Raw genomic sequence first — 115343 nt, 5'->3', positions numbered from 1 at the left:
TGGTAGAAACCTTAAACATTTCCTCAAAAACCCCACATCTGAACTTCAAGAATATCCATTGTATTATTACGCCACCAATGGTTCGGTAGAAGCAGTACGCTTGGGAAAATGGAAATTGCACATTGCCAAAAGTATCGGATATGACAGCAATAAAAACTTCCCTGTTTCATTGTACGACCTGAAAAATGATCTAGGAGAACAAGAGAATGTAGCCCACCGGTATCCGGAAGTAGTCAGCAAACTTAACGAACTTATCATACAATTTGACAAACAACTAACGAAAGAAGCCAGAACAGTAGGGCGCATCGAATAAAAAGGCATTTGTATCATACCAGTACGAAGGTCGTATTCCAATAAATTTTCATAGATTTTGAAATATCTAAAAACCGGATTAATCAAAAAAATGAAGAATTCTATAAGAACTGATATTATTGCGAACCTTATCGCTCTTGAGCCCTAGCAGTATCTAGACAACATAAATTTCATGATTTAAAAATCATCCCCTACAATATTTGGAACGGATATGATTGGGGTAAAGATCAAGATAGAAGAATAAAAGTGCAACAATGGCTCAAAAGTCAAGCGCCCTCCCTAGTGACGCTACAAGGACAATTGGTATTTGTGCGATCATTATCCTGTTAGTGCCAGTTTTAAAATTGAAAAATAATCAAATAAAGGACCAAATGGAAATACGGAAACTCCTAGTGGTACTATTAATTGCTCTGTTAACTTTTTTCACCAATTATGGTCAACAAAATCAAGACAAAATGTTCCAAAAAGACAAGCCTCAGTTTTCAATAGGGATCATTGCTGATTGCCAATATTGTAGTATAAAGGGCACAGGGGCACGAAAATATTCTAAATCAAAAGAAAAACTAGAGCATTGTACAGCACATTTTAACACCTTGGATCTGACTTATACGATACATTTAGGTGATTTTGTAACCACCTATTACGAATAAATTAAGTTCCCCTAAATGGAATGGGGCCCTTGGAAAAGAACAGATGAACTGGTTAATGACCAAACTTGAAAAAGCCTCTAAAAAAAATGAGAAAGTAATACTCTATTATCATTTCCATGTATTCCCAGAATATCTAAACGGTATGGATTGGAAACCTTAAAGCTTTCCATTTCTTGCCGTGGCATATGCATACCCCCACCCCTGTTGTGTTATCGTTAAATGATATTTTTTGGGCTTGATCTTCAGTAAGGTACCTAGACTTACATTCAATTAATGTGCGGCATTTAGTTCAGCGTTTGGGATAATCAATTCCTCATAAAAATTGTGCTGCGCGCAGCAGGAAAAATCATTTTCTTTTATATGCTCTAAGTACTCCTTATTCCCCTGAATAAATTCGTTTTCGATATTTGGGCGAATCCTGCTATAAAATTATGGGCTAACGGCTAGGGATTTTGATACGGAAAAGGGACGAGGCATATAATCATGGATGTCTAGATTGATGATATTTGGGGTGATATTTTAGAAAGCAGCTTGCTAATTCACACTCCAAAATTCTGTCGACATCCCCCTATTCCATGACCTTTGTTTGCTTTCTAGGTTTCAATATGCCTTGGAGAACAACAGGCCGTTTTCGATGGATGAATACGACACATTTTCCTTGGATAACCAAAAGTTATAACCTATTTTATTTTTTACATTATTAACTGATTTTCAATTTATTAAAAACCCTCATTTCATGTATTCATAAAATACGATTGCGAGGTAATTTGGTCTTAAAAATGATAAAGTAATTAGACTTATCAACTTCCTCTAAAACCTCCTTACTCCTAAAAGTTAGCTCCTTGTTCTACTATATCCTATATGGGCCACAGATGACAAGCCGTCTACGGTATAGGCATATTTTAGACTCCCCTTACATTGTTGGTATCTTCGCTGGGTTGAATTTTTTAAACTGACTTGACAAAGCCCCGCAACCCGGCAACCACTTTCCGTAAACTTCGTGTTTGCCCAGAGTATTCTTGTCTTTGTTATAAAACTTATTACCGACATAGAATTTAGCACTACCCCTATATTTGTTAAGAAGTTGGTAATCTGCTTTTCCAAAAAAACAATTCTTATCGCTTATGTAAAGTATAAAGCCCTATTTACATCGTACTGCTGGTTATTTCAACCGCTTCCCTTGGCAACGCCCAAACAATAAGCGCCTCCATTACTCCGCGCCCTAGCTACTCAATCGAAAAATTCCATTATAAATTTTTGTAATACTCTTCTACAATAGCGACATCTCCAAAGAAAAATACATCATTTTTATTGCGGTACCGCCCCTGGGTTTCTATACCAACTTGTTGTTGGCTTCATGGATCCCGACCATCTTTAAGCGCCCCGTCTTGACCTTTGTCATGTAAAGAACAGGCAATATAATCGACTAATGTATAATTTTGAAAGCTCCATGTAAATCGTCGAATTCTCTCCGATAAATTTTTCATAAAAAACTATATCACAACACTTTTAATACTCCTACTTGCTTTATAACTTAAAGCTACAACAACCAAACTAAAGAAACCCATAAAAAGAAAATACTGCCTCATGTCTTATTTGTTCAGTGACCCGTTCAGGCTGCGCAAGTAACTCAAAATCGTTGTTAGCATTATTGGTGTTCTGATAAAATACAACACTATCATATGGCTACCTTTACATGGTCTCCATACCTTGCGATTTAGTGTTTTATCTTATCATTGGATTTTTACTTTTTAAGGACAGTGCTTCATGCCTAAAACTTCTCGTTTTCCTTTCATTTTAGCTCAAGTGGTTTTTAGTGGTTTTTAGTGGTTTTTTAACGGATTTCGTTAACCTTCTAAGACGGTTTGTTTCGCTTTTCCAAAGAAAACGAACAAGGGGGATGTATTTTCGACACCGAGATCTAAAAAGCGGTTTTTAGCTGCGCTCACCTTCTATAATGTAACAAAAAATGCATTTCTTCAATATTCATCCAAAAGTCATATTGAACTGTAGTCCCGCGATTTAGCGGGGGAGGTACTGTTGACTACCGTGCTTTTATGGATAACGGATTGGCATGAATACGCCCCTAGCATGGTAGCTAACTATCCTGACATTCATGGAATGGCCTGTAACTTTGGGCGTTCCCTCCTTCGTCGGGCGGGCTCTTCGCTATATCCCTTGCCTTGCTGCGGGGATGCCGCTGCGATCCCTAACGCGGATTCAACACAAATAATTAGCAATGGTTCAATGTATGAATTGGAAAATACGCAATTGGGTTAAATTGGAATGTCGTTTTCCTTCGGCATTCTTCCCTTGTTCCTCTAAGCACAAACGAAATAGGTTCTTAGGTGGCACGCCCTACTTATTTTCTTTTTTAACAAGCTAAAAGTACAATGCCTTTGGTTTAAATAGCCTTTCATGTAGTATACATAAACTTTTCAATGCTTTCTAAAATTAAGGTAGGGTTTTCCCCTTCGTAACTCGCCACCATTGCCCCTAGTAGGCTATCTTTTATGGATTGAGGCAATGATACCAAAATATTCTATTGCTATTTTGAGGAGTACAAGGGCCGTAATTAAAGACTGGGCAGTCAAAAAACTGGCAAAAAACATTAATAAGACTAATACAATTAGAAAACGATTAAAGATGAAAAATAACAAAATAATCTTTACCGTTTTAGTCTTTTTTCTAGCAAGTAACACAGCTGCTAAAAACTTGGAAACATATGAATTAATAGCAACAGACACAATTGTTGATTTTTCCAACTAGGAAAAAGGAGTAACTATAATTTCTTTTTACGACTGGTATACTTTATTTAAATAATTGCTCATTTCTTGATCTAACCAAAGGTAGTTGCAAGTTTAAAGTTCCCAGTTTTCTTTGGAATTTCATCGCATATAAACCTGCAACTTATTTTATTTGTGACAGTTAGCAAAAATTATATTCAATTTTCGCTTTTAAAGAAAAGGTCTCCGTTTTTAGACTGTATTTTAGAAAGCCATTTACGCTCGGACAACCGCTCTAAAAGGTTTTTACTTTTTTGTCTACCCAAACCAGATAGCTCGGAGAACTCCCTTAGCGTTAAGGAATTAAACTTTTCGAACAAATAATCTACTGAAGTATCATAAGCCTTCTTTTCAGCTGTTGGAACAAGTTCTAAAACCTTACTTTCAAAAACATCATACGGTCTTGTTCCGTATATGAATTCTGATGCTCCTTCCTTATTGCTAAATATAAAGGTAGGAAACCCCCTTACCCCATTTTTTTTAGCCAATTGTAAATCTTCATTAAAAAGAGCTACAGCCTTACCTTTATAATCGCTTAACAGGCGTTCGGTATCTAAACCGCTATCTTTTGTTGCCAATAGAATATTCTCCCACTTGGTCATGTTCTTTTTTGACAGGAACATTAACTCCCTCATTTGCCTAAGAAAAAGAATTGCTTTTTTAGGGGCTTGCAGTTGTGCCGCCTTAAATGCAATTGATGGCGGATAGGATGATGACATGGGGTCTTCTAACCACAAATCGCCATCAATGGGCATATCGTAATGCAAGCTTACCTCATCCCAATGACCAGCAACATCTTTAGGTGAACTTATTCCACCACTGTTGTAACTCCAGTCGGGCAATAAGCCCCCCATTCTGTAATCTATGGTTAATAGATGCCCGTATTCTAATTTAAGCTTATGAAGTTGCGGCTCAACTCCCCAACAAGAAGAACAAATAGGATCTGTGTAATATAAAATTTTAATAGGTTTTTCTTCGGCCAAAATTCCCTCTTGATTCGCTTCTCTAGTGCCTATCGGCATTTCACACATTCCTGTTGTTACATCGCATAAAAGTGGATTATTATCTTTTTGACTATTCATATTTTCCGTTATTATTTATTACACAGCCCAATCGTTGCTTGTGCGATTATTTTATTGGACCATTATTAAGTTCACTTAGCCCTTGGTTGACCTCAGAAATTTGACCTTTAATATTTGTATATCCAAAATTTGTAAGACGCGCAGAATGCATTGCCAAAAATTTAGGGGCACTTTCTCTTGTATCAAATAAATACACGCCACCGCCCGTTTTTTCTCCTTGATTTTCTGTCCACAGCTTCTAAATTAAACCGGGTTCCCGATTGATAGATGCTGCCAACTCACTTAATTGATTTTTTAATTCATCGCCAAATGGACCATTGTGGGGAAAACCTCATACATGATTACTGGCATAATATTTACTTTTTAAATTAAACTTCCTTCAATTAATTGCGCTTCCATTGCAGAAAACTCAAAATCGATAGGAAAATGAAAAAGGCGGGATCTGACCATCCTAATCCGTAAAAGATACCGGTAAAACAAGCATACAAGGTTACTATCACTCCAAGGATATTGGTCAACAATAAACTCATCATTAACTGCTTGGCAACGTCACTTTTGTCCTCTACATTTTTTAACATAAAACCAATAATGGCAATTCCACCTAAAAAGATACTAGTATGTTGCGATAAAAAAACGGCATACTTATCGTTTAATTGTAATCCATAATAAGGCCATAAAATACTTGGAATCACAAATAACCCAATTGCAAATAAAGCATACACTGCACTGTGAATGGTTAAAAATTTTTTGTTATTCATATTTTTAATTTTAGAAAGTATAAATCAATGCTACAAAAGTATGCCCTTGTTGCTATCTTTGAGGTATTATTTTCCTTTAGGAAACTAGTTTCCTAAAGGAAACCATTATTAAACAGTACAACAGATGAAACAGAAAATAGAATTATCACCACAATGCAAAGGACAAATAAGGGCTATTGGTGATACCATGGAATTATTGGGCGGAAAATGGAAAATTAAAATCATAGGAACCTTATTATTAAACGGAACTATGCGTTTTATGGAATTAAAAAGAGCTGTAGAAGGTATTGCCCCAAAAAAATTATCAAAAGATTTGCAGGAATTGGAATTAAACGAATTGATTACAAGAACGGTTAAGGAGACCAAACCGATTACCGTAGAGTATGAGCTTACACCACACGGAAGAACCCTAGAGAATTTAATTAATGAAGCGATGAATTGGGGAATACTTCATAGAAACCACATTTTAAAATAAGCCTTCTATATCCAAGATAAGTATCCGTTGCACTACGCAAGGACCTCCGAAATACGACCCCTCAAAGAGGCAAGATGTTTGTTGTTCAGTAAACGCCCTTGCCACCTCAACAGGAATAAACTGCAAAAACCTCAACAGGGCGTTACCAATGTCACCCTTATAAGCGGCCTTAGGTGAAGCCTATAAGGAGTTTATCCAAACATGGCGCCTTTTATTTTTATTTAGGTAAAATTGTTGAACCCTTTTGAGTTATCTTTTAAAAAACACATTTTGGAACGCTTTTACTGTTGGCCCAGATATTTTTTTGCGTTAGGGACCGCGGCGGCATCCCCGCAGTGAAACAAGGGATATAGACAAGGGCCCGCCCGACGAAGGAGGGAACGCCCAAATTATTACCCTACGGATTAATGTACTGTCTGTCAAAACCAAACAAAGCCAATAGAGGAAAACTCGCCATTAATCTTCTTTTGGACTAGATTTTATATGTACATCCATTTGAGGGAATGGTATGGTGATATTGTTTTGTTGAAACTTTAAGTTTATAATTCTGCGAATATCACTTTTCATTCTGTCTGAACCGAAAATGGTGCTACTATAAAAAAGGATTTGGAAATCTAAGGATGAGTTTCCAAAATTCTTAAGCCTTGCTTCTACAGTTTTTTCATCATTCACCTCTGGATGTTCTCTAGCACTTTCTTCGAGGATTTTAATAACGAATTCTACATCGCTTCCATAGCTGACTCCTACATCTATTCTAAAACGATTTAGATTTGTTTGATGACTCCAATTAATTACTTTATTGGTAGTAATTAAAGAGTTGGGAATAATAATTGAAATGTCGTCCGTATTTAGTCCTTTAGAAGTACGCAAGCCAATCTCCTGTATCTTCACAATATCGCCATCGATTTGAAGCACATCTGAAATTCTGATTGATCTTTCGGAGAGCAAAATGATTCCAGAGATTATATCGTTGAATGTTTGCTGTAATCCAAGGCCTATCCCTACCAGCAAGGCAGCGGATCCGGCAATTAACAAGGTTACTTTAACCCCAAAAGTTTCTAAAATAAAGCCAACAGCAATTACCCACAGTGTGTATTTTATAATTTGGTACAAAGAATAGGTATTTCCTTCATTGTATCGTTCTAAGTTTCTTTTGCGAAACATAGATTTCTTGATAGCCCATAAAATAATCCTAGTTATCATTATTATTAAAAATGCTATGACCAAACCAATAACTTTCAAATTATATTTTCCGATGCTCAAAAGCTCAAACTCTAAAAATTTATGCAGTAGTTCCATAGTATTGGATTTTCGGATTTTTATTGGAGATCATTAGATGAGCCAGTCTGCGTGTACCAACTGTGTCGGATGAAAGTAGGCAATGCAAAGAAAGTGCTCAAAAGACATTCATTCACATATTAAATGTAACGATTATTTCGCAATTCTTTGGGTGTGGTTTTTATCAAACGCCCCTATTCTCTTGTACGACAGACTATAAACCTTGAATAATGAAATGAGCGGTAATTCCGTTAGACACATTTTATCACAATAGAATAAATTTTATTTAATGACATAGATTTCGATTGATGATTAAAGGATAGGTCAGGGCTGAGAATAGTTTTCTATGTATTTAGTTTGTCCTTGAACTCATTAATAATCCCCCCTTGAAGCAGCATATTTATCTGACGATCGCTTAGGGTATGTTTGGTATCAAACTCAAGTTTTTTACCCGAATCCTTACTGACTCTGACTTTAATAGGATTTCGGTTTTTAATATCGTTCCTTAAATTTTTAAAGCTCACGGTGTCTCCCTGCCCTATTTTGTCATAATCTGCGATAGTCATAAATTCGAGGGGCAGTATCCCGAAATTTACAAGATTTTGCCACGCTATCCGGGCATAGGAAACGGCTATCACAGCGACCTGTCCAAGATATTTGGGTGCCAATGCTGCGTGTTCTCTGCTCGATCCTTGGGCGTAATTCTCCTTGGCGACTACAATGTGTCCGCCATACAAGGATTTTGATTCCATGGCCCTATCATAAAAGGAATCATCTATCACCGTAAAGGTATATTTGCTGATTTCTGGAAGATTGCTTCTAAAAGGCAATACTTCGGCCCCGGCCTTCAAAATCTCATCGGTGGAGACGTTGTCTCCCGTTTTTAGGAGAACGGGCACCTCATACTTGTCCAGCAGCGGATTAATATGGGGCAATGCTTTAATATTGGGTCCTTTCTTCAATTCAATTTTTGAACCATCCTCGGGCGGGGCTACCAACAGTTCTGTATTGATAATTTCCATTTCCGGGCTTTCATATTGGGGATAGGACATTTCGAATAATTCCTCAAGATCCCTAGGGTCGGTAATCTTTCCGGTTAAGGCAGAGGCCGCCGCCGTTTCTGGGCTGCACAGGTACACTTGGTCGTCTTCCGTCCCCGACCTGCTCGGGAAGTTTCGTGGCATGGTCCTTAGACTAATGGTGTCCGAGGCTGGGGCCTGGCCCATCCCGATACACCCCATACAGCCTGATTGGTGGAATCTGGCTCCTGCTTTGATTAAGTTGGCAAAGGCACGGTTATCGATCATATTCATGATGACCTGTCTAGAGGTCGGGTTGATATCAAAAGACACCTCGCCGTTAATGGTTTTGTCCTTTACAATGGCTCCGGCCATCCAAAAATCGCGCAAGCCCGGGTTTGCGGAAGATCCGATGACGACTTGGCCGATGGGTTTTCCTGCAACTTCGCTAACGGCAACCACATTGCCGGGACTTGTAGGTTGGGCAATAAGTGGAACCAACTCGTCTAGCCTTATTTCTTCATGTAAATCATATTCACAACCTTCATCGGCCAGGAGTTCTGTCCAATCTTCTTCTCTGCCCTGAGATCTTAAAAAGCGTTTGGTCTCCTGATCGCTGGGAAACACCGTCGTGGTTGCCCCTAATTCGGCTCCCATATTGGCAATAACGTGACGGTCCATTGCGCTTAGGCTTTTTAATCCGTCTCCATAATATTCCAAAATTTTTCCGACCCCGCCTTTAACGTCATGTCTACGGAGCATCTCCAGAATAATATCTTTAGCACTTACCCAGTCCGGAAGTTTTCCTGTTAATTTAACCCCCATTACCTTGGGCATTTTTACAAAATAGGGTTCTCCTGCAATGGCAAGGGCAACATCCAATCCCCCTGTACCAATGGCGAGCATTCCCAGAGATCCCGCCGCACAGCTATGACTGTCCGATCCTACCAGCGTTTTTCCCGGTTTACCGAAACGTTCCATATGCACTGGATGGCTTACTCCGTTACCGGGTCTACTATACCATAGGCCAAAACGCTGTGCAGCCGACAAAAGGAATAAATGGTCATCGGCATTTTTAAAATCGGTCTGCAACAGGTTATGGTCTACATATTGAACGGCAACCTCCGTTTTGGCTTTTTTAAGCCCCATTGCCTCTAGCTCTAGCTGAACCAAAGTTCCCGTTGCATCCTGTAACAAAGCCTGATCTATTTTTATCCCTATTTCAGACCCAGGGGTCATTTCTCCAACGACCAAATGGGAGTTTATAAGTTTTTGGGTGACATTGTATGATTTCATAATATTATTTTATTTAAGCAGCCAGCAGGGAACAAACGACCGTTGTTTTTTAGATTCTATGGGGATGCAACTGGTGTTTTAGGGAACAGATTTGTGTGTAAGGGACAAAGTATGGTTCCAATCCACCTTCTATTAAAGATACGGATATTTGGGTTGCGATTCTAGTCTGGTTGCTAATAGCCGAAAAATTACGATAACTGCATTCTCTTAATATAGAAATTGTCACGGGAAAATTGTCAAAATTTGGCGTACTACTCAGGGAAAATAATAGTACCAATAGAAATAGGTAAGTGTACCGTAAAACTAGATACTAAAAAATATAGGTAGATTTCGAAGAGGTTTCTTTTATTAATTATTGCCTCCCTAAATGACGGTGTATACAGAATTTATTATATTTTTTTACATATACTTACAATTTTTAACCTGTAAACATCTTCAACTCCGAATACCTCAAACACCTGAATGATTTCTGGCTTTTCCTTTAGGCTCCATCTTAATTAGGGCTGATGTAAACTCTCCCTTATCTGAATAAAGTGCGTCATATAGTTTCAATAATAAAATTTGAATTTGTTGTAAAATTTTATTCAAGCTACTACCAATGAAAACCTATTTGAATTGAATGAGGTTAAGAATGTATTATCAAGATCGAAGTAAGTTGCCTTCTTAATTATTTTTAAAATGACTACGTTTCAACTTGATTATATGCCTTATACAGTAGGGCTATATTGATTTATCAACAAGAAAAAAGTGTTTTTAGGATGTTTTATAAAAAGCACCTTACTTAACTACTAACACAAAAGAAAGTACTAGTCCGTTAAATTAATTTATATTAGCAAAAGTTAATCTTAAAACCCCTCCTCATATTTAATTTGATTTATGTCTTCAAGAGATTTAATGTTATTGGAAAAACTTAAAGGTGGTGATGACACCGCTTTTAAGGAAATTTTTAATCTCTATTATATGCCTTTATGTGTTTATTCCCTGAAGTACTGTGACTCTTTTCAAATAGCTGAAGATGTTGTCCAAGAACTATTCGTAAAGCTTTGGGACGAAAAAATATATATGAAATTTGAAGGCGCTATGGCCCCGTATCTTTTTAAAGCAATTAAGAACAATACGTTTCAACTTATGAAAAGGCGACTAAAGTATCAATTTGAAGAAATTGACCATCACGTTAGTGTTCTTATGGAAGAAGATAACTTGGATACCAGTAGTTTTGAAGAAAACAAAATGAAATTGTACAAAGAAATCGAAGCGCTTCCTGAAAAAAGCAAAGAAGTATTTAAAGCCATTGTATTGCAAAATATGAAATATAAAGAAACCGCCGAATATTTAGGAGTTTCAGTAAATACAGTAAAAACCCACTATTCTAGAGCATTGAAACAACTTCGAGGTTCACTTGATGTTATCATAATGTTGCTTTTAGTTTAAAAAAAACTTAATTTCTTTTCACCCATTTTTAATCCTTTGTATATATATAATATAAAAGGGAGTGAATATGGATAAAATCAGCAATCATATTGTAAAATTAATTTCAGCTTACGCAGCTAATGAAATTAATAAGAATCAATTCAACGATTTGAAAAAATGGTTAAATGAAGCTCCAGAGAACCAGAAAATATTCATTGACTATTTACTTTTTTATAAAAAATCGCAACGTATTGGTTTTATAGATAGTTTAAATGTTGATGCTGCTTGGGCCACAGTAGTTTCGCAATTTCAACGACCTATAGACGGTACCGCCAAAAACTTAAAAGGTAGATTAAGAATATTAAAGCCGACATCAAAAGTAATAAAATACGCCGCCGTTGTTGTTTTGTTTTTTGGCTTCGTCTTTTTCTACCAAAATTTTTATTTGTCAAGACACTCCGAGATACTATCCTCTTCAGAAAATATCACACTTCAATTGGAGGATGGCAGTCTTGAAATCATAAATTTAGATACATCTTTCAATATAATTGATCCCAATGGTAATGTGATAGGATCACAAAGTGGGAGCCAATTGGTTTATACTAATCAAATAAGTGAAGAAACAATAGCTTACAATACCTTAACTGTACCTTACGGAAAGTGTTTTCAAGTGATTTTATCCGATGGTACCAAGGTGGATCTTAATGCGGGTACATCTTTAAAATACCCCGTTAAATTTGGGAAAGGAAAAAACAGAGAAGTGTTTTTGAATGGAGAAGCATATTTTGATGTAAAAAAAGATACGGCACATCCATTCGTTGTTAACGCAAATGATATTAACATAAGAGTATTAGGAACACGGTTTAATCTGTCTTCCTATCTCGAAGACCGTGTTATCAATACGGTTCTTGTTGAAGGGTCTATAAGTATATATGACCAAAACGCAACATACAAACCAGAAACTTCTACGCTTTTGGAGCCAGGTTATAAGGCTTCTTGGGATAAAAATAAACAAATTATTGCTATTGAAGAAGCCGATATAGAGATGCATACCGCCTGGATCAATGGTCGAATTATTTTTAGGCACGTCCCCTTTAATGATATTATAAAAAAATTGGAAAGGAAATATAATGTTACTATTCAAAATAATAATGAGGATCTAGGTAAAGATATTATATCTGCCAGTTTTGACATTGAAACGATAGACCAAGTGTTCAGTTATATTAATGAGATTCACCCAATAGATTACGCCATTAAAGACAATACAGTAATAATTAACTAACCTTTAAAAACAAGACTTGCCAATGAAATAAACTATTAAACATATCAAATCAAAAAAGTCGCTGTATTCTAAAATACAAAGAATCGGAAGGTGGTTGCAACACCTCCCGAATCAAAACATGTGACTAAAATTAATTAATCACCAAAATGCATAACAAAAATATGAAAATACCACATAATTTAAGGAAGCGACCTGCTGCTTTTCTATTTAAATTTGACTTAAAAATGAAACTAACCACACTCATTTTAATTGTTTCGTTATTTCAACTTCAAGCCAATGATTCGTATGGACAAAAAACGAAAATCACTTTGACTCTTGAGAATGTAAGCCTAGAACAGGTATTTAACAAAATTGAATCCCTTACCGATTACAAGTTTATTTATAAAGATAGTGAGGTTGACTATCGTAAAACTACTTCTATAAAAGTTACTAAAGAACAGTTATCATCTGTTTTGGAAAAGCTTTTTAAAGAGTCGAATGTTCGCTTTAGGATTATGGATAATCAAATTATTCTAAAACCTAAAAAAGAACCTATAGGGTTAAAGCTAACCTTAGATAATAGTTCAATTAACAATTCAATAGCAACCCAAGGCATAAAAGTAACGGGAACAATATATGATTCAAATGGTCAACCGCTACCTGGGACGAATATTTTGGAAAAAGGAACAACTAATGGGATACAGTCTGATTTTGACGGAAAATTTACCTTAACGGTTAAAGATAAGAATGCCACGTTGGTTGTGTCCTATATTGCATTCTTAACACAAGAAATTGTTGTTGGCAATAAGACGAATATAATCGTAAGATTAGAAGAAAATGCATCAGAATTATCAGAAGTTGTAGTTGTAGGGTATGGTACCCAAAAGAAAGAAAATGTTTCCGGTGCTACTTCTACCGTGAATTTTGAAGACGTCATTGCAGATAGACCAATTTCCAATTCAGTAACTGCTCTTCAAGGAGCGATCCCTGGATTGCAAATAAATGTTGGGTCCGGTAGACCTGGTGCAGAAGGTGCATCCATTAACATTAGAGGTTTTCAATCGCTTAATGGAGGCCAGCCATTAATTTTAATGGATAATGTCCCGGTAAATATAGGAGATATCAACCCAGATGATATTGCTAGTGTTTCTGTTCTTAAAGACGCTTCAGCATCTGCGATATATGGTGGTCGCGCTGCATTTGGAGTGATTTTAATCACCACTAAAAAAAGTAAAAAAGGAAACACCCCAAAACTAACATATTCCTCAAGTATGAGCGTTAGTTCTCCTTTAGAACTAATTGAGCCAGCTTCTCCATTACAATTTGTTCAAACACTTAAAGATACTGGTGTAGACAATTACTTTTCTGGGCAAGACACTGGAATATGGATTGATTTAATAAATCAGTACAACCAAGACCCTTCTAGTATTCCGACCAAAGATGGTGTATTTACCGATGAGAATGGGCAGTTTTACCCCTTAAGAAAAAATGATATTGTAGGCGATTTTCTTGACGACACCGGCTATACCCAAATTCATAATTTAGCATTCAGTGGCGGTGCTGAAAAATCTACCTACCGTGTATCCCTAGGTTATTATGATGAAGATGGCATCATGGCATCAAGTAATGATAGTTTTAACCGATACAATCTTAACGCATTTCTTCAATCAGAATTATCTAACAATCTTACCGCAAGTTTAAGTACAAATTACAGGGCAAGTACTACTTTAAATCCGGTAGCAAGCTATTTAGATGCTGTACAGTTGAGAACCTTCTCTGGCTCTGGAGATTTCACTTTAGAGGATGGATCTACTGTTCCATTTGGCACACCTGAAAATCTTGCTAGGCATAGAACTCCTGGTAAAGTGGAAAATAGAAATATTCGTTTGACCGGAAAATTAGAGTATAAGCCCATCAATAATTTAACTATAACAGGAGAATATACATACCAAAATAGTGTTGGTAATTCTAGAAGCTCTAATAACGGCGTACTATTTTATAGTCCATTTAGATTTGAGCCAGACCCAATCCCCCCTACAAGTTATAATAGATCTAACTCTGATATCGTATTTAAAGCTCTAAATCTATATGCAAATTATCAGCAAAGTTTAGAGGATCATCATTTTTCAATACTAGTGGGAATGAATGATGAAACCAACCATTCTGAATCATTTTCTGCCGGCATAGATAATCTAATTAGCCCAGAGCTACCCACCCTAGGACTAGGTACAGAAAACCCGACTAATGGTGATAGCTTTGGTGAATGGGCCGTTCAAGGTGCTTTCGGTAGGATTGGCTATAACTTTAAGCAAAAATACTTTTTAGAGGCGAGTGGTAGATATGATGGTTCCTCAAGATTCCCTTCCGCAGAGAGGATAGGTTTTTTTCCATCTTTTTCTAGCGCATGGACCTTGTCAAGAGAATCCTTTTTTGAGCCTGTGAAGGATGTTGTTTCATTTTTGAAGTTTAGGGGTTCTTGGGGGGATATAGGAAACCAGAACATTGGACTTTATCCATACCTCCCAACACTTTCGGCATACGATGCTGCTTGGGTCAACCCTAACTCCTCTATACGTTACACCACATTAAGTACCCCCGGCCTGGTAAGTTCCAGTTTTACCTGGGAGCGAGTAAGAACTCTTAATTATGGTGCCAATGTTAACTTTTTTTCCAATAAATTAAATACGACCTTAGATATTTATACTAGAACCGTATTTGACATTTTAGCGCCTGGTGCGGATTTACCCGGTATATTAGGAACCAATGCTCCACAACAGAACACTGCGACTTCTGAAACTAAGGGGTGGGAGTTTCAAATGACTTGGAGAGATCGTATAGGGAAGGACTTCACCTATAATCTAGGTTTTAATATAAATGATAATGATGCCAAAATTGTTAAATATGACGATAATAAAGTTGGCTTACTGAGTAGTTTTTACGAAGGGCAGACCATTGGGGAATTATGGGGCTATGTATCTGACGGATTTTATACCGTGGACGATTTTGTGGAAGGTTCCTTAAATGCGGATTTAAGAAATGGTACCTTGAAAGATGGCGTTGTTTCCATAGAAGGCGTAAGTCCGAATCCTGGTGATGCTAAATTCACTGATTTAGATGGTGATGGAGTAATTACTGATGGAAACAATACTGCTTTTTATACCATTGATGAGGCGACTGGAAATATTGTTCCAGAAACAGGCCCGGGTGATAGAAAAGTTATAGGAAACACCAACAGACACTTTCGCTTTGGAATTCATGGTGGTGCTAGATACAAAAATTTCGATTTTTCCTTTAGAATGAATGGTGTAGGCAAACGAGACTTTTATAATAATGGTCAATTATACTTTCCTTACGTAGGTGAGTTTAGCAATGTATTTGCACATCAAACGAATTATTGGACACCCGAAAATACAGATGCCTATTACCCTCGAAACTACCCTCTAGGAGGAGTCAATTACGGCAGTAGCAGAAGAACACAAACCAAGTATTTACAAGACGGATCATACCTCGCCATAAGCAATATTTCTTTAGGGTATTCAATGTCATCCAAGGTTCTTGATAAAATATTTCTAGATAGATTGAGATTTACGCTGTCTGCTGAAAACCCTTTTATTAGCGATAATTTACCCCCTGGGTTAAATCCTGAATTTGGTAGTGCTGGTGGTAATTATCCGTTTCAGAAGAAATTTGCATTTGGGGTTAATTTAGAATTTTAAAAAAAGATAACATGAGAAAAATAAATAAGTTAATAATGGCAATGGCCGTTATGCTTACCATAAGCTGTGTAGATGATCTAGAACGACTGCCTCTAGACCAATTAGTAGAAGAAACAACGTTTACTTCAAATACCAACTTCAAAACTTATGCATGGGGATTCTATAACATTTTTAATCCTTTTGATTTAGGTTTTATTAATCAGGATTGGAATTCCGACATGTTGGTGAGCAGCAACAATAATAACGGCCAAAATTGGCTACATCAAAGAATTACGGTTCCTGCTTCCAGCGGAGACTATACTGCTCCCTATAGTATCATTAGGAGAGCTAATATTATGTTACGTAATATTGATAATCCAGCGCTGTCTGAAACACAACAAAATCATTGGAAGAGCGTAGCTTTATTTTTTAGGTCTGTTGCTTATTTTAAGCTTTTACAAAAATATGGCGGTGTTATTTGGGTTGAAGAGTTTATAGGTGAGGATTCTGAGCTTTTACAAGCCCCCAGAGACACCAGAGATCTAGTTGCATCCAATATTCTTAGAGACCTTAATTATGCTGTTGAGAATATAAATAAAGATGGGAGTGACGATAATAGTGTAGATACCGATGTGGTTAATGCCTTCCTGTCTCGTTTCGCACTTTTTGAAGGTACTTGGAGAAAATACCATAATCTGGAAGGAGGAGAAACCTATTTAAGGGCAAGTGCCACTGCTTCTGAGGCCGTTATGACTGGTAAATCTATAACAGGAACATATGATGAGCTTTTCAATAGCGATAATTTAAAGTCTAACTCTAATGTTTTACTTTATAGAGAACATGTAGATCAAGTATTAACCCATGCATTAACTTCTAGACATAGAAACTCTGCCGGTAACTGGGATCTAACAAAGAAAGCTGCCGATATGTACTTATACAAAGATGGAACACCTGTGGGTGCCAATCCTGATTTTGTAAGTGGGGCTATGTTAGAACGAGATCCATATACAGAATTTAGAGATCGCGACGAAAGAATGTTGGTTACTGTAGTCCCACCTTTCAGGGTCAAAAGAAACGTTGGAGGAAATCAAAGGGTATGGGAATTTCATGATGACCCAAAACATAGGGAGTTTATTGATATAATGCCAAATATTATTGGAAATACTACTAAGCAGTTGCCATCTTCAAATCACACTGGATTTTTTGTAGGCACATCACCTCATTTTAGAGATTTTAATGAAGGTCATGGTTTTAATGTAACCCGTACAGGATATAAGTCCTTTAAATATTATGATCAGTTGAATACAGGCAGGCAAAATAACGATATTTCTGATGCTCCAGTATTTAGATTGGGTGAGGTATTGTTGAATTATGCTGAAGCTAAATTTGAGTTAGGAGAATTTAACCAATCTGTAGCAGACAAAACTATATCTCCTTTAAGAGCTCGAGGAGGTGTTGCGCCACTAAATATTGCTGCCATTATTGATGATCCAAGAAGAGATTCTTCTATTGATCCTGTTTTGTGGGAAATAAGAAGAGAACGCGCCATTGAATTGATGTTCGAAGGCGACTATCGTTGGCAAGATCTTAGACGCTGGAAAAAAATGGACTATGCGGCTGAAAAGAAATTGGGAAGATGGATTGTAGCTGCAGATTACAACAACAGATTACCCGTTGATGGGGATGCTGCAGAGGGATATATTTCCTATTGGCCAACTCCCCCTGCGTTTCCAGATCATTATTACTTGTTCCCAATACCCTCAGACGAACTTTTATTAAATTCTAACTTGGAACAAAACCCAGGATGGTAAAGGGATTATTACAGTAGTAAAAAGAACTGAATTGTCTAGAAACAATTATAGCTATAAGTATAGCTATAATTGTTTCTTTTAATTACGCAAAAATGATTCTTACAGAGATAAAAATTTCACTTTTACTCATAAATAGAAATATCCTTGCATTATACTCAATTTCTGCCTAGGTTATCGACTGTCCCATTTTTTAAATTTAAAAATAAAACTATTGTATTTATGAAATTTCATTTTCTATTATTGGTCTTTTCTGTATGGCTCATGGGATGCAATTCGACAAAAACAAATCCACTCCTCCCACATAAAAAACCTAATATAATTGTTATTCTAATTGATGATGCCGGTTATTTAGATTTTGGATTTATGGGGAGTAAAGACCTAGAAACTCCCAATATAGACAAATTAGCAAAAAGTGGAGTGGTATTGACCGATGCACATGTTACCGCTACTGTTTGTGCACCATCCAGAGCTGGATTAATTAGCGGTAAGTACCAACAAAGGTTTGGTTTTGAAGCAAATGGAACGGGCTCAAAACAGTCGGGAGAAATCGGGTTGGCCGATGATGTAATTACTATAGCGGATGTATTTAAACAAAATCATTATAAGACCATTGCTTTAGGTAAATGGCACTTGGGATATAATGAGGATGACCATCCAAACAATCGTGGTTTCGAGGAGTTTTACGGTTTTTTAGGAGGAAGTAGATCTTATTTCCCGTTAAAAAAGGTGAATTCCCACTCTATGCTTCAGCAAAATGGAAAACAAGTAAAATTTGAAGGATATTTAACAGATGTCCTAGGAGATAGGGCAGTTAATTTTATACAGGAAAACAAAGAGCATCCATTCTTTATGTACTTAGCCTTTAATGCCGTTCATACGCCTATGGATGCAAAAAAAGAGCATTTAGCCAAATACGAAGGACACCCACGTCAAAAATTGGCTGCTATGACATGGTCGTTGGATGAAAATATTGGAAAGTTAATGAATAAGTTGGCCTCTACCGATCAACTTAATAATACTCTAATCTTCTTTTTAAGTGATAATGGCGGGGCAACTACCAATCAATCCATAAATGGACCATTGAAAGGATTTAAAGGAAATAAATTTGAAGGCGGACATAGGGTCCCCTTTATTGTTCACTGGCCAGAAAAGCTTAATGGAAACCAAACCTATGATGGTTTAAGTTCATCATTAGATATCTTTAAAACATCTATTGCCGCTGCTGATATAAATGAGGATGAAAATTGGGGATTAGACGGTGTAAATTTAATTCCCTTTTTAAAGGGAGAGAAACAAACTGAGCCACATGAAAAATTATTTTGGAGAAAAATTGGAAACTCTGCCGTACGTATAGGAGATGACAAGTTGATAAGATTAAAAGGTCATGGAAGTGTGCATTATAATTTAAAAAATGATTTAGGGGAATCTAATGATTTGTCTAAAGTTGATACCATTCTGCACAAAAAATTAATATATCAACTAGAGGACTGGGAAAAGGATATAATGCCTCCATTATGGGAAGAAGGAGATTATTGGAAAAAAAGAAATTTTAAAATTCACAAAAACCTAATGGAAGATAAATATAGGGATGTTAAGGGTATGAATACATTATTAAATAATTAAAACAAATATGAATTATCAGAGAGTAAAGTTCTTTCTTCTTTTGTGTACAACAAGTTTATTTTTGAATGCACAACATGGAAACAAAAATTACACGGACCAACCAGTGACCAATAGTGGCCCCAATATAATCTTCATTTATGTAGACGATTTAGGATTTGGGGATTTAGGGAAATTTTGGCAAAACCAAATTTCAGGGGACAGAAAAATGGTTACACCTCAACTAGATGCTTTGGCCAATGAGGGAGCTATGATGACACATCACTACACCGCAGCTCCTGTCTGCGCTCCTGCTAGAGCATCTCTACTAGAGGGTTTACATCAAGGTCATTCCAGTGTTAGGGACAATCAGTTTGATGCACCCTTAAAAGAAGGATTGACCATGCCCGAAATGCTTAAAAGGGCTGGATATAGAACTTTGCATGTTGGTAAAGCAGGTTTGGCTGGTAGGCGTGGGGCTTCTGAACCGGATCCCAAAACATTAGAGGCGCATCCTTTAAAAAGAGGGTTTGACCAATTTTATGGCTATTTATATCATATACAAGGACACGAACATTATCCTCAAAATGGCACTACTCCTCAAAGGGCCTATTTCACTAATGGCTACGACATGATTTTAGAGGACACGGAATTGACTTATTCGACTGACGTTTTTACGGCTAAATCTAAGCAATGGATCGTTGAGCATGAATCTTCGCGCCCAAATCAACCATTTTTTTTATACTTAGCGTATGATGCTCCCCATGCGGCCTTACAAGTCCCAACACAAGAATATCCCAAAGGAGGAGGACTTAACGGAGGTTTACAATGGACAGGACAAACATCTCCAACACCTTGGGTCAATACGGCTTCTGGCAAAAAAGATTCTTATATCCATCCAGATTATGATAATAAAGATTGGAGTGAAGGAGACAAGAGGCATGCTAGTATGATCCGAAGACTTGATAATGCCGTTGGAGATATCATCCAGCTTTTAAAAGATTTGAAAATTGACGAAGAAACATTAATTGTTTTCACTTCAGATAATGGCCCTCATAACGAAGCTGGCAGTGGTGGTCAGTTTGCTCAAAATCCAGAATTTTTCCAATCCTACGCTAATTTAAACGGCATAAAGCGGGACTTATGGGAAGGTGGAATTAGAATGCCTACGATTTGTAGATACCCTGGGGTAATCCCGAAAAACACTGTAGTTACATATCCCTCAGGGCAATGGGACTGGCTAGCTACCTTTGCTGATCTAGCCAAAGTATCGATTCCTGCATATACTGATGGGGTTTCTTTAATGCCATCCTTAACGCAAAACAACAATCAAATAGTAAACCAAAGATATCTTTACGGGGAATATTTTAATAATTCCAAAACACCGAACTACGCAGATTTTGAAAATTCAAAAAAAGGGCGAAAAAGAGGTCAAATGCAATTTATCCGTATTGGAGATTATAAAGGTGTCCGATATGATATTGAGAGTCATCGTAGCACTCCATTTGAAATTTATAATGTAGTAAAAGACGAAAGAGAAAGTGTAAACTTAGCCCTATCTATGCCAGAACTGCAACAAGAAATGTTAGACAAGGTACTTCAACTAAGAAGAAGTTCATCTACCAATAGACCTTATGATTTGGATTTTATCCCTAGCGTTAATTTGCCAGGGGCTACCAATGGTTTACATAAGAGGGTTTATTCAGGAACTCATCATTGGGTGCCAAATTTCGAGTTAATCGCCCCTGAAAAAGTATCCATTTCCCCTGGGGTTAACTTAGATACAAATGGACTGACCGCAGAAGTTGGATTGTTTTATAAGGGGTATATCAAGGTTCCTAAAGACGGAGCTTATACTATTTCCTTAAAATCTGCTTCCAATTGTCATATTATGCTCCATGAAATCCACTTAATAAATAATGATTTTAACTATAGCGGTGCCGAGTTATCGGAGCAAGTGTACTTAGAAGCAGGATTTCATCCTATTCGCATATACTATCAACAAAATGATAATATAACCCCATCTATTTCCCTTAAAATGGAAGGACCGGGAATGACAAAGACAACAATACCAGATAGCATGTATTTTATAAAGAAAACGATGTAGACCATATGCTCGAACGGTTGTGAGGTGTAATAATAATGTACTGGTATTCTTGGAAAGGAACACAAAACTAACTTTTATTTTTTTAATTTAATACTCATGAAAAAAACCATACTATCAGGAGCAACGGTTTTGTTATTGCTGATGCTATTGACCTCTTGTAAGAGCAAGGGTAAAGAACTGCCCAACCTTTCCACGCCCCCCAACATCATATACATTAATGTTGATGATTTAGGGTGGAAAGATGTAGGTTATATGGGAAGTACCTATTTTGAAACCCCGAATATTGATAAGCTTTCCAAAGAGGGGATGGTTTTTACACAAGGCTATGCGGCTGCAGCAAATTGCGCACCCAGTAGAGCTTGCCTAATGAGTGGACAAAATACACCAAGGCATGGCGTTTATACGGTGTCTCCTTCGAGAAGAGGAAATTCTAAAACAAGAAAAATTATCCCAAGCTCAAATACAGATCACTTAACGAATGCCATGGTCACCATGGCTGAAATGTTTAAAACAGCTGGTTATACTACGGGGACTTTTGGAAAATGGCATGTCACCATGGATCCCATAAATGATGGTTTTGATATCAATTTTGGGGGAGATCATCGTGGAAACCCGGGTAGAAATGGCTATACGGCACCGTATAATGCTTTACCAAATTTAGAAAAGGCCCCGGAAGGTGAACATTTAACGGATAGATTAACCACTGAAGCCATAAATTTTATTGAAACCAATAAAGACACCCCTTTCTTTTTGTATTTACCATATTATGCCGTTCACACCCCTTTAATGGGAAAAGAAGAATTAATTGAAAAATATAAAATTAAGGGAGGTTCCCAAGGGCAAGACAACCCGGTTTTTGCCGCTATGGTCGAAAATGTCGACATCAATATTGGTAGATTATTGAGTATAATAGAGAAGCTTAATTTAAGCAACAAAACCTTAATTGTCTTCACATCAGACAATGGTGGAATTAGATCTATCTCTAGCCAAAACCCTTTAAGAGCAGGAAAAGGATCTTATTACGAAGGCGGTACTAGAGTTCCATATATTATAAAATGGCCCAACACTATTAAGGCAGGTAGTACTAATGCAACTCCTATTGTAAACCTAGACTTCTTTCCTACTTTTATGGAAATTCTAGAGGTGGATTTACCCAACAAAATATTGGATGGTATCAGCATACTACCTTTACTAAAAGGTAATAAAATAGAAGAGCGCCCATTATTTTGGCATTTTCCTATTTATTTAGAAGCCTATAACGAATCCAAGGATGATGGCAGAGACCCATTATTTAGAACACGTCCAGGATCTACTATTCTCTATAAAAATTGGAAATTACATCACTATTTCGAAGACAATGCTTTGGAACTTTATGATTTAGAAAAGGATTTAGGAGAAAGAAATAATTTAGTTGCTATTAACCCCGAAAAAGCTGAAGAATTATATAATATATTAGATTCATGGCGAAAAGAAGTCAATGCACCAATACCTTCTGAACCAAACCCGGAATATGACCCTAATTATTAAATATCAAAAAAAGTAAAACACTAAAAACATGCAAATGACAAAACACCTAGTAACCATAGGCCTTGCCCTTATATTGACAAGTTGTGGCGATAAAACCAATAAAAACATACCGGAAGAGACCTCCAATTCCAAACCAAATATCGTTATTATCTATGCAGATGATTTGGGTTACGGCGATGTTAGTAGCTATGGTTCTACGGAATTGATCACTCCAAATATCGATCGTATTTCTAATGAAGGTATAAAATTCACCAACGGTTATGCCACATCCCCAACCTGTACTCCCAGTAGGTTTTCTCTCTTGTCTGGTATTTACCCATTTAGAAGTCAAAAAGCCAAGGTATTGCCCGGTAATGCTCCTCTCCTATTTGAAGTTGGTAAACAAACGCTTCCGTCTATGTTGCATGATGCTGGATATTTTACTGGTGTTATTGGTAAATGGCATCTAGGTCTTGGCGATGAAAACATGAACTGGAATGGGGAAATAAAACCAGGACCAAGGGAAATTGGTTTCGATTACTCGTATATTATGGCTTCTACCAATGATAGGGTACCATCAGTCTATGTTAAGAACCATCATATTGACGGTTTAGACCCGAACGATCCTATTGAAGTTAGCTATCGCGAAAACTTTGAGGGTGAACCTACAGGTAAAGAGAATCCAGAATTATTAAAAGTGCATCCTAGTCATGGACACGACCAAAGCATTCACAACGGAATTTCAAGAATTGGATATATGCGCGGTGGAAAATCTGCTTTGTTCATAGATGAAGACATGAGTGATGATTTCTTAAAGGAATCTACAAAATTCATCAATGACCATAAAGACAAACCTTTCTTTTTATTCTATAGCTTACATCAGCCGCATGTACCGAGAATCCCACACCCAAGATTTGCAGGAAAATCGGGATTAGGACCTAGAGGTGATGTTATTTTAGAAGCAGATTGGGCTGTTGGCCAATTTTTAGATGAATTAGATAGATTGGGTTTAGCTGAAAATACAATTGTAATATTTTCAAGTGATAATGGCCCCGTTTTAGACGACGGTTATGAGGATGAGGCCATTACAAAAAATGGTAAACACACACCGAATGGAGGTCTTAGAGGTGGTAAATACAGTAAGTTTGATGCAGGTACACATGTGCCTTTTATGGTAAGATGGCCAGCTGAGATAAAACCAGGTGTTTCCGATGCATTAGTATGTCAGATTGATTTTACGGCTTCCTTTGCTTCGTTGGTTGGACAAGAAAACTTGACTCCCGATAGTGAAAACATATTAGATGCTTTTATCGGAAAATCAAAAGTTGGAAGAGACAACCTTATCCTAGGAAGCCAAGGCATAACTACCTATCGAAAAGGTGATTATGTTTTGATTCCCTCACAAAAAGGTCCTAAAAGAAATTGGGTCAATCATGAAACCGGGAACGATATAAATGTTCAGTTGTACAACCTTAAGGAAGATAGAGGTCAGCAAAATAACATTGCTGATCAACACCCTGAATTGGTAAACAAGATGTTAAACGAAATTGAGATTATTATAAATAAATAAAAAACAATGGTGATAACTATTCATTTCTCCTAACTAATATCACAAGCTAATCATCTCATATTTGCCCTGTCAATCTAGTATTAAAAAAAAGGTGGCCTCCCCTCTTAGGGATGTCCACCTTTTTTGATTTTCCAAAGTACGTATTTCCTCTTTTCATAGTACCCAGAAGAGGTGTTTTTTTAATTATGCAGCACATTCCAGATAATCTGCTCCCGTTTCAGAAGGGCAACAACATTCTTTTTCTGAAAATACGCCAACCAAAAGTGTCCCATTCATCACAGTATAGCTACTTTTCATCACAAAGCCCCTAAAATACTTAGGTTTTTCTACTATTCTATTTTAATTCGTAATCGAGTGCTTTTTGCATTCTTCGAGCTTTTTCACCCTACCAATCCATTGCCTAATAATTTATGAACGGAAATAGTAGAATGCTAAAATCAGTAGTTTCGGGAGTGATCCTGATCATTTCCCTATTTTATTTTTTTCCTAATAAAGTTTCCGAAACCTTTGAACCAATTCCGAAATTAAAGTCGCAATGTCCTCCTGGTTTTATAAAAAATGATGATAACGAATGTATTGCCCTAAATCTGTACCAACAATACGATTCGCCGCATAATAAGGGTGTTGGGGGGTTACAGACTTCGCTTCCTGAAATTCGTGATGGCTTTTCCCCACAGGAAATTGATTTAGGACGATATTTATTCTTCGACCCTGTACTATCGGGTGACGGCACTATTTCATGCGCTAGCTGCCACGATCCCAAAAAGGGATTTTCAGATGGACTCCCCACCAGTATTGGCAGTAATGGCCAAAAATTAACCCGCGGCGCTCCTTCACTATGGAACGTTGCCTACCTAAAAAAACTGTTCTGGGACGGACGGGCCACCACTTTGGAAGAACAAGCCCAGGGGCCTTTATTTTCTGAAGTGGAAATGGACAATACCCCCGAAAACCTTTTGAACAGCTTGAATGCAATCGATACTTATAAATTGATGTTCGCGGAAGCCTTTCCAGATAAAAAACCATCCGAAGAAATCAAATTAAACGAAATTTATACTGCCCTTTCTGCTTTTCAAGCATCCTTAATTTCCTTAAATAGCAAATACGACCAATATGCCCACGGGTATCACGATGCCTTGAATAAAAATGAAATTGAAGGGTTAAACATCTTCCGTTCCTTTGTTGCCCGTTGCGCAGAATGCCATACTCCCCCACTATTCACTAATCAGCAATTCGCTGTTATAGGGGCACCGGAACCAAACGGACTACCGCTAGACCCTGGTGCCGAAATACCTTTTAAAGACAAAACCTTACGAGGGGCCTTTAAAGTGCCCAGTCTTCGAAATATTGAAAAGACCGCCCCCTATATGCATTCGGGGAATTTTGAAACGCTGCGTGAAACGATACAATTTTATACCGACGGCCGGGGTCACGCCGTACCGGAAGATGAAGAGCTGATCGTTCATTGGCATATTTGGGAACCAAATCTAACTGATTATGAGATGGATAGATTAGTCGACTTTCTAAAAACCTTGACAGATGAAACATTTACACCACCGGTACCGGAAAGCTTGCCTTCTGGAATAAAACCATCCATTTAATACTAAAAACAAATGAAATCAACATTTTTTAAAATTATCAGCGCTATTGCCTTATTGGCGGTAGGTGTCTTTTTGGGAAAATCCTTTTTCGCTACCCCATATAAAGATACGGTGCCAATTCCGTCACCAATAGGCTATCGCATGCCAACCGATGCCAACGATACCCTTATTAGAAAGCCCCTCACCTACGATGGTGAGATTATCGAAGTAAAAGATGGTGGCTCCATTCAAGATGCCGTAAAAAAGGCCAATCCAGGAGATTTGATCCGCGTTTATCCAGGAACTTATTCTGAAAATGTGTATATCGATAAGGACAATATCGGCCTCCAGGGCGTGGTTCTCAATGGAAAATGGCCCACTTTGGATGGCAAAAAGGAAATTAACGATGCTTTTCTTTATTCAGGCAACGGGATTTTAATAGAGAGCTTTAAAATCATTAATTACAAGGGCAATGGTATTATGGGCCAGGCTGGTAATAATTTTGTTATTCGCAACAATTGGATCATTGACACCGGAGTGTACGGCATCTTTCCACAATACGGAAAAAATGGATTGATTGAGCACAACGTTTGTAGTAAAATTGAAGATGCTGCCATTTATGTGGGCATGTGCGATAATGTAGATGTGTTACACAATGAAGTCTTCGATAACGTGGCAGGTATCGAAATTGAGAATTCTAGGCATTGTTTGGTGGCAAACAATTATGCACATAACAATACGGGGGGAATTTTGGCTTTTGTAACTCCCGGGCTTCCGATAAAAACAACTTACGATGTCATCATAAGAGACAACTTCGTTATTAATAATAATACTCCAAATTTTGGCGCCCCAGGATCTACAGTAGCAGGTGTTCCTGCAGGTACGGGTATTCTTATCATGGCGGCAGATGATGTTATCATAGAGAACAACATTATAACAGGGAACAATAATACGGGCGTCACCATTGTAGATTTGGCCACGGGTGCTCCTAAGGCCAACGATCCGAGTTCTGAAGGAAATCCGGATCGGGTAGTGATATTAGACAATATCATGTACGACAATGGAACTAATCCCACCGGGGAAATAAAAGCAATCATGCTCAGTCAATTGGACACCAAGGGGCCAGATATTTTTGCTTACGGGGGTGGTACCGGCAGTACCATCAGGGATAAAAACAAATACCGCTCTTTTGGTATCGATGATTGGGGTCCGGCCCAAATTACGGACACCAAAAACGTTCGTACCTATATGCTGCCCGAACCAGTAGCACCAAGATCTGTCAGCAAGGAAGAACTAGGTAAAATAACCTATTACGGCATCTGTGCCGGATGCCATGCCTTTGGCAACCGATTGATAGGTCCGCCAACAGAAATCATTCAGGCGATTCACAACAACAACCCACAGGGCATTGTCGATTATATTAATAACCCGAAGAATCTTCGAGACGACTATCCTGAAATGCCTCCCCAGAACTATTTGTCCAATGAGGCTAAAATGGCGGTGGCAGAGTATATTTTGCAATTGAAACCTGATAATGAAACCTCCCAAAACCAATAACCGAAAAACAACCAAACCATATGAAAAACCTTATTATTCTAATGTTTCTGAAGGTTTTTACCATTTCATGAACAGTGCAAAAAGCGGTTTCCGGTAAGGTTTCGGAAAAAGACTCCAATGTGCCCTTGGCAGGTGTCAGTGAGTTTCTAAAGGGAAGCACACAGGGAACATCCACAGATTTTGATGGTAACTATTGCTTCAGCGATGTTGGTAAAGATACTATTTTAGTATTTTCTTATATCGGATTCAATTCGTTGGAAATTCCTGTTTCCGGACAAGCCACCATCAATGTCGCTCTTGAAGAGGACGACCAATTATTGGATGAGGTCGTGGTAACCGCCCTTAATGTCCAAAGAGATAAAGAGTCTCTAGGCTATTCTATCTCACAAGTCTCATCAGAGGAGGTGAATGTTTCTTTATCAAACAGCAAAACCTTTAGGACGATGATTTGAGCGTTCCCTCCTTCGTCGGGCGGGTCCTCCGCTATATCCCTTGCTGCGCTGCGGGGATGCCGCTGCGCCCCCTAACGCGTGTTACAAATAATAATAGAACACAGCTTTACATTTTTAATTGCAGCTAACGAAGAGTTGGCGAGAAGACTACTTAAAACTTATATAGAAAAGAAATGCAGACCCTATGAGAAATTTAAATCCAAATGCTATGCCGAGTTATTGATAATTAAGGATGAGCCGCAGAAAGAATACCATTTAGTAATAAAGTTTCCCAATATAAGATCAAGGACTATTTTAGGGTTTTGTAAACTATCAAAAAAGTAATGGTTGTATAAATAGTGTACACAGAAAAAAACCAATTCTTATTCTATAATTATGAGGAAGCTAATCTGGGTAAAGATTAGCTTCTTCGCAGGCTAAGAATGAATTATTGAGGAGGGCTACTATTCTATCTGAAGAGTGTTAAGGACCTTTTAGCCATCTGGGATTCTATGGATCTAGGTTGTTGGGTGTTGATATGTTATGCATATTTTATTCCCGATCATATTGTAGCAAGCCTACAATTTTAATAATATTGGTTATTCCGTTCTTAATAGATGGTATTAAAGACAAGTAAAACGATTTACCGTACGGTATAACTCCTGTTATCCAAGCCCCTAAAAAGCACCTTTTACCCTGAAATAGAGAGTTATACAAAAATAAAAACTAAATGAAAATACTTCACACTGCCGATTGGCATTTAGGACATAGACTACATGAACAATCTCAAGTAGAGGAACAAACTTTATTTTTAAGTTGGATAAGAGATTATATCATTAACCAAAAGATTGATGTACTGTTAATTTCGGGCGATATATTTGATACTGCTGTTCCTTCAAACCAAAGTTTGGAAATGTACTATACCTTTTTAGTGAAGTTAAAAAGTACTACGTGTAAGTCTATTATTATCACCGGTGGAAATCACGATTCTCCGGGAACTTTAAATGCTCCAAAGCACATTTTAAATGCCTTATCGATAAAAGTAGTTGGCAAAGCAACTGAAAATATCGAGGATGAGGTTTTTGAAATTGATATCAATGGCGAAAAGGTCATTATTGCCGCTGTTCCTTATTTACGTGATGGAGATATTAGACGAGCTGTTGCCGGCGAATCTTTTGAAGAGTTGACCGATAAATACAAAACAGCCTTAATCAATCATTATGAAGCAACGGCAAGGCAATGTGCATCGATAAATACGAGCAAAGCACCTGTTATTGCAATGGGACATTTATTTGCAACAGGAGGTTCGGTTTCTGATAGTGAACAAAACATTTATGTAGGTACATTGGGCCATATTGGTGCTTCAGATTTCCCAACTTATTTTGATTATATCGCTTTGGGGCATTTACATAGACCACAAATAATAGGCGGGAACGAAAAAGTAAGATACTCTGGATCCCCAAACGTTCTAAGTTTCAGTGAAATTTATTATGATAAAAAAGTTATTGTTTTAACGATTGAAGACAATAACATTAGTGATATTAAGGAAGATATAATTCCACGTTTTAGAGAGTTTTATAAGCTAGAGGGCACAATCGCTGACTGTATTGCACAGTTCCAAAACATTATTTCTAATCCCTATGGATTAACACCTTGGGTAGAAATAGTATTGAATGAAGAGAACAATATCCATACGGATGAATTAAAAAATGCTGCTGAGGAATATCCTTTTGAGATATTAAAAATGGCCTTAAAAAACCAGCGAAGAATTAGAGGCATTGAGGAATTGTTGGAAGAAACAAAGTCTATTAAAGAGCTACTGCCTACTGAAGTTTTTAAACTAAAATGTGAAGAAATTGGCTATGATTTAGAAAATAAACCAGCAGTATGGGATGCCTTCAATGAAATATTACAATCCGTTAAAAAGCAATAAGAGCAGCTAGTTATGAAAATTTTAAAAATAGAGTTACAGAATATAAATTCATTAAAATCTGACTCCCCTATTGTAATCGATTTTGAAAATGGACAGTTTAAAGATGTTGGATTATTCGCTATCACAGGATCAACTGGAGCTGGAAAAACCACTATTTTAGACGCCATAACTATTGCGTTGTATCACAGCGTACCACGTTTTAATGGCACCAAAGGGTCATTGATCGATGTGGTAAGCTATGGCGCAAATGATGCTTTTAGCAGGGTTACTTTTGAAAATGAAAATGTAATATACGAAGCCTATTGGGGCATTCGTCTAACTTCTAAAACTGGAAAAAAACTCACAAACCCCCAGGATGAAGTTAGTCTAAAGAATTTGTTGACGGGTGCCATTTTAGCTACACAGAAAAGAATTTTTATTGAAGAGATTTTTAAAGTGACCCAATTAGATTACGTTCAGTTTTTAAGATCTGTTATGCTCGCTCAGGGAGAATTTGCCTCGTTTTTAACAGCGAAGGGACCGGAAAAAGGAAGACTATTAGAGCAAATTACTGGTGAAGACATTTATAAAAAAATTGGTCAAGGTATTTTAGACAGAAAGTCTAGTGAGGCCAATAAATTAGCGGAAATTCAATCTAGAATTAACGCTGACGATGTGTTACCTGAAGAAAGAAAAATTGAATTACTCCAAAGAGATAAAGAACTCGATCTTCAAATTGCAGCATCAGAAAAAGAAATGGCATCAATTCAATTGATTCTTAATTGGTATCTTAAATCCCAGGAGTGTACCCTTCAATCCGAAAAGCTAGAACTCGCATTCCAGGAAGTAACTACCGATATTGAAAACCATAAAAATGAATTTGAATTATTGGATTTAAACGAAAAGGCAGAACCGTTTAAAGAAGTTATTCAGGATTTCAATAGAACCGAAAAAAATATTGCTGAAAAATCGGATCAATTACTAGCATTAGAGCTGCAATTAACCCAGCTTAAACCCGAGATAAAACATTTAACTGAACTTTCAAATAAACAAACAACTGAATTAGAGAATGCAGAAAAAGAGTTTGCTGCTTGGTTACCTAAATTTGATTTAGTTACAGGGTTGGATGGTCAACTGGAGAGTATAATTGACAATAGACAAAAATCAAATGAAAAACTAGATGAGTTAAACCTGCATATCAAGTCATTACAAGATGAAAAGGAAAAACTATCTAGGGTTTTAATTACGACAGAAGCAAAGATTAAAACGGACGAAGGATTTGTGTCTCAACATAAATTTTTGACGGATGTAGATTCAGAGATTTCTAGTTGGACGACAGATTTGACTACTTTAAAAGCGAATAAAGAAACGCTTCATGAAATTTCATTATTTGTAACCCTAAAAAAGGAAGAAGTAGAACATGCTGTAGCCGAATTAACAGCAAATAAGGAACTGCTTACTACTAAATCTGCCGAAATTGAGAAAATAGAAAAAGAAATCCTTGCTATAAATGGGGAATTAGTTAAAAATAATTTAACGGCACTACTAGCTGATAAAGAGAAGCTGTCGTTAATGGAAGGGAACTGGAAACTATATAAAGGCTACTCAGAACAACTTGCAAAAGAAGAGAAGGAACTAGAAGCGCTCTCCGCTCAAAAGAAATCATTCTCAACGGAATTAGAATCTGTTAAAAAACAAATTGAAGGGTCCCAAAAACAAATTCTTGCCCAAGAAGCATCTGTTGCCGATGCCGAAAAGATTTTAGATTTAGAGAAAAGCATTGCTAAATATGAAGATGACCGTCGAAACTTAATAAAAGGGCACCCTTGTGGGTTATGTGGTTCTAAAGAACATCCGTTTGCGGAAAATTTAGTAACCATCGGTGTTTCAAAATCGGAATTGGAACTAAATAAACGTAGAGAAAAACTAAAAACACTCACCGGTTCTAGATCCGATTTAGATAAAACGGAAGTTAGGTTATCTACCAGTATTGAAAACGTAACGAAGCAAATCCATACAATCACCGAAGCATTGGAGTCTATTCAGTCCAAGGCAAACCTATTAGCTGTTGATTGCGAATTAAGAGATTTGACCAAAATCGATCTGGAATTAAAGGTATCGTCAAAAAAGTTAAAATCCTTGGATGAAAAGATAAAATATGCGCAAAAATCACAGGCCAAGAAAGATGAGTTGTCAGAAACTTTAAACATACAAAACCAATCTATTGAAGCCCTAAAAACTAAGGATGCTACGCTTGGCGAGAAAATTAAAAATGCTACAGCTGAAATTGATGGTAAGCAAAAATCCAAGGACGTTTTAACCAAGACGTGTACCGGTCTAGAACGCAACTTAAGGTTGAAATTGTCAAAATATAATTATGAATTACCGTCAATTGAAGCTACAAACTCTTTTATTCATAAGCTAGAAGAAGACATCCTTACATTCAATAAAACACAAAAGAATCTAGCTGCGCTAAAAGCAGAAAACCTAGTATTGAACAATAGTATTGTCGGCATTAAAAAGCAGTTGGAAACACATGCTAAAACTCAAAACGATTACAAAAAAATAATAGGTGATTGTGAAACGAAAGCTAGCCAATTAAGAACTGAACGTACAAGGATTTTACCGTTTGATATTACCGTAGAAAATAAAAGGACACGTTTACAATCCGTTAAAAAAGAACTAGCTGACAAGCTTGATATAAGTAAAACCAAGCTACAAAAGATATTAGATGCTAAAACAGAAAAAGAAGCTTTAAAAGTAAGCAACAACAGGGAACAGGAAGATTTACGAGAAAAATTAAGCGTTTTAAAACTGTCACTGGAAGCGCAGGTAGAACAGAGTAACTTTAAATCTAAACACGACATTGAAAAGGCTTTGTTGAGCAATGAGGTGAAATTAAAATTCACCCAAAACAAAGATCGAATAAAGGAGAAGCAATTAAGGCTGCAAACCTTAAAAGAGACAAATCTAAAAAACATTGAAGTTTTAAATAAATCTAAAAACTTTACCATTTCTGAGCAACAAAGCAAACTGGCTTTTGAAGAAATAAAAACCAAAATAAATGGTTTATCAGCCGAAAAAGGTGAAATAAAAGAAGTATTTAGAAAGGATCAAGAGATTAGAGATAGAAATCAGGAAGTTTATAAAAAAATCGCCGCCCAAGAAGCGGTTTGTACCGTTTGGAAAGAACTATTTGCAATCATCGGTAATTCCAAAGATGCTTTTAATGTGTATGTCCAGCGCTTAACTTTAAAACACTTATTAGATCTTGCCAATGTGCATTTGTTCAAATTAAACAGACGCTACTCTTTAAAAATGGAAGAAGACTACAAACCAAAAGAAGAGCTTAATTTTAATTTGATTGACCATTACCAAACTGACCAAGCCCGATTGGTAGATACCTCTAGCGGTGGGGAAAAGTTTATTATCAGTTTAGCCTTAGCGCTGGGCTTATCGGATTTAGCCAGCAAAAATGTTAAAATTGACTCTTTATTTATCGATGAAGGTTTTGGGACTTTGGACAAAAACACTTTAGAAACAGTCATCTCCACTTTAGAAACCTTACAATCACAAGGCAAAATGATAGGAATAATATCTCACGTTGAGAATTTGAAGGAACGTATCCCTACTCAAATACAGATCACTAAGAAAAGTAATGGAGTGAGTGTTGTTTCAATTTTATAGAATGAAAGATGCATTAGCGAAAGCTGTTCGGACACTATCCCGAAAACGGTGTAAGTTTAAAATAACAGGGGTTGGACTTTTACCTAAAGTCTGCCCCTTTTTTCATAGATCGAAAGCAACTGATTTAGAATGACTCCCAGTTCCGTACTGGCATGAAGCCATTTTCGTTCACCTCACTATTCCCTCTCGGCTGTCGAATTCGACAGCCAATTCCTTACTCATTTTTGAAAATATTTTAAACATCCTCTAATTCATATCTTTTTAAATAATCCTCTACGCCTACTTCCAAGGCTTCTTTTTTAAATTTACCTGGCGTTTTATTAAAGTGATTTTTAAAACATTTAGAGAGGTATTTTGGATCATTAAATCCAGTGTTAAATGCGGCTTCAGAAATAGTATGTTCATATTTAGTTATTAATATGGCTGCTTTCTTCAAACGCAGTAAACGAACAAATTCAACCAAACTTTTACCCGTTACGGATTGACATTTCCTATATAGACTAGAATACCCCATATTTAAAGTCTCGGCTAAGTCTTCCATTTTTAAATGGGGATCCTTCATTCTTTTATCTATTTGGGTGACAAGATTTTCTAAAAATAGCTCATTTTGAGATTTCTCTAACCCCACCTCTGGATGGCTGATGACTTCCTTGCGATATTTTTGAATAATGTTTTCTTTAGAAGATATAATATTCTGTATTTTAAGAAGCAACTCACCTGTATTAAAAGGCTTATTAATATATTCTATAGCGCCGCTTTTTAGTCCTAAGATTTTAGCATTCGTAGAATACTTGGCAGTGAGCAACACTATAGGAATATGTTTGGTCAATTCATCCTTTTGAAGTCTTTTGCACATTTCTACTCCATCTAATAAGGGCATCATGACATCACTTAAAATTATATCAGGAAGGTTGCTTTTCGCATAATAAAACCCTTCCTCACCATTCTCCGCTACAATAACATTGTAATCTTTACTCAAAAGTTCTTTTAGAAACATTTGTAAATCATAATTATCTTCTACTATTAACACGGTTTTAGTTTTAGCATTAGGCATATCATTTTCAAATTCAACACTATTTTCCATATGGCCATTTTCCGCTATTTCTTCTTGTGGCAAACTACATGTTATTCTTTCATCATCCTGATAGGCGTCTTCTGTAATCGGCAAAGTAATAGTAAACACAGTTCCTTCCGCTTCGGTTGATTCCACGTCAATTTTGCCATGATGCAAATCGATAATCTCTTTGCTCAGCGCCAAACCGATACCAGTCCCCTCCTCAGCGGTCTTCCCTGAATGGGATTGGTAGAACAACTCGAAAATATTCTCTAATTCTCCTTGTGGAATACCACTTCCGGAATCCCTGACCGATAGTTTAATGGACTTTTTATCATTGATTGGGACGATATTCAAAATAATATTCCCCTCATGAGGGGTGAATTTAAAAGCATTGGAAAGAAGGTTATACACAGCATGCTCTATTTTTTGACGATCATACCATACTCCGGATAAATTTTTAGGGCAATTAATTACAAAGTCGATTCTTTTTTTTCTTGCCAACTCCTTGAACGAGCCAGTAATATTTTCAATATCTTGATTTAAATTATTTTCTGTCACGGTTAACCTTAACCTATTTAACTCCTTATTTCTGACCAATGTTAACTCTCTTGCAATCTTTGATAGGCGTTGAGCATTATAGGAAATGATTTCTATACGCTCTTTGAACAATAAATTTCCGTTTTTTTCTGCCCAACTCAACATTTCATCCAACGGGCTCAAAATCAAGGTGATGGGCGTCTGTATTTCGTGAGACATTTTAGTAAAGAAGTTCATTTTTAAATCATGCAGCTCCTTTTCTTTTTTATGTATTACGCTTTCAACAAAATATTTTCTTCGCAGCAATAACCAGCGTCTTATACCAAGTCCCACAAAAAGCATAAAAAGGAAATATACAATGTAAGCCCCCCAACTGTTCCAAAACGGGGGAGCTATACTAATTGCCATCTGTTGTACAGGAATATCATAAACTCCTTTTTTGGTACCTGCCTTTACTTCGAACGTATACTCCCCAGCCGGAATATTGGTATAAGTAGCTATTCGTTCGGGCCGACTATTTATCCAATCCTCATTAAAGCCTTTTAACCTATAGGCATAATGAAACTTAGGGTTAAGAATATCACCGATGGCCGAAAACTTAAAAGAAAAGGAGGATTGGTTATTCTTCAAATTCAACATGGGAACATTGGTATTGCCGCTTTGCACCTGATCTGGAATTAATATATGGGCTGGTTGATTAAGGACTTCTATTTCCTTGATCTGTAAGGTTGCCTCTTTGGTTTTCTTCTGTAAATCCCTAGGATAAAAATAATTAACCCCTCTAATCCCTCCAAAATATAGCCTATTGTCATCATCTTTAAAAGAACTTCTCAAGGTGAACACGTCGCTTTGAAATCCGTCGGCTGCATAAAAATTTGTTAAGGAGTCATTTTTTAGGTCTAAGTGAGAGATTCCACTTGTTGAGCTTAGCCAAATATTTTCCTTATCTTCCATTAAGATGGCCGAGAAATTTTGATGGGGAATGTTTATTAATTGCTCAAAATTGACAAAGGTATTATTGATAATATTGTATTTAAACAATGCCCCTCTTTTCCCTATTAACAAAAGCTCTTCTTCTGTCACTTGTGTTATGGACCTTGCCGCGGCATTCATTCTATTTCCATGCTTATCAAAAGAATGATCTGTAAAGGATGAGTGGCTGAGATCGCTTAGATTTTCATTAAAATTAAATAGTCCTCCTTCATATAAGCCCAACCAAATAACATCATTGTTGTCCTCAAAAATACTTTCCACAATGTTCCCATTCAAGCCATGGGAATTGTTATCAAAACTTGCCAATAATTCCAAGGCATCAGAATAAACATTGGTTTGAATATTGGAACCTACCCATATACGTCCTTTTCTATCTTTATAAACGGTCCTTACATCCGTACCTTCATGATTTTTAACATTGTATAGCTTTATTTTTTTAAATCTATCTTTTTTTATGTCATAATGCCATAGACCATTTTTATACGTTCCAAACCACATATTACCCCTATTATCCTCGGCAATACTTTGAATATAAAAGCCTTTTTCATCATCATTCTCTTTAAAATATTGGTATTCTTGGGTAATACTATCTCCTTGGAATTCTATTTTGGTTATACCGTCACCATCGGTTCCCAACCAAAGGGTCCCTCCTTTTGTTTTATAAATACTTAAAACTCTTTGAGTTTTTCCGTTCTTAGATCCGGGATGATAAAATATATTATTGTTATTAGAAGGCAATACATTTATGCTTCCATAATTGGTACAAATCCATATATTGTGGTGATTATCCTCATTGATATGCAAAATAGTATTGCTCCTTAGGGAAAATTCACTAAAATCATTTTTTGTAAATAGATCAATAGTTCCGGTTTTCGAATCTACCCTATACAATCCACCGCCATCGGTACCCACCCATACATTTCCTTGACTGTCACCAAAAAGATCCAGTATCAACTCATTATCTATAATATGAGTTTCATTTTTAAAAAATTGATCTTGTATAAATGATTTGGTTTCCATGTCGTAGACAAAAAGTCCATAGGTCTCCGTTCCTATCCACAAGCGATTATGTTTGTCGGCATGCAACCTTACTATTCCAGGAAACCCGGTAAAAGGCCCTTCTAATTCGCTAAATTCCTTTGACTTTAAAGAATAATCAAAAATTCTACTATCGGCTGTACTTACATACAGCCCAGTGGAGTCCCGTATTTCTATATCCACGATTTTATTTAAGGAAGAAGTTATCTTGGAAACCTTGGTCATTAGTTCCATTTTCGAATCTTTAAAACGATATATATTTCCTTTATCAGAAGCAAACCAAAGACTTTTTCCTTTGTTCAGAATTGCTGTAATCAATTCTCCTCTTAATAGGCTTTCATTTATTTCCTCGTAATTCCCCTTCTTAAAATTGTACCGCACCACTTGTCCTTGATTTGACAGTACCCACATATTACCCTTGTGATCTCTCACCAAATTATCTACTTTTTCCTTGGCATTGATCATAGAAAATATAGATTCATTGGTAGTTAATTCAAAAGAATATCCGTCATATACCAATATGCCACTATGACAAACCATCCAAATATTTCCTAAAGGATCTTGTGTGGTATTGGAAATGTTCAAGTTCTTATTGTCTACTACTGCGGAGACATGCCTAAAACCAACACTGTTTTGAGCGCACATGCCAAGGCTATAAAAAATAACTCCTATTAATATCATTAATGACTTACTAAATACCATTCTTCTGTTATTACTGATTATGATATATAAAATTTCAGAAAACAAAATCTAACTTATACACAAAGCTAAATCGATTTTTATTGTAAATATATCAAATATAGCTGTATTAGAAACCTTCTTAAATTTTCAAAACCCCAAAATACGGTGGTCATATTCTTCATAAAGGATGACATTTTCTGCAAGCTTTCATTTTATCCTAAAATCACCACTTATATGCTTAATAACAAGGATAATGTGTAAAAAAAATAAAACAATTTTGGGAAAAGGTTTTTCAGTTTAAGCCAATTAAAAACATCAATTAAAGAATTTATGAATTCAAGAAGAGATTTTGTTAAAAAGTCGATTTTAGCCGGGAGTGGGATATCCTTAATTCCCAGTGTATCCTTTGGAGCGATACAAGCCAAGGCCAATGAAAAATTGAACTTAGCCTTTATAGGTATTGGGTTAAGAGGCACCGATCACTTAAACAATGCCTTGTACAGGAAGGATGTCAATATCACCGCAATTTGCGACACGGATCCGGAACGGATTAAATTAGGACTGACAAAAATTTCTGATGCAGGTTTTAAGAAGCCATTAGTATTCGGGAAAAACAATGAAGATTACAAAAACCTATTAGCCTTAAAAAATGTTGATGCGGTCATTATTTCCACCCCATGGCTTTGGCATTCCAAAATGGCAGTAGATGCCATGAAAGCAGGAAAATATACTGGATTAGAAGTATCTGCAGCAAATACTTTGGAAGAGTGCTGGGATTTGGTAAACACTCACGAAGAAACAGGTTCGCATTTAATGCTATTAGAAAATGTCAATTACCGTCAAGATGTTTTAGCCGTACTAAATATGGTAAAACAAAACCTTTTTGGAGAACTGTCTCACTTCAGATGTGGTTACCAACACGATCTTAGGGCAGTAAAATTCAACGACGGCAAACAACCTTATGGCGGAGGTGTCGAATTTGGCGAAAAAGGACTGTCGGAAGCTAAATGGCGTACCCAACATTCCTTACTGCGAAATGCTGACGTATACCCTACCCATGGTTTGGGACCAGTAGCGGTTATGGCCGATGTCAACAGAGGCAACAGGTTGGTTTCCCTTACCTCTCATGCCTCCAAACCCTTGGGTCTCCACAACTATATCGTAAACCACCCTAAAGGAGGCCCAGACCATCCAAATGCCAAAATAAAATGGAAACAGGGCGACGTGATTACAACTACCATTGAAACCGCCAAGGGAGAAACTATTATCGTTACCCACGATTGTAATTTACCAAGACCTTACTCTTTAGGGTTTAGGGTACAAGGCGTCAATGGTATTTCTGAATTCGATTACCATACTAAAAGAATTCACATTGAAGGCCGTTCTCCAAATCATCGTTGGGAAGATATGGATGCATACATTAAAGAATACAACCACCCTTTATGGGAAAAATTTGGAGCCAGTGCCAAAGAAGCGGGACATGGCGGAATAGACTTTTTTGTATTAAATGCATTCGTAGAATCGGCCAAACAAAACATCGCCCCTCCTATGGACGCTTATGATGCTGCAGCATGGAGTGCTATCACTCCATTATCAGAACTTTCACTTGAAAATAACGGCGCCCCGCAAGACTTTCCTGATTTTACACGAGGAAATTGGATTAATCGACAGCCTTATAATTGGATCAAGGATACTTTTTAAAAATTTTCAAATTAACTAAATACCAATTTAAATTTTATGAAAAAATCAATTAGTTATTTTCTAATCTTTATGCTCGGAATATGCTATTCCTACGCACAAGAAAGAATGGTCAACGGGACCATTTATGACGAAAACGGAGGCCCGTTACCCGGAGCCTCGGTAGTTATTAAAGGTACTTCTAACGGAGTATCGGCAGATTTCGATGGAAAGTTTTCTATTGAGGTCGCTCCCGGCAACATCTTGCTAGTATCTTATTTAGGATACAAAACCGAAGAGATTACCTTGGGAAATCAAAAAGAGCTCTCTATAGCCTTACAACCAGACAATAACCAATTGGAAGAGGTTGTGGTGACAGCTCTTGGAATTAAAAAAGAGAAAAAGCGTATTGGCTATGCTGTACAAGAAGTGAAGGGAGAGTCATTACAAAAAGCCATTGCTCCCAATGTGGTAGAATCCCTTACCGGAAAGGTCGCAGGTCTTACCATTGTTAACAGTAATGGGTTTTTCTCGGATCCTGGCATCTACCTTAGAGGAAGTAAACCTCTAATAGTTATTGATGGTGTCCCTAACCCTACCACCGATATGTGGAACATTAGTTCTGACGACATAGAAAATATTACCGTCTTAAAAGCGGCATCTGCTTCTGCTTTATACGGTTCTTTGGGGTTAAACGGTGCTATACAGATCACCCTAAAATCTGGTAGCAATGCGGCTAAAGGAACCACTATTTCTGTAAATTCCTCCACTACTTTTCAAGGCGATTTTACCAGAATCCCAAAGGTTCAAACCCAATATGGTCCAGGAAACGCCGGAATTTATGAATTTGATACTGGTGCTCCAGGAAGTAAGGGGAAGAACGATTTTGACTACAACATTTGGGGGCCAAAATTTGACGGAAGGCTACTGCCACAATTTGATTCCCCTGTAGATCCGGTTACGGGCATCCGCCAACCAACACCGTGGGTAGCCAGAGGAAAGGATAACCTTGGAAATTTCATGGAAACAGGAATTGTAAGCTCCAATAATATATCAGTACAATCTAAAGGCGAGGTTGGCAACTTTACTATTTCGAATTCCTACAAGTACTCCAAAGCCTCTGTTCCAGGTGCTAAATTGGATGTAAACACCTTTAGGGTAAGAGGGCTGTTAAATTTATCCGAAAAAGTTTCTGCAGAAGGATCTTTACAGCACAACTACCAATATGCCAATAATGCCCCTAGAGCAGATTACGGTCCAACTTCCCCTATTTATACTTTAGCTGTTTGGGGTGGAGCCCATTATGATATCAGAAATTTTAAGGATTTCTGGGAACCAGGAAAGGAAGGTATTAAGCAACGATTTGTAGAAAATTGGAGGTATAACAACCCATATGCTTTTGCTCATGGATTTAAAAAACCCTATACCCGAAATAACGTTCTTGGATTTTTAAAATTGAATTATAAAATCAATGATCAATTTAATCTTTCTGCCAGAACCAATTTAACTACGGATTCTAGAATAGTAGATCAAGAAATTGCCGTTGATATTTACAACTACGACATTCCCGACCGTGGAGGAAGATACCGTCATTTCCAGGATAATATTTTTGAATCCAATACCGATTTTTTATTAACCTATAAGGATGATTTCTTTGGAAAAGATTTATCGGTTGATGGTACTTTAGGTGCTAATCAAAGGTATTACAGCTACAACTCTTCCTATGCTGCAACTACACAATTGGTAGTTCCTGGAATATTTAAGTTAAACAATTCGGCCGATCAGGTAACCCCTACTAGTTCTAAGCAAGAAAAGGGAGTAAGCAGTGCATATGCCACTTTAGACCTTGGTTATAAGAATTTGTTTTTCGCCGGAGTTACGGGAAGGGTAGATAAATCATCTACCATGCCTGCCAAAAATGACACATTTTTCTATCCTTCGGTGTATGCCAGTACTCTTTTACACGAAATTTTCACTCTGCCAAAGGCAGTTGATTTTCTAAAATTAAGAGCTGCTTATGCAAAAGTTGGTGGTGATTTGGGAATTTACGATGCTGTAAACGCCTATAATACAGGAGGTCGTTACAGAGATTTACCGGTTGCTTCTTATCCTAGTATCATTGACAATCCCAATATTTCACCTTCGTTCAACACCTCTTATGAGTATGGAATTGAGGCTAAGTTCTTTAAAAACAGATTTGGCTTTGAAGCCTCTTATTTTGAAAACAATTATGGGCCACAAATATTTACGCAAAGGTTTTCCCAAACCTCAGGTTTCAGCGGCATTCGCGAAAACGGAAGAACCACTCAAAGACGTGGTTACGATTTTACGGTTAACATAACTCCTGTCAGAAGCGATAATTTTAATTGGACAACCCTAATTAACTTTAGTTCTTACAAAGATTATCTTACTTCCTTACCTCCATTACCAGATGGTACCCAGCCAGAAAAAGAAGGTAGAACCTTTGTTGGTGGAATTCTTGGTGATCTTTGGTATTACGAATGGGAAAAGTCTCCTGACGGGCAATTGGTTATTCAGTCTAATGGCTTGCCCAAAAGAACTGAAATATACCGAAACTTAGGAAATACTCAGGCCGATTTTACTACTAGTATAAGCAACTCTTTAAACTATAAAAATGTATCACTTTCCTTCTTATTGGATGCTCGTGTTGGTGGAACAACGTTAGATCGCTATGAAAGGGATTTATGGCGTTCCGGGTCTCATCCAAACTCAGTACATCCAGAAAGGGAGTTGTCCAATATCGCCTATGTGAACGGTGGTGATGCCAAAACAATGCAAATCCCAGGGGTCGCTGTAGTAAGCGGAAGTTTATCCTATGACCCAGAAGGGAATGTAGTAGACGACACTAGAGTTTTTGAAGAAAGCAGTGCTCGCATAGATTACCAGTCTTGGGCGCAATCTTACAAAGCAGCCTATGAAAGCAATATCATTGAAAAAACCTTTGTGAAATTAAGAGAAGTAACCTTGACGTATGACCTTCCTAGTTCTTTATTAAAGAAGACTTTCCTGAACACTGCTTCTGTTTCGGTAGTAGGTAGAAACCTTCTTTACTGGACCAAGGACCATACTTATGGAGATTTAGACACTTATACTGTTAGTAGAGGGTCTACCAATTTGCAATTCCCATCTCAAAGAACTTATGGGTTTAACATCAACCTTCAATTTTAAAAAAAGAAAAATGAAAAAAATAAGAAATTCAATAGTACTATTGTTCGGTTTTTTGTCGATCAGTAGCTGTATGAAATATGACGACCTTAGGGAAAACCCCAATGATCCGGTTTCTGTTCCCCCTAGCCTCTTGTTCACTAGTGTTGTTCCCAAACCAATTTCTGCCTTTACGGACAGTTATTCTTTTGCACAATACCATATCCGTAACAACTCTGATGGTACCCCCGTAGATTACCGTTTTGGAAACGGGGGGTTCAATTATGGCTATTTAAGGGATATTAATAAAATGGTTGAAGAGTCTGAAAAGTCCGGTGCTCCGGTCTATGCTATTTTAGCCAAATTTTTAAAGGCATATTACTATATTGATATGAGCAGGGAACTTGGAGATGTACCTCTTGTCGAGGCCATGAAAGGAGCCGATAACCCTCAACCTAAATATGATACTCAAAAATCGGTTTACGAGCAATCTCTCAACTGGTTAAATGAAGCGAATTTGGAATTGGGTCAATTTATTGGCACAAACCCTACTTATACCTTAGACGGAGATTTTTATTACAACGGTAATCTTCGACTTTGGCAAAAGGCAATAAACAGTTACACGCTCAGGGTATTGGTTTCTTTGAGTAAAAGGGCCAATGATGGAGGTATTAATGTTGCCGAACGCTTTGCTAATATCATCAATAATCCAAACACCTATCCTTTGATGGCCAGTTCGGATGATAATATGCAAATTATACATCAAGACAAAGATGGTTTTAGAGGTCCTTACAACCCCGACAATGCCGCCTATAGGGTTGATATCGTCTTAGGAAAAACTTATATCGATTTATTAAAAAACAATAAAGACCCAAGGCTGTTCAAGGTAGCAGACCCTACCCCCAATGCCTTGGCGGCCAACCCGGATGAGGCCGCTGTTAGAGCTGATTTTAATGCATATGAAGGAGCAGATATTGCTGCCTCAACCGCTTCTAACAGTATTAAAAGGGTCAACGGTGATTTATCGTACCCAAATGAAGAACGATTTTGGAATTATGTAGGGCAACCAGCCGTTTTCTTAGGATATTCCGAACAAGAATTAAATATTGCAGAAGCTGCCCATAGAGGATGGATTTCAAATAACCCCAAGGTTCATTATGATAATGGGGTATCGGCTTCCATGGAATACTATGGGGTGACTGCCGAAGCCATCACTAATTATCTTACCCTAGAGGCACCTTATGTTGCCGGCGCTCAAGGGCTACAGAGAATTCATGAACAAATGTACCTTGTCTTTGCTGAAAACTCTAGGTGGGAAGGCTTCTTTTTAAACCGCAGAACTGGAGTACCTCAATTTGCTTTTTCTAGCGAAAACAATGTAGAAAAGTTACCCCTTCGTTGGGCCTATCCATCGGCGGAAGACTCTGATAACCGTGAAAATTATCGAGCTGCCCTAAGATCACAGTTCGGAAATGAAATAGATGACCGGGATCAAGTTATGTGGCTCATCCAAGACTAAACCTAAAATAACTACATTATTATGAAGAAAATAACAACCATATTACCACTTACATTTGCCTATAAATTATTTGCGGCATGTAGTATTTTACTCTTCCTAAGTTGTTCCCAAGACGAACAAGGTTGGCAGGATACACGTTATACGGAAAATTTTGAATTCTATATTTCCCATCCCAACCCCATTACAGGAGAAGCGTATACCGAAGAGGAATTAGAAGGACTAAGTTACGACCCAAAAGAAAAGGAGTCGTATAGTGAGGGACAACCAATAAATTTGGCTATGGTCTCTTTAAAGAAGCCTTTAGCGGTAAAAGTGTTATTGGGAAAGGATCTTTCTCTTTTAGAAACGATTACTGAATTTACCACTGTTAATCAGCAATACATCAGCGCTGATTTTGAAACCACTTTAGATAAGTTAGGCTTAATACAAATAGGAGACAAGGCCGTATTGAAGTTCGAAATCTTGTTTGAAGATGGTTCTATGGGAGCTTCCTTCTTTGAAATTAAACATGTGAAGGTCAAAGACACCAGTATACCGGTAGACTTTTTTGTTTACCTGAAAAAACAAGTGGGCGAAATTATCGGATTGCCAACAGAGGATGAAGTTTCTTCTAGGGTAAAGGATCCAAAAGTAGGTTCTATCCTTACTTTTAACGGTGCCTCTGACAAAGTGGAAATTACGGATAACGGATCATTAAATTTCAGGTATACTGAAGATTTTTCCGTAGGTTTATGGGTAAACACCACCGCCGCCAACAGTGACCCTTCCATTATTGGAGATAAAGATTGGGGCAGTGGCACTAATCCAGGATTTATATTTGCATTTACCGGCAATAGTGGTTGGAAATTAAATGCCGGAGATGGTACTAATAGAATCGATGTCAGTGGCAATGCTATCAATGACGGAGAATGGCATTTTTTAATGGCCACCTTTGACCGAGATGGCAACGCTACAATTTACGAAGATGGCGTTGTTGCAGGCAGCACGGATATGTCCGCTATAGGAAGCATGGAAAGCGGTAACCTTATTCATTTATCACAGGACGGAACCGGTTCTTATGGCGCTTGGTATCAAGGAAGTATAGGAGAAACCTATATATACGATTATGCCTTAAGTGCCACTGAAGTAGCTGAGCTTTCTGGTGTTAAAACCGGAGTTCAATTACACACTCAAAACGGCAATACTTCTAACATTACTGTTACCAACCAAGGAGGAACAACTATTGGGGTTGATGCTAACAAATATACTTTTAGCTATAATGGTACCGATGGATATTCTACCATAACTGATAATTCTAAATTGGATTTTAGATATGCCAATGATTTTACAGTGGCGCTCTGGGTAAAAACTACAGCTACCAATAGCGATCCATCTATGATAGGTGACAAGAATTGGGCCGCTGGAGCCAACAAAGGATTCATATTTGCTTATACCGGAGGCGCTTGGAAAATGAATGCCGGAGATGGGACCAACCGAATAGACATTAATGGGAACATCATTAATGATGGCGAATGGCATTTAATTTCTGTGACCTTCGATAGGGATGGCAACGCCATCGCTTACCAAGATGGTGTAGAAGTTGGCAGTGTTGATATGTCCTCTATTGGAGACATGAAGAGTTCTTTTCCAATTAATTTGGCACAGGACGGCACAGCTGCCTATGGCGATTGGTTTGAAGGAGAATTGGCGAATATTGCCATATACGATTACGTTCTTACTCCAGAGCAAATGACCAGTTTATACAACGAATAATTTTTTTAGTTGAGTTTTTTAGTTGAGTTAGTTAATAATAGGGAGGGGTATTGGTTACCCCTCCTTATTAGTTTTAATAGTAACACAATTTGACATATTTAAAACCCTCTATTATAACACCACATTTTAATACCCAATGAGAAAGAAATTAACAACGATTTTAATGGCTATGGTGCTTATCGGTTGCCATAAATCCAGTAGGTCCGAAAATCCAACAACGGATACTGATGGAAAAACCAAAAAGGTTTTGATCATAGGAATCGATGGTTGTAGGCCAGATGTTTTAGAAATTGCCAATACTCCTCATTTGGACAATTTAATTAGTAATGGCACCTATTCTTTAGATGCCAGGAATACCGGAATAACTAGAAGTGGTCCAGGGTGGACTTCGATGCTTACCGGAGTTTGGGAAGATAAGCATAGGGTAATAGACAATACCTTTGAAGGATATAACCACAGTAGTTATCCCCACTTATTTAAACGGATAAAACAATACGATCCAAATTATAAAACTGTTTCCGTTTCTCAATGGCACCCTATCAATACCAAAGTAGTACTTTCTACAGCAGACATTATTTCTAATGTCCCGGATAGTAGCTTAGAAGTAGAACGAAAGACAATAGCCCATCTTAAAGAAACAGATTTGACGGCCATTTTTGTGCATTTCGACGATGTAGATCATGCCGGACATTCAACTGGTTTTAGTAGGGATAACCCCAAATATATCTCTGCTATTGAAACGGTAGACCAATCTATAGGCAAGATCATGTCTGCCTTAAAAAACAGAACGACTTATGAGAGGGAAGATTGGCTCATTTTAGTAAGTACGGATCACGGTGGTATTTCTAATAACCATGGCGGTGATTCTGACGAGGAGCGCACCATTTTTATTATTGCAAGTGGGGATAGTATTGCGAAAAGAAAAATTAGCAAAACTACGACAGAATCGACTGTCCCTAATCCAAAAGATTGTTTAGAAAATTCTACTGAACTAAAATTTAATGCTGATGGTTTTATAAAAATTCCCGAGAACAAGGAGTACAATTTTGGTACCTCCCAAGATTTTTCTATAGAATGCCGAATCAAATCCGATTATGCTGGTGATATTCATATTTTGGGCAAAAAAAATTGGGATAACGGCCTTACCCCAGGATTTATCTTTTCCTTTAAACCCAACTCTCAAAAGTTTAAGGTCAATATAGGTGATGGCAGCCAACGGGCAGATGTAGAAACCTCTAACGTAACCGATAACCAATGGCATACCCTTAGTGCTACCTTTGACCGAGACGGAATGCTTAAAGTGTATATTGATGGGGTGTTTTCCAATGAAGTTTCCATATCAAAAATCGGTAATATAGACAACGAATTGTCATTTACTATTGGGGCAGATGGCAATAATAAATACCACTTTAATGGTTCTATAGCCGAGGTGAGAATTTTTAACGCTGTATTAGCTGCTGAAGAAATCAATACTTGGCAGTGTACAACACTGGATCAGACGCACAAGAACATTGACAATTTAATCGGACATTGGAAACTAAACGATGGCAGCGGTACCCATATCAAAGATTCTAGCACACATGAAAACCATGCAGTCCGTAGCGGGGCTAAATGGGAAAAAGTTCAATCAGAAATTGTTGTTGAACAACATAACTATAAAGATACCCCAAGAACTGTAGACGTAATGGTTACCGCTCTTAACCATTTGTGCATTCCCATTTCTCCTTCCTGGAGTTTAGATGGGCGGTCTATTATTTCAACGGAATGTCCTAATTAGAAACTAAAAAATTAACTTCTAACAACTCTATAATTATGAAAATGATAAAAACAATGTTGCTGCTAATAGTCGCCTTGACAGGCCTTCCATATTCTTGCGACAAAACCGAAGCACCATCTGAAAAGGAAATAAAAGCAGTAAAATCTGCTGATCTCATTCTTAATATTCCATGTCAGGGAAACAGTTGGGTCCTTAATAATTCAGAAGCTACTTCCAAAATAGTAGTTGATGGAGGGATTAAAAACTGGACCGATTCCAAGAACAAAATCCGCACCTATTTCTATGCACATACTACGGGTTCTATTTCCATTGGCCTTCTGGCAAAATTTTCTTCTCCCACGACCTTAAAAATCACGGTTGAAAATCAGAGCGAGGAAGTAGCCTTTAACCCCAGCACCAATTATGATAAACATATCGTAGGAAAGTTTACTATTTCTAAAACCGGTTATCAATATGTAGAACTAGAAGGATTGAACAAAGAAGGGGAGTCTTTTGGTGATATTTCCGATATAGTATTGGGTGATGCCAAATGGTCTTCCAAAATTAGTTATATCAATGCTGATTCTTTCTATTGGGGAAGAAGAGGGCCCTCGGTACATTTAAATTATGAAGAACCCGTTGGTAAGAACATCACCTATTTTTACAATGAGGTAACCGTCCCTGAAGGCAATGACCACGTTGGATCTTATTTTATGGCCAATGGATTTTCCTCCGGATACTTCGGAATGCAAGTGAATTCATCTACGGACAGAAAGGTATTGTTTTCGGTATGGAGTGCCTTTGACACCCAAGATCCTAATAATATCCCTGAAGAATATAAGGTTATTCCTTTAGGTCATGGCTCCGATGTTACCGTAAAAGAATTTGGCAATGAGGGCTCTGGGGCACAGAGTTATTTTTCTTTTCCATGGAAAGCCGGAACTACCTATAAGTTTTTGTTAAAAGGAGAATCTAAAAAAGCAAATAGTATAGATTACACTGCATATTTTTATGCTCCCGAAGTTGACGAATGGAAACTAGTAGCGAGTTTTAGAAGGCCTTATAGTTCTGAAGCTCATTTAACGCGGTTACACTCATTTTTAGAAAATTTTTATACCGAACAGGGTGCCAATGCAAGAAAAGCGCATTACTCTAACCATTGGGCATACGATACTTCGGAGGAATGGCATGAAATGACTTCGGCAATTTTTACCACGGACAATACGGGTAAAAATGGTGTTCGTTTAGATTATGCAGGCGGTTCCGAAGCTTCTTCTTTCTATTTAAAGAATTGCGGTTTCTTTAGTGAAAAGGTTACACATAATTCTCCCTTAAAAAGAGCGGCCACTGGCCAAACACCTAATATAGATTTTTCTAAACTGGAAGTACCTACCCTTACAGAGGTTCCTGAATATGAATCTCTTGATAGGACAGCATGGAAAGTGATAGATTACAGCACCCAAGAAGATAAAGGTGGCGAAGGATCTACAGGACTTGCTGCCCATGTATTAGACGGAAAATTGGAAACCTATTGGCATTCTTGTTGGGCTTCTTGTGACGCGGCTCCTCCCCATTATATTACTGTTGATATGGGGGCTACAACCACTATTGATGGATTTAAATTCACCCAAAGACAAAACCTTTCCAGAACCGTTAAAAGTATAGAATTACAGGTGAGCCAAGACAATAAGAGCTGGACAAGTTTAGGTGATTTCACACTTCGAAATGAAAAGACAGAACAGCAAATTGAGCTCTCGGAACCCAAAGAATTTAGATATTTTAAGTTTATAGCCAAAACCGCGTTTGATGGCAGCAAAAATGCCGCTATGGCCGAAATAAGCCTATTTGTCAAAAAGTAATGCTTCTATAGATCACAATGGTCTTGGCTCTATAAAACAACTAAGACCATTGTGATCCTAATAAATAATAATTGTTTTAATATTTATACCTACGAAAATGAGTAAAATTTTAATAACAGGAGCTAGCGGTCAAATTGGTTCTGTATTATCCGAGAAATTAAAAGAGAAATATGGCACTGAAAATATTCTTGCCACCGACCTACACCACAATCCCGATTATATAGGGCCCTTTGAAGTATTGGATGTCACCGATTTCGAGGCACTTCAAACATTAGTTGTAAATAAAGGCATTACCCAAATATATCATCTGGCCGCAATCTTATCTGCCAACGGAGAAAAGTTCCCTTTAAACACTTGGGACATTAACATGAAAACATTTTTCAATGTTCTAGAAGTAAGCCGACTACACAATATAGAAAAGGTATTTTACCCAAGTTCCATAGCCGTGTTTGGAAACAACGTCGAACGGGTCGATACTCCCCAATCTTCAAACCTAACCCCTTCTACCGTATACGGAATGAGCAAGGTGGCCGGCGAAAATTGGGCCAAATATTATACTGAAAAATATGGACTAGATATCCGATCAATCCGTTACCCTGGTATTATTGGTTATCAATCTTTACCAGGTGGTGGCACTACAGACTACGCCGTGGATATTTTTCATAAAGCCATCAATCAAGAAGAGTTTGAATGCTTTTTAGGACCAGACACTATGCTTCCCATGATATATATGGACGATGCCATTAGAGCTACCATTGAGTTAATGGAGGCCCCAAAAGAAAAGTTACGAATTAAAACATCTTACAATCTTGTAGGCATGAGTTTTACTCCGGAGACATTAGCTTCTGAAATTCAACAGATACATCCCAATTTTAAGATACGCTACCAACCCGACTACCGCCAGCAAATTGCAGATTCTTGGCCCATGAGTATTGACGACACTGATGCTCGAAAGGATTGGGACTGGCAACCTAAATATGGCTTAAAGCGTATGATTCAGGATATGTTTGTAAATCTAAACACTCCAATGCCCTTTACACCTTAGTCTAAAAATATCAAGTAGGCCTATTAAAAAAATAGGCTGTAAAGGATTCTAAACCAAGAGACTCTTTTTTTTTAAACAAAAACCTAAAACTCTTGACTTAAAAAGGGAGAAACTTAAAGCTTCTCCCTTTCTTGTTTTCAAAACATTTTAGAATTGTTACTTGTATAAATTCTAATTTTTAGGCTCTTTCACAAAATCGGCTTCAATCACTATTTTTCTAGACCAAGCCATTCCCAATGTTACTAGGTTCAGGAAAAAATTATCTACACTCGTTGTAACTTTAACCGAGGTATTTATGACTGCATCCGGTTTTTTTTCTGCAATTTCATCTGCCAATATTTCTGATATTTCAAAGGTCGATGTCCAATCAAAATTTACGTTCTTTTTTACCGTAATATGTTCTACTATTTCAACTTTTTCCGTTGGTTGATTGTATAGCATTGGCACCGCTGCCTTTCCACTGATACGTGCTATGGTGCAAGACTGCAATAGAATGGCAACTATTAAAAAAGGAAGTACAAATTTGTTTCTGTTCATTATTTTAATTTATTTTTTAGTTAAACATGGAGAGTTTTTTATCAAAAACTGTACCACTAAATGTTTTGACTTAATATATAGACTTCCTTATTACGATTTCATAAACCCCATATCTAAATTACGATTGTAATATAGGATTTCTGCAATCTTATCGCCCACCTTCTTTCCATTGATCAGGTCTATAAGGTGTAACGTTCCATCGATACCCGATGTGATCCCTGCAGTAGTAATTATTTTCCCATCCTGGACAAATCGTACATTATCAACTACATTCACCTCGGAATTGCTACGCAAGGCTTCTATGGTCATAAAATGAGTCGTTGCTTTTTTTCCATTTAAAAGTCCAGCTTTGGAAAGAATAATTCCACCTACACATACGGACATGGTAATCTTTGAAGTAGCGTCTTGTTGCCTTACCCAATCCAACAATTCCTGGTTTTCTTCGCATAATTTGGCCACAATATCGGGGTGTGCCCCTGGCACAACCAATATATCCGCCTTGGGCGCTTTTTTAAAATCATAGGTAGGCATAAGTCCCATTACACCACCTTCAGAGGTTACCTTGTCATCGGTTTGGGCCACAGTATATAGGTTGTACCTAGGGTCCAAAAGGTTTGCTTTGGCAAAAACATCTATAGGCCCATTAAGATCCAATGCTTCTACCTGATCATAGATTAAAAATGCAACGTTAATTTTTTTGTCTTTCACAAATTCGATATGAGTTTCCGGGATGTCCTTTTGGCCACGTGCCACTGAGGAAAACAATCCTATGAGCAGGATTAGTAGGTAAGATGTCTTTTTTTTCATGTGATTCATTTTAATCTATTATTTATATTTATTTGTTAAGATATTACTAGTTTACAACCATTTAGTGCCTCCCAAAGAGTTTTCGGTATTCAAAAGGACTTAATTGAAGCCATCTAAGAAATGTTTTTCGCATAGTTTCTGAAGTTCCAAAACCACATTCTTGGGCGATAAAATCCATTGAAAAATCGGTTTCTTCCAAATATATTTTTGAGGATTCAATCCGTAATTTTTCGATATACTTTGCTGGAGTCAATCCAATTTCCTTAAGAAAAACCCTCGCAAAATTCCTTGGACTCATCAAAGCTCTATCCGCTAATGTTTGGACATCCAAATTCTCCTTCAAATGCTCCATTATCCATTCCTGAATCTCCCTTATATTATTTTTACTCGATAATTGTTGGGTTAAAAAGGTGCTAAATTGAGACTGGCTCCCTGGCCTTTTTAAATAAAGTACTAAGGATTGGGCTATTTGCATAGCTACCTTTCTTCCATAATCCTCTTCCACTAAGGCTAAGGAAAGATCTATCCCTGCAGAAGCCCCGGCAGAAGTATATACTTTTCCATCCTTTACAAAAATTGGATGACTTTCTACTTGTATATCATCATACCCCATTTTAAGATCTTCCTGATATTCCCAATGTGTTGTTGCTTTTTTCCCTTTTAAAAATCCACCTTCCGCCAAAACAAATGCACCTATACACACGGAGCATATTCGCCTAATAGTATGGTGTTTTTCTTTTAACCATTTAATCAGTTTTGGATAGCCATCCCATTTATGGTGATTAGAAAAACCCCCAATTATCAAGGTGTCAATCTTATCTTTTATATCATAGAGTGATTTCTGGCAATGAATGACCAGTCCACTATTGGTAACAATTTGAAGCTCTTTGGTTGCCGAAGCTATGAGTATATCATATCCTTCCATAGACAGTTTGGAGGTGTTTGGAGGAATGTTCTTGACGCAGCCAAAAACATCACTAGGACCTATGATATCCAATGCTAAACAATCTGGTGTAGCGACAATAACAATTAGCTTCTTACTCATACTGCAAAGATAAAGCGAAACTCCGTTGTCATAAATGACATCTTTTAAGCAATTTCTGCCAAGTAATCTGGTCTATTCAATGGATGTCACCGACATTACGAGAACGAAATCCCTTGTTTTCTATGTTATAAGCCAAAAAGGGAGGAATTCCATTATGAATTCCTCCCTTTTTACGTACTACAATTTAACGGATATAACCGAAAATTTACGAAATTACATCGATAATATTTACGACAATAGAGTCTCTTTAAGAAACTTTAATTATTCTTATTCTTTCTTTTTTATAAACACAACGCCATGGGAATCATTTCCTATATCTCCTCTGACCATAGCCTTAATTTTAAATTCGGCCCCAGTTTCATATTCATCGATCTCGATACGATACGTATTTTTATTAGAAGAAGTTCCTGTTTCCCCAAAATGCTGATCTTCGGTAATTAACTGTCTGTTTTTATAAACAGATATCCCTTCAATTTCTAATTTATGGGCCCCGTCCGTATAAATAAATGTTATTTCATAATGTCCATTGCTATCAATTTTACCAGTTGCATTCAATTCTAATGCCCCAAATTCTGCCCCTTTAATAAGTACTGGTTTCCATTCGCCCAACAGCGTGCCGTACTTTTTGTATTTTTCGTATTTTTCCGGGAAATACAATGGTAAGGAGAACTGATGACGGTTTACTACGGTAATCGCCTTAAAATCGGATAGTTTGTCTACTAATACCGGCTTGGAATATACCTGATCATAGGTGTTAGGTTTAAGGCCATTTGTCGTGTAGGTAATATATCCCTTGTTCACAACATTTTCTAAGCTCACCTCTATGCTCCCATTAATTTCCTTTGTCCCTACCAGTTTGGGCTGTGGTACCCTATAACCATAACCGGCTTCATCGTACCTATTGTAATGCTCCCGCATTCTTTCTTCAAAATCTGACCAATCCTTACGGCTTTTATCGGTCCATGCAACTTCAGCTAGGGCTGCCATCCTTGGAAAAGTGAGGTAATCAAAATACTTCTCTGATCGATTCTCATTTATCGGTAGTATTTCTTGTAAAATGGTACCATGGATAAACTGATCTGACCACAGGGTAGCGTGAACTCCCAGAACCTGAGACTGGTATTCCTCACCTAATCCTTTTACCATAGGGTCCATTCCGTATACTTTTTCCAGACTAATTGGAGATAGCCAGGTTGCAGCTTTCACCTCCCCGGGGATATTACTCTCTGCGACATCAAAATAGGCATGGCTCGACAGTGCCATCACCATATCGTGTCCTGCCTGGGTACCCAAAATGGCCTTTTTCTTATTATGCCAAACCATCCCCACGGCCTTATCATCTAGGCCTCTTTCGATGATCTCGTCCCAGCCAACAATTGTTTTACCGTGCTTCTTTAATACCTTTTGGATCCGATTGGTAAAATATACCTGGAGATCAGCTTCTTTTTCCAATCCTAGGGATTCTTTTCTTTTCTGACAATGAGCACATGCCGCCCAACGATCATACCTGGCTTCATCACCTCCAATATGGATATACTTACTAGGAAATAGGGCTACAACCTCGTCAAAGACATCTTGTAAAAAATCGAAGGTAGACTCTCTACCCACACAGTACAATTCTCCGCTAATAGAGTGCTGGGTCTGTACCACTTGCGGAGCTCCGGTACAAGACAAATGCGGATATGCGGCAATGGCCGGTAAGGTGTGGGCCGGAATCTCTATTTCCGGGATCACCTCTATATTTCGCAAAGCAGCATAGGCTACAATTTCCTTTATTTCCTCTTGAGTGTAATACCCTCCGGTTCTTTCGTGTCCCTCGCCCCGGAATCCGCCCACGGAGGTTAACTTTGGGTATTTCTTAATTTCTATTCGCCATCCGGCATCGTCTATTAAATGAAGGTGTAGTACATTCATCTTGTACATCGCCATCATATCTACCAATTGCTTTACATAAGACACCTCATAAAAATAACGGCTTACATCTAGCATCATTCCCCGCCAAGGATATGCCGGCTCGTCTTCTACGTAGGCACCTTCTATCGCCCAATCCACATCTTTTTGTCTTCTTGGATTGAATATTTTTACGGGAAGCATTTGTCGCAGCGTCTGAATTCCGTTGAAAACACCAGCCTCACTATTTCCAATAATTTGAATGTTTTTGGCAGTCACCAAAAGTCGGTAGCCTTCTTTTTTATCGACTTGAGGGTCTATAGAAAGTTGAATACTATTTTTTTTGGATTTATTTGATGAGGACAGCTCAAAATCCCATCCGGTAGCCGGGGAAAGGGTTTCTTCCAAATAAGCTGCTAAGGCTTCCAAGCCGGTACCGTATTGTATTTTTGTTGATGGGTGTAGTAAGAACACCTCTCCATTAGGCTCAAACCGCTGTGGTTTTGGAATAATATCGGTCGCCACTGCTTGGCCATACGACATCATAATAACGAAAAACAATAAACACGCCTTTCCTAAACTAGTTTTTAACATAAATAATAATTGATAATTTATAAATACAACTTAAATATTACACTCAATTTTCTGGTCGCTCCGCTTCTAATTATAATTGTGATAAAAAAACGAATTTGCCCAGTGCCGGTATCATATGATAAGGATAGTCCTCTTTTTTACTTGAGTCATTAGCTCACAGCTTATATATTAATTCTTCATTTCCTCCTTTCTTACAGTCAATTCCCTTCGAGAATCGGAATCTGTATATTTAAGTAGATGAATTGTTTTCCTTAGCTATCCTGACAAACTATGAACCGTATTAGCTGCACTGGCTTTTAAAAATCAGGTCCATATATTCTAACTTTTCCCCTCTCGAGCTCACTCCTATCAAAACCTTGTAATTAAAACTGACCCCATAAAACCCACAACCTCTTAATATCTTGTTTTGTTCTTATATGCTTTCTATAAAAATTTCTTATGCCGGGATAAATTTATCCTTTTTATTTTTATAAACGTTCCCATTTTAACTCATATATTCCGTCAAGATCCAAATTCGAACCATTGACGGAATATTTCAGGATTGCACAATGTCTATCGATGGCATCAATAAAAGGTAGACCTCTTCAAGAAATTGTGTTATACTAATTAGGTAACCTCTCTTATGATATTATTTATTCAGCCTGGAATTGAACTTATGATCAATACAAGTAGCCAAATTGCCTAAGCAAATTAAACAATGCCATATAAGCTCGTGGTCCAAAAACTAGATTTACCTCCAATAGAAAACAAAAGCATTATAAGCTTACCCAAGGTAAACTGTCTATATCATAAGGCTGTTATTTTTTCTATCTTTATTCCATCGGATGTTGTTTGAGTAATTCTTCTGGGGAGTAAAACCCTTCCTTCTCCATAGTCTCCTCACGGATCTTGCCTACCCTTTCCTTTGAAACAAGGGAAGCCTTATTCCCGAAGCTATTCCGGACGAAGGTAAGCACTGCTGCTATCTCCTCATCGTTCAACATTCCACCGAAAGGGGTCATCGGGACCTGTCCCGGATACTTCTTTCCTTTGACCTCTATAGGTCCCATTAAACCTTTTATGGTTAATTTGATAAGTCGATCCTCATTACCCGTCACCCATTTTGAATTGGCCAATGGAGGAAATTGGGCTGCCACAAGGCCCTCACCGTCCGGTTGATGGCAGGTAACGCAAAAGCCTTCTCTATGATAGATTTCCTTCCCTTTCATATACAACTTCTTTTCCTTTCCTTTTAGGGTGGTTTCCTCTCCCTTGTCCTCTTCGGTTCCTTCCATAAGACGATGTCCGTTAAAATGTGCCATAGCGGCCTCGAAAGGAAGCCGCATCCAATCGTCCAACGGCTTTTCATCTATCTTCTCAAGGATCCTTATTCCAGCATCCCGTTCTAACCAGCTGGCTGCCGCCAAAGCTTCTAGTCGTACCCTTGGACTCTCATCCTCTGCGGCCTTTAATAGCAAGTCCTTTTGTCCCGAAATTTGGTGACCACCATATCTGGCCACCCTAACGGCCGCCGATCTGGCCCGAAAGTCCTTGGATTCAATAACCTTCACCAGTAGTTTTTCATCAATTTTGTTAAGCCCCCAAGTTACCCATAATGCCTCTACAAGGTGGTGTTCGTACCCAGGATCATTTGGGTCCAAGTTGTTGGTCCATGATTGTAATTTTTCAAGGACCTCCGTGGAATTCCTTCCTCTCAACTCCCTTCTAGTCCTATAACGGCTACGATATTCCGGCAATTTCAAATTATCCAACAATTCTTCAACTGTGGCATTATGTATTTTTGCCGGTTCCACCAACGGACGGGACGGGTAGGTCAATCGGTAAACCCTCCCATGGGCATGGTCCCGTAAGGGATCACGGGCATTGTGTTGCATATGCCCTATAAGCACATTATGCCAATCTAGCAGGTAAAGGGAACCATCGGGAGCGAATTCCATATCCACCGGCCTAAAGTTCTTGTCCTCGGCCATGATAAGATCCATCCTATGTTCACTTGTATAGCCAGCCGAATTGGGATCGTCCTTAATAATGTGCTGCTTTGTTCCCAAAAAGCCTATGGTATTATTGATCAGCACATCACCTTGGACCTCATCGGGAAAATGACGGCTGGATACAAATTCAAGTCCAGAAGTCGGGCGCACCCGATGATCTTTTTCTATAAGACTTTTCGGGGCGGGAGAGCCCTCCCCATATCTGGGTTTTATGGTGCCCGGAAGCATCCAGGTCATTTCGGGATCTGAAGTATAGGCAAAGAAATCCTGCCCCCACTCATCAAAGGCGATCCCCCATGGGTTTGGGATGGGCAATTGTGCAGTTCGCTCCAAGTGATTCCGTTGAGGGCTATATCTAAAGAATCCTCCATTGGTACCACGGATCGTACCATAGGCCGTCTCTACATTGCTGTGGAGAAATACGCCTTCGCCCATATAAAAGGCTCCGGAGGGATCGGCCGTAAACGCACTGATCGCATGGTGCGTATCATGATCATCGAACCCGCTCAACACCACTTCCCTTACATCGGCCCGGTCATCCCCATCGGTATCTTTTAATAAAACAAGGTTTGTACCCTGTGAAACATACACTCCCTCGGGGGCAAGTTCAAATCCTATGGGCAAATGCAGTCCATCGGCAAAGGTAGTCTGTTTATCTGCCTTGCCATCGCCGTCAGTATCCTCAAGTATGATCAATTTGTCATTGGGCTTACCATCACCTGCCTTATAATGGGGATAACTTGGCATCACAGCTATCCAAAGCCTTCCCTTGTTATCGAAAGACATCTGCACCGGATTTGCCAAATCGCTAAATTCTTCTTCCGAGGCAAAAAGTTCTATTTTATAACCTGGCGCCACCTTGATCTTCTCCTCTGCCCTTTTTCCATATAAATATTCAGGGTTCCCATTTTTCGTGTTGGGCTTATAATTAGTTTCGATAATTGGCAACGGCTTGGTTCTACTATCGGCCGCGGCCAAATCCATTTGCTCACCTTTTAGGGATTTCCATATCGCCGTATCCCTAATTTTGGTCATCTCCCTAATTTTTTCAATTTCCGCAGGATAGTTCTTGGGACCGAAGGGCTCGTACCTTCTTCCATAGGCATGGACCCCATTGGGGATTTTAAAATCGTTGTGCCAGAACCAGTTCTTTTCCATCACCGCTCTGTTGACCAAATCACGGTTTGCTTCAGGAACAACTTCACCTGCCCCAAAAATATTATCGGCCAATAGTTGGGAAAACTTACGGTAACCAAGATCGTTCAATTGGAAACCATCTACCGTCAAATCACTTTTTTCAGATTGGTACCATTCTTTGGTAGGCTCAAAAGCATCTACGAACAGAACATTATTGGCCGCTGCTACCTCTTTCATGGCCTGGGTATACATCGCCAAGTTTTTATTCTCTTTAGTACCATCCGGTAAGTCCCTATTTCCAGATAAATCCTGGAAGGCAATCGGGGATACGAGTGCCAATTGTGGTGCTGACGAACCGTTGTACTGCTGTTTTAGAGTATGCTGAATAAATGCTTGGAGTTCCGCTTTGTAATTCTCCAATCCCTCTTCCCCTGCGAAGGATTCGGTATAGCCAAAAAAGGCGATTACAATATCTGCCCCTAGCTTGGTAAGCCATTGGTCCGGTGTTTCAAAGTGTCCTTCTGTAGCCGATTTCAACCACCCGGTAGAAACTTCGAAATGCTCGATTACGGATTCCTCGGCAAAGTTTTCGGCTCCTGGAAATGCCCATGGCGATTTTCTGGAGGGATGCGGCCTAAAACCAGGTGTATTTCCTCCATCGCACATATTACGAATGTACAGGAGACTATCCGGATATCGCAATTGCATTTCTGTTTCAAAATGGCCGTATTCCATCATCCTGGAACCTAAATTATTCCCTATTAACACGATACGGGAATTTTTTTCGAGCTTAAGTGTAGGATGGTTGTTTTTATCCGAACAGCTTATAAACGTTAATAAAATAAAAGCGACGATGACATTGGATCTAACAAGGTTCAAGGTCTTTGCTATATATAAATGCATTGGTTTTTATGTTTTTTTATTAAGTGGATGTATTTGGTAATCTTTAATACACCACTGGACATTATTTAAGGTCTATGGGCTTCAATCCCCTTTTGTCCCAATACTCCTTCCCCATAAAACCATATGCAGAGGTTTTATAATCGCCAACGTAATTTACCTTTGTCCCTCCTTTGGGAATTCTTCGGTCCAAGAGGTAATAGACGGCATTGACCACGAGTCTTCTCAATCCCTCATTTTCTAAGTCGGTGGATGAGCCCATGGAGGTATGAAAGGCCAACCCTTGTTGGCCATTTTCCGGATGTTGATAGTTCTTCAGCCATGCCACCGGTATCATAGGATTGTTTTTATTTCCTTCCAAAGGCCGATCAGAGGGCCGCATACCAAAAAACCTGTCGTCAGCATCAAATTCCCCCTTACGTTCCAACACCTGTCCTAGGACAAGTGGCGTGATGGGCAGATGGGATACCCTACAACCATATACATCCGTAGGGCCCCAAATCTCCCCATCCTCGATGCCTTTAAGGATTTCATGCCCATGTGCGTTTTCCGCAAAAATACCTCTGGTGGACTCATGTTTGTGCTTGCCATGGTGCCGGACATAGTGATCCCCAAAAAGAAGCCCACCAAAACCCCTATACCACGGATGATCAGGATCGTCACTTTGATATTCGGAACTGTAATGGACATACCTCCCCTGCTCGTTTTTAAACCCGTGATTTGAGGTCCTTAAACCCAAGACCGGTCTGCCCGATCGGATATACTCGTCGATGTACCTCATCTGATGGTCGGGAAGCTGCCGCCACCGTGTATTGATCAACATAAGATCGGCGGTCTGGAGAAAATGCAATCCAGGAATATTGTTGTTGACCTCGGGATTGACATTTCCCGTCTGAGGATCGATCGCAAACAGTACAGTGCACTTGTAACCGTGTTCCTTGGCGAGTATCCGGGCCAACATGGGCATTGACTCCTCCGACCTGTATTCCTCATCCCCGGAAATTAAAACGATATGCTTTTTCTTACCAGAATTTTCCTTGTCACCATAGGTGATCCATTCCTGCGAATTTAATTTGGCAAAGCCAAAACATATTAAACAAATGAATAAATAACTTCTCATTTTAAGGCATTTTTAATCTTAAAAGTATAGGCATATTTCGAAGGCACCTCATCCGCGGTCAAATAGGGTACGTTTAGGACCACATTGGACCCTTTTTGTTCGTAATCAATCTTAATATCCGTTCCCAATAGCGTAATCTCGGCCTCTGGATGAAGCTCTAGGTCTCTTATTTCCAAGGTATCTTTAGGCCAAGTTGGAACGATAGCAAACAAATCCTTTTCCTTTTTGGTAAAGAATATCTCGCGTACGCCATAGCCGGGCTCCGGATCTATGGTCTGTTTTAAGATATAATCGGCTGGCAGGTAATGGGTACCTTCGGGCTTCCAATCTTTTTTGCCATGCTCTGACCATTGACAGGCACGCTCCCATTTACGCGAACCATAAATAGCCTCGCCATTAACATTAAGCCAATCGCCTATAGCCAACAAGCGGTCTTGCATGATAGGAGGTATATTTCCTTCGGCATCCGGACCAATATCCAGCAATAAATTCCCGCCATTACTGACTACATTTAAAAGAAGGTACACAAGGGTACGCTCAGAAGCATAGTCCCAGGCATCTTCGTTCGTGTTGTAACCAAAAGAAAAACCAATACCGCGGCATTCTTCCCAAGGCCTACTACCGTCAAGTTCCGATTGGTATTCTGTAGTAAAATACCCTCCATGATTAAAACGTATTCCGTCTCCCCAACGGTCGTTAATAACCACTTTATCGCCTACGGCAGATTCGTTGAACAACCAAGCCAACAATTCCGGAGAACGCCACTTTTCCGCACTCATATCCCAATCCCCATCGGACCAAATTAGATCTGGCTTATAATTCTCCACCAAATCTTTAAATTGTGGATGCATATGCTCCAAGGCAAATTTTTCCTTATCTTTTTTCCATAGAGGGTTAAACCATTCATAAAGGGAATAATAGGTACCAAATTTCACCTCTGTTTTCTTGACCGCCACTTCCAGCTCTTTTAGCAAGTCCCGGTTAGCCCCAACTTCCATGGCATTCCATGGAAATCCCCAAGTTTTGTTTGCGGTTTTACTGGGCCATAAAGTAAACCCATCATGGTGTTTGGAGGTAATCATCATGTATTTTGCCCCGGCATCCTCGAAAAGTTTTGCCCACTTGTCCGCGTCAAAATCCCGCGCGGTAAACTGCTCCCCAAAGTTGTAATAACTAAAATGGGGACCATAGGTTTTAACATGGTGATCATACACTTCGGTCCCGGAAAAATTTCCATTTCCAAAAAGGGATTTACTTTCCAGCCAGTATTGGTACCACTCTGAATAGGTCCCCTTTGGACTCCATGCGGGAACCGAATACGGCCCCCAATGAATAAAGATCCCAAATTTCGCATCTTCGAACCAAGATGGAACCGGCCTACTGTCGATCGATTTCCAATTGGGTTCTATTTTCTTTTTCTGTGCATTCATTTCCTGTACCCCAGTCACTACTAGAGTACAAATCATCAATAATAAATAACTTACCTTTTTCATTTTCTTATTCTGTAATTACTGTTAATTCTGCATATCCTGCCTTATTATTCCCCTCCGTATTTCTAAGGGCCCTCAACTTTATATATCTCGCCTTTACCGACTTAAAGTTCTTTGTTTGCCAGATAGGACTATTTTTAATGTTGGAAAACTCCCCTTTACTCTGTAATTCCCAATTATTTCCATTAGAAGAAGTGTAGAATTCATAGTCGAATATAATTCCGGAGGACCATCTGTGCTGATCGGGCAAGTATTTGAACCCCTTAAGTTTCAAATCTTCCCCTAAATCTATCACAAGATCTATAGGCATCTTTTCGGAAGATTGACCCCAGGATGTCATTTCCAAGCCATCCAGAACGCTCTGTGCATTCTCATCATCAATATTTACCAATTGCCATTTTTTCCTGGCGACATCAAAGTTTTCTGAGGATACAGGGCTTTTTTTACCGGAAATAGGATCTATGGCTATCGCTTTTACATTGGCCTTTCCCAATAGCTCAAAAGGTGCTTCAAACCTTATGGAATTTACGTCTGGACGAGTACCATCGGTCGTATAGTACAACTCTAGCTCCTTATCGGCCGACTCAATGGTTACCATCCCCTGCTTATTTCTTGTTATATCCGGTTTTGCATACACTTTTGGAGCCCTATAAACCTCTATATTGGATATAACCGGACAGGCCTTAGCTTGTTTTATATGAACCCTTAGTTTTGTTGCCTTCACCGTGGGCAGGCGTAAAATTCTTTTATAACCTATGGTTGTGGCCTTGGCCAATTCTTTCCAAGATCCATCGATAAGAGCCTCTACGGAAAATTCTTGAACTCGTTGTCCCAAGGGAATATATTCTTGAACTAGAAAACGATTGAATTCCGTAGGTTCCCCGAAATCCAAGGTTACGGTAGCATTAGTAACAGCATCATCGGTTGCCCAATAAGTATCTTTATCTCCGTCGGTAAGGTTATCGGCATTGTATTTTTTGGCATTGCCCCTTACTTGAGAAGCAGTTACCTGTGCTCTTTTAGCAAGGTTCTCCTTAAAATCGGCCTCTAAAGATTTTGCCAGTTCCATAACTCTTTCCACATCCGTTTCATGTATAAGACCACGTGGATCTACGGGAAAGTTTAGTAATAAAGTAGCATTTCTTCCCACTGAATTGTAATAAATATCGAGCATTTCGGGCAAGGTCTTAACTTTATGGTCTTCAGACTGGTGGTAAAACCATCCCGGGCGGATTGACACATCTACCTCGGCAGGTACCCAATGAGTACCATCTTCGTGTCCGTAGCGCAATTCTTGATAGTCTGGGAAACCGGGCCAAACCTCGTCCCGATTCAATGTGCTCCAATTGGTTTCTCCTACCCATCCTTCTTCGGTACCACACCATCTGGTATCGGGCCCTGCATCACTGAAAAGCATAGCATTGGGCTGCAACTCCCGTACTATCTTATAAGTGTTTTCCCAATCGTAGTAGGTTTTACGGTCTACACTCCTGTTTTCATTGGCACCTCCGTAGTATCCAGATCCGCCATTGGCCCCATCGAACCATACCTCAAAAACATCGCCATAATTAGTCAGTAATTCTTTTAACTGATTTCTGAAATAGGTAATATATTCTGGCTTTCCATAGTCTGGGTGGTTACGATCCCAAGGAGAGAGATATACCCCGAACTTAAGACCGTATTCTTTACATGCCTGGGAAAGCTCCTTTAACAGATCGCCCTTTCCGTTTTTCCAAGGTGAATTCTTAACGGAATAATCGGTATATTCAGAGGGCCATAAGCAAAATCCATCATGATGTTTGGCCGTTACTATTACGCCCTTCATTCCGGCTTCCTTGATCACCCTGGCCCATTGCCTAGTATCCAATTCCGTCGGATTAAAAAGGGCCGGATCCTTATCGCCATACCCCCACTCTATATCGGTAAAGGTGTTCATGCTGAAGTGAATAAAAGCGTAATATTCCATTTCCTGCCAATTCATCTGGCGTTCGGAGGGAACAGGGCCGTAAGCCACTGGAGGAGGAGGAGCTTTCTCACAGGAAATAAAAAATGTCATAAGTGCCATAAGGCTACCTAAAAAAAACTTCTTCATAACTAACTTTACTTTTTTGTTTGATAAAATATTCCAATCTATTTAGGACCAAATTTTCGTACTCCATATACAGGCTTTTGATCGACTACCTTAAACCTTAAAACACCCAATGGATGCTCTCCAGAGGAATAAATTTTTAGTTTTATATATCTAGCTTTTGCAGTTTTTTCTTCTGGCATATACTGTTGGTTGATGGCTAATTCCGAAACTTTTTTACCATCTCCATAGGTGAACCAGTTCTTGCCATCCTCAGAATAAAAATATTCGAACTCATAGCCACTTCTGAAATACACTTCCCTTTTAGTGTTCGGTTCTATATATCCGAAGGCAGCATTTACATAATATATATCAGACACTTTACCTAAATCCAATTTAAGCTCGCCTTCTTTTCCTTCTCCTCTCCAATAGGTTTCTGTTTTACCATCCGTAGCAAAAGAAGCTTTATAATTAGAAGCTCCTCCTACAGCTGTTATGTTTTTTCCAACGGATTCCCCTTGTTCCACGACCCTAAATTTAGGTCCGGTAGGCAGTGGATCTGGCATTAATTCCTCTAATTCCTCTCTACTTCTTATTTCCTTAATCTGTGGCTTTACCCCCGATTTTTCTTTAATCCACAATGGAAAGTCTCCCACACCATTTTTAAAATAGTAGGCTGCCCCGCGTACATTGTAATCATGCGATCCGTTGGCCAGATAAGGTTCGTGAGAACTTCCCAAGACAACATTTTCCCTAATTTCGATTCCTCTAGAGCCGTTATCAATATATATTCCATGACTATAGTCACTGCAATATCGAGCTTCTGGATGGGCTACATTTTCAATATAATTGGCGTACCACCTTGTACCTGGTGAAGCCCCTAAATTATAAATAGCGCCAGTGTCGCCCAGCTTTAAGGTTACATTGGTAATTTTATTATGTGCCACTAAAACCCCTCCGGTTACTGTAGGATGATTGTAGGCTTTATCCGAGCCATCTTTCCAAAAATCGAAATTATCGACATCATAACGTCCCCATCCCCAGCCAAGGGTAATTCCACCAGCAGAAGATCCGTCAATAGAGTTGTTTACAATGGCGGCATCTTTTACATAGGAGCATTTTATGGCACAAGTATCCCAATATTCCACCCCAACATTTTGAATACTATTGTTATCTATAATGATTTCTCGACTTATATTTTCGCTTACCACATGATGATCTTGAAGGTTTCCTATGGCCATAGCAGAACCCGATATATCTTGGAAGGTATTCCCAAAGATATTGACATATTGATTGTTGGTGTCGAAATTCAAGGCTGTTCCTCCAAGGTGCTGAAAAATATTACCTTTAAAAATCACATTTCTAGAATTTTTGAAATGAATATTTCCTGGTATATCTTCTAATCCTTCAAAAGCATCTTCTATAGATCGATACTCAGGGTCTTTTAAAATAGCTCCGGACTGAATACTGACATAACCTTCAGCAGTGGAAGCCTGGTTCCAATTTGCGTACGAAAAAGTAAGCCCTTCAAAAGATACATTTTCCACTCCGTCGGCGACAATTAGTTGTTCTACATTAGAAATAACCACCTCAGCTTTGTTTAATTTTTCTCCTTTCAATGGCTTGTAATAAACAGTGTTTTTATACTTGTCTAAAAACCATTCCCCTTCCTCATCCAGAAATTCAATAGCATTTTCTAACCAGTTAACAGCTTCAGTGCTATTGTTGTTTAATATTCCGAAGGGTCCTAATTTAGCAAGGTCCCAATATTTTTGATTAACATAAGCAATTCCACCTTCGATTTTATCCAGTTTACCCCTGTACATTTTCCATCTCATAATATTGACCATCTCAACCTCTGCGACATTGGAGAGTTTTGGAAAATCTACAGGCACTTTAAATCCATTAGGTGTATTGGCATCGTCCCTACAAGATTCAGAGCCACATACTTTAGGTGTGTGTGCAATCCTTTCCCAACCGTTGGCATTAACAGTTCTGGCTCTTACGGCCCTTTTCCCATTTACATATAAATGCCTACCAACAACCCCATCCGGAACTTTTGCACTCCATATCCCGTCATTATCCTGATCCTTCCAGCCACTTATTCTGACACCCCCACTGATAATTGGACGAGCACCATCTACTGCCTTAAATAAAATATTAGAATCATCAGAATGAAGTTCCAAAGATTTGTTTAGCCTATAAATACCGTCTTGAAGGTTTAAAATGACATAATCTTCTATATTTCTCATCTGATCCCTGGCGTGTTCCAAGGTTTTCCAAGGATACTCTTTGGACCCATCCCCCCTATCGCTGCCCGATGGTGAGACATAAAAATTAGTTTCCTGAGCAAAAACACTTAGGGAACATAACAACAACAGTACTATTACATTCGATTTTTTAAGATACATTTTCATTTATTTTAAATTTTAATACGTTAGATTCAAATGGGTTTTATTGAGCTCTCAGAATCTCAAGTTTAAGGGCATTTTCTTTTATAGTTTTACTATTGAGTTTAAACAGTCGCACTATTAAGGCAGTCATAATAAAAATTACTGCAGGTACAATAGAAAACACCAATAAAATTCCCTGAATTGCTTCATTAGACTGCGCTATACCACCGCTCTTATAGCCATAATACCCCATTATGATCAAAGCAATAGCGCCACCAATAGACAACCCTAATTTTAAGGAAAACAAGGTAAAGGAAAGGGTTAGACCATCGATCCGTCGTTTAAATTTTAATTCCCCATAGTCCACGGAATCTGCTGTAAACGTAAACCATATCGGTGCTATCATCTGGTTAAAAAACCCAACAAAAAATTGGAGCAGCATAATCATCACAATGTTATTATCCCCTATAAACCATGAAGCCGCAGAAGCAACGGCACATATATAGAGTAACAGTTCATAAGCTTTTTTCTTATCTACATACATGAGAAGCTTTGACGCTAATTGTGCCCCCAACATACCGCCAATCATCCAAACCGATAAAAACATTGCGGAGTATTTTACTGCATCTTCAACATATATGGTTATATAATAGAGTTGGGTTGTATTTTTTACAGTTTGGGCAGTAACCATTAGAAGTGTGGCGAGAGCTACAAGCCGGTACTGGTCATTTTTTACTACAAACAATAAGTCTTTAAGTACAGTGCTTTTTCTCTCTTTCACCTCAACCCCTTTTACCCTTTCCTTGGTAGTAAGAAAACAGATCACAAACAGCACTACTGAAAGAATGGCCATCAATATCATGGCATTCCTATATCCGATAGCAGGATTTTCCCATAATTTTGTCATTGGCAACACCAGTGAAGTCACTATTAATCCTCCCCCAGTGGCAAACATAAACCGAGTAGCGTTAATTGAAGCTCTTTCTTTAGGGTCACTTGTCATAACCCCGGTCATGGAGCCATAAGGAATGTTGATGGCCGTAAATAAAAGCATAAGGGTTATGTAGGTAGTATAAGCATAGATCACCTTCCCTTCGGGCCCAAAATCTGGCACCGTAAACACTAGTACACTAGCAATAGCATAGGGCACACATAGGATAATGAGATATGGACGATACTTTCCCCATTGGGTATTGGTTCTATCTACAAGCGCCCCCATCAAGGGATCGGTAATAGCGTCTACCACTCTCACTACCAAAAATATAGACGCTACCGTGGCGGTGTCCAATCCATAGACCTCGGTATAAAAAAATCCGAGAAGTAGCAACACCGATTGATAAACAAAATTACCTGCAGTATCCCCAAGACCATAACCTATCTTCTCAAGGAGCCCTACTTGTTTTGCACTGGTAGTATTCTTTTGACCACCTTCACTTCTGTTTAAAAGAATTTGTTTTCTCATACTTATTGGTTTAACAAACCTTCTTGATTAGGCAAAGGACTTAACGGACTGCTTGGTAAGGTTTGATACCAAAAGGCCACAGTAGCGATATCATCTTGCCGGCTCAGGTAACGTCGTTCGTCGATATTATCGAATTTTTTTTCATTGAATTTTTTCCATCCCAGATCCTGCACGGTGACTTTAAGGTTGTTTTTAAAGCGAATGGGGTCCATTATATGCCATCTATACAATGAAAACCGAGGTTGAATTTTGTACAAACCATCTGGTGCCTCATATTTATGAAATCCACCATAAGGCGAATTGTAGGTGGTATACCCTTTGTTGGTTTCCCAATTAAAGGCACCCAAGAAATAATCCTCGAGGCCTGTTCCACAAATGGTAGGGAATTCTTTATCTTCATCAATATAGAATTTCACCTCGCCTTCACCCCACCAGCCTCCTGCTCCATTGAGTCCCACGCACATGGCCGTTCCTACGAAGTGTCCTTCGCCTTCGATACAATCTATTATTGTATGTACTTCCTTATAAGGAACAGGATTGGATCTTCGAAAAGAAGCGTGAAAGTAAGCGCATTGTTCGGGTATTTGTGTTAATTGGTAATTTATCTGATAATATAACACCCTCTCAATCTCACTTCTATTTTCTATGGTAAAATAGCATCGTTCCCTAAAGGGCATGGACCAGAAACAATTAAATGCATTGGATGGATTCACACTCACAGGTAGGGATACTAAAGGATCAAACTCTCCTCCCAACAGCACATCCGTGTTATCGGCATATCCACAAGCGAAAAAATCAGGAAAAGGCACTTCTACAGAAGGATGCTCCTGATTATCCCAATAAATCCGGATAATAAGATCACGCGAGATCAATCCTGTCATCCAAATACTTTGGATACTTCCCATCCCTTCTATATCCGCTATGACAACTGTTTCTTTTGGGGCAATTGTAATTGCAGGATTTACTTTCCAACCTTGTCCTAGTTCACTAGCTTGAAGTTCGGCAAACCCCTTAATAGCCATTCCTCCTTTTCCAGGTTCCCCTGTGGGGTTTTCAGCGGTTATAGATCTAGATTCGGCATCGGATAAATAACTAAGGTTTCCCAAAGACATGTTTAAGCCATTAAATTTCATATTCCAATATTTAATTCATAATAATCTTTAAAACCTCGAATAGCACTTGTAGTCAACGTACTTTTATTAGATTAATCGATTTAGCTAGCCAAGATAAATCGATTAATTTATATATAACAAAATTCCTGTCGATTTTTCACCTTAAATAAGTTTAGGCTTTATCTTTTTTCAGCAAATAAAAATGATGTTATTACAACTATTTTTTTAATCGACTTAAAGCGCTTAACCACCCACCTGAGTGTGTAATCCAACCTTCATCTGTAAACACCTTAGGCTCATCTGTAGAGGCTTTAGGCTCGGTAAATTTAAATTGTTCATCGGCGTCAAAACCATTACAAATAGTACCAGGTATTTTTGTCCAACTTCCCATGTATTCATCACCAATACCATAAATCATACTTTTGGCCACATATTTTTCATTCTCCCAAACTCCTGAATTCAATCCAGCAATCCATTGCATATTTCCAATAGCGATATTACCAAATCTGGTGTCTCCGGTATAAGCTTTCAACTCTAGCGCAAGGGCAGCTGCCGAGCCGTAGGCCCCATTTATACCATGCCACAATCCACTAAAGGTTAACAATCCTTCATTCTTAAAATACCCCATAGGCAATAAATAAAAAGGGTTATCAAAACAAGCAGGTAAAAAATAACCATAGGCAAAGTTTCTTATTGTTTCATCCCATAAGGGTGCATCTTCATGCTCATCCCATATTGTGCTCATTTCAATTAATGGAATTAAATAATGAGGAAATGTAGCTCCGGCATCATATCCCATATGATGATGTTCCCAAGCTTTTTCGGTAAGATCAACACCATCATAGGGTTTAAAATGACCATAAAATCGATCTTCTGGATTGGTAATGGGAATTTGCCTATTCATAAGTTCGCGTGCGTATGAAATAGCCTTCTCTTTATAGTATTTCTTTCCTGATTTTGTAAGCTCCAACGCTACCCAAGTCATCATCACCAAGTCTCTTGTCTTCCATTGTTCTGGTCTTACAAATTCTTTAGGTGCGCCATAAACAAATCGGTTAAAACCATCATTAGGTTGCAACACGCCCCCATAATCTACCCCACCGGGATAATGAATAGGTCCGTTTGTATCCAACCAATTAAAAGATAGTTCAGCACGAGCTAAATATTCTTTAGATTTTGTTGGCTTAATTTTTGATAATTGCTTGCTAGCCTTCACAAAACTAAGTGCCCCTTTTACCACATCACCAGTAATTACGTTGGTGTGTTTTGGCCACTCGTGGATTATAGCTCCTTTTCCTTTATTTAGTTCAGCAGCTTTATCTTGGCAAAAAGCAATATAATCGGTACCAATAATAATCTGTTCAACAATGCTGTTTCTTTCCGTAGTTCGGATTTCATCTGATTTAAATTCCAGCACATCCAATAAGCCTACAAGCATTGAGGCGACTATTCACTTCTCTTAAATAGTTCCCGCAGTCTTGCCAACCACCTCCCTGAGCAAATTCAGGACCAAGATTTTCCAAATTTTGATTTCTTAACTCAATTCTTCCATCTAGCTGTGTTAGGGATACGGTTTTCCAAGTTTTATTCCAAAGCAAGTCTTTTTGTATTTCAAATGTACCCGTTTCTAGAGATGCATTTTTATTATTTAAAATTTTACAACTATACTTTCCTTTTTTTATCAGGTCTGTAAAATCTATGGTCCACCAAGAACTTTTCCATTTCTTACCCCAATATTTAATGGGCCCATTAAAAACTTCGTTCCCAGATAAATCTACTATGCTGAATGTTGCCCTATTACTAATATACTCTTTTGAGAGCCCTCTTATAAGGATGCGTTTTTGAGAATTTAAATTATATCCTATTCTGGAATATAATATTCCTCCCTTTTCAAGGGAGTCAATTTGTTTTGTTTCAAAGGATGCGATATCTTTTTGATCTGGTTTTAAGTTGGTAGAAAAACAGAGTCCAGTTACTAACACAAAAATTGAAAACACAATTAACGATCTTTTTATCATTGTTATCTTTTTTAACATTTACTTAAAACTATTTTATTTCAAATAAACCTCAACAAACCTATTTTCTATACTAGATTAAAATTTATTACTTTTTCCAAACGGGAACCATATAAAAATGTTTTTTAGAAGACAATTATCTCGTCAATTTTTAAATATGCCTTATCCCCTGCCTTATGGTGCCCTTTAGGTATTTGGTGTAGCAATTTGGCCTTCACTCTGATTTTGGTTAACCCAGTAGCAGCACATGGAATCTTACTAACAATTCTATTTCTTCCTTGCACTAAGGCTATATCAGATAGATCTGTTTCTCCTATTTTTCTAAACACCTTACCATCGGTTGAGCCAAAAACCTCTAATTGCAACGGAGGATAAATTCCAAATAGCTTCGCACTATGAATTCTTAAGTTTTTTTACTTATGATTACGTCTCTCCTCTAGAATCTTTTCAAAGTCCAAGAGCACTGGTTCACGAACCCCGGCATAATCTGGAGCTATATTCGATTCTCCCCCAGGCATCATATAATAAAAAGTTGTGGGCGCATAATTCACCGATGCTTTATTCCAATGCCATAATTCCATATCGAACCTTAAACTCGTATTAAACGGCAAGACATCCAATGATCTTAATCTGGTATTTACTGTATAGCCCGGGGTCAAGTTTCCTTCTCCGGAAGGTTGCGCCATAAAAGGATGTGCGAATGTTTCGGGTTTGCACCAAGCATAGTTGTAATAATCTTCCGTACCGGTTCCGAAATGTGAGGGAAACTCTTCGCCGTCAATGTATATTTTTTCATCGCCTTCGCCCCACCAGCTCATAGTAAAGCTGCCATCCTCTTTTGACCAGGTAGTTTTACCTGGCGGTAAATTATCGTTAAACAAGGTCAATACATCGCCCACATACACCCCTTTTCCTTTAAGTGTTACGTAATTTACATCTCTCACCCCCTTACCTCCTAACATATCTTTGGGACTTCCTGTATCTACTTTTGTGTATTGATGCCATGAGGTATAAAAATGCATGGATCTTTGATCCCAATGATATGGAGCAAAACTTACAGCACCATTAACCCCAACAGAAGTTTCTCCAACATTTTCTAAAGAAATCTTAGCAGATTTCTTAAAAGGCATCAACCATTTCGAGGTTAGATCACCGGTTTCACTTACTTTATTGAATCTCGTCTCATAAGCATCGATCCTATATCCGGCCCCAAAAAAATCCCCTATTGGAGCCCAAACAGTTTGTTGATTATCAAAAGTACATTTTATGATAATGGACCTCAGGGACTGGGTAGGGTTCTCTTCCTGTACTCGCATATTTAATTCCTGTATCGCGGCCCCTACCTCTTTTCTTGCAATTACCACTTCTTCACCTGGTGCTAATTTCACTTGAAAATCAACAAGGTCTTTCACCTTTCTTTCTTGACTAAATTTTCCATCTAACAACATTTGATTGGTTGCCCGAATAATTGACTTGTTTTGAGTTATTGAATTTTTAGTAAAACTTTTAATTTTTACACCTTCCGAATATTCTCTGTAATCGATATTATAATATAAAATTTCACTTTTAGTTTCCCAAGGATTTCCATCCTTGATCAAATCTGACTGATAAGTTATTTTACAAGATTTAGCATATGGGATTGGCAAGTATAAATTGTGCCCTCTTTCGTCTGCAATGGTTTCTGGCGACACAGAACTACTCAGCGGCAATCCGACCTCTTTATTCTCTCCTACAAAACTTCTTATGGTCTGACTTACCACTGGTATTTCACTCCCATCGATATAAATACGTAGGATACCTTGACCTCGATTTTCACCTGCTCCAGTCATCCAAAAGCGCGTAATAGCACCTGGCGATTTTTCATCCATTAAGACATATTCCTTGCCATTATTAGTTTGCTCAATAGCCTCCCATTGATTCATATCCCAATTATGAAACCAATTTTTCTCTGTTGGAGAAGTACTAGACCTATCATAACTACTCACATGTTTCGTTAGATAAGAAGGCTCTGGAAAACGTGTTAGTTTTTCCCTATCGGTCATTTCCTTGAGAAGTGACTTTACACTCACAGTTTTAGTGTTTTGAGCTTGCGTATTATTTACAAGAATGAACAAGACACCAAAAAAAGTTACAATTATTCTTTTCATTTTATTTTTCATTTTAATCAACTTTTAAAAAATCAAAACCTAATTTATCTACTTTAACACCTTTCCTTCCGCCTCCTTTTACCTTAAGTACAAGAGAGTTCTCTCCTTTCAGTATCACCTCATTCTCTGACAAATACTCTTGCAATGAAACCTTCTCTGCGAACAAGTCTAAGTCTTTAAAAATTACTTTTCCGTTCAGCGATACATCAACCACCACATAATCTGGAGCGTTGGTAAACACCATTGTCAATTTCCCCTTTCGCTCCTTTTCTGAATAAAAGGTCAATGTTAGCGAATCATTCTTTTTAATATTTTTCCATAACAAATGATTTCGAGCACTCCAGTCATAGGAAAGAAAAGCCTGTGTAATTACCTCTCCTCCATTTATTTGCTGAATATCAAAACCTTCCGCTTCAAACCGATCGGAAAACTTTAGAGGTAATTGCACCGATTTTACAGCTTCTCTAAAAGCAGCTTCCGAATCCTTGGTACCATACCAATAGGTAGTTGCAGCATAATCCATCTCGGTAGCGGCCCAATGCCAAATCTCCATATCAAATTTTAGGGATTTGTCAAAGGGAATAGCATCTAAGGACCGCCAGCGGCTATTCACCGTGAGCCCTGGACTCCTATTACCATCCCCTATGGGTTGCGCTATAAAAGGATCCTCAAAATCGACTACGCTACACCAGGCATACCCATAATAATCTTCCGTCCCGGTACCGAAATGCGACGGGAAGGTTTCACCATCTACATAGATCTTTTCGTCACCCTCTCCCCACCATTCATAACTATTGTTGAACAATACCAAGGCGTCTCCTACATATTTACCCTTTCCCTTAATTTCAATATAATTGATATCTTTTTTTTCCGAGGTACTTATATTCGGATAATTTCGCCAATTAGCATGAAAATACAAGCTCCTTGAATCCCATTCCCATGGTGTATGAATTATTTCTACATTTTCCAATTCAACCTCCTGTTTACCAAAATTATGTATGGTAATTTTAGCTAAATTTTGGAAGGGCATCGGAAAATTCAACCCCATTTCCCCATCCTTGTTCAATTCACTCATCCATGTCCTATGGGGCGATAGTTTGTACCCTGTACCAAAAAAATCCCCTATGGGTACCCAAACAGTTTTTTCTCCATCAAATTCCATAGCTATCACCGTTGAGCGCAAGGCTTGTTCCATGTGAGCAGCATTTATTTTTACTGTTATCTTCCTTACTACTTTATTTCCATTTAGCTGGATTGATACCGATCCGCCTGCTTTGACCACCCCGTTTAAAAAGTTTTTCTTTCCATTGTTGATGGTAAGATTATGTTGGACCAGTTTTTTAGAAGCAGCACTAATGCTTTCCTGAAATCTACCAGTTTCCCAATCTCCTTTTTGGTAAGTCTCCACCGATACCTCTGGCGCATACCGTCTATAATTAATTTGATAATAAAGCACATCATCTACGCTTTCATCAGCTTTCTCATAAGTTACTTTACAGTGCTTGGCATAAGGTAAGGGGAAATATAGGTTATGCCCTTCAAACCAACCCCCGTTCTCTTGAAAAGACGCAACTTTATGGGACAGGGAGGTCCCTACATATTTATTTGAAGAAATAATCTCATCTATCCTTCCCTCAATCTGTGGACTTGAAGCATTATCAAAATATATCCGTAGCGTACCCATAGAGAATTTTTGGGCATGCCAAGTACTCCAAAACCTCACAATAGCTCCTGGCCCCTCCACGTCCATTAAAACATACTCTTTGCGACCTTCATTAACCTCTTCACGAATAAACTGACTAGCATCTGCATTATCAAACCAACCCTCTTTATTTTCTGACACCGACTTACGTGAATAACTACTTGCTTGCAGCGTTTTGTAGGCATATTGAGGAAGTTTTGCCAATTCATCCTTATCTCCCATTTCGTTTAATAGAGACACTATGGTAACTTCTGGTTTGGAATCAATATCTTGTGCAATCATTGAACAACATATTAGCACAAACAATTTCGTGAGGATAATTTTTCTCATATCTATTTTTTTCCTCTTATCTTCAAAAATACTATTAAGGTATGTTTATTATGAAACAAGTACTTCCGGCAACTTAGAGACACCCTATCAATTCCATTTACCAAACATTTGCTCAATCGAATTAGCTAATTAACAAAAAATATTCTGAATTTTAAATTCAAATCATAATTTTAACATTACAACTAACACTATCAATATTTGACAAACAAATTCCCATAGACCAAAATTACTATCTATGCCTTAATAACTTTCTATGAAAACCATGGTAAACTAATGTCTTGATTGCAATTATATGAGAGGAGACTAAACATCTCTTAAATTAAAAATAGCCTTAACTGTGGTGTTCATAAAACATTAATAGTCCGGTTTTCTACTATAAAAAAAGGGAGCCCGCAGGCCCCCTTAAAAATTATGCCAACTAAACATAATTTTTACTCAACATGAAACTAACTCAACATGTATAAATTCTATAAACATCCTATTACCAATTTGGATTTTGTTCTAGATTAGGATTAAGATTGATCTGTTTTTTAGGCAGCGGTCTTAAATAATGCTTTGTTGCATCAAAGGATCGGTTTGCTGCTGGTTCGGCCACTATAAACCCTTCCCCATCTACTTGAAAATGCACTCCAGGTGATAGATCAGGAAATACTGTTTCGTATTCGGTCCCTACAAATTTAATTCCTTTAATAGCCTTTGGCATTTCTACTTCGGCCGTTTTCCAACGCATTAAATCGTTAAAACGGAAACCTTCACAAGCCAGTTCTATTTTTCGTTCTCTACGGATTTCGGTACGCATATCTAATCCATTTGCTTCTACATGTGTATTGGTCAAGTGTATCATTCCAACACGATCCCGTAATTTATTAATTGATATATCCAAATCGGCATCAGAAATGGAACCATCCAATTCAAATTTAGCCTCGGCATAATTCAACAATACTTCTCCATAACGAATCAAAATATTATCATACACGCTATTTCCGCTCCAGGACTCAATAGATTCTGCCAAGTATTTGTACACACTGTAACCCGTACGGGTCACGGGGCTTACCAAGGAAGGTTTTTCAAAAATCTTTGTACCGTCATAAAAAGCATATTCTGTTCCAACCTTGAAAACTGTTTGTTCCATTCTAGGGTCTCTATCCTCAAATTCAGAAGTCATGGTATCGTACCCCTGAAACAATGGAGAATCACTAATAGGCAAACCATCTGCACACAAATAATCGTCCACTAGGCTTCTGGTCGGATTCATGATGTTTTGTTCTAACCAACGCGTGTGATTATGGGTTCCGTTAATATCTTTCACATACCTTCTAGAAAGAATCACTTCTTTACTATCCTCTCCAGCTTCTACAAACAGTTTTCTATAACTATCTTCCGTACCAAAGTCGTCAAATAGCCCATACTCACCACTATCCATGACCGCTTTCGCAGCTTCTACAGCAATCGTTAAGCGCTCATTAGCCTTTGCTCCATTGTGATATTTTGCCCAAGTACCTTCAAACAAGGCTATTCTACTTAAAAAGGCCTGTGCAGCTCCTTTAGAAATACGCCCTAAATCCCTACTAGCTATATCACTGGCATTCGGCAACATTTCTATAGCTTTTTGCAGATCTTGTATTATTAAGTCGGCTACTTCTTCTCGGGAATTACGAGGCGCGTTTAGTTCTTCACTATCTACTTCCAGCACCTTCGTAATAACTGGAACACCACCAAACTCGGTCAATAAGCCAGCATACTGCCACGCTCTAAAGAAATATGCTTCCCCTACATAGGTTTTAATTTCTTCGGGGTTTTCATAAGTTTCACTCTTAAGCAATAAATAATTAATTCCTCGAATACTGGCATAAGAATTATCCCAATGTCCTGAATTATCAGGTGCTACGTAGGTACCGTTACTAACAGCGTCTGGGCCAGAGCCAAAAGTCGTTTCTGCATTATTATCATTATGTGAGAAGTGACTGGGAAAAGTCCCATAAAATGCATTGGCAGCCAATTCAAAATCTTTTGGACTATTCCAAAAAGAACCATCAGAAACTTGATCCTTAGGATATAGATCCAATTCTTTAGTACAGGAGGCCAGTCCCATCGCCAAGCTTAGAATTACTAGTATATATTTTATCTTCATCTTTTTAAATTTTAAAACGTTATATCAATACCAAATGAAACCGTTTTTGCAAAGGCATAGTTCGTCCCATAGGAATTATCCTCTGGATCATATCCGCCACCCATAGTGTGGTAATCCCACAAATCGTTCCCACTAAAATATACTCGAACTTTTGTAAAGGACATTGCATCTACCAAAGATTGTGGCAAGCTGTATCCCAACTGAACATTCTTCAATCTTATGTAGGCTGCGTTTTCCTCATTATTAGAGGAATGCTGATAATTCCAATATCTGATATTGCTATGCGATAGCCTAGGGTATTTGGCATCGGTACGGTCCGGAGCCCATGTATTATTGTAATATAAGGCGGTTGGGTGATACCATGGCTGATGAAAGGGCACTCGTGCTGTTCCTTCTCTAAATACCGAACGTTTTCCAACCCCTTGGAAGAAAGCGCTAAGATCAAAGCCTTTGTAATCGGCATTTAAATTGATCCCAAAGCTATACTGTGGATCAGAGGTTCCTAAAATGACCAAGTCTCCATTTTCTCGTTCATCGCTATACGCATCTATTCTTCCATTGCCATCTACATCTTTGTACATTGCGTCTCCAATACCTATATTACCAGGTACACCACCCAGTGTTTTATAAGCATCCAAGGTTGCTTGATCCTGTATTATACCGTCAAATTCATACCCATAATACAGGTTGGTTCTATAGCCTTCTCTAACACCATTATACCCTACCCCATAATTATCGTACCCTCCAAGGTTCACTACCTTATTATCATTATTACTCAGCACCACTCTTGCGCCGTAATTAAAATCTTTAATGTTATCCTTCCAACCAGCACTTAACTCCCAGCCCCAAGAATCTAACTCACCATTATTACCTGCCGGTGGCGAAGCCCCCAAAACAGAAGGTAAGGTTACCCCTAACAACATATTCTTATTGGTCTTGTAGTAATAATCAAAAGAAAGATCTAACCTATTATCAAGAACGGCCATATCTAAACCTAGATTTCTTGAAATCAATGTTTCCCAAGTTCTAGAAGTAGACACCATCCCGGCAAGTCTAGCAGATTGTGCTTTTTGCACATCTCCAAATGGGTATTGCCCTCCAATATTAATATTCTGCACATAATCATACAAGCCAATACCTGCCTGGTTCCCTAATTCACCATAGGATGCTCGGAGTTTTAAATTATCGAACAAGCCCGTGTTATTAATAAAACCTTCCTCAGAAAGTCGCCATGCCACAGAAGCCCCTTTAAACAACTTCCAGCGTTGGGCTTCGGCAAATTTTGAAGATCCATCGTATCTTAGGTTTGCCTCAAAAATATATTTGTTTTTATAGGTATACCCAATACGCGAAATAAGCGATTCCAAGGCATAGTGATTTCCTCCTCCAGAGTTAGACATATTATCCGTACTTCCTAAATTCAAAGTAAATAGCTTATCAGAAATAAAATTATCCCTATAGGCACTAAACCAATCATAATCATATTCTTCATGTACAGCACCTGCCATAGCACTCACATTATGATCCTCATTAAAAATATGGTCGTACTGTAAATAAACCGAATAGTTCCTTTGGTTTGTTTTAGTAAAAGCGTAATTGGCATTACTTGGATCGGTTTGATATTCGTAATAAGCAAATTTATCATCCCAGAAATAATAAGGAATTTGCTTTTTAATCAACCTAGAGTCGTAAGTTTCGAACGTTAACCCGGCCTGGGCAGTAAAAGTAAGGTCTTCAAAAATATCCCAATCCAATTTTAAATTCGGAGAAACTCTATTGGTCCATCTTTCGCGCGGGTCCCCTGCTCTTGCCAAAGCAATTGGGTTGGCATAACCCCATTGGCTAAACCAATTTCCTTCGGGGGTCTTTACGGGAAAGAAAAGCGGATAATTCGATAATCCACTTATCGAACGCCCAAGATTATAGATCTCTTTAGTTTTTAACCTATCGTAACTCAATTTTGCATTCAAGTTTAGGTTATCCAAAAGTTGGTAATCATAATTCATCCTTATATTAAATCTTTCGGCCTGGTCTGGAGCCTGATCGATCATTCCGTCGTCCTTATTGTAGCCTAAGGAAAAATAGTAGTTGTTTTTTTCAGAACCACCACTAACACTTAAATTATAGTCTTGTCTAAAACCGGTTCCATATAATTCTTCGAACATATCAACCCCCTCATAGAATTGGAACTCTGGAAAACCTTCAAATCTTTCAGGCGGAGCACCATCAATGATTTTTTGAATCCTTGCATCATCCCAAAAAGGAGCTGTTCCGTTAGCAATGTCCGCCTCTTGGTTCATCTTGGCGTATTGCAACAAGGTTGGATATTGCACTTTGTTTAACGGCTCTGAAAAAGCGGTATTCGCCGAAAACTTTACAATTTGTTTGCCTTGTCTTCCAGATTTTGTCGTTACCAAGATAACTCCACCTGCAGCCCTAGATCCATATATAGCAGCTGCAGCATCTTTAAGAACGGAGATATTTTCGATATCATGAGGGTTTAGAATATCCAAATCCTCACTTGGGTTACCATCTATTAATATTAAGGGGGAATTTCCTCCATTCACAGAGGATATTCCTCTAACATTAATGTTAAAACCTGATCGTCCTGGCTGACCACTAGATCTGGTAATAGTAACCCCTGGAATTACTCCCTGAATGGCCGACAAGGTATTTGGTGCTGCTTTAGATTCCAATACCTCGGCAGTAACCACCTCTACGGCGCCCGCCAAAGTAGCTCTGGATTTTGTTCCAAAACCTACTACTACTACTTCATCTAAAGCATTGCTATCCTCTTCAAGAACTACATTGAGGGTATTAGATTCTCCAACAGTAATAGATTTCTTCTTCATCCCCAAATAAGAAAACTCCAAAACATCGCCCTTATTGGCTTTTATACTGTAATTTCCGTCAAAATCGGCAACAACACCTATATTAGTACCAGACACCATAACATTGGCACCAGACAAGGGCAAACCGTTTTCATCGGTGATTTTTCCTCGAATAGTTCCGTTTTGGATATTGTTAACAAGATTATAAGTCTTAAGGAATATTGGGCTGCTTTCAAGCAGCTTGTTTTCTGCATGTGCGTTTACACTGCACATGGATGCAATTACCGCCAGATAAGCCGATTTTTTAATTGCTTTGTTACATATGAAAAGTAAACTCTCATGTAAGCAAGGTTTTTTCATCATAATTAAAATTTGATTATTGGTTGATAGTCTTTTGTTTTCACAAACTGGTTAAGTTTGTCGATTCATTTTTTTGATTACACTACTTCATATCAAAGGGGTTTTATCGATTAGTAATTTCTATGCGCTTGTTCATTTATACTGCACCTGTAATATATTTCAACTACAGATTGCTAATTCGATTTAGCTTGAATTTAAAAAATTTATGCTTGAATGTACAATCCGGTTTTCAAATGCTTGACTAATTCGATTTAGCTAATATAAAGAAATTATAATTCAATTTAAAGTTATCTTAAAAAAAACTTAATTTTTAAGTATGATACAATTATAAGCAGTCTTAACAAAACAACCTTTACAAGCGTATAGAGAAGTTCTAACAAATGATTTACAAGGGACAAGGAGTTCTTATATAGGTCGTTTATACAACACCTCCTATTGGTCGTATTTTAAGATTAAACCACTTTTCAACAATGTAAAAACCCCCGGTAAAAGTGTACCTTTCACTGGGGGTTTGCAAATTTAAGAAGGTTCACAAAGAAGAAATAGATCATTAACTTCTTAGGGCAAGGCCATCGATTATTTCCATTCTAGTTTAGCCAAATACAGTCCTTCCTTATCCCAACCGGTATTGGAAATATACCATTCGTCTTCACTTACTTTAATAACCTCAGGGGCATGCAAAGGTAGAGAGGTGACTAAGTTCTCTATAGGAAAGTTTAAAGGGTCTTTAGACCAATATACGTGTGTTTCATTATAATCGGTAAGTGCGCGGCAGACGAATAGATAGTACAATCCATCTTTTTTCACTATGAAGGGACTTTCCGCATCCCCTGCCCAATCGGCTAGATAGGGCTGTGTATGTACAATTTTGGGGCCGCTCCAATGTTTCAAGTCTGGACTGGTACGCACCGCCACACAAGAACGAATATCTACTTCGTTAAAGGTACGGGTGTAATAAAAGTAATACATGCCGTTATCTTTAAAAACAAAGGAGTCTCTGGCATGGCCTGGATCACTGAACAACGGATTCAATTCATGTCTTTTCCAATTGAACATATCATCGGATTCTGCCAAACACAACTGTCCCCAACTGGCATAGTACGGCGCTTTTTCCTGTAAATTTCCTATATTATAAAACATATAATTTTTCCCGTTTTCCTGAAAAATATGGGGTGCCCAAAGCACACGTTCCACGCCCGGCTTTACCTTAAGGGCATAATCGTGGTCCTCCCATTTTAATTGCGAGATACTATCTGCAGAAATATGAAACAGTTTATTCTCCCCAGTCCAAGGGTTTATGGGTTTATGACCAATAATCCCGTAAGCGTGCCATTTCCCGTCTGGTCCTTTAGCAAAGGCGTGGTCATTGGTGTACCAAGTCGTATCTATTTCCGATCGGGTATCATTGGGGTTAAAAATATGTTCCCATTCCCCTGAAATTATTGGCGTCTGTACCTTGATGGCGGCTTCTGCCGGTTCTACGACCTCTTTAACATGCTGTTTGCATCCTATAGGCACCAACGCACCACCCGCAATCATTAAGGCTCCTGTTATTTTCAAAATAACTTTTTTCATAAAATTTCTTTGTTTCGTATTATTAATTAAGATTTACAATTTCTTTTACCGGCTTTCCACGCCATGATTCTGGGACTTTTAACCCTAATAGATATGCAATAGTAGTTGCCGTATCATATGTCACAATCGTATTCTTTAGTTCGCCTTTACCCAATATCTTCTTGCCATAGGCAATCCAAGGGATCTGGGTTTCCGCTAGGGTCTTTCCCCCGTGGCCAGTGTTTATCCCGCCATGATCTGCCGTAAAAATAATAATGGTCTCCTGTAGTAAGTTTTCCTTTTCCAAAGCCTCTATAAGGTTACCTACCAGCTTATCTACACGAGCTACCGCACTGTAATATTCTGGGGTATCGTGCCCAATGGCATGCCCTGTATGATCCGGTTCATCCAAATGAATAAAGGTAAAGGCCGGTTTTTCTTCTATGATAAAATCAATCCCCTTCTGCATCGTTTCTTCTTCTGTTTCTCCTTTACTATTAAGATCTACCAAGTTTTTTTCAAAAAGATACCTTATTCCCGACCAACTATAGGATACTCCCATTTTTGCCTCAGGCATTTGTTGGTCTATAACACTGAAAATAGTTGGATATAGCCCGCTTTTTCCCAGTACGGCAGAGGGCAGCTCAGGTGTTTTACTTCCCCATTCCGTAAACCCATGTAGTTCTGGTCCCGATCCCATAATCATAGAGGCCCAATTCACTGCACTGGAAGAAGGCAATACGGCTCTGGCTTTTAAAGAATATACGCCTTCGCTCATCATTTTCCTCAGGTTCGGTATTTCGGCCTTTTCAAAAGCATAGGCGCCTAACCCATCGGCCCCGACCAAAATAACGTGTTTGGCCATAGGTTCTACTTTATTTCCTATTAACTTTTTGGTAGTGGAACAAGACAGATTAAATAATATCCCTACACCCCCGAGTATTGCCAAAACCATTCTAGATCTATTGATCATACTAATTTCTTACTTTAAGGTTAAAATTGCTTTTAAAACATCTCCTTTTTTCAGGGTTCTGGTGCCTGTACGAATGTTTAATTTGGTATCTTCCAATTTAGATTCAACGACTCCAAGAGGCTCCCCATTCAATGTAATTTGAAGCTTGGAAAGCTTTTTCCCTTTAGGAAGTTCGAGCTGCAATTGGCTCAGGTTTACTTTCCCGTAATTCAAAATTAATGCTACTTCTTGGGAAGACGCTGCTATTTGTTGACTAAAACTCCCCCAACCCTCTGCGGTAATAAAGGCCGATTTAAAGTTTTCTGCGCTCATCTTCGGTGCAAAACCGATAATTCCCTTTGGTCCGTGATATGTAAAGCCCGAAGCTGCTATAAACGGTGCATATCCACTCATGGCCCTAGTGTAATGATTCCCGTATTCTATTTCGTTATATGGATTTCTTCTTTGACTAGTGTACCGGTCGTGGAGCGCCTTTTCTACTTTTAGGCCTTCCGCTACCATACCTTCGGAAATAAGGGTTGCGGCTAACTGGTGTTCCTGTCCGGTCCATATTTCACTAAAATAACCGATAACCAGTTTCTCCCATTCATTTTCTATGACCCCAGGGGCGATATCGGTACCGCCTTTTGGAAATGTCGCCATAATTACCCCTGCTTCGTCCTTATCTGCATAATATCGTTTTACTGGGATATCCGCATTTTTAAGATAATCTCCGTAATGGTCTACAAAATTATATTTAAGAATAGAGGCTAAGGCTTTTTTCGATTTTTCCGGATCTACAATATGTCCCAAATCTAATTGAGAACTCCAGTACTGCCCCAATAATTGATCTATATGACACCCCACATTGGTATTGGGAGCCTCTGGGTGATCGGGATCATTTTTTTGAATAAAATATTCTCCATTAAACAATTCATTTGAGATATTTTTAAAACTTCTTTTAGCTATTTTATCGCATGTCTTAGCAAAGCTTTTGTCTCCCATTTCTAAAGCCATTTCTTTTCCTGCCTTTAAGGAGGCTGCGTACAAACTGCTAATCCAGCTTATTTTACCATACCAAGTTCTATCTAAAGTATTGTATTGTGGGCCTTCCAAAATACCGTCGGCTTTTCCGGTCTTCTCCATATCCTGGTCGATCATCACCTGAATAGATTTTTTAATCTTTTTCCAGTTTCTTTTCAAAAACTCACTGTCAGAAGACATAAGGTGCTCCCTATAAATTCTCATTACGGTTCCTGCATGACCATCGATGGCAAAACCACGACCATCATGACGCCCTAAGCCACTAAACTCTCCCCTATAGGATATAATTCCATTGTCCTGAAAAGACAAGCCCAAATCAACTTGTTCCCGCAAATGCTGTGCTAAATCTGGAAAAACACGTCCTAAGGCCTGTTCGTAATGAAATACATGGGTACAAGTCCCTTCTCCCAAATAAACTCCTTCATAGGTATAGAACCTACCCTCGTTTTCTTTTCGATCCTTAAGATCGTCAAACCTAACAGAAGCAGTCGTCGCCAAGGTACTTACATTGACAAATGTTCTATCCAGGAACCATTTGGGCAAACTAGAATTATACCATGTTTTATTCCAAATTTTGGTATTTTCTATAAGTTCTGGCTTCTCCATCAAATATTCAGATACCGCAGCCGCATCTTCAAATTGACTACTGTAATAATGTCTTAAATCTTCCTTATTGTTCCAATGATGTCCCCCATCCCATAGATGAACATTGGGAAAGTACCAGCTTAAATGGAAGGTAAATGTCTTTTGCTCCCCAGGTTTCAAAAGCACCTTAGAAGATACGCTACCTACTAGTTTTTCTCCTATGGCCGAGGTAGCGTCGGTGTTTTCTTTTAACACCTCATATATTAGTGTTCCTTTATCCTTTATAGCACCGGCATTTCCAATACCTTCTCCAAGGAGTGTCAAACTCATATTACCGGCATCTGGGTATTGATCAGACTCCATATCAATATTCTCACATACCAATCTTGTGTATTTCCCCCTATTTATTATCCTATTCTGGTGCTGCCCCTTTAACACTTGGTTTTGGCCGCTCCAGTAAGCCGCTGTATTCTGCAACCAGCCACTTAAGGCAACATCCATCTCGGTTTTCGACTCATTGGTTACCGTATATTCCATAACAACCACGGGTAACCCGGAATTATCGGCGTCTGTCGGAATAAATGGCGTATAGGCATTTAGCTCCACTTTTATCGGTAATTGTGGATCCCTGTAAGTAACCTTTCCTACCGGGTATTCCCCTTGAAAAGTTATATCGGAAAACCCGGACTTATTCAGCGGCCTTTTATACTCAAATCCCTCGCTATTGATTGTAATCCCAAATCCATTCTCAAAGTTATTTTCCTGTACCAATGGATTTAAATAATAACGATGTCCACCTTCATTTCCAGACGTTATTTTAGCAATATTAAATATATCCCAGTACCACAATTGGCCATCTCCTCCTAAATATACCTGTCCGGCTGCAATCCCACCGACAGGCATACCTATATACTCTAACTTTTGTTCCCCTGTCAGAGATAAGTTTTGTTTTTTTGATTGAGCACTTACTAAGTGTAATCCCAAAAACAAAATAAAGACTATAATTTTTGACTTATTCATATAATAAACTCCTTAAGCTATTTCGCGCTATATTTTTTGTTATTAATTATTCTTTTGTGTTATCTTCGATTCTTTAGGCTTTTCAGGTTGTCTTAACCACCCCAGCTCTGCCATAGTAACACCGTGATTATTTAAATATTGGGCATCTTCAGGCCCGCAAGAAGTAATGTACTCTTTCCCTTTATAGCTCACTATTTCAGCTGCATGCCCAAACAAAGTGGTCAAGGTATTTTTCTCATAATCAAAATAGTCTGGGTCCTCTGAAACCACTACAATTGTTTCCGCATACCGTCTGTGGGCATAGGTAAAGAAAAGGTAGTATAAGCCGTTTCTTTCTATAAGAAATGGCGATTCTATCAGGGTTGCCCAGTTATTATCATTGATACCAAGAATGGTTTCAGGGTCTTCAAAAGTGATAAAATCTTTGGTTCTTATACGTAATACCTGAGACTGCTTAGCTCCTTTATTTCCGGTTGCCACGACATGGATCCAATACTTTCCATCATTCCCTTTCATTATATGCGGATCTCTGGTACCTACCCATAATTTGTTAGGTAAAATAGCTTGTTTATTGTTTTCCCAATCCACCAAATCATCAGACCAATACACCTCTAGCTGCCTTTTTTCTCGCCATTGCTCTACCACCATGGCCCAACGTTCTGTTTCTTCATGCCAAATTACAAACGGAGCACCTATGTACTCAGTTCCTTCTATTTCATTAATAGCAAATGGTTCTCGCCTCCAATTTTCGGTGGCACTATCTGAAGTTAAATGCCCTAGATAGGGATGGTATCTATACAATTCCTTTCCTTTGGGAGGAAAGGGATTATTTATTCCGAACCAATGAAGCATTCCATCTTTATCGACTACAAAACAATGGTCATTGGTAAACCACTTGTTTTCATCAAAGTCTTCTGAAGGTTTTGGTTCGAATATCTGACGACTCTCGCCTTTCAAGTAAGGGATTTCAGCACGCTCCAAAACGGATTTATCAGAAGTAATTTCTGCCTCATTTTTAGAACCACAGGATAGCATTCCAAAAAATAAGCTTCCTACAAAAATTATGTGCAATCGTTTCATTATTATTTTTTTAAAAAAAATTTACTTGTTAAATACCTTACTATTCTAAAATATCAATTTCAGCAATGCTTGCCGAAGAACTACCTCCAGCTCCCCTAATGGAAATAATTTGAACATATCTTGCCTTTGCTTTTTTTACAAAACGAACCTTACGTGCTGTAGGATCGTTAATGAGGTTTCCTAAATCAAAAGTTTGTACTGTTTTCCATGCAGTTCCGTTTTTACTTACTTTTATAAGTCCTTTCTCTATAAGACCTTCTTTAAAATTTAATGGTGGTGTATAAATAAAACCTCGAATCGTTTTAGTTTCTTTTAAATCGATGGTTAATTCTGGCGCTCCATTTCCAGAATTCCAGTAGGTTTTTACATCTGCATCAATAGCCTTCTCTGCGCTATTTTTTTCATTAGCAATTGTGCCTTTTGCGATCCAATCCTTTTTAACCAGGCCAAACTCTCTTTCTGCCAAACTTCCTGTTTGTTCCTTTTCAAATGCCTTGGCCTTTACTTCTCCAGATTTCAAGAAAAATGAATCGGAAAAAATTGGTGATTTCTCATTCGGTATTTTACCATCAGTAGTATACCTAATAACCAAATTTTTTGAAGTACTTTCATTAACATCAATACCATGTGTTTTCCAATCGAAATCGCTTTTTTTAGGGGCAATAGTCACCTCTCCCTTTAAATTACGGCTAATTGCCAATTGTGGTGGGCGTGCTGTATAATAATGTGCAGAAACATTTGATAAGGAAGGTTTTGAGCGAGCTTCCAAAATTCTTATTCTTAATTTATTGGTAGTCACATCAGGAAACCTCAAAATTCTTTTATAGCCTATTGTAGTTCCTTCAACTACCTGCTGCCATTTATTGTTCACCCAAGCATCCAACGCATGTTTTTCTATACGTTGCCCATGAGTTTGAATAGCTTCTTGCAGCAGAAAACGATTTAATGTGATGGCTTGAGGCAAAGTAATGACATAAGTCCCCTTACCTTCTTCTCCTAAAACATAGGTGTTTTCATTGGCATCAAGAATAGCAGTTTCGCCTTTGGCTCCTACCAACAAATCATTGTCATAGGTTTCCCTAATTCTTTTACCAACTTCTTTAAGCACACTTACATCTTCATCAGAAAACTTCCCTTCTCTATTTGGAGGTATATTCAATAGAAAAGTAGCATTGCCACCAACAGAACGCTCATAAATATCGAATACATCATCTGCACTACGTACTTTTTGTTCGTCTTCATTTCGATAAAACCATCCTTCTCTAATAGAAGTGTCTGTCTCTGCCGGTAAATAATGTAAATATTTAGCATTTGTTAATTTTTCTCTGCTTCCAATATCACCGTGCAAATCTGGAAAAAGATTCATGTGATGAGGATCCTGATCAAAAGGAACAACATCCCATTCTGATTCACGAGTTGCTCCAGACTCATTACCACACCAACGAACGTCTTCTTTACCAAAGATTACGGCATTGGGGGCTAATGTTTGGATTAATTTCTTCCATGCCAAATAGTTGTATTTCTGATTTCCTTTACGTTTTGGATGAGCACCATCAAACCACACTTCGTGGATAGGTCCATATTCGGTTAACAATTCAAAAAGCTGATTAAGAAAGTATTCATTATAGTCATCTACATTAAACTTAAATGTAGATTTATTTTTAAACGGTCTTCCTTCTACAGGTCTTGGAATAACCCTATCGGTGTATTCGCTTAAATTTCCATATAGACCTTTTTCGCTTTCTATTTGATACAAATCGGCAGGTGATAGATATACCCCCAACTTTAATCCGTATTTTTCACAAGAAGCTGCCAGTTCTTTTAATACATCACCTTTGCCATCTTTAAAAGGTGAGGACATAACACCATGTTTGGTATAGCGTGATTGCCAAAGAACAAAACCATCATGATGTTTAGCTGTAAACATTACCAACTTCATCCCTGCTTCTTTAGCTGTTCGACACCATTGGTCTGTATCTAAATTTTGGAGATTGAAAACTTGAGGATCTTCAAATCCATCGCCCCATTCTTTGCGGGTAAAAGTGTTGACCCCAAAATGAACAAAACACGTAAATTCTAATTTTTTATACGCATATTGATTGGCGGTAGGAACTACTAAAGCTGCTTTTTCAATAATATCTTCATGTGAATCTCCAGGTTCAATTTTAATTGTACTCTGACCTTGAGCATACCCCACTAAAGATATTAAAGCATATAAGAGGGTTGTAAAATTTCTTTTCATAATATATATAATTAAAACACAGTTTCAATTTCGTCAATTGAGACCTTTAATATTTGTTTTGAGATTTGATTCAATACCTCTTTTGAACTTTTAAAATGATACATACGCTGTGTATGATTATAACTTTCCCCTGGTACTAATGCCAAGGCAGGTGATGAGCTTTCCAATTCATAAAAGGGTCCCATTTGAGACCCATCCTCTAAAGGCCCGTCATTATATGAATTCAAAACATCGCCAGAATAAGGATCATCTTGTAATTCCCAAGCAGAGTTGACATACTTATCCTCAGCCTTTGGCTCCTGAATTTGTAAAATTGTTAAGACCTTATTTTGTGCATCATAACTACCTATAAATTCAGTTGCCCTTAGCGGTGAGAACCCAATTTTTCCCCGACTTTTACCATCGGCTTTAAAAAATACATTTTGTTCAGTGCTTTTTAATCTATCATCTGCAACTTTGCCAAAATAATCATCATTTACTTTTATCCCTTTCTCACTTTCTGAACCTACTTTTATAGGTGCTACCACGGTTACTTCAGGAGAAGGAGTCATCATACTCAACAACCAAATCGAAATCAAACCGGATTCTTTTTTCCAAGCCTTATCACCAATATTTTTTACAATATTTTTAGTTTCATATGCTACAGATAAAAAATCATCAGACTCCAGTTGCAATGATTCCTTTATTTGTTTTTTTGATAATATGGTTATTTCACGTTGTACATCTATATTGAATTTTGTACCAGTATAATTCACCAAATTCATTTCTTTTTGAAATGCTACGCTCGTTTCATTTTTTCCAATTACTTTAAACTCCTCTGTATCTAATGCAGCAGGTACATACCAGTTTTCAAATTCAAAACTTTTATCTTTAGAAAAATAAATTGAAAATTGACCGCCTTCAGGCCCCAACCAAAAACGTTCTTCTCCCCCCGTTGGATTAAAATGTTCTTTGGTTTCTTTTGACCTAATTAAATCATAATTCAACCATCCAAAACTCATTCCTTCAGCTCCATTTAAGGTGCTTGTCATAACACGTCCTTGTAATTCTGGAGATAAGATAATACTCGATTTTTTATCTTGGCTTTCCAAAACAATAGTCCCTTTGTACTGTTCCTTTAAAAATTCCCTATCATATCCAAAACTCCCTTTTTTAAAACTCATTTCCTTCTTGTTATTTTGTGTATCCTCCTGCTTTTTGGGTTTACATGCCAACACAGTTATCCCCAGAATTAGGAGCCAGCACCAGTATTTATTTGTTTTCATTTTTTATTTTTTTAGTTGTAAGCTACACCTCTTGTTATCGTTTATATTGTATCGACCTGTAGCCATAAATTGCCACTACCATAAAGCAAACCAAAGGCAAAACAAAAGAGATGTTCACCTCTGGCACTCCTAAAATCCGTATATCTTCGTATCCAGGCCCTCCTAGGTCAAGTATAACCCCTTGAAGCGAAGGCATGATAGCCCCTCCGACAATAGCCATGACCAAAAAAGCAGAACCATATTTGGTATCTTCCCCTAACCCCTCTAAGGCTATCCCATAAATTGTCGGGAACATCAGAGACATACAAAAGGAAACGGCAACCAAACTATATAACCCCCAAACACCATGGATAAAAATTGTCCCCATCGTACAGATTATAGCTGCAAAGGACAGCGTCGTTAATAGCTTTCCTGAATTGATAAATTTAAGCAAGTAGGTACACAACCATCGACCGATCAAAAACACCCCTAAGGAAGACATGGCATAATACACCGCTGTTTGATTGTTTATTCCCAGCGTTTCTGCATATTGATAGATATATGTCCAGCACATAATTTGAGCCCCCACATAGAATGTTTGAGCAACGACCCCGCCAACAAAGCGTTCCTTTCGAAACAATCGCTTGATAGACACCCAAACAGCAGTATTGTTTTTATCAGAATTTTCGGGCATTTTAGCACAGGCTATCACGGCAAAAAATATAAGCACGAAGCATCCCAAGGCTACATAAGGATCTCGGATCACCAATAAATCTGCAGATTTAATAGCGGCTTTAGCCTCTGAAGTCAGCATTGAAAAATCTACATCGTCTGACTGCAAAGCTCCCAACACAAATGTCTGTGCCACAAACAATCCCGACAAGGCCCCGATAGGATTAAAAGCTTGAGCCAAATTTAAACGCTGGGTGGCCGTTCTCGGGTCTCCCATAGCCAATATATATGGATTGGCAGTAGTTTCTAGAAAAGCCAACCCAAAAGTTAGTATATACAATGCTGTTAAAAAATAATAATACTCTTGATACACTGCTGCGGGATAAAACAACAACGATCCTATGGCATATAGGCCAAGGCCCAACAGCACTCCTTTTTTATAGGAGTACTTTTTAATAAATATAGCAGCAGGAAGCGCCATGGTTCCGTAGCCGCCATAAAAGGCCAACTGAACTAAGGAAGCCTGAAAATTATCTAATTCCAGTATTTTTTTGAAGGCCGACACCATGGGATTCGTAATATCATTAGCAAAGCCCCACAAGGCAAACAAAGAGGTAATCAAAATAAAAGGCAGCACAACCTTTTTGGCTACAACAGGAACCTTCTCTTTTTTAGTCACCCCGTTCCCTACAGCAGGATTTTTAAGCGACTCATGCATTATTGTATTCTTCATAGGTTTGGTTTTGTTTTTTTTTTACGTACCACTTATACTCGGTTATCCAAATTCTATTACTATCACATTTTTCCCATTATCCTTTCTGCTTCCATATGAGCTGTCTACAAACACATAGAATGTTTGATTGGCTTTGTAAAAACTCCTGAAATAATCCTACTACCCAATCAGCCACCTGTACATGCACTTTTACTTCTTCATCCCTACTACATATCCCTACAACTCCTCCATCACCCCTAGTAAAGTTCCACTTTTATGAGACAAAAAAAAGACAAAAGCAGTTACCCCTTACAACATGGTTTGGATTCCTTCAAAAAGTAACCCCCTAATTTTAATGACTGCCCAAATAGATACCTTTGTTTTTTTTTACGCCGCATTCAAAATAATCGGATTTTTCACGAACAGTACCTCCCGCACGCAAAATGCTTAAACGATTTAGCTAAATTACAATATTTTTACAATACTTAAAACTCCAAGCAACCAAAAGAATGTTTTTAACATCCTTTTTCCGTAAAAAAATTACATCATTTCTTTGGAATATGAAATTGGAAGCACCACTTCTTGTGGTTCTATAGTATCTGACTCTATTTGTTTCATAATTAAATCTACGGCATATTTTCCCAATTCTTGTATAGGTTGAGTACCGTACACCATAGGGATTTCCATTAAATCCATCACAGCAAAACTATCGAAACTGCAAATACTGATTTTATCCAGTACTGATTTATTGTTTTTAATTATATATTTCAATCCTAAAAAAGCCAATTGGTTGTTAGAAAAATAAATCGTATCGATTGTTTCCTGCTGCTCCAATAATTCCTCTATCGCAAGCTCGGTCTCTTTCTCCATATCTTTAAAAGAAACGTTTTTAACCAAACTTTGATCCAATTGTAATCCGTTAGCCTCCAAAGCCTCCTTATAACCAATAAAACGATCATCCATATTAATTAACCCTACATTAAAGTTAACCATGGCAATTTTCTTTTTTCCTTGTTTTATTTGATCATTGACTATTTTATAGGATCCAATTTGATTATTTACAACTACGACATTAGACTTAACATCTGCAAAATACCTATCGACCAATACATAAGGATATTTCTCTTTCTGAAGTCTTTTTATATATTTAATATCATCCATTGCTGGACAAATTATTAAGCCATCCACTTTTTTATTCTTGAAGACTTCAATTAATTTTCCAGACTTCACACTATCTTCGTCCGAACTCCCAAAAATCACATTATACCCAAATTCATTCGCCTCATTTTCGATACTTCTTGCGAGTTTCGCAAAAAAGGCATTGGATATATCGGCCATAATAAGTCCTAAGGTATTAGATTTCCCAGTACGCAATGCTCTTGCTAAATAATTGGCCTTATACCCCATTTCTTTAGCCTTAGCTAAAACCTTTTCGGTCATTTCTTCACTAATTCTTTTCTCTTTAGCCCTTCCATTCATCACAAAAGACACTAGTGTTTTAGAGACTCCAAGTTCCTTAGAAATATCTTCTAGACTTACTTTTTTCATTCGGATTATGCGTTAATTCATGTTATACTGACAATATTACTGATATAATCTCCCATTTTAGCCTAATTCCAAAAAAAACACCTTAGCAAAATAATTCACTAAGGCGTCTCGTTTGACATTTTCAATGAGAGATATTGAGGTAATTTAAATATTTTCCGTGATAAACACTAGCTTTTTCCATATTCGGAACGAACACTTTATCGATGGCACCGCCCATTTTACATTGAGCAGTAACTATTTCATCATAGATACCCCCCACAACAGCAGCGTTCATAGCTGCACCCAAGGCACAAGATTGATCTGAACTAGCAATTTTAATTGGCAAATTCAATACATTGCTCAAGGTTTGCATCACGAAGTCGGACTTTTTCGCCACTCCACCAACAGCGATAACCTCGGTAATTTTAACATTATGCTCTAACAACCTATCGATTATAGCTTTGGAGCCAAATGCAGCAGCCTCTACCAATGCCTTATAAATCATAGGAGCGGTAGTCCCTAAGGTCAGCCCTGACAAACTTCCTTTCAACAAGGGATTTGCATCTGGGGTTCGTCTACCGTTAAGCCAATCGGTAGCCATAATATCATCACGCCTTACTGGCAATTTACTAGCTTCTTCGGACAATCTTTCCAAAATCCCATCCTCTATTTTTCTTCGTTCTTTTTCCGTTTCGAACATCAGAGGCCAAGCCAATATAGACTTAAACCAGGCGAATATGTCTCCATAAGCACTCTGACCTGCTTCCAGCCCTATATAATCAGATAATACAGAACCATTCACCTGTCCGCAAATCCCGGGAATGAGAGTTTCCTTAAGTTCTTTTTTCGGAACCACCATAATATCACAGGTTGAAGTCCCAACGATTTTCAGTAAAGCCCCCTCTTTTATTCCCCCGCCAATAGCACCGGCATGAGCATCCAAGATACCCACCCCAACGAGAACACTAGAGGGCAACCCGAGTTTCTGAGCCCATTCTTGGGATAAGGTCCCAACTGGCATATCACTGGTATAGGTCTCGGAAAACAACCCTTCTCTAAACCCTCCCAACAAAGGGTCCAAGGAGGTCAAAAAATGTTCAGAAGGCAGTCCGCCCCACTCTTCGCTCCACATCGCTTTATGACCTGCAGCACATCTACTGCGTTTTATTTCATTGGGAATAGTATTACCTGTCACCAAAGCCGGCATCCAATCACAATGCTCTACCCATGAATAAGCTGCTTCCCTAACCGAAGCATCTGTTCTAAGCAACTGTAATACTTTTGCCCAAACCCATTCGGAAGAATAAATCCCCCCCATATATTTGGTATAATTCACATCCCATCTTTTCACTAATTCATTAATTTCCTGAGCTTCTTCGATGGCGGTATGATCTTTCCAAAGTACAAACATAGCATTGGGATTATCTTTAAACTCAGGCAATAATGCCAATGGGGTTCCTTCTCGGTCTACCAATACAGGTGAGCTTCCGGTGGTATCAAACCCCAAGGCTACTACGTTTTCCGCAACACTTTTATCACATTGAGAAAGCGCATCTTTTACCGTAAAAACCAATCCGTCAATATAATCTTGAGGGTGTTGCCGAAACTGTTTTCTTAAAGGATTGCAATATTGCCCTTTCTCCCATCGCTCGTATTTCTTTTCGCTAACGGCAATTATTTTCCCATTAGCCGCATCTACAATAGCGGTCCTAACAGAGTCCGTACCATAGTCAATTCCTATAACATATTTACTTTCCATAAATGGTTTTATATTATTTATACAGTGCTCTATAGGTTGAACAAGCCCTATAATCTGCACCTTCTGGATCCATACCGAAAGACGACCACGCGCTTGGCCTAAAAATCTTATCCTCGGAAACGTTGTGCATATTCACCGGTATTCTTAGCATAGAGGCCAAAGTAATTAGATCTGCCCCAATATGTCCATAAGTAAATGCTCCATGGTTGGCTCCCCAATTAGCCATAACACTGTAAACATCCTTAAATGCACCTTTACCAGTTAAGTTAGGTACAAACCAAGTCGTTGGCCAAGTAGGATTGGTTCTTTCGTTGATTACATTATGTACTTCTTCAGGCAAGGCTATCGTTTTCCCCTCTGCGATCTGCAAAACCGGTCCTATTCCTTTTACAATATTAATTCTACACATGGTCACTGGCATTTCACCTACTGTTTTAAAGGTCGACGAAAAGCCACCTCCTCTAAAATATTCCAAAACTCCAGGTCCCCAAGTCGTGTTTTCCAAACATTTTTGAACTTCTCCCTCATTGATATCCCACCATGGTTTCATCGCCGGTTTTCCATCCACGGTTTGTTGCCCAGTTCCATCTAAGGCAGAAGCTCCCGAATTTATAAGGTGTATAAAACCATTGGCGGCATCCCCTTTCAGATCATGTCCTGTCACCCTTTTCACTGCCTCCGGACTCCAATACGTACGAACATCAGAGAATATCTGTGCCGCTCCGGTCAACAGGTGTCCAAACAACATAGAAACCCCATTAAGACTATCGTTCTCCGTTGCTATCATAAAAGGCTGTCGAATTCCGTTCCAATCAAAAGAAGAGGTTAAAATAGCCTCCATAAAGTCCCCATTTGGAAAATGATCTGTCCATTGGCGTTGCCCTTGGAAACCACCTGAAATTGCATTTCGCCCCAAGGCCTCCTCACCATACCCCAAAGCCTTAAGCTTAGGATTTCCAATCATAAGATCTTTAGCTATCAAGGTCATTTTAACCACAAACTCCCAATCCTTATCTAATTCCTCTCTCGATTTCTTACGATGATCGGGGTTATAATCCTTTCCTTCCTTGCAATTTTTCTTGGTCCACTCCAAAGCCTTCTCATACTCTTCTTTATCGTAGATTTCTTTCTCTATACGTCTCACAAATTCGGACATATCTATATTTTCACAACGCATGCCCAAATAGCTTTCGAAGAAATCCGTATCCACTATAGACCCAGCGATTCCCATAGAAACCGCACCCATAGACAAATATGATTTCCCTTTCATAGTGGCCACGGCCAACCCAGCTTTCGCAAATCGAAGCAGTTTTTCTTGAACATCCTGTGGAATCTCGGTATCCCCGCTATCCTGTACGTCCCTACCGTAAATCCCAAATGCGGGAAGGCCTTTTTGATTATGTCCTGCCAATGCCGCCGATAAATATACTGCCCCTGGTCTTTCGGTTCCATTAAATCCCCATATCGCTTTTGGAATTTCCGAGTCCATATCAATAGTCTCACTACCGTAACACCAACAAGGGGTTACTGTAAGAGACAGTCCTACTCCCTCCCTAGAAAATTTATCGGCAGAAGCGGCAGCTTCCGCCACCCCTCCTATACAAGTATCGGAAATAACGCATTCAACCTTGCTACCATCGGCATGCCTTAGATTGTTTTCTAAAAATTCCGCCGCATTCCTGGCCATATTCATGGTTGCTTCTTCAAGAGATTCCCTAACCCCATCGAGCCTTCCGTCAATAACCGGTCTGATTCCTATTTTTGGCAAATGCCCAATTAAATTTTTGTAAGTCATTGTTATGATATATTAAAGTTCATTTTAAATCTTATATAGTTTCCAATTAGCCCACCTACCCAACGACATCCTTTGTACACCCTTCAATGACAAGGCTCTTTAAATCTCTAAACCAAGAAACTTATACTCATTTAGCAACTTCATCAGTCCGAATTCAACTAGGTATACTTTTAAGACTACTACCCTCTTAAATCTTCGAAACCAATTCTTTAATAAGCTAAATTGATTTAGCAAATATAATAAAATAATTAATATCCTAACCGGTTTATACTTCAGTAGCTATAGTTCTTTTTTAATCAGTGTTTTTCTCGCCTAATGAACTTCTTAGGAATAACTATTAGGCTGAAAAAAAATTAAAAAAAAGAGGGTCCTTAAAACATCTTCCATACCTTTGCAGCATACCATTTAGTATGTTATGCAAAAATTAAACACAAGAAATAAGATCTTAAATACAGCTTTTGAATTAATCTATAAAAAGGGTTTTAATGCAACCAGCATAGACGACATCATCAAGCACACTTCCTATACTAAGGGGGCTTTTTTCCATCATTTTAAGACTAAAGAAGATTTAGGAATAGCCCTAATATCTGATATCATAAAACCAGGAATGGAGAAGGTTTTAATAATTCCTTTAATCACAACTAAGGATCCTATTTCCTCAATTTATAGCGGCATTGAAAATCTTTTGTTGAACGCCGAATTATTTGATATTAAATATGGTTGCCCTGCTATAAACCTTATCGAGGAAATGAGTCCGGTAAACAAAAGGTTCTATATGCATCTATCCCAAATCATCATATCATGGGAAAACGCCATTGAACAGAGTATTGAAAAAGCGAAACAATACAAACTTATACGAAGCGATATTGTTCCGAAAGAAGTCTCTTGTTTTGTTATTAGTGGTTATGCAGGCATACGAAATCTCGGTAAGCTAAAAGGATATGAGTGTTACAACACTTATTTAGAGGGCTTGGACAAGTATTTAAAAAGCTTGATTATAAATTAACCACATACTATTTAGTATGATTATTTATTTAATACCATACCATGAAGATTTCCAAAATATTACTACTAGCAGTCCCGATAATCAGTATTACCGTTCTACTTTTAAGCCTTAATAGATTTAGTACTTTTAAAAATGAGATAAAGTTTTCCCCTACCTTGTCTTCCTACGGTTTTTTCCAAGGAAAAATGTCCAATTTGATTCCTTCTCCCAATGTTGAAGTTTTTGAGCTTTCAGCACCTTTGTTTTCTGATTATGCCGAAAAACAGCGTTTATTTAAAATCCCCAAGGACAGCACTATTACTATTTTGAAGACAGGTAAACTTGATTTTCCGGAAGGGAGTATTTTGGCAAAAACTTTTTTTTATCGCATTGACGACGAAGTTAATGCTCTTAAAATTTTAGAGACAAGGCTACTTATCAAAAAAGATTCGCGTTGGAATTTTGCGACATATCAATGGAATGAACCCCAGACCGAAGCATTTTTAACCCTTGAAGGAGCCGACAGCCAAATCAACTGGATGGATAACAATAATAAGTATCGTCAAATCAATTACCATATTCCCTCGCCCAACGAGTGTATTGCTTGCCATAAAAGCAATGGAAAAATACAGCCAATTGGCCCGAAGGTAGGTAACTTAAAAAAATGGTTTATAAATCAGGGTGATACTATCGACCAATGGCAACATTTTATAGATAAAAAATTAATCGTATCCAATAATTTACATGACGGCATTGAAAAATTACCTGATTATAATGATGTACAAAAAGACCTTACAAAAAGAGCAAGAGCATATTTAGATATTAACTGTGCCCATTGCCATAATCCTTTAGGAATTGCTAATTACAAAACATTAAACTTAGGATACGAGGTGCCATATGAGAAAACCGGAATAGCCCTAAAATATCCCAAAATAATTCATAGAATGAAAATAACGGGAGATTTGCATATGCCTAAATTAGGCACCACAATCTTACATGATGAAGGGTATGATTTAATTAAAGAATATGTACAACAATTGCACCGAAACAAACCTATGAGATAACAGAGAAACTCTTGAACCTGGTCCCATACCCCTCCTTTATACGAAGTTGGAAATGCAGAATATTTAGCGAGACCCCGTATAACCACCAAAAATCAACTCACGAACGCATAAAGAGTACCGAGGGCTACCATTGGTAAGAAATACGGAGGTGTGATTTTTATTGTCCTATAAAAGGAAACTAAAAATGTATTTGCTCTATATTCAGTTCCTGACGATCTATGAAAAAAGGGTCAGACTTTAGATAAAAGTCCAACCCTGTTATTTTAAACTTACACAGTTTACGGAGTAGTGTCGTTTACTCCATATTGGATATTCAGATCATTATTTCTCACCTCTTTTAATTTTGCCCATAACCGACTTTGCATCTCCTTCATAACCTCATCATATTGTGGATTATAGGCCAAATTATTATACTGTTTGGGGTCGTACTCCATATCAAATAATTCCATCCCAGACCCAGCGTCCTCATCGTATTGAATATAAGCCCACTTTTTGGTTCTAATCAAAAAAGATTTTCCTCCTTGGCTTACAGAGAAAGCCATATCCCGTACCTCAACATCGGGATTTTCTAAGGTATTTGCGATACTTTTTCCTTGAATATTTTTAGAATATTGTAAACCTGCTAATTCCGATACCGTCGGATATAGATCCAATAGTTCTGTAAAAGAATGACATACTGCAGCTTCCTTTCCTGGCATTTTTATGATCAATGGCACCCGTACTGACTCTTCATGTAAACTTACCTTCATCCAAAACCGGTGCTCTCCTAAATGAAAACCATGGTCTGAGGTGAATATCACGATGGTATTATCTTCTAAGCCCTCTTCTTTTAATGAATTGAGAATCTTTCCTACTTGGGCATCCATATAGGATACGGAGGCATAATAGGCAGCTACCGCCTTCTTCTCTTGCTCTTCTGTCATTTCCCCATTAACGCTAGTCACATAATTTATACCACGGGCTGGTATATCATCCCAATCATTTTGAACTTTGGGAGGTAATACTATTTGAGAATGTGGAAAGGGTTCAAAATATGATTTTGGGGCTACAAATGGTACATGAGGTCTTACCATCCCAACCGCTAAAAAGAAAGGTTCATTTTTATGCTTCCTGATTAATTCTATAGTCTTTTCTGCAGTCTTCCCATCAGAATGTAGTAAATCATCACCATCTGCCTTCACAATAGTCATTACATTGCCACCTTTTCTTGGTATATCCCCGAATGGATTGTTCTGCACCAATTCGGCTTCCCCTTCTGCCTGCCATTCAGGCCCTTGACTATTAAAATGTTCGGTCCAAGAGGCAGCATCATCTTGACCATTGGAACCGGTTTCAATATCTATTGGCACACCCATATGGTAAATTTTACTTACCCGGGCGGTAAAATACCCATTGTCCTTAAATAACTGAGACCATGACTTTCGATCAGCTCCTACTTGTTCACGGCCGCTGACATACCCATACGTTTGGGTTGCATTTGGATAATAACCAAACATTAAGGATGCCCGTGAGGGACCGCAAACAGGGTACTGAGAATAGGCGTGAGTATACCTTGTTCCCTCTGAAGCTAATTTATCAATATTGGGGGTACTACCTGCTATATTTTCATATGAAGATACTGCAGTAGCAGTGAGATCGTCCGCAACGATAAACAAGACATTATATTTTTGTTTGCTATTGGTGGACTGGGCAATGCCTTGTATTAGAAATCCCAGTAAAAAAACAAATACGATCTTCCTCATTCAATTTAATTTATAACTTTGTATTTCAAGGAACACAAGGTATTAAAAACCTTTAACATATTACTTCTGTAACCACCAAAATCAGGCTTCTACTTGTTATTTAAATTTAAAAAATTGGAGAACTTTAAGTGAAACCAATAATCGTAAATAAAGTTTCTATTACTACCAGAAGGTCTCTATCTTTTTCCCAATGGCCCTTAATTCTTTTATAGGTTTCAATAGCTGTGCTTTAAATATTTCTTAAATAACAGCATCCTTTCAAAGACGCCTCCTCTCCCCTATCTATCTGTTAAAATACCACAAATTAATCTCCAAGGACTAAAGTCTAAATAGTTTATGTATTCGCAAAACTCACTTTTGAGCATCAATAAAAACTTTAAAATAAAATATTGGGTAAGCATTTACACAACGAATATCACTTCTTAAATATTATGCAGTTTTGTTGTTTAATTTTTGACCAACCATTATTCATTGTATAATTCGACCAAATAAATTTGAACTTTTTAGGGCAAGAAATTAATGGAGTTTCTTTATTAAGTGAATACAATACTTAACAGCTTAATTTTATGACGAAAATTGATTTAATTTATTTTATATTTTTCCAAGGTTATTTCTAGGCCTATAGATTTTGCTTCCCTTTTTAAGGAAGCCGGAGATATTCCATATTCCTCCTTGAAACATTTTGTGAAATATTTGGAGCTTTTGTATCCCGACATAAAGGAGGCTTCCGATATGTTGTATCCATCTTGTAAAATCAAATTAGCGGCCTTTTTTAAACGCTGGCTTCTAACAAATTCTATTAAAGTTTTTCCAGTTATGTCCTGACAGTTCCGATAAATCGCGGAATAACTCATATTCATCAACTTCGATAATTTTTCTAGTTTAAAATCAGGATTTTCAATATTCGAATACACTTTCTTAGTTAAGTTTTGCATAAATATTTCGTCTTTGGACAGTGTATTGTGCTTTTCTGGAGCTTTAATGAGGTCCAATTTTAACTTGGATAATATTTTTTGCCTAGATGTAATCAGATTTTTCACCTTCAATAATAGCTCTTGATAGTCAAAAGGTTTTTTAATAAACTCCACCGCTCCAGCATCCAAGGCGTTTATTTTTATATAACCAGCATTTTCAGCTGTCATTAATATGATAGGGATATGGGCTGTAGATTTCTTCTTTTGCAGGCTCTTACTCATACTAATACCATCTATTATTGGCATCATGATATCGCTGATAATGAGGTCTGGACTTTTTCTTTCGGCCATAATTATGCCTTGTTCTCCATTTTCCGCTATGAGCAGATGATATTCTTGTTCCAAGATGTTTTTTAAAAACATTTGCATATCTATATTGTCCTCAACAATGAGTATGGTATGTGTTTTTTCATCATTGAGCTTGTGCCTTTGGCTCCCTTTTACATTAGGGTTCCATTGTCTTGTCAATTGATGGTTTAGGATATTTTTTTGGGTAACTCTAATTTTTTCTTCTTCAGTAAATGTACTTTCTTTTGTAGGCAAAATAACCTTAAAACAGGTTCCGGTATCAGGAGAAGAATCCACTTCAATTTTTCCATGATGTAAATTAATTAGTTCTTTCGTAAGGGCTAGGCCAATTCCAGAACCTTTCTGATACTTTCCTAATTTAGATTGATAAAAAAGCTCAAATATTAAATCTAATTCCTCCTTAGGTATTCCTGGTCCCGAATCCTTAATAGAAATAGCTACGTAGTCTTTGGTAGATTGCTCCATCCTTAAGGTTATATCGCCTCCTATTGGACTAAATTTAAATGCGTTGGAGATTAAATTATAGCACACATGTTCAATCTTATCCAAGTCATACCAAATAACAAGATCCTCTTTTGGAAACTCTAGGTGAAAATTAATATTTTTAAAACGCGCCTGTTCCGAAAAGGATAAAGCGATATTTTTAAGGTGTACGGTTAAATTATTTTGTGAGGCATAAATTCTCAGGGTGTTTAATTCCTTATTACGTATGGTTATTAAATCCGTTACAATTCTCGACAGCCTTTGAGCATTGTTCTTTAACATCAATAATCGCTGCCTTAATAGGGCGTTACCATTGGCACCTTCCCTTTGTAACATATCGTCTATTGGCCCTAATATTAAAGTAAGTGGCGTTTGGATTTCATGGGACATTTTAGTGAAAAAATCCATTTTTAAATCATATAACTCTTTTTCTTTACTATTTTTCCATTCCTCCTTTTCTAGTTTATTTTTTAATCGTATCCAAACAAAAATTCCGTAGACCAATAGACTGATAAGTATAAAATATGTTAGAACAGCAACATTACTTTTGTACCATATTGGTTTAATATAAATATCTATAGCTATGGGGTCAATATCCCATGTGTCTTTGGCGGTGCCTGCCTTAACTTCAAAGGAATAATGACCTTGGGGAATATTTGTATAAGTAGCAAGTCGTTCTTTTTTAGCAGAAATCCAATCCTTGTCAAATCCTTTAAGTCGATAAGCATAATGATAGTTAGGATTTAAAAGGTTATCAATTGCCGAAAATTTAAAGGAAAAAGAAGATTGATCCCTTTCTAACTTCAAATACTTTATGTCTTCTATTCCATTTTTTAATTGATCGCCTATAATTTCAGAAGCCCTTTTGTTTAATATTTCAAGGTTTTGTAGGTATAATTTGGCCGAAGTATCTTTTTTTTCCATAATACTCGGTTGGAACCCAGAAACCCCCTGGTCCCCACCAAAAAACAGCAATCCATTGTTGTCTTTAAAAGCAGCCCTAGTGTATATATTACCTTGAAATCCATCGGTTTGATAAAAGGATCTTATTTTATTGTTATCCAAATTATAATGATGAATCCCATTTTTGCTTCCAAGCCAAATATTTCTAGAATCTTCTAACAAAAGTGACGTCAGGACAAGACCTTGAAGATTTCCTCTTGAGGAAAAGGAAAGGAAAGAGTTATTCTTCAATTCGAACTTTATTAAACTCCCAGAATTACTCAGAAGCCATAAATTACCTCTGTAGTCCGGATAAATTGTCCTTATATTATATTGATAAAAGGCTTCATTTTTTTTAGGGGCGTATTCATAGGAAATAAAGGTCGATTTAGAAAAATCATCCACATCTTCGTTAAGCTTATAAAGTCCACTATTATTCACGGCTACCCAAATATTTTTATTTTCATCTTGTGAAACAGCCTGTGATATGGTTCCGTTAAGACCATTTTCATGGTAACCAAATACAGCTAATAATTCTTGATCCTCAGAAAAAACATGAATCGCCGTAGCCATGGTTGCCCAAATTCTATTTTTATGGTCTTTAAATAAGCAACGTATATCTGAAGTAGGAATCTTTGTTTCTTTAGTTGTGATTACCTTGGCAAAGGTATTCTTATCTAGGTCGTACACCCATAGGCCATTTTGATAGGTGCCAATCCAAAGATTCCCATTGCTGTCTTCTACTAAACTTTGAACATATTTGCCTTCAAAGTAAAAATCGTTTTTTTCCGAATTATTGTATTGTACTTTTCTCCCGTTTGGCAATATGCGAGTCAGTCCTTTCTCGTCTATTCCAATCCATAAGGAGCCATCCTTAGTTTTTAATAATGAAAGTACCCTTGCCGGAGCATTATTAACCGTGCTATTAAAATATTTAATGTTGGGATTTTGTTCAGGAAGTATATTGATCTCCCCATTTTTCAAAACAAACCATTTGTTCCCATTAACGTCCTCGGTTATAAATGGTATAGTATTGCTTCCTATCGAAAACCTGTTTGATTCTTCATGTTTATAGTTGGAAATTTCGTTGTAGTTAGGATTTATTTTGTATACCCCGTCCCCATCCGTGCCAGCCCAAATTGTACCGGACTTGTCACAATACAAAGAAATAAACATCTTTGTTCTTAAGGATTCCGTAGTGTTTTTCGCGTTGAACGGCTGGGAAAAGGTATCGGTTGAAGGATTATATACCACTAACCCCATTAATTCTGTTGCTATCCATAATTTTCCTTCTTTATCCTTTGTGATTTTAATATTCTGTCTAAAATCACTAAATGGAGTTTTTAATTCCTTTACTATATTGGTGTTTAAAATATGGTGATAAATTTTGCCATGAGAGGTACCCAACCACATATCATAAGGACCGGTAAACTCGATACTTGCAATATTTTGTTTTCTATTTTGATTTAAAGGAAGGCCTAAGACACTGTCTATCTGCTCTGATTTTTTATCATGCCTATATAAAGTACCCTTATTTGAACCAAACCATACATGCTCCTTGTTTGTGGAAATGGCGCTAATTCTGACCTGTTTTCCATTTTTAGCTATCTTTTTCTTGTATGAAGTAAATATGCTTCCATTTGTAATTTTGGTCAGCTCACCATTAATAGTTGATATCCAAATAGTATTCCCATCCTTTTCAATAACACTTTGCCGGTCTCCAAGAAATGTTTTTCCAAATATGTTTTGAAAGGGAATAAAAGAGAAATCGTAACCATCGTATTTATAGAGTCCATCCTCATTGGTCACCCACATATACCCCAAGTGGTCTTCCAAAATTTTAGACCCACCGAAAAAAGTCTTATTTAAATCGATAAAGTTTGCTTTTTCTTGCCCAAATAAAGGCATGGACAAGAACACAACTAGCATTATTATCAATTTTAAAAATAGGGGGAAGACGGTATAGCAATTATGGGATATCCACTTGAAAAGACCGTTTTCGAGAATAAAAAATTTAGTGAATTTGAACAATATTATAAGGTTTTCTAATGAGACCTGGTGTGATTATAGTTTGCCTAAAATATGAATTATTATTTGTTAATGATGGATTTTATCCTTTGAGAGCTAATAAAATAACATTTATGAAAATTATTCGCCAAAAATTAAATATTCAGCAAAAAAAGGGTACATATTCTTCAACATGCTTGAAATGAGGAATATTAAGGTGGTATTTGAGGATTTATTACCCACATGATTCTTTAGTTAAATCCCAAATTTGTACAAGAGGGAAGATATAGGCAATTTAGTGAGCCTTTATTGTAAGTGATGTTCATGGACCCCAAATTTATAATAACCTAATTGAAGACATGAAATCTAGTAATTTTTTATTAAAATGGTCACCATAGGAGTGTCCAGACAAGAACGACGATTTTTATAAGTAATTGGATAGAGTAAAAGAAAAAAAAGACAGCCTTACGGTTACCTATAATTCAATGCACCGAAATGCAATTATCCCATTACCCGAACTACCCATATAAAATAACGGAGCCCCTCGAGATTTTCATGATTTTTCCAAGGAAAATTAGATAAAAAGAGCCCTCTACAATTAGATAAAGAAAACTTATTAACCAACAGAATGATTAACTATTTAAACTAAATTTTATGAAAAAACTATTTAACAATTGTTTACTGTTCTTTTTGCTGGGGGCCATCGGTGCTATCCACGCACAAGAGCGGACAATCACAGGAGTTATTACAGATCAAAGTACGGATATGCCCGTGCCAGGGGTTAACGTTGTTGTAAAAGGTACGTCCATCGGTACAGCCTCTGATTTTGATGGAAATTATACAATCAAGGTAATTAACGATGCTGTTTTAGTTTTTAGTTCCTTAGGTTATTTACCACAGGAAGTGGATACTAAAGGAAAATCTACCATCAATGTTTCCCTTGTAGAAGATGCCGCTTTGTTGGACGAGGTAGTAGTGGTTGGATTTGGAACCCAAAAGAAAGCCAATGTCACTGGGGCTACCAGTTCTGTAGATATGGAAGATATATTGGCCAACCGCCCGGTTACCAATCCTATTGAGGCTATTCAGGGTGCAATCCCAGGGCTACAGATCACGACCAATTCTGGACAACCAGGAGCATCCGGTTTAGGAATCAATATTCGAGGAACAACTTCCATTAACGGAGGAGGCCCACTAATATTGATGAATAATGTTCCTGTCTCCGTAGACGATATCAACCCCCAGGACGTAGCCTCGATTACCGTACTAAAAGATGCCTCAGCGACCTCTATTTATGGTGCTAGAGCAGCTTTTGGGGTTATCTTGATAACCACAAAGACTCCTGCAAAAAATCAGCCGATAAAGTTTAATTACTCCTCTACCTTTAGCTTTATGTACCCTGAAGATATTCCGGACAAAGCATCGACCTACGATTTTATCAATGCAATAAACGATTTTGGGACCAACCCTTTTTGGACTGGCCAAGATATTCCGTCATGGGTAGGATTTTTGGAAGAATACAAAGAAAATCCAGCCGCTTACCCTAATGGTTACGCAGAATTGGGCGGTCTAAGATATCCTTTGGCGGATACCGATTTAATGGGAGAGTGGATAAATGACCTAGGGTTTACCCAAATCCATAATTTTAATTTTAGTGGCGGTTCGGATAAAACAAGCTATAGGATTTCTGCCGGATATAGTGACGAAGATGGTATTATAGTGACAAGAAACGATAGTTTTAGAAAGTTTAATGTCAATGCATCCTTAACCACTAACCTGAGTGATAAACTTGTTGCTACCACCAATATTATTTACCGAAACAGTACGAGAAGAACACCCTTGGGAAGTTATAGTGATGCTATTTCTTTTAACTCCTTTACCCCGGCCAGTGGTAACTATGTTTTCGAAGATGGAACTGAAGTTCCTTATTTTACCCCGGCAAATATGGAACGCCTTAAAGTAGCCCCAAAGATTTTAAATGACAACCTTCGGTTATTTCAAAAGTTGGATTATGCTGTCACCAAAGGGTTAAACTTGGTAGGAGAATATACTTTCGAGAAAAAAAATCTAACAAGAACAACCAGTGACAACCAAATATTAACGGTAAACCCGGAAAGATTTGTTTTAAATGCCGTTGATCCTGTAAATACTTTTTTTAGAAAAGAGAATACTCAAACCAATTATAATGCTTTTAATTTATATGGAAAATATTCCATTGATCTAAATAAGCATTCTTTTAATGTTTTGGCAGGTGTAAATAGTGAAGAGAACAGTTTTGAAACTTTCATCTCCCAAAGAAATAATCTAATCAATGTAGACCTACCCTCACTATCGGGTGCTACAGGAACCCAGACTACAGATGACTCCTACGGAGAATGGAGCGTTTTAGGTTATTTTGGAAGATTGAATTATAATTTCGATGAAAAATACTTTTTAGAAGTAAGTGGTAGATATGACGGGTCGTCCAGATTTCCAGAAGGCAAGAGATTCGGTTTTTTCCCGTCCTTTTCCGGAGGATGGCACTTAGGTCGCGAATCTTTCATGCAATCCATAGATTTTTTATCTAGTTTAAAATTAAGAGGGTCTTGGGGTGAAATTGGAAACCAAAACACCACCTCTCTATACCCAGCAATACCGGGCTTAGGAATTACAGATTTTGGAGATACAGGGTCCGTAAATTGGTTAAACGAAGAAACTGGCTCTAGGTATGCCACCTTATTGTTGCCCAATTTGGTGAGCACATCCTTTACGTGGGAAACAGTACAAACACTTAACCTAGGTTTTGATGCTAATTTTTTCAGGAATAGGCTTGCTGTCAATTTCGATTGGTTTAAAAGACAAACCTTGGATATGTTGGCCCCCGGTGCTGAGCTACCTGGCATCCTTGGTGCCAATGCGCCATTGGAAAATGTCGCAGATTTGGAATCGAAAGGTTGGGAGTTTGCTGCCTCCTGGAATGACAAGATTGGTGAAGTTAATTATAACATTGGCTTTAGTCTTTCCGACAACCAATCCAAAATCACTAAATTCGACAATCCAGCAGGATTATTAGGGCAATATTATGTCGGACAAGAATTGGGAGAAATTTGGGGATATACTACTGATGGATATTACACCAATGACGATTTTGAAGCTGGCACTCTCAATATGGATCCAAGCAGCCCCAATTATTTGACCGGAGGAACACTAAAGGAAGGTATACCTCGTTGGGAAGGCCGTAATCAAAACCCAGGCGATATCAAATATATAGACCAAAATGGCGATGGAATTATCAACTTTGGTAACAATACCCTATCAAATCCTGGAGACCGTAGTGTCATAGGGAATTCTACAAGAAGATACCAATATGGATTCTTTGGCAATGTAACTTATAAAAATTTCGATTTTTCATTTTTAGCCAACGGGGTAGGAAAAAGGGATCTTTATATCAATAACCGCGTTCGCTTCCCATATATAGATGAATTTTCGGTTGTTTACCAATCTCAGTTAGACTATTGGACACCGGAGAATACAGAAGGTTTTTTCCCTAGAAACTATCCTTTGGGGGGGGTAAATTATGGTATTAGTAGAAGTACACAGACAAAGTACCTTGTGAATGGCGCGTATTTACGAATCAAAAACCTAACATTAGGATATTCTATTCCACAAGAAATATTAAAAAAGAATAAAATAGACAAACTCCGGATTTATATCGCAGGGGAAAACCTTTTTAGTATTAACGATTATCCAGATGGAATTAATACAGAACTGGCCATCCAAGGTAGTGGAGGGATCTATCCTTACCTAAAAAACTATTCCATAGGTCTAAACTTAACTTTTTAATAGCAAAGAGATGAAAAATATACATATAAAAATAGCCGTTTTTTTACTTTTGATCGGGAGTAGTTGTTCCGATGAAATTTTGGAAAAACTTCCCAAAGACCAGTTAACGGTTGCTACCACTTTTACCACGAACACTAATTTTGAAACCTATGCCTGGTCATTGTATTCCTACTCCTTTCCCGGGTATTGGGACCTAACTCCTATTAACAGGGAAATGGGCAGTGATCTTATTGTTAATAATTCGGGTACTCAAGGAGACGAGTTGTTTTGGCAACGGAAAACGGTCCCGTCATCATCGGGTTTATGGAACAGTTCCTATGTAAATATTAGGAGAGCAAACCTTATGCTCGATAATATTGACAACAGTGAGTTAACAGATGGGGAAAAACAACATTGGAAGGGAGTTGGTCTTTTCTTTAGAGCATACGAGTATGTACAACTTATAGCCAACTACGGAGAAGTTCCTTGGGTAGATAGCGCTTTATCAGAAGCCGATACGGATATTCTATATGGACCTAAAACAAACAGGGACGTATTGGCACAAAACGTATTAAACGATCTTTTAGAGGCTGAAACACTTATAAATCCTGAAGGCTCTGGTTCTAACACCGTGAATACCGATGTAGTCCGCGCCCTGATTTCTAGATTTGGATTATATGAAGGTACCTGGAGAAAATACCATGGCCTTGGAGGGGAATTACAGTATTTACAAGCCAGTGCCGACGCAGGAGCGAAACTAATAGCAGACCACCCAGAACTACATCCTAAGTACGACGAAGTATTTAACAGCGAAAGTTTGGCCGGGGTATCTGGTATATTATTGTACAAGGCCTACGAATTTGGAGTGCAAAACGGACGTTGGTCTCACTACAACAGAAGTTCTATTGGTCATCAAGACCTGACAAAAAAAGCGGTAGATCAATATTTATGTCTTGATGGTCAAACCATATTTACAAGCCCTCTTTTCGATGGAGAAAAAGATGCCTATGACGAATTTAGGAATCGTGACCACAGGTTGTACTTTAATACCCCGCCACCATTTAGGGTAGATACTGGTGGTAAAAATCAACTTACTTGGGAGTTCGATGCCGACCCTAAACATAGGGAGTATATAGATTTAATGGCAACCTTAAGTGATGATACCCATAAAACATTACCTACATTGAACTGGAGGGGGCTGGTAGTTAGAACATCACCTCATTTTAGAAAATTTAATGAGGGGCATGGATATAATGTAACTTATTCAGGATATGCGTTTTATAAGTTTTCTAATAAAATTAGTAGGCTGCAGAACAGGGATTCTCATGATGCCCCTATTTTTAGGATGGGAGAAGTGTTTTTAAATTACGCGGAAGCCAAGTATGAACTAGGACAGTTTACCCAAGAAATTGCAGATGCCACCATTAACAAATTAAGGGCCCGGGGTGCTGTTGCTCCTTTAGATCTCAGTAGCATTCCCAACGACCCAACAAGAGATGCCGATGTGGCCCCTGCCCTTTGGGAAATTCGTAGAGAAAGAGGAGTCGAGTTTTTGGCCGAGGGCTTAGGAAGAGCTTTTGATATTAGGCGGTGGAAAAAGTTAGTTGAATATGGTGCCCATGAAAAGCTTGGAAGATGGGTAGTAAATTCAGAGTACGGAAATAATTTACCTGTACAAGGTGGGGCATCAGAGGGTTATGTATCTCCTTTTGGTGTTCCCCCTGGTGTGCCAGAGCATTACTACTTGGAGCCTATTCCATCAGATCAGATCGTATTAAACCCTCAATTGGAACAAAATCCGGGTTGGGAGTAATAAATGGGTTTGATTTTAAGACTTAAAAAAAGGATGTCCATCAAAAGACATCCTTTTTAATAAACAAGAATATTTAAAAAAGAAAATCATGAATAGAGTGTTTCACGGATGGTCAACAGCGATGTTGCTTTTGCTGCTTTTCAACTCCTGTAAAACCGGTAAAAAAAATGATTCCCAAACGATAGCACAACCAAATATAATTCTCATTAATATAGATGACCTTGGCTGGCGCGACCTTGGCTTTATGGGGAGTGATTATTTTGAAACCCCCAATATCGATGCCCTCTCCAAAAAAGGCATAGTGTTTACCAATGGATATGCTGCATCTGCTAATTGTGCCCCAAGTAGGGCCAGTTTAATGACTGGGGAATGGGTGCAACGTCATGGAATTTACACTGTTGGAACTTCGGAACGGGGCAGGTCGCAAGACCGCAAATTGGTTCCTACCCAAAATACAGAAACCTTATCCGATGAGTTTTTACTCCTACCCCAACTCTTACAAGATAACGGTTATGCGACCTGTCACGCCGGAAAATGGCACCTTTCCGACGACCCTTTAATGTCTGGTTTTGAAGTCAATATAGGTGGTAGCCATGCCGGTCACCCAAAAAGCTATTACCCACCTTATAAAAATATAGAACTTCAGGGAAAGCCAGGAAAGCGATTGACAGATTTGGTGATGGACAAGGCCATAAATTTTGTAAAAGACACCGACAAACCCTTTTTTCTCAACTATTCTCCATATGCCGTGCATACGCCCATTCAGCCTGTTCCAGAATTGATAGGAAAATATAAAAACAAACCATCCAAACTAGGGCAAGACAATGCCGAGTATGCTACAATGATCGAAAATATGGACACCAATATTGGACGACTGCTGGCAACCTTGGAAGAAACTGGAAAACTAGGAAATACCTTTATAGTATTTACCTCAGATAACGGTGGTTTATATACCGTCAGCAAGCAACATCCTTTGAGAGCAGGAAAGGGTAGTTACTATGAGGGAGGAATAAGAGTTCCTTTCTTTTTTGTATGGGATAATGCTATTGCTGCTATGCAGCGCAGCGATGAGCCTATCAGTAACCTAGATCTATATCCTACTATTTTAGAAGTAGCAAAAGTAAAGGCTCCAATTACTAAAAACTTGGATGGAAAAAGCTTAATACCCTTATTAACGGGAAATAAGAGAGGCTTCGACAGGGCACTTTATTGGCATTTTCCGGTTTATCTAGAAGCTATAGCAAAGGAGAATGAAAATAGGGATCCGAAATTTAGAACTCGTCCTGGATCGGTAATCAGATATGGGAAATGGAAACTCCATCACTATTTTGAAGATAATGCCGTAGAGCTTTATAATCTAGAGACCGACCTTGAAGAACAAAATAATTTAGCCGAAGCTCATATCCAAAAAACAAAAGAATTGTTACAACTTTTGAAAAACTGGAGGAAAAACACCATGGCTCCTGTTCCATCGGCTTTAAACCCGGATTATAAGGAATAAAAAAAATGGATTTAAAGAATGTTTTGAAATCATAAATTAAATAAGAATGAATCATTTGTTATCAAATTTTTATCTACTAGGGTGTTTTATCATACTGTTTTCTTCTTGTAAAGAGCAGAAAAAAGATAACGCAGTCATCAACGTAAATCAAAAACCTAATATCATTTACATTTTGGCCGATGATTTGGGATATGCCGAGTTGGGAGCCTACGGACAAGAAAAAATACAAACTCCAAATATAGATGCATTAGCGAAAAACGGAATGCTCTTTACACAGCATTATACCGGAGCTCCTGTATGTGCCCCTGCACGTTATAATTTACTGACCGGGAAACATTCTGGCCATTCCTATGTCAGGGGTAACGATGAATGGAGAGAAAGAGGTGAAGTATGGAATTACGTAGCTGGTATCAAGGACTCTTCTTTAGAAGGGCAACGCCCTATTCCCATGACGTCCATTACCATTGCAAACAAACTTAAAGAAGCTGGCTATGCCACTGGTATGGTTGGAAAATGGGGGTTGGGTGCACCGCATACCGAATCTGTACCAACGAATTTTGGCTTCGATTATTTCTTTGGATTTAATTGCCAGCGTCAAGCCCATACCTATTACCCCGTACACTTGTACGAGAATAAAACTAGGGTGTATTTAAATAATGATACCATTGCTCCTAATACCAAATTGGATAAGGGAGCCGATCCTTTCCAAGAGGCTAGCTATGACAAATACACGCTTAATGACTACGCCTCGGAATTGATGTTTGATAAGATAACTCAATTTGTTGATAACCATAAAAACAAACCGTTTTTTATGTATTGGGCAGATCCAATTCCGCATGCTCCTTTACAAGCACCAAAACGATGGGTCGATTATTACATCGAAAAATTTGGAGACGAGGAACCTTATTTGGGAGAGAGAAGTTATTTTCCCCATAAAAATCCGCGTGCTGCCTATGCAGCTATGGTTTCTTATTTAGACGAGAATGTGGGGAAACTAGTAGCACAATTGAAAAAGGAAGGAATCTACGAAAATACCTTGATTATGTTTACATCAGACAATGGTCCTACCTTTAATGGCGGGACAGATTCTCCTTGGTTCAATAGTGCCGAGCCGTTTAGAAGTGAGTATGGCTATGGGAAAGGTTTTTTGTATGAAGGTGGAATCCGTATTCCTATGATTGCTTCATGGCCTGGAAAAATAAAGGCCGGTACAACAACCGACCTTATTTCTGCTCATTATGATGTTATGGCCACCTTAGCGGATTTGACCGGACAGGCTGCTCCCGAAAGAACCGATGGAATTAGCTTTTTGCCAACACTTTTGGGAAAGGAAGAAAATCAAAAACACCACGAGTTTTTATTTTGGGAATATCCAGAATACGGTGGGCAAGTTGCTATCCGTATGGGAGATTGGAAAGTGCTAAGACGAAATCTAAAAAATAAAAAAGCAGTGCCTACCCTAGAATTATATAACCTTAAAGAAGATGTAAGGGAAGAAAACAATGTAGCTGCCCATTATCCTGAAATTGTAGCAAAGGCCGCCGAAATCTTTGCTCGGGAACATCAAGATGCAGAAGTGGAGATTTTCAGGATCCCAATGGTAGAAAACGGACTGCTACAAGAATAATTAATAATTTTTAATTAACACCAATGCTATCGACATTTTTAAATTTCAAGAGCCTTGAATTCATATTGCGAATAGCCGTTTTCATGACTTTCTTAGGACATGGTATGTTTGCAATAGGTGGTAATGCCAATTGGCTTATTTATTTGCAGACGGTTGGTTTTTCTATAGAAACTTCTAAAAGCTTAATTGTGCTAATCGGAATTCTCGATGTTATTGTGGCCCTAATTATTCTATTAAAACCTCATAAATATATTGTTTTATGGGCATTTGTTTGGGCTTTTTCAACCGCTGCAGTACGCCCATTAGCAGGTGAATCAATATGGGCATTTGTAGAAAGAGGCTCGAACTGGGCCGTACCGTTGGTCCTGTTTTTTTTATTAAAGATAAAATCAGAAAAAAAATTAAAAATATGAATAAATACAGTAACGCCCTATTAGCCTGCTATTTCTTTGCTGGATTAAGTTTAATTGGCTGTATCAATAAAGAAAATGGCGATCTAAGTTTTAAAAGTAATTTTAACACTTCAAAGCCCAGAGCATTTATTGGTCCAGAATATTGGTCCAATCCCATGCAAGATTGGCATTTGGAAAACGGGGAGCTTGTCTGCAATGTCAGTAAGCCGAACAGAAATGTGCATGTTTTAACCCAAAAAATAGAAGCAATTAAGGGGCACCTGAAGATGAAAGTTCATCTTAGGGTATTAAATTCGGACCAAGGAAAGGATAATAAGAATTGGGTCGGGTTTAGCATAGGTTCAAAAGGAGAGTTCAACGATTATCGTGACAATGCCATTTTTGGGAAAGGACTTAATTTAGGAGTAACCACCCAAGGAAAGCTGTTTATAGGAGAAATTTCTGAAAACAGTCTAAACAAAGAAAACCAACAAATCATACAACAAGGCGCATATTTGCAACTAGAGGTATCCGAGAGCTCTAATGGTTCCCTATTAATACTTTCATTATTAGATGGGAATTCAAAAAATCCTA

66 protein-coding genes and 1 pseudogene (2 of these 67 running past the window's edge) are annotated in these 115343 nt (G+C 38.1%); 31 read left to right on the top strand and 36 right to left on the bottom strand.

All coding sequences use genetic code 11. From position 1 onward, the window contains the following. Nucleotides 1-313, top strand: partial view of a sulfatase family protein gene (locus BUA16_RS03310; protein ID WP_084668423.1) — the 3' portion only. The gene continues 1055 nt to the left of window position 1, outside the view; the window shows 313 of its 1368 coding nt (coding positions 1056-1368); its start codon lies off the left edge, out of view; its stop codon occupies nucleotides 311-313. Between the two features lie 253 nt (nucleotides 314-566). Continuing rightward, nucleotides 567-962: a metallophosphoesterase family protein gene (locus BUA16_RS03305; RefSeq protein WP_072763212.1), complete on the top strand. Its 396-nt coding sequence runs from the start codon at nucleotides 567-569 to the stop codon at nucleotides 960-962. 2944 nt (nucleotides 963-3906) lie between these two features. Here BUA16_RS03305 and BUA16_RS03295 read toward each other — a convergent pair. From BUA16_RS03295 to BUA16_RS03285, 3 genes and pseudogenes are all read right to left on the bottom strand, one after another. After that, nucleotides 3907-4830 (bottom strand): DsbA family protein, encoded by a 924-nt coding sequence (locus BUA16_RS03295; protein ID WP_143150444.1) that lies wholly within the window; start codon nucleotides 4828-4830, stop codon nucleotides 3907-3909. Nucleotides 4831-4876: 46 nt separating this feature from the next. Next, nucleotides 4877-5146 (bottom strand): annotated as a pseudogene (locus tag BUA16_RS19190) (monooxygenase); the annotation flags it as partial. A gap of 67 nt (nucleotides 5147-5213) precedes the next feature. Next, nucleotides 5214-5588, bottom strand: coding sequence for a hypothetical protein (locus BUA16_RS03285; RefSeq protein WP_072763209.1), 375 nt, complete (start codon nucleotides 5586-5588; stop codon nucleotides 5214-5216). A gap of 124 nt (nucleotides 5589-5712) precedes the next feature. Between BUA16_RS03285 and BUA16_RS03280 the strand changes: the two genes are divergently transcribed. After that, entirely contained in the window at nucleotides 5713-6063 is a 351-nt protein-coding gene (locus tag BUA16_RS03280; RefSeq protein WP_072763208.1) for a winged helix-turn-helix transcriptional regulator, read from the top strand. 456 nt (nucleotides 6064-6519) lie between these two features. Here the strand turns inward: BUA16_RS03280 and BUA16_RS03275 are convergent, their stop codons facing one another. Further along, a complete protein-coding gene (locus BUA16_RS03275; RefSeq protein ID WP_072763207.1) occupies nucleotides 6520-7362 on the bottom strand; it encodes a mechanosensitive ion channel family protein in 843 nt (280 codons plus the stop codon). A 323-nt stretch (nucleotides 7363-7685) separates the two neighbouring features. Then, nucleotides 7686-9656, bottom strand: a complete 1971-nt coding sequence (locus BUA16_RS03270; protein ID WP_072763206.1) for an aconitate hydratase — start codon at nucleotides 9654-9656, stop codon at nucleotides 7686-7688. 876 nt (nucleotides 9657-10532) lie between these two features. Between BUA16_RS03270 and BUA16_RS03265 the strand changes: the two genes are divergently transcribed. The 13 genes from BUA16_RS03265 to BUA16_RS03205 all read left to right on the top strand — a co-directional run bounded on the left by BUA16_RS03265 (nucleotide 10533) and on the right by BUA16_RS03205 (nucleotide 33782). Next, nucleotides 10533-11087, top strand: coding sequence for an RNA polymerase sigma-70 factor (locus BUA16_RS03265; protein WP_072763205.1), 555 nt, complete (start codon nucleotides 10533-10535; stop codon nucleotides 11085-11087). A 67-nt stretch (nucleotides 11088-11154) separates the two neighbouring features. Further along, nucleotides 11155-12348 (top strand): FecR family protein, encoded by a 1194-nt coding sequence (locus tag BUA16_RS03260; protein WP_072763204.1) that lies wholly within the window; start codon nucleotides 11155-11157, stop codon nucleotides 12346-12348. Nucleotides 12349-12572: 224 nt separating this feature from the next. Further along, on the top strand, nucleotides 12573-16043 hold the full coding sequence (locus BUA16_RS03255) for a SusC/RagA family TonB-linked outer membrane protein (protein ID WP_072763203.1): 3471 nt from the start codon (nucleotides 12573-12575) through the stop codon (nucleotides 16041-16043). 11 nt (nucleotides 16044-16054) lie between these two features. Beyond that, nucleotides 16055-17833: a RagB/SusD family nutrient uptake outer membrane protein gene (locus tag BUA16_RS03250; RefSeq protein WP_084668421.1), complete on the top strand. Its 1779-nt coding sequence runs from the start codon at nucleotides 16055-16057 to the stop codon at nucleotides 17831-17833. 219 nt (nucleotides 17834-18052) lie between these two features. Beyond that, complete coding sequence (locus BUA16_RS03245) at nucleotides 18053-19456, top strand: sulfatase-like hydrolase/transferase (RefSeq protein WP_072763202.1); 1404 nt, start codon at nucleotides 18053-18055, stop codon at nucleotides 19454-19456. A gap of 7 nt (nucleotides 19457-19463) precedes the next feature. After that, the gene (locus BUA16_RS03240; RefSeq protein ID WP_084668420.1) at nucleotides 19464-21539 is read left to right on the top strand and encodes a sulfatase-like hydrolase/transferase; all 2076 of its coding nucleotides are present in this window, start codon (nucleotides 19464-19466) and stop codon (nucleotides 21537-21539) included. A 96-nt stretch (nucleotides 21540-21635) separates the two neighbouring features. Then, a complete protein-coding gene (locus tag BUA16_RS03235; protein ID WP_072763200.1) occupies nucleotides 21636-23066 on the top strand; it encodes a sulfatase in 1431 nt (476 codons plus the stop codon). 34 nt (nucleotides 23067-23100) lie between these two features. Next, nucleotides 23101-24615: a sulfatase family protein gene (locus tag BUA16_RS03230; RefSeq protein WP_245795512.1), complete on the top strand. Its 1515-nt coding sequence runs from the start codon at nucleotides 23101-23103 to the stop codon at nucleotides 24613-24615. 410 nt (nucleotides 24616-25025) lie between these two features. After that, on the top strand, nucleotides 25026-26216 hold the full coding sequence (locus BUA16_RS03225; RefSeq protein ID WP_245795511.1) for a cytochrome-c peroxidase: 1191 nt from the start codon (nucleotides 25026-25028) through the stop codon (nucleotides 26214-26216). Nucleotides 26217-26228: 12 nt separating this feature from the next. Beyond that, nucleotides 26229-27752 carry a parallel beta-helix domain-containing protein gene (locus BUA16_RS03220; protein ID WP_072763198.1) on the top strand — a complete coding sequence of 508 codons (1524 nt, stop codon included), beginning with the start codon at nucleotides 26229-26231 and terminating at the stop codon, nucleotides 27750-27752. 74 nt (nucleotides 27753-27826) lie between these two features. After that, entirely contained in the window at nucleotides 27827-28204 is a 378-nt protein-coding gene (locus tag BUA16_RS03215) for a carboxypeptidase-like regulatory domain-containing protein (RefSeq protein WP_072763197.1), read from the top strand. A 709-nt stretch (nucleotides 28205-28913) separates the two neighbouring features. Further along, on the top strand, nucleotides 28914-30116 hold the full coding sequence (locus tag BUA16_RS03210) for an exonuclease SbcCD subunit D C-terminal domain-containing protein (protein ID WP_072763196.1): 1203 nt from the start codon (nucleotides 28914-28916) through the stop codon (nucleotides 30114-30116). Between the two features lie 12 nt (nucleotides 30117-30128). Continuing rightward, nucleotides 30129-33782: an SbcC/MukB-like Walker B domain-containing protein gene (locus tag BUA16_RS03205; protein WP_072763195.1), complete on the top strand. Its 3654-nt coding sequence runs from the start codon at nucleotides 30129-30131 to the stop codon at nucleotides 33780-33782. Between the two features lie 235 nt (nucleotides 33783-34017). Here BUA16_RS03205 and BUA16_RS03200 read toward each other — a convergent pair whose 3' ends face one another. Then, complete coding sequence (locus BUA16_RS03200; protein WP_218616751.1) at nucleotides 34018-38052, bottom strand: two-component regulator propeller domain-containing protein; 4035 nt, start codon at nucleotides 38050-38052, stop codon at nucleotides 34018-34020. 366 nt (nucleotides 38053-38418) lie between these two features. On the opposite strand from BUA16_RS03200, the gene BUA16_RS03195 reads away from it, so the two are divergent. The 7 genes from BUA16_RS03195 to BUA16_RS03165 all read left to right on the top strand — a co-directional run bounded on the left by BUA16_RS03195 (nucleotide 38419) and on the right by BUA16_RS03165 (nucleotide 50861). Next, nucleotides 38419-39789 carry a Gfo/Idh/MocA family protein gene (locus BUA16_RS03195; RefSeq protein WP_072763193.1) on the top strand — a complete coding sequence of 457 codons (1371 nt, stop codon included), beginning with the start codon at nucleotides 38419-38421 and terminating at the stop codon, nucleotides 39787-39789. A gap of 36 nt (nucleotides 39790-39825) precedes the next feature. After that, nucleotides 39826-42954, top strand: coding sequence for a SusC/RagA family TonB-linked outer membrane protein (locus BUA16_RS03190; protein WP_072763192.1), 3129 nt, complete (start codon nucleotides 39826-39828; stop codon nucleotides 42952-42954). Nucleotides 42955-42964: 10 nt separating this feature from the next. Next, nucleotides 42965-44449, top strand: a complete 1485-nt coding sequence (locus tag BUA16_RS03185) for a SusD/RagB family nutrient-binding outer membrane lipoprotein (protein ID WP_178338841.1) — start codon at nucleotides 42965-42967, stop codon at nucleotides 44447-44449. Nucleotides 44450-44470: 21 nt separating this feature from the next. Next, nucleotides 44471-46201, top strand: coding sequence for a LamG domain-containing protein (locus BUA16_RS03180; RefSeq protein WP_072763190.1), 1731 nt, complete (start codon nucleotides 44471-44473; stop codon nucleotides 46199-46201). A 136-nt stretch (nucleotides 46202-46337) separates the two neighbouring features. After that, nucleotides 46338-47978, top strand: a complete 1641-nt coding sequence (locus BUA16_RS03175) for an alkaline phosphatase family protein (RefSeq protein WP_072763189.1) — start codon at nucleotides 46338-46340, stop codon at nucleotides 47976-47978. Nucleotides 47979-48013: 35 nt separating this feature from the next. Then, nucleotides 48014-49816 carry a DUF3472 domain-containing protein gene (locus BUA16_RS03170; protein ID WP_072763188.1) on the top strand — a complete coding sequence of 601 codons (1803 nt, stop codon included), beginning with the start codon at nucleotides 48014-48016 and terminating at the stop codon, nucleotides 49814-49816. 97 nt (nucleotides 49817-49913) lie between these two features. Further along, nucleotides 49914-50861 (top strand): NAD-dependent epimerase/dehydratase family protein, encoded by a 948-nt coding sequence (locus tag BUA16_RS03165; protein ID WP_072763187.1) that lies wholly within the window; start codon nucleotides 49914-49916, stop codon nucleotides 50859-50861. Between the two features lie 171 nt (nucleotides 50862-51032). Here the strand turns inward: BUA16_RS03165 and BUA16_RS03160 are convergent, their stop codons facing one another. The 28 genes from BUA16_RS03160 to BUA16_RS03025 form a co-directional block, all read right to left on the bottom strand. Next, entirely contained in the window at nucleotides 51033-51398 is a 366-nt protein-coding gene (locus tag BUA16_RS03160; RefSeq protein ID WP_072763186.1) for a hypothetical protein, read from the bottom strand. A 90-nt stretch (nucleotides 51399-51488) separates the two neighbouring features. Beyond that, nucleotides 51489-52205 carry a DJ-1/PfpI family protein gene (locus tag BUA16_RS03155; protein ID WP_178338840.1) on the bottom strand — a complete coding sequence of 239 codons (717 nt, stop codon included), beginning with the start codon at nucleotides 52203-52205 and terminating at the stop codon, nucleotides 51489-51491. Nucleotides 52206-52266: 61 nt separating this feature from the next. Then, nucleotides 52267-53250 carry a GlxA family transcriptional regulator gene (locus BUA16_RS03150; protein WP_072763185.1) on the bottom strand — a complete coding sequence of 328 codons (984 nt, stop codon included), beginning with the start codon at nucleotides 53248-53250 and terminating at the stop codon, nucleotides 52267-52269. 267 nt (nucleotides 53251-53517) lie between these two features. Then, on the bottom strand, nucleotides 53518-55734 hold the full coding sequence (locus BUA16_RS03145) for a beta-N-acetylhexosaminidase (RefSeq protein WP_072763184.1): 2217 nt from the start codon (nucleotides 55732-55734) through the stop codon (nucleotides 53518-53520). 812 nt (nucleotides 55735-56546) lie between these two features. Further along, on the bottom strand, nucleotides 56547-59765 hold the full coding sequence (locus BUA16_RS03140) for a PVC-type heme-binding CxxCH protein (protein WP_072763183.1): 3219 nt from the start codon (nucleotides 59763-59765) through the stop codon (nucleotides 56547-56549). A gap of 61 nt (nucleotides 59766-59826) precedes the next feature. Beyond that, on the bottom strand, nucleotides 59827-60882 hold the full coding sequence (locus tag BUA16_RS03135; protein WP_072763182.1) for a hypothetical protein: 1056 nt from the start codon (nucleotides 60880-60882) through the stop codon (nucleotides 59827-59829). Then, a complete protein-coding gene (locus BUA16_RS03130; protein ID WP_072763181.1) occupies nucleotides 60879-62375 on the bottom strand; it encodes an alpha-L-fucosidase in 1497 nt (498 codons plus the stop codon). Before BUA16_RS03130 ends, BUA16_RS03135 begins: the two co-directional genes overlap by 4 nt. 4 nt (nucleotides 62376-62379) lie before the next feature. Then, nucleotides 62380-64464, bottom strand: a complete 2085-nt coding sequence (locus BUA16_RS03125) for an alpha-L-fucosidase (RefSeq protein WP_072763180.1) — start codon at nucleotides 64462-64464, stop codon at nucleotides 62380-62382. A gap of 38 nt (nucleotides 64465-64502) precedes the next feature. Next, a complete protein-coding gene (locus tag BUA16_RS03120; RefSeq protein ID WP_072763179.1) occupies nucleotides 64503-66857 on the bottom strand; it encodes a discoidin domain-containing protein in 2355 nt (784 codons plus the stop codon). Nucleotides 66858-66894: 37 nt separating this feature from the next. After that, nucleotides 66895-68295 (bottom strand): glycoside-pentoside-hexuronide (GPH):cation symporter, encoded by a 1401-nt coding sequence (locus BUA16_RS03115; RefSeq protein WP_084668417.1) that lies wholly within the window; start codon nucleotides 68293-68295, stop codon nucleotides 66895-66897. 2 nt (nucleotides 68296-68297) lie between these two features. Beyond that, nucleotides 68298-69428, bottom strand: a complete 1131-nt coding sequence (locus tag BUA16_RS03110) for a glycoside hydrolase family 172 protein (RefSeq protein WP_072763178.1) — start codon at nucleotides 69426-69428, stop codon at nucleotides 68298-68300. Between the two features lie 196 nt (nucleotides 69429-69624). Continuing rightward, a complete protein-coding gene (locus tag BUA16_RS03105; protein WP_072763177.1) occupies nucleotides 69625-70845 on the bottom strand; it encodes a glycoside hydrolase family 9 protein in 1221 nt (406 codons plus the stop codon). Next, nucleotides 70811-71443: an early set domain-containing protein gene (locus BUA16_RS03100; RefSeq protein ID WP_072763176.1), complete on the bottom strand. Its 633-nt coding sequence runs from the start codon at nucleotides 71441-71443 to the stop codon at nucleotides 70811-70813. Before BUA16_RS03100 ends, BUA16_RS03105 begins: the two co-directional genes overlap by 35 nt. Before the next feature lie 104 nt (nucleotides 71444-71547). After that, nucleotides 71548-71787: a hypothetical protein gene (locus tag BUA16_RS03095; protein WP_072763175.1), complete on the bottom strand. Its 240-nt coding sequence runs from the start codon at nucleotides 71785-71787 to the stop codon at nucleotides 71548-71550. A 48-nt stretch (nucleotides 71788-71835) separates the two neighbouring features. Continuing rightward, a complete protein-coding gene (locus BUA16_RS03090) occupies nucleotides 71836-73569 on the bottom strand; it encodes a glycoside hydrolase family 172 protein (RefSeq protein WP_178338839.1) in 1734 nt (577 codons plus the stop codon). Nucleotides 73570-73582: 13 nt separating this feature from the next. Then, a complete protein-coding gene (locus BUA16_RS03085; RefSeq protein ID WP_072763173.1) occupies nucleotides 73583-75553 on the bottom strand; it encodes a glycoside hydrolase family 172 protein in 1971 nt (656 codons plus the stop codon). A gap of 529 nt (nucleotides 75554-76082) precedes the next feature. Continuing rightward, nucleotides 76083-77732 carry a RagB/SusD family nutrient uptake outer membrane protein gene (locus tag BUA16_RS03080; RefSeq protein WP_072763172.1) on the bottom strand — a complete coding sequence of 550 codons (1650 nt, stop codon included), beginning with the start codon at nucleotides 77730-77732 and terminating at the stop codon, nucleotides 76083-76085. 11 nt (nucleotides 77733-77743) lie between these two features. Further along, entirely contained in the window at nucleotides 77744-80926 is a 3183-nt protein-coding gene (locus BUA16_RS03075) for a SusC/RagA family TonB-linked outer membrane protein (RefSeq protein ID WP_072763171.1), read from the bottom strand. A gap of 573 nt (nucleotides 80927-81499) precedes the next feature. Continuing rightward, a complete protein-coding gene (locus BUA16_RS03070; protein WP_072763170.1) occupies nucleotides 81500-82498 on the bottom strand; it encodes a family 43 glycosylhydrolase in 999 nt (332 codons plus the stop codon). Nucleotides 82499-82520: 22 nt separating this feature from the next. Next, nucleotides 82521-83450, bottom strand: coding sequence for an alkaline phosphatase family protein (locus tag BUA16_RS03065; protein ID WP_245795510.1), 930 nt, complete (start codon nucleotides 83448-83450; stop codon nucleotides 82521-82523). 9 nt (nucleotides 83451-83459) lie between these two features. Beyond that, nucleotides 83460-86078 carry a GH116 family glycosyl-hydrolase gene (locus BUA16_RS03060; RefSeq protein WP_072763169.1) on the bottom strand — a complete coding sequence of 873 codons (2619 nt, stop codon included), beginning with the start codon at nucleotides 86076-86078 and terminating at the stop codon, nucleotides 83460-83462. 42 nt (nucleotides 86079-86120) lie between these two features. Next, the gene (locus BUA16_RS03055) at nucleotides 86121-87158 is read right to left on the bottom strand and encodes a glycoside hydrolase family protein (RefSeq protein WP_072763168.1); all 1038 of its coding nucleotides are present in this window, start codon (nucleotides 87156-87158) and stop codon (nucleotides 86121-86123) included. A gap of 40 nt (nucleotides 87159-87198) precedes the next feature. Next, on the bottom strand, nucleotides 87199-89400 hold the full coding sequence (locus BUA16_RS03050; protein ID WP_072763167.1) for an alpha-L-fucosidase: 2202 nt from the start codon (nucleotides 89398-89400) through the stop codon (nucleotides 87199-87201). A gap of 11 nt (nucleotides 89401-89411) precedes the next feature. Then, nucleotides 89412-90665: a DUF6786 family protein gene (locus BUA16_RS03045; protein WP_072763166.1), complete on the bottom strand. Its 1254-nt coding sequence runs from the start codon at nucleotides 90663-90665 to the stop codon at nucleotides 89412-89414. A gap of 34 nt (nucleotides 90666-90699) precedes the next feature. Beyond that, nucleotides 90700-92049: an L-fucose:H+ symporter permease gene (gene fucP / locus BUA16_RS03040; protein WP_245795509.1), complete on the bottom strand. Its 1350-nt coding sequence runs from the start codon at nucleotides 92047-92049 to the stop codon at nucleotides 90700-90702. Nucleotides 92050-92568: 519 nt separating this feature from the next. Further along, a complete protein-coding gene (locus tag BUA16_RS03035) occupies nucleotides 92569-93576 on the bottom strand; it encodes a LacI family DNA-binding transcriptional regulator (RefSeq protein ID WP_072763164.1) in 1008 nt (335 codons plus the stop codon). Nucleotides 93577-93697: 121 nt separating this feature from the next. Next, complete coding sequence (locus BUA16_RS03030) at nucleotides 93698-95314, bottom strand: ribulokinase (RefSeq protein WP_072763163.1); 1617 nt, start codon at nucleotides 95312-95314, stop codon at nucleotides 93698-93700. Between the two features lie 13 nt (nucleotides 95315-95327). Then, nucleotides 95328-97109: an L-fucose isomerase gene (locus tag BUA16_RS03025; protein WP_072763162.1), complete on the bottom strand. Its 1782-nt coding sequence runs from the start codon at nucleotides 97107-97109 to the stop codon at nucleotides 95328-95330. A gap of 415 nt (nucleotides 97110-97524) precedes the next feature. Here BUA16_RS03025 and BUA16_RS03020 point away from each other — a divergent pair, with 415 nt between their 5' ends. Next, nucleotides 97525-98115 (top strand): TetR/AcrR family transcriptional regulator, encoded by a 591-nt coding sequence (locus tag BUA16_RS03020; protein WP_072763161.1) that lies wholly within the window; start codon nucleotides 97525-97527, stop codon nucleotides 98113-98115. A 41-nt stretch (nucleotides 98116-98156) separates the two neighbouring features. After that, nucleotides 98157-99158 (top strand): hypothetical protein, encoded by a 1002-nt coding sequence (locus BUA16_RS03015; RefSeq protein ID WP_072763160.1) that lies wholly within the window; start codon nucleotides 98157-98159, stop codon nucleotides 99156-99158. Between the two features lie 278 nt (nucleotides 99159-99436). Here the strand turns inward: BUA16_RS03015 and BUA16_RS03010 are convergent, their stop codons facing one another. Both BUA16_RS03010 and BUA16_RS03005 read right to left on the bottom strand, forming a co-directional pair. After that, nucleotides 99437-100900, bottom strand: coding sequence for a sulfatase (locus BUA16_RS03010; protein WP_072763159.1), 1464 nt, complete (start codon nucleotides 100898-100900; stop codon nucleotides 99437-99439). A 581-nt stretch (nucleotides 100901-101481) separates the two neighbouring features. Beyond that, nucleotides 101482-105537, bottom strand: a complete 4056-nt coding sequence (locus BUA16_RS03005) for a hybrid sensor histidine kinase/response regulator transcription factor (RefSeq protein ID WP_084668415.1) — start codon at nucleotides 105535-105537, stop codon at nucleotides 101482-101484. Between the two features lie 732 nt (nucleotides 105538-106269). Between BUA16_RS03005 and BUA16_RS03000 the strand changes: the two genes are divergently transcribed. The 6 genes from BUA16_RS03000 to BUA16_RS02975 all read left to right on the top strand — a co-directional run. Next, on the top strand, nucleotides 106270-109437 hold the full coding sequence (locus BUA16_RS03000) for a SusC/RagA family TonB-linked outer membrane protein (RefSeq protein ID WP_072763157.1): 3168 nt from the start codon (nucleotides 106270-106272) through the stop codon (nucleotides 109435-109437). A 10-nt stretch (nucleotides 109438-109447) separates the two neighbouring features. Then, entirely contained in the window at nucleotides 109448-111229 is a 1782-nt protein-coding gene (locus BUA16_RS02995) for a RagB/SusD family nutrient uptake outer membrane protein (RefSeq protein ID WP_072763156.1), read from the top strand. Between the two features lie 88 nt (nucleotides 111230-111317). Next, nucleotides 111318-112730 carry a sulfatase gene (locus BUA16_RS02990; protein WP_072763155.1) on the top strand — a complete coding sequence of 471 codons (1413 nt, stop codon included), beginning with the start codon at nucleotides 111318-111320 and terminating at the stop codon, nucleotides 112728-112730. Nucleotides 112731-112776: 46 nt separating this feature from the next. After that, nucleotides 112777-114357 carry an arylsulfatase gene (locus BUA16_RS02985; RefSeq protein WP_084668414.1) on the top strand — a complete coding sequence of 527 codons (1581 nt, stop codon included), beginning with the start codon at nucleotides 112777-112779 and terminating at the stop codon, nucleotides 114355-114357. A gap of 83 nt (nucleotides 114358-114440) precedes the next feature. Next, the gene (locus tag BUA16_RS18580; RefSeq protein WP_178338838.1) at nucleotides 114441-114770 is read left to right on the top strand and encodes a hypothetical protein; all 330 of its coding nucleotides are present in this window, start codon (nucleotides 114441-114443) and stop codon (nucleotides 114768-114770) included. Further along, nucleotides 114767-115343, top strand: the beginning of a protein-coding gene (locus tag BUA16_RS02975; RefSeq protein ID WP_072763153.1) for an alkaline phosphatase D family protein. It continues 2024 nt past the right edge of the window; the window shows 577 of its 2601 coding nt (coding positions 1-577); it begins with the start codon at nucleotides 114767-114769; its stop codon lies beyond the right edge, outside the window. The genes BUA16_RS18580 and BUA16_RS02975 overlap by 4 nt, the downstream gene beginning before the upstream one ends.

Origin of the sequence: Arenibacter nanhaiticus, assembly GCF_900141935.1 — a bacterium.
GTDB classification, from domain to species: domain Bacteria; phylum Bacteroidota; class Bacteroidia; order Flavobacteriales; family Flavobacteriaceae; genus Arenibacter; species Arenibacter nanhaiticus.
This window is presented reverse-complemented; position numbering and strand designations above follow the sequence as displayed.

Bases quoted from the DNA above. Each gene is read 5' to 3' on its own strand.
- BUA16_RS03240 (WP_084668420.1), top strand. From the start codon at position 19,464: ATGAATTATCAGAGAGTAAAGTTCTTTCTTCTTTTGTGTACAACAAGT.
- BUA16_RS03200 (WP_218616751.1), bottom strand. From the start codon at position 38,052: ATGTGCGCTCAAAACAGTGTTGGTTTTAGGCATGTCTCCGCAGTAGTA.
- BUA16_RS03205 (WP_072763195.1), top strand. From the start codon at position 30,129: ATGAAAATTTTAAAAATAGAGTTACAGAATATAAATTCATTAAAATCT.
- BUA16_RS03170 (WP_072763188.1), top strand. From the start codon at position 48,014: ATGAAAATGATAAAAACAATGTTGCTGCTAATAGTCGCCTTGACAGGC.
- BUA16_RS03060 (WP_072763169.1), bottom strand. From the start codon at position 86,078: ATGAATAAGTCAAAAATTATAGTCTTTATTTTGTTTTTGGGATTACAC.
- BUA16_RS02990 (WP_072763155.1), top strand. From the start codon at position 111,318: ATGAATAGAGTGTTTCACGGATGGTCAACAGCGATGTTGCTTTTGCTG.
- BUA16_RS03275 (WP_072763207.1), bottom strand. From the start codon at position 7,362: ATGGAACTACTGCATAAATTTTTAGAGTTTGAGCTTTTGAGCATCGGA.
- BUA16_RS03000 (WP_072763157.1), top strand. From the start codon at position 106,270: ATGAAAAAACTATTTAACAATTGTTTACTGTTCTTTTTGCTGGGGGCC.
- BUA16_RS03065 (WP_245795510.1), bottom strand. From the start codon at position 83,450: ATGATCAATAGATCTAGAATGGTTTTGGCAATACTCGGGGGTGTAGGG.
- BUA16_RS03005 (WP_084668415.1), bottom strand. From the start codon at position 105,537: ATGCTAGTTGTGTTCTTGTCCATGCCTTTATTTGGGCAAGAAAAAGCA.
- BUA16_RS03090 (WP_178338839.1), bottom strand. From the start codon at position 73,569: ATGAAAAGAATAATTGTAACTTTTTTTGGTGTCTTGTTCATTCTTGTA.
- BUA16_RS03075 (WP_072763171.1), bottom strand. From the start codon at position 80,926: ATGATGAAAAAACCTTGCTTACATGAGAGTTTACTTTTCATATGTAAC.
- BUA16_RS03055 (WP_072763168.1), bottom strand. From the start codon at position 87,158: ATGAAACGATTGCACATAATTTTTGTAGGAAGCTTATTTTTTGGAATG.
- BUA16_RS02985 (WP_084668414.1), top strand. From the start codon at position 112,777: ATGAATCATTTGTTATCAAATTTTTATCTACTAGGGTGTTTTATCATA.
- BUA16_RS03125 (WP_072763180.1), bottom strand. From the start codon at position 64,464: ATGAAGAAGTTTTTTTTAGGTAGCCTTATGGCACTTATGACATTTTTT.
- BUA16_RS03305 (WP_072763212.1), top strand. From the start codon at position 567: ATGGCTCAAAAGTCAAGCGCCCTCCCTAGTGACGCTACAAGGACAATT.
- BUA16_RS03250 (WP_084668421.1), top strand. From the start codon at position 16,055: ATGAGAAAAATAAATAAGTTAATAATGGCAATGGCCGTTATGCTTACC.
- BUA16_RS03190 (WP_072763192.1), top strand. From the start codon at position 39,826: ATGAAAAAATCAATTAGTTATTTTCTAATCTTTATGCTCGGAATATGC.
- BUA16_RS03195 (WP_072763193.1), top strand. From the start codon at position 38,419: ATGAATTCAAGAAGAGATTTTGTTAAAAAGTCGATTTTAGCCGGGAGT.
- BUA16_RS18580 (WP_178338838.1), top strand. From the start codon at position 114,441: ATGACTTTCTTAGGACATGGTATGTTTGCAATAGGTGGTAATGCCAAT.
- BUA16_RS03130 (WP_072763181.1), bottom strand. From the start codon at position 62,375: ATGAAAAAGGTAAGTTATTTATTATTGATGATTTGTACTCTAGTAGTG.
- BUA16_RS03180 (WP_072763190.1), top strand. From the start codon at position 44,471: ATGAAGAAAATAACAACCATATTACCACTTACATTTGCCTATAAATTA.
- BUA16_RS03175 (WP_072763189.1), top strand. From the start codon at position 46,338: ATGAGAAAGAAATTAACAACGATTTTAATGGCTATGGTGCTTATCGGT.
- BUA16_RS03185 (WP_178338841.1), top strand. From the start codon at position 42,965: ATGAAAAAAATAAGAAATTCAATAGTACTATTGTTCGGTTTTTTGTCG.
- BUA16_RS03085 (WP_072763173.1), bottom strand. From the start codon at position 75,553: ATGATTGCACAAGATATTGATTCCAAACCAGAAGTTACCATAGTGTCT.
- BUA16_RS03265 (WP_072763205.1), top strand. From the start codon at position 10,533: ATGTCTTCAAGAGATTTAATGTTATTGGAAAAACTTAAAGGTGGTGAT.
- BUA16_RS03015 (WP_072763160.1), top strand. From the start codon at position 98,157: ATGAAGATTTCCAAAATATTACTACTAGCAGTCCCGATAATCAGTATT.
- BUA16_RS02995 (WP_072763156.1), top strand. From the start codon at position 109,448: ATGAAAAATATACATATAAAAATAGCCGTTTTTTTACTTTTGATCGGG.
- BUA16_RS03260 (WP_072763204.1), top strand. From the start codon at position 11,155: ATGGATAAAATCAGCAATCATATTGTAAAATTAATTTCAGCTTACGCA.
- BUA16_RS03230 (WP_245795512.1), top strand. From the start codon at position 23,101: ATGACAAAACACCTAGTAACCATAGGCCTTGCCCTTATATTGACAAGT.
- BUA16_RS03020 (WP_072763161.1), top strand. From the start codon at position 97,525: ATGCAAAAATTAAACACAAGAAATAAGATCTTAAATACAGCTTTTGAA.
- BUA16_RS03050 (WP_072763167.1), bottom strand. From the start codon at position 89,400: ATGAAAAGAAATTTTACAACCCTCTTATATGCTTTAATATCTTTAGTG.
- BUA16_RS03270 (WP_072763206.1), bottom strand. From the start codon at position 9,656: ATGAAATCATACAATGTCACCCAAAAACTTATAAACTCCCATTTGGTC.
- BUA16_RS03220 (WP_072763198.1), top strand. From the start codon at position 26,229: ATGAAATCAACATTTTTTAAAATTATCAGCGCTATTGCCTTATTGGCG.
- BUA16_RS03035 (WP_072763164.1), bottom strand. From the start codon at position 93,576: ATGAAAAAAGTAAGTCTAGAAGATATTTCTAAGGAACTTGGAGTCTCT.
- BUA16_RS03155 (WP_178338840.1), bottom strand. From the start codon at position 52,205: ATGAAAAAAAAGACATCTTACCTACTAATCCTGCTCATAGGATTGTTT.
- BUA16_RS03010 (WP_072763159.1), bottom strand. From the start codon at position 100,900: ATGAGGAAGATCGTATTTGTTTTTTTACTGGGATTTCTAATACAAGGC.
- BUA16_RS03255 (WP_072763203.1), top strand. From the start codon at position 12,573: ATGAAACTAACCACACTCATTTTAATTGTTTCGTTATTTCAACTTCAA.
- BUA16_RS03145 (WP_072763184.1), bottom strand. From the start codon at position 55,734: ATGTTAAAAACTAGTTTAGGAAAGGCGTGTTTATTGTTTTTCGTTATT.
- BUA16_RS03160 (WP_072763186.1), bottom strand. From the start codon at position 51,398: ATGAACAGAAACAAATTTGTACTTCCTTTTTTAATAGTTGCCATTCTA.
- BUA16_RS03245 (WP_072763202.1), top strand. From the start codon at position 18,053: ATGAAATTTCATTTTCTATTATTGGTCTTTTCTGTATGGCTCATGGGA.
- BUA16_RS03150 (WP_072763185.1), bottom strand. From the start codon at position 53,250: ATGAGTAAGAAGCTAATTGTTATTGTCGCTACACCAGATTGTTTAGCA.
- BUA16_RS03225 (WP_245795511.1), top strand. From the start codon at position 25,026: ATGAACGGAAATAGTAGAATGCTAAAATCAGTAGTTTCGGGAGTGATC.
- BUA16_RS03030 (WP_072763163.1), bottom strand. From the start codon at position 95,314: ATGGAAAGTAAATATGTTATAGGAATTGACTATGGTACGGACTCTGTT.
- BUA16_RS03140 (WP_072763183.1), bottom strand. From the start codon at position 59,765: ATGCATTTATATATAGCAAAGACCTTGAACCTTGTTAGATCCAATGTC.
- BUA16_RS03235 (WP_072763200.1), top strand. From the start codon at position 21,636: ATGAAAAAAACCATACTATCAGGAGCAACGGTTTTGTTATTGCTGATG.
- BUA16_RS03165 (WP_072763187.1), top strand. From the start codon at position 49,914: ATGAGTAAAATTTTAATAACAGGAGCTAGCGGTCAAATTGGTTCTGTA.
- BUA16_RS03280 (WP_072763208.1), top strand. From the start codon at position 5,713: ATGAAACAGAAAATAGAATTATCACCACAATGCAAAGGACAAATAAGG.
- BUA16_RS03045 (WP_072763166.1), bottom strand. From the start codon at position 90,665: ATGAAAACAAATAAATACTGGTGCTGGCTCCTAATTCTGGGGATAACT.
- BUA16_RS03100 (WP_072763176.1), bottom strand. From the start codon at position 71,443: ATGTTAAAAAAGATAACAATGATAAAAAGATCGTTAATTGTGTTTTCA.
- BUA16_RS03295 (WP_143150444.1), bottom strand. From the start codon at position 4,830: ATGAATAGTCAAAAAGATAATAATCCACTTTTATGCGATGTAACAACA.
- BUA16_RS03135 (WP_072763182.1), bottom strand. From the start codon at position 60,882: ATGAGAAGTTATTTATTCATTTGTTTAATATGTTTTGGCTTTGCCAAA.
- fucP (WP_245795509.1), bottom strand. From the start codon at position 92,049: ATGAAGAATACAATAATGCATGAGTCGCTTAAAAATCCTGCTGTAGGG.
- BUA16_RS03210 (WP_072763196.1), top strand. From the start codon at position 28,914: ATGAAAATACTTCACACTGCCGATTGGCATTTAGGACATAGACTACAT.
- BUA16_RS03070 (WP_072763170.1), bottom strand. From the start codon at position 82,498: ATGAAAAAAGTTATTTTGAAAATAACAGGAGCCTTAATGATTGCGGGT.
- BUA16_RS03115 (WP_084668417.1), bottom strand. From the start codon at position 68,295: ATGAGAAAACAAATTCTTTTAAACAGAAGTGAAGGTGGTCAAAAGAAT.
- BUA16_RS03080 (WP_072763172.1), bottom strand. From the start codon at position 77,732: ATGAAGATAAAATATATACTAGTAATTCTAAGCTTGGCGATGGGACTG.
- BUA16_RS03025 (WP_072763162.1), bottom strand. From the start codon at position 97,109: ATGACTTACAAAAATTTAATTGGGCATTTGCCAAAAATAGGAATCAGA.
- BUA16_RS03285 (WP_072763209.1), bottom strand. From the start codon at position 5,588: ATGAATAACAAAAAATTTTTAACCATTCACAGTGCAGTGTATGCTTTA.
- BUA16_RS03110 (WP_072763178.1), bottom strand. From the start codon at position 69,428: ATGAAATTTAATGGCTTAAACATGTCTTTGGGAAACCTTAGTTATTTA.
- BUA16_RS03120 (WP_072763179.1), bottom strand. From the start codon at position 66,857: ATGAAAATGTATCTTAAAAAATCGAATGTAATAGTACTGTTGTTGTTA.
- BUA16_RS03105 (WP_072763177.1), bottom strand. From the start codon at position 70,845: ATGCTTGTAGGCTTATTGGATGTGCTGGAATTTAAATCAGATGAAATC.